The following is a 115,343-nucleotide window of genomic DNA, read 5'->3' on the forward strand; positions in this document are numbered from 1 at the left end:
GCCTTTCCGCCGATGTCGGACCATGTACCCTAACATGGTTAACAGCCCAACCATTCCACCAACAACGGAGCCCATCATGGCGCCAGCGGCAATAGTCTCAAGCGAGGCGTCCCGTCTCATCAACCACAGAAGCAGAACAATCATGACGGTGACACGTATCGTCTGCTCCACCACTTGTGATACCGCTGTTGGAACCATCTGTTGTAACCCCTGAAAATATCCACGCAGCCCTGTCATCACCGGTACGAACAACAACGCCCATGAAGCTGCACGAATCGATGGAACCACATGGCGATTGCCAATCATGTCAGCGATCAGCGGCGCACCTGCATACATCAAGAGCGCCATTATAATTCCAATTCCCCCGAGCAGTAGGGAAGATAGTCGAATAATTCTTCTGCTCTCGTCTGGTCTTCCGAGTGCGTTCTGTTCTGCTACGAATTTGGATACGGCCAGAGGCAGCCCTGCAGCAGCAAGCGTGATAATGAGCATATATAACGGATATACCGTACTGTAGATGCCAAATACACCGTCTCCCCCCAGATTCTGCAGCGGAATCTTCTGAAAAGCACCAATAATTTTAGAGATAATGGCGGCAAGCCCAAGTATAAATGCACCCTGTAGCAGCCTTGAGCCTGTAGACGGCTGTTTCATAATTCCCTCCCTGCGTAATCCTTTTAAGCATACCTTGCTATTATAACTGCCTGAAGGCACACAGACTAACCCTCCCCATCACAATCATCCGGATTAACTTCGTTGTCCCTTAAAATGCAAAAACTCCCGTATGCCCAAAACAGGGCACCAGGAGTTGATCTGCGATCTATTGTTCCATTTGCTTGCCAAGGAAACCAGCAGCCGTCTCAGACATCTTCACTTCCATCTGAGACATCTTCACCGATTCATCCTTATTGAACAGGATAACCGTCCCGATGGGGTCACCACCTGAAATAATCGGCGCAATAACAAAAGAGGATAACGTCTCGTCATGATCTTTGCTAAGCTCATAAGAACCGTTGTTTGTTTCCAAAATGGTCTTTCTGTTTTCCATACATCCCTCTAACAGTTGACCTACCTGCTTGTCCAAATACTCTTTTTTCGAACCACCTGCCACCGTGATAATGGTATCCCGGTCAGAAATCATCGTTACATGTCCTGTACTCTCATACAGGGATTCTGCATATTCTTTGGCAAAATCACCAAGTTCGCCAATTGGCGAATATTTTTTAAGGATAACTTCTCCATCACGATCCACGAAAATTTCCAGTGGATCACCTTCACGAATACGTAACGTACGGCGGATTTCTTTTGGAATGACCACACGACCAAGGTCATCTATACGGCGGACAATACCAGTAGCTTTCATTTCACATGTTGCCCCACTTTCTCGAGAAGATTTTTCAACTACTGTTCCTTAATGGGTAGAGGAAAGTCCCAGAACGTTTAGTGTGATATCTTGACCATAGTATTCATCTGTTCCCATTTCCTTATACATGCTTCGGAGAATATAGTTGTGTAACTTTCGAAGAAGGCGACCATGTACCCATACGACTTGAATATATAAAAGAAGAAGCAAGAAGGAGGTCCTAAGTCCTCCCCTTGCTTCTCTGTATGGTTGTCCATATTTACGGAGTACAAGGCATTCATTCGGGCGAATTTAACCCTAAACGTATGCTAACACAGCAATTTTACCAGCTTACTTACTGCTTGTACCTTCATCTGTAGTTGCATCTTTGTCTGTTCCAGTCGTACCTTGGTCAGTCTTGGTATCCGTACCTGTGGAGTCATCCGTTTTTGGTTCGGTTGTTTTCTCTCCTTCAGTTCCTGTACCCGTAGTGCCTTCAGTTGTGCCTTCAGTCTTACCTTCTTCAGCTTTTTCTGTTTTTGGCAGTTTAACTTCTTTTACGATTTTGTCCAATTCATTTTGCATGAACGTGTCGATTTCGGCTGCAGCCAATTGGCTCTTCAGGCTTTCTTTTTGTTCAGCCGTCAATTTGGCAAAGTCAGCTTCTGTACGAGCTTCCACTTTCATGACATGGTAACCGTACTCTGTCTCTACTGGATCACTGATTTTGTTCAGTGGCAACGTTTTTGCAGCTTCCTTAAATGCCTCTACCCAGCTACCTACAGGTGTATTTTCATACAGTCCACCCTTTTCAGCAGAACCTGGATCTTCGGAATATTTTTTTGCAATTTCAGCAAAATCAGCTCCGCCATCCAACTTGGTTTTTACTTCTTTTGCAATTTTAAGTGCATCTTCTTTTTTACGCTCTTTTTGCGTTTTTGGATCTGTGAAGTTAATCAGCACGTGACGAACGGAAGCCGTTGTGAACTGATCTTTGTTTTTCTCAAACTCAGCCTTGATTGCATCGTCCGTAACGCCTGTTTCTTTATCTTTGATTACTGTCATGATCCGAGTCATGTAGTCTTTAATGTTGTCGTCAGTCAGTTTCTGAGCTTTGAGCATTTCTGTCCATTGATCTGCCTGAACAGAAGCTTTCATTTTATCGAATTGCTCAGTTGCCGCTTTTGTACCGGCTGTTTTGGCATCTTCAGTTGCTTTGCCACTCAGATATTCATAAGCAACTTCCTGTTTCACCAAATACTCCTTGAAATCGTCCATATCCATCATTTGTGCATACTCCGGATAGAGGAATTTCATGACACGTTGCTCCATGTCAAATTCATTGGCTGTAATGGTACCACCATCATACGTAGCGACTACAGCACTTGTATCCGTCGATTCCGGTGTTTTTGCTTCTTCCTTCTTGCCACATGCAGCAAGCAGTGATAAGGATAGTACTGCGACCATGCTCACAGACAGTACTTTTCCTACTTTTTTATACTTTGGTAACATCCTTTAGTTCCCCCTTTGATTTAAAAGCAGTTTTCATGGACTCCAGAATTTTCTCTACCAGCTCCATCAGTTGCTTATCCCCAAGCCCCTTGCCTTTAGCGTGAATCAGCATATGGGGTCCTTGTTCAAATTGTACACGTCTTTCGAACTGATTTCCAATGTGCGCGATTTTCGAGAGTTCAAAGGCATGTTCACGCCCTTCATAGAACTTCACGGTAATGTCCTCACCACGTTGGGAAATGGACTCAATACCGTAGATTTTGCCGTATACTTTCATCCGCGCAACAGCCAGCAAGTTAATGACGGCTTCCGGAAGATCACCGAATCGGTCAACCAATTCGTCTTCCAACTCCATCGCATCGTCGAAGGATGCAATGACCGCCACTTTTTTGTAGATCTCAATCTTCTGAATACTGTCATAAATATAATCGGACGGCAAGTAGGCATCGATACTGAGGTCCAGCGTTGTGTTCCACTGATCGGAAGGTACCGGCTCCTCGCCAAGCATCGTAACTTTGCGTTTGTTGATCTCCTCCGCAAGCATCTGGGAATACAGATCAAACCCGACGGAAGCGATGAAACCATGCTGCTCCGCTCCTAGCAGATTTCCCGCACCACGAATCGACAGGTCACGCATGGCAATTTTGAATCCTGAACCCAGTTCAGTGAATTCTTTGATTGATTGCAGACGTTTCTCAGCAACTTCAGTAAGCACTTTATCCCGTTGGTACGTAAAATAGGCGTACGCAATACGGTTGGAACGACCCACACGTCCGCGCAGCTGATACAGCTGGGAGAGTCCCATTTTATCCGCATCATGTACGATCAGTGTATTTACGTTCGGAATATCTACCCCGGTCTCGATGATACTTGTGCTCACAAGCACGTCATATTCACCATCCAGGAAGTCCAGAATCGTTTTCTCCAGCTCTGTTTCCGACATCTGACCATGTCCTACACCAACTTTGGCTTCAGGCACAAGTTCAGAAATTTCGGCTGCCATCTCCTGGATTCCCTGAACACGGTTGTAGAGGTAATACACTTGCCCACCACGGGCAAGCTCACGCTCAATGGCTTCACGCACAAGCGCCTGGCTGTGTTCAACCACATAGGTCTGCACCGGGAAACGATTCTCTGGTGGAGTCTCAATAACGGACAGATCACGCACACCCAGCATGGACATATGAAGCGTACGCGGAATCGGCGTTGCCGTCAGTGTCAGCACGTCCACATTGGTTTTCAGCTTCTTCAATTTTTCCTTATGGGTGACACCGAAACGCTGTTCTTCATCAACAATGAGCAGTCCCAGGTCCTTGAACACCAGATCCTGCGACAGCAATCGATGCGTCCCGATGACAATATCCACTGTGCCTGCCTTGATGCCTTTGGCTGTTTCATTCTGCTCTTTACGGGAGCGGAACCGGCTAAGCACATGAATGTTAAACGGATAACCGGAGAAGCGCTCACGGAACGTCTCAAAATGCTGCTGTGCCAAAATGGTTGTTGGCACGAGTACAGCCACCTGTTTGCCTTCAATAGCCGCTTTAAATGCAGCCCGAATAGCCACCTCGGTTTTGCCGTAACCAACATCCCCACACAATAAACGATCCATTGGACGGTTTTGTTCCATGTCCTTCTTGATTTCTTCGATCGCACGCACCTGATCACGTGTCTCATCGTAAGGGAACATGTCCTCAAACTCCTGCTGCTCCGCAGAATCCTTGTCGAATCCAAACCCTTTGGAGGTCTGACGCTCTGCATACAGCTTAATCAGATCATCAGCAATATCCTGTACAGATGTGCGGACTTTATTTTTGACCCGTGTCCACTCATTGCCGCCCAGCTTGTATATTTTCGGTTCTTTCTCTTCGGAACCAACATATTTTTGAATCAGATCGATCTGCTCAATAGGTACAGACAGTTTGTCTCCACCCGCATAGAGAATATGCATGTAGTCCTTATGAATACCGCCAACCTCGAGGGTGCCGATCCCCAGGTACTTACCAATCCCGTGGTTCTGGTGAACGACATAATCGCCCACTTTTAGCTCGCTATAGGATTTGATCCGTTCAGCATTATCTACATTCCGAATCGGTTTGCGTACTTTACGCTGTTTTTGCGAGAACATCTCGCCCTCGGTCACAACAGCCAAATGAATGGACGGCATTTCAAATCCCGTTTGCAAATTACCAATCATCATCTCTGGCTCTGGAATATCATAGTCCATCAGTACCCGACGCATCCGCTCGAGTCGCTCCTCACCGTTCGCCAGCATGAGCACTTTGACTCCGGCCTTCTGCCAGCGCTCCATCTCTGCCTTCAGTACGTTCATCTGTCCATGGAAATCCTGCATGCCACGACTGATGAAGTTCAGAATGTTCTGTGGTTGGGTGTGTGGAACTTGGCGCAAAAAGATCGACATAAACAGCGTCTGGAATGGACGCTCATACAAGAGTTCATCACCGTCTGCGGATAATGGAAGATCCGGAAGTGTTTTTCCGTTTTGCATCAAATGCAGGTTCCACTCCGATTCATCACGGTCCAGTTGTTTTGATGTCTCCGATAGTCTCGCAGGCTCATCAAGAACCAGCAGGGTATCTTCTGGCATATAGTCGTAGATCGTTTTGTTCTCCGGATAGAGCGGAGAAATATATTTGTACATTTCGGAGAAATACACGTGTTCCCGCAAAAGCTCGATCTCCCGGTGAATTTCCTCACGAAGACGCAGCTTCGCCTGCCGATCCGTCATTTTCTCCAGCTGTTGCTCCAGCAAAAGAGCAGCCGCATCGGCAGCCTTTTCCATACGTTCACGATCTGCAATTAACTCCTTGCATGGTAAAACCGTAATTTCTTCAATCCGTTCAATCGAACGCTGATCCGCTGGATCAAATGTCCGAATGGAGTCGATCTCATCATCAAATAACTCCACCCGATATGCGATCGATGAAGTAACCGGATAGAAATCGATGATACCTCCGCGTACACTCATCTCACCACGAGATTCCACGCGTTCCACACGCTCATATCCGAGCTTTACCATCTCCAGCAGGAAGGAGTCCAGTTGAAGTGTGTTGCCCTGTTTGATCAAAATTCGAGCATTGGCCATCACTTCCGGAAGCGGAACATAACGTCTTACCCCGGAAAAAGGAATAACAACAACGCCCCTGAATCCCTGGGCGCAGCGGACCAATACATCAATACGCTGACCCAATGTTTCCGGGCTGGAAACAGCAGCTTCCGCAGCGACAAGTTCGTTGGCAGGATAGATTAACACCTGATCAGGTGAAAGCGCTTCCTGTAAATCTTCTGCAATTTTTTGAGCTGAAAACATATTATGTGTCACTACGAGCAATGGTCGGTTCATTTCCTGATGCAGAGCAGCCAGCATAATCTGACGCGCCGAGCCGGATAGACCCGAAACCAATTGTTCCTTCATGCCGGACTTGATTCCGGCTGTAATGGACCCGAAGTCCGGATCTTTGGAAAAAGCCTGTATAAGTGCTTGTAACAAAAGGGGCACCTCTCTTATAACTTACTTGATTATCTCACGCATACGCGTAGCATCACTATTAAAATGGATACAAATTCCTTTTTCTCCTGTTTCATCATATCGGATTACTCGCAACATTGCCACATCTGTTGATGCGGCTGAGCCTGATTTCGAGCTAGCGATGGCTTTCATGCCAACTGAAAAGAAGCCTCAGCAGGCTGCCAAGGCTATAAAAGGTGGAGCGTTATTACGCAACCGCCCTCAACTGTCATTCGATCCTGTACAGGCGATGTCTACTGAAGCGGACTCGCGAGCAGGCTAAGCTCCGGATTGTGCTCCAGGGCTTCCTTACAGTAATCACATGTAATCCGAACGGTAATGTCACCACCGGAATTATACGCTATTATATCCCTCCGCTCGTCGGGGGTCAAGAAATGAAAGCCGAGCTCTACTTCCGTTATCCGGGCAGAATCGATTCGTCCAATAAAGGTACGGCAATGCCTACATACGTAATTCACTGACATGTTTATGCCTCCTGAACATGGTTTATACATCCAGTATGTCCAGTATGGCTGAATCGAACCCGTCTTTTATGATCATTTTACCGTATGTCTAACAAAATTAACCGTTAAACTTCGCCATTGTTTGTTCAAACGTATGAGTCAAGCTATGCTCCAGAGCATCACATGTTTGCTCAATGGTCTGATCCAGGGCTTCTTTTTCTTTCTTCATGAATGTCGACAGTACATAATCAACAATGGCATGTCCTGGTTCAGGTCTGGATATTCCCATGCGCACCCGGTTAAACTGCTGTGTACCGGTATGCTGAATAATGGACTTGATTCCATTATGTCCGCCTGCACTACCTTGGTAACGCAATCTGACTTTGCCAATCTCTGTATCCATGTCGTCGTACACAACAATTAGATCTTCAAGACTAACTTTATAAAAATCCATATACGCTCGAACCGATTCACCAGACAAGTTCATATAGGTCATTGGTTTAATCAGTACAGTTTTCACACCGCCAATATTGCCTTCTCCAATCAGCGCTTTACATTTATTCTGTGTAATGGAGATATTATGACGATCAGCCAACCGATCCAGTGCCATAAAACCGATATTATGACGGGTTTTGGCATAGTTCGAGCCTGGATTTCCAAGTCCGACAATCCACTTCATCTTGTTCCCTCCTTCGGATTAGCCTGAGGTGAGGCATAGACTTCGAATGTTATATTTCATATAATATCAGGAAAGTAAAGATCGATTTACTGTAGTGTTCACAGTTAATATTTTATCGACCCAGGAAGGTGAGCGGGTTTTGCGCGAAGACAATGGACAACTGACTCAACATAGCGATTTTATCTATCATCTCGAATATCACGTACCTGTACAGGTATACGACCGCGACACCCATATTGAGATTGGTCTAATCACACGTTTCGATAATCAATTCGTCGAAATTGCCGACACGCTTTTTCATCGGCATCGTTTCCGATTTATCTCCCGCCCCGGGTATTAACCATATAAGATGAACGAAACATTTTACACTGGATCACTGCGCGTGCAGAAACATCTTCCGATCGCTGTTATCCCCAGATTTTTTTACTCCCCTCTTCAAAGGGAAAATCCGGTGATAAAGGCGAGCGCTTCGCTTCTTCAGATCTTTTCTGCCCTCTCCGTTATTGTGTAGATTAGTAGTTCAAATTATATGGACTGACCAGCGTCTGTTTCACTTTTAATAAAACGGCACGCCGACAGGGGTTACATTTTCCATTGAACCGGAAAACGTAACCCCTCTACTACTTTATGCAGACATCCTTATTCAATTTCAAACAGCTTGCTGATTGACAATTCCTCATGAACCCGGATAATCGCTTCTCCGAGCAAAGGCGCTACAGACAACACTTTGAGTTTGCTTGTCGGATTAGCATGCGTAATTGGAATGGTATCCGTTACGATGACTTCCTTCAATGGTGCATTCTCCAAACGTTCCATCGCAGGTCCGGACAATACCGGGTGAGTACAGCACGCGTATACTTCTTTAACGCCGCCTTCCATCAGAGCATTCGCTCCCAGTACAATCGTTCCCGCCGTATCAATAATGTCATCGATCAGGATGGCTGTTTTACCCTCGATGTTACCGATAATGTTCATCACTTCGCTCACATTTGGCTCAGGACGACGTTTATCGATAATCGCCAGGGGCGCATTCAGGAAATCAGCCAGTTTACGTGCGCGCACTACGCCACCGTGGTCAGGCGACACGACAACCGGATTTTCGATCTGTTTCGACCGGAAATATTGAGCCAGAATTGGCACGCCGAGCAAATGGTCGACCGGAATGTCGAAGAATCCCTGGATCTGCATTGCATGCAAGTCCATCGCGATGACACGGGTTGCACCCGCTTTTTCAATCAGGTTGGCAACCAGTTTCGCTGTAATCGGGTCACGCGAACGTGCCTTGCGATCCTGTCTTGCATAGCCATAGTAAGGAATAACGACGTTAATCGTCTTGGCAGATGCCCGTTTGAGTGCATCAATCATAACGAGCATTTCCATCAGGTTATCATTAACCGGCAAGCAAGTGGACTGCACGATATAAACGTGACAACCCCGAACACTCTCGGAGAGTTTCACTTGAATCTCGCCATCACTAAAGCTGGTTGTGTGAGATTCACCCATAGGGATCCCGATATAATCAGCAATTTGATGGGCAAGCTTGGGGTTAGAATTGCAAGTAAATATTTTTAATTTCGAATCAAAATAAGTCATAAAATAAAAACCCTCCGTGCTGGTTCATTGGAATCAATAAGCGTCTGCGACATGTCGGCACCTCCCCGATCTTCGGGAGGCAATCTTGTTATCAAAACCCCTTATTGGGGTTTGGCATTTTGTTTCTTGGCTTTGGCACGTCCGCGAATCTTCTCCGCATAACCAGGTTTATTCTCCTGACGTGGACGAGCAATGGCCAGATCATTCTCGGGAACGGAATGGGTAACGGTGGAGCCAGCAACCACATAAGCGCCTTTTCCTACCGTAATCGGTGCAATCAGATTGACGTTGCTGCCAACAAAAGCATCATCTTCAATCGTTGTCACAGCTTTATTATAACCATCATAATTGACAGTTATTGCCCCGCATCCAACATTTACGTTTTTCCCTACTTTGGCATCCCCAATATAGCTGAGATGAGATACTTTGGATCCTTCATCAATTGTAGCATTTTTCACTTCAACAAAGTCACCAATTTTTACGTTGCGACCCAGTTTGGTCCCTGGACGCAAATTAGCAAATGGACCAACCGTTGCATCAGAACCAACCTCGGCATTGGATACTACCGAATGTTTAATCGTAACTCCGTCCTGAATAACGCTGTCTTCCACATCTGCCTGAGGACCAATATGACATGCTTCACCAATGGAAGTTGTGCCTTTGAGAATCGTCCCCGGATACAAAACTGTATCTGATCCAATCGTAACATCCGCTCCGATATATGTCGATGACGGATCAATGATTGTAACACCGTTCAACATATGGCGTACGGCAAGACGTTCACGCATGAAGGCTTCGGCTTGCGAAAGTGCAAGTCGGTCATTAACCCCGATGGATTCTGCGATGTCATCCGACATGTAAGCTTCAACCACTTCTCCATCATTGCGGAAAATGCCAACCACGTCGGTGAGATAATACTCTCCCTGAGCGTTCTGGTTCGTCACTTTTTCCAGGGCAGCGAACAATTTTGCATTATCGAAACAGTATGTGCCCGTGTTAATCTCATTCACAGCATCTTCCTGCTCCGTGCAATCCTTTTGTTCCACAATCCGTTGTACAGATCCATCTTCTCCGCGAATAACGCGGCCATAGCCTTTGGGATTGTCCAACTGAGCCGTAAGAACTGTGGCTGCTGCTCCGCTGCTCTCATGCAGCTTCATCAGACCTTCCAACGTCTCACTGGTCACAAGCGGTGTATCTCCACAGACCACAATTGTAGAGCCTGTTTCGCCGCCAAGCAAAGATTTAACCTGCTTCACTGCATGACCTGTACCCAATTGTTCTGCCTGGAGTGCATACTCCGCTCTGGAACCCAAAAATGACTGCACCGCTTCGGCACCATGACCGACTACAACTACACTGCGTTCAACGCCTGCGCTGAGTGCTGCATCCAGCACATGTCCAACCATAGGTTTACCGCATACGGGATGCAGTACTTTGTACAATTTTGATTTCATTCGTTTTCCTTGCCCTGCGGCAAGAACGATTGCCATTCGTTTCAAAATTAACGACCTCCTGTTCTGAAAATCCCATTGAAATGCATTGCTGATCTATATCCAATGAGTATCGTTCAGCCGGCTTCAAGCCGGTTCTGTTCATCGCCTGCTGTCTCTGTAATCACACGTAACAACGCGGACACCAACGAATCGTGACCTATATGTATACGCCGTGTACCTGCGAGCTTAACCGAATCCCAATGATTCCTAAGATGCCGCCCTGCCACCAAGCGCACGATGCGCTTTTTGTTCTCTGCTAATAAACTCAATACTGAATATATCTTATTCCGGTCAAAAAGAAAAGAGAGCCATAAGACATGGCTCTCTTTTCCTTCGAACCCCAATAATGTTCTCAGGCACCTTCTTCAATGACTTCTTCCTCAGTTGCCGCACGATCGTATTCAGTCAAAACTGCTGCCTGAATCTTCTCACGCGTACCGGAAGAGATCGGGTGGGCGATATCACGGAACTCTCCATCAGGAGTACGTTTGCTCGGCATAGCAACAAACATTCCGTTGTTACCATCAATGACACGAATGTCATGAACGACGAATTCGTTATCGATGGTAATGGATGCGATAGCCTTCATTCTCCCCTCCGAGTTAACACGGCGGAGTCTGACATCCGTAATTTGCATGTGTGTGTTCACCACCTTTTTCCATCAGAACTTGGTGTATAATTCCACACAGCATATACGAACTCCTTCTTTTTATAACCACAAAAATTTCCTAATTTCAGGAATTTTTTTATTTAATACACAATTCGACAACGTTAGTGCCAGGTCGATGGAAAAGACCTTTTAACGACATAACATTCGTCATCTTTCTACAGGTCAAAATAGTTGCCAGGCTTGACGGAAATCTGTCTGCTCTTGGCATCAACCGCTGTCAGTTTCGCCAGAGATACGTAATCTGTTAACAGGCGTTCTTCTGAATCTACAGAACCAGATTCCACCAGTACCCCTACCCCGGCAACTGTAGCATTAAACTCGGCCAAAAGATCGATCATTCCTTGCACCGTACCCCCGGCCTTCATGAAGTCATCCACAATAAGTACTCTGGAATGCTCACGCATCGCCCTGCGGGACAGGGACATGGTATGCAGACTTTTATGGGACCCGGATACATAATTGATACTTACGGCCGATCCTTCTGTAGCCTGATGGTCCCTGCGTACGAGCACGACAGGCAGGTTGAGCTGGGCTCCGGTCGCATAAGCCAGTGGAATTCCTTTGGTTTCTACCGTCATAACCACATCAATATTCATATTGCCAAAGGCCGTTGCAAAGATCTTGCCGGCTTCATTCATCAATGCGGGCTGACCAAGCAAGTCGGACATGTACAGGTATTCTCCAGGCAAGATCCGATCAGGTTGCGCGAGCTGGGTCGAGAGCCGCTCCGCAAATGCCAATGCCAGTTCTCGGGATACCTTCGGAATCCATCTTACTCCCCCGGCTGCTCCAGCCAGTGTATGCAGTTCTCCTGACCCACCTTCTTCGAACACTTCCTTGATAATCGCCAAATCTTCACTAATTGAAGACTTTGCGGCACCATAACGTTCGGCAAATGTGGTCAACGGAATAACCGTATGCGGTCTGGACAATAAGTATTGCGTCATTTCAACCAGCCTTGCGCTTCGTTTTAACTTCTTCACAGAGATCCATCCTCACGATCACGGAAACATCCAAATCCGAATAATTATTTAAGAATATAACACCTTTATACGTGTTTGTACATTATAAAAGCGAATTTTACGTTAACATACGTACAGCGTACACTTCTTTACAGAACCCACGCAGACCATTGTATATCCGGGCTACCTTGGATTCTTTGGAAACCAATCCAAATACCGTTGGACCGCTACCAGACATTAACACGCCGTCTGCACCCAATCGAATCATGGCATCCTTCAGATGCTGAACTTCCGGATACAGCTTCAACGTTACATCTTCAAGCACGTTGCCCATCTGATTACAGACTTCCGTAAATGATTGATTGCGAATAGCCTGCTCCATTTTAGCTGCACTCGGATGACGAACAATCTTGTCACTGCGGAACCTTCCGTACACATCGGCTGTAGACACATTAATCGGAGGCTTGGCCAGAATTACCCAGCATTGCGGCGGATTAGGAATGGGAGTTAACTTCTCACCACGGCCTGTAGCGAGTGCAGTCCCTCCTGTGATACAGAATGGAACATCCGACCCGAGTTCAGCTCCAAGCTCCTGCAGTTCGTGATCCGGTATATTCAACCGCCACAGACGGTTCAATCCACGCAGCGCTGCTGCTGCATCACTGCTGCCGCCGGCAAGTCCGGCTGCAACTGGAATCTTTTTATCCAGATGAATATGGACGCCCGTACGCACGTTATAGCGTTCCTTAATGAGTCTGGCTGCCTGGAAAGCCAGATTCTTCTCGTCGAGCGGGATATACCCCGCCTGACTGGAGATGAAAATAGTATCTCGCGGCAGCTCCGACATTTCCAGCCGATCAGCCAGATCGACCATGGTCATGATCATTTCAACTTCATGGAATCCATCGCTTCTTTTATGTAAAACGTCCAGCATCAAATTAATTTTAGCAGGCGCTTTTTCGTAAATTTTCAAGGCGTTCACCCGTCCTCACCTTTTCCCTAAGACAACTTAACATATTATATCAAAATGGGGCTGTCAAGTCATTTGTATTCCGCATCTAAGGGGAAAAAGCGGGGATGTTCCTGACGGATTTCCCCGCTTTTCAGTCAGCTTGAACCAGATTAAGATTTGCGGGCAGCCTGCTCAGCAAGTTGAATGGCTCTTTTCACCATGTTTCCTGCATCCTTGGCTTTGATTCCACCCCAGCCTTCCTGTTGGACCGTATCATAGAAGCCCAAGTCTTTCGCAAGCTCATTCTTCAGATCCTCTGACATGACACTTCTTCTTCTGCGACTCATGAGCCATCCTCCTCCAAAGTATCCTTCATAATGTGATGAGTTCGTTCACGTTTTGGACATCTTGCCATCAGGCCATATTCAGTTTCCTGCATTGCTTAAGAAACTGTCCTTCACCTGTCCATATAGTATGCCGCGACCGTTCCTCCCTCATTCCTGAGTATGTATGGGTTACGTTAGAGGGAGAATTGGTGTTTAAAACAACAAAAAAGCGATCCGCCTTGTGGGGCGAATCGCCTGTAAATCGATACTTACGTCTCCATATAGGAGCTATGCGTCTGGCTGCCCGGGTCATAAACCATGACTTCCACCGACTCCGTAAGTATATCCGCATAACTATAAGATACTCGCTTGAAGGTTTCTTGCTCCTCATCAAGCTTAACAATAAAAACAGAAGGGTACGTTTCTTCCAATACACCCGTACGCTCAATGGTCTTACGGCGGCCACCATTAGCCCGCAACATAATTTTCTGACCAATATGTGCATCGAGATTGCGTTTGATATCCAACAGCGTGTTTTTAGCCATTGTCGACGACCACCTCTTTTCTTGTCCATTATACCGGATTTTACAGTCATTGTCAAATCAAAACTAATTATTATATCAGCATCAAAAAGTTGTTGTCAATGAATTTTTTTGCAAACAAAAAAAGCCCCAAATTGGGACTTTAAATGGCCTACATCAGACTGCCGACGGGTTCACTTTTAGCGTAGATAAATCATTCAGCCCGGGCAGACCTACCCGGTAACTCCCCCTTGTCTCGACACCACCCACACCCTGGCTGCCACTGATGGTATTGTGCAGAACATCACTCATGTTGACCGTATCCCGCACAGAGGTAAAGGAGGCCTTGGCTGCCACATAGACCGGGTCAAGTGCATGAATGAGAATTCTCCCTGGAGAACTGGCAAAGTTCGCTCCAGCGCGCAGCAGTGCCTCAAAATGGGACTGACAGGCCCCTGCCACAATGGTGAGTGCGTCCAGATGGCGTTCATATTGTCTGGCCACCTGAATGGCCGACACAAAATTTTGCGAGTTCTTGTAGCTACCAAGGCTATATAAGTCATAGGGCTGACGTGTCTTTAGCACCCCATCATGACCCGTAATAACTACGATATCCGGACGTACTTTGGGTAATAATCGGTATAAGGTATCTGCCATTGCCGATTCATGGACATATTGTCCCTCTGCAGGCACACGAAGTTGCTCATAGAGATCCATACTTTTTTTCAAATAGTTCGGATCTCCATCCAGATGAAGCACCTTTCCAGGCATTTCAAAATAAGCCGGTTCCTGCTGAGCAGACCAATCCTGTACCAGACCTTCACGATTCCGCTCAGCCTGTTCCATACGATTCTGCTGCAGACGGGACAGGGTCTGATGTGCTTTAATATGCGCCTGTCTGGTCTTGGCGCTTTGTGGTTCGTAGGGAACCTGTATCAAATCGTCCACCGGGGAATCGGCAATCAGCCGGAACTCAGTCCCTTTAATGACCGCAGCATCCAACTGGAGGCCTTCCACCCGAAAAGTCACATCGCCGCCGTATGACTTCCGAACGACCAAGTCTCCGATATTCATCAACGTAATCACCTCTACCCCATCGTATGGGCAGAGACCCGGTTTGGTTCATTCAAATTTTACAGCGCTGCACGTACCCCTGCTTCCCACATTACGGTGCTGAGTGTGGCATACTCTTGCAGACTCAACGTCTCTCCACGTCGGGACGGTTGAATACCTGCCTGCTCCAGCAGAATGTCTGCCTGTTCCCGGTTCTCCTTTGTGAAGAAACGTGCCTTCAAGTTGTTTGAGATTGTTTTTCTCCGTTGGGCAAAAGAAGCCTGTACCACTTCGAAGTAGTGTGCTTCATCCGGAATCTCCACTGGTGGTTTCTCACGCACTTTCAGCTTAATGACAGCTGATTCCACATTAGGTTGCGGAATGAAGACTGTAGGCGGCACAATACACACAAGCTCCGGCATACTGTAGTACTGAACTGCGATGCTTAGACTGCCGTAGTCTTTTGATCCCGGTGCAGCAGCCATGCGTTCAGCCACTTCTTTTTGGATCATGACAACAATGCTGTCTACCGGCAGTTTCTCTTCAAGCAGTTTCATCATGATTGGAGTCGTTACATAATAAGGCAGGTTAGCCACGACACTGACTTTGTCCACGGATGCAAAATCCGTATTAAACAACTCAGCCAGATCAAGCTTCAGCACATCCCCATGATGAACACGTACATTCGAATAAGGCTGCATCACTTCTCCCAGAATTGGGATCAAGCGCTGATCAATCTCTACGGCTGTGACAGGGCCGGCTACCCGAGCCAGTCGCTCCGTAAGGGCCCCAATACCCGGCCCGATCTCTAACGCGCCCTTGGACTCGTCCAAATCGGCTGCATTAACGATTTTGTTCAGTATATTTTGATCGATCAGAAAGTTCTGACCCAGACTTTTCTTAAATGAGAATCCGTGTCTTTGAATAATCTCTTTCGTACGCTTGGGCGTTGCAATTTCAATCGTCTCTTCCATGTCCTTCATATGCTCACAATCCTTCACGTTCAATTTGCGCTAATGCTGTAGAGAACTCTTCCCGTGTAATCTGAAATACACTGAGACGTTTGTGGAACTGCTTACCGTTACAATATCCGATGCCCAGCAGATTGCCCATCTCCATGCGACGTGCAGCAGCCTGCGGATGCACAATAAGTCCTGCTGCGATCAGGTCCTCCCAATCGATCAGGCTCGGAGCACCTTCGTATGAAGTATGTACGCGCGCCAGAGCATGACGGATCGCCTCTGGTGAGGCATTCTCCACCCCAATGTCCCCTTTGCGCGTTGCATCGGCTTCCGGAATGAAGGCATGTTTGCAGCCAGGCACCTTGTTCGCAATAATTTTTCGAATGCGTTCGCCAGCATGATCCGGATCTGTCAGTACAATGACTCCCCGTCTCTCCTGAGCAAGCGCAATCCGCTTCAGAATGCGTTGGTTGATGGCTGATCCACCTGTTTCTATGGTATCGGCTTCCACGGCCCGACGGATAGCTACCGTATCGTCACGGCCTTCCACCACAATGACTTCTTTTATCATGTTCCATTTCTTCCTTTCTAACGCAAAAAGAAGAGGAATATCCTCTTCTCTGCCAAACGGCGGGGGAGACTGAATTCAGACTCCTCCGCCGCATATTCCGCATGAATCATTCATGCAACTATTTTATAGCATTCCCATTTCAAAGTAAAACGATTTTAGTTCGCTTCCGGCTTCACCGGACCGATCACGTAGACCGTCTTGCCTTTCTTACGTCCAAAATTCAGGGCATGCTTCACACTGTCATAATACACATCAATTTTGTTGCCTTTAATGGCACCGCCTGTATCTTCCGCACGACGGAATCCCAGACCTTCGATATATACCCACCAGCCAATTGGAATGACTTTGGGATCAACCGCAATGGTGCGTCCTTCCGTTACACGAGTACCGGAAGCTGTTTTAGTTCCAATGCCAGGCTCTTCGGAAGAGTAGGCAGTCATGGATACATTTTTAAGTACTTTGGAGTATTTAAAAGAAGTTCCGGATACGGTAATTACTTTGCTGCCCGAGGCAGATGTTTTCTTCGAGTTCGTTGTTGTAGCCTTTTTGGTTGTTGACGTTTGAGCCGATACGGTCTGAATCTCAGGTTCCTTCACGACCGGTTTTGCTTTGGTGCCGACAGCGATCACTTTATCTACACGATTATTCGCGACAGATTTGCCGACCATTTTTTTGGAGACCAATTCTCCATCCTGAAATACCTTTTCGATATGCTGTACAATTGTGCCTTCTTTGCCGTTCACAACGACACGGTTATCCCCTTTGTACAAGCTAGGGTCAGCCGTTTTAATGACTTTGTAAGCGATCGGTTGCTCTACATCCACTGTACGCTTTGTTACGCGCACTACACGGATCTTCATCTCCGCTTTGATCGCAGTTCCAAGCGCCGGATACACTTTATCATTACTTTCAACTTGAATACCTGATTTTTGGATTGCATCTTCTACCGATGAATCGGTTGTATACAGAGTCTTGGTGTCTCCGTCTGCCGTAATGTTAACTGGAACGGCCCGCTCAATAACGATTCGGTCTCCATCTGTAATCGCCCCATTCATGGACATGGATACCTTATCGTGAGGGCTGACTGTGATCGACTGCTCCTCCAGCATTTCCTGAAGCATTCCTGTACGAGTCTCTACCACCTGAGCTTTGCCATCAATAACCAGTGAAATTTGTTTCCCGGCCTGACCGTAAACGACTAACAAGATCATGATTGTAAGCGCAATTGAGAAAATCGCGATCAATGCCATTTGACGCATGTTCTCATGCTTCCACCGCAACGCGAAAGACTTACTGGATGATCGTGACTCATGGGTCTCTTCTGGTTGGAATGTGCCCACTTCTCCGTCCTCCTTCATAGCCTCGCCGTCTAAAGTAATGCATGATGTCTTTGACGTGACTATACCAAATTTTCTACAGAACACAGATCGGACCAACATAATCCGGTTCTGCACCATGAATCAATCTTCGCAACATGATGTCATCCTCCTGAATACCTACCGTATGATGACAATATTTCTTTTATTCAAAAACAAAAAAGCCAAAGAAAGAGTGTAAGAGGAACTCTTTCGTGGCTTCCGAATGACTTTGAATATCGGAAATTCATGCACGAGGTTGCCTCTCTTTTTCCGCTTGCGAGGTTAGCTGTCGGGTTCGGGCGAAAGAGAGCCGCCCTATCTTGGGTCACCCGCTCATGGCGGACGCCCTTGAATTCACCCCGAGACCCAAAGAAGAAATCAAATATGGCTTCGCAGTTCCCTTCGCTGCTTTTGGGTCAGCGAACGTTGCGCATCGGCCAAATACACCGATGTTTAAGCCCTATTGGTTCCCCCGCTCTCCGATAACGGAGACTCAGCGAGACTGATTCATGAAAGTAATGTTGTTTCATCGGAAAGTGTCCCTTTGTTCATCCCCCGAACATCTGTCCAATTTTCCGCACAACAATTCACTGAAAAGATGATATCCTGTTTTGATGCATGTTGTAAAGCGTTGATCAAGTACGTTTTTCTGAATATTTGGTTAAAATATTGTAATATTCTTGATTTATTTGGATCAAAGGGCAAATTACCTCCGCTTACCTGCCTTTTTCACCTCATTTGCTCGTTTTTTTACCGAATTCCAAATCGTTCCATGGCATTTTTGGTTGTTATTGCAGCAATTTCCTCCACCGAAATGCCTTTAATTTCCGCAGCTGCCTCTGCAACCAGACGTACATGCGCTGTCTCATTTCGCTTCCCACGATAAGGGTGAGGTGTCAAATATGGAGCATCTGTTTCAATGAAAAACCGGTCCATAGGAACCTTCTCCAGCACCTCTTTGGGCTGCTTTGCATTTTTGAATGTGATCGGTCCTCCGAAGGAGAGATGGAAACCCATATCGAGACAACTTTTTGCTGTTTCCCAACTGCCCGAGAACGAGTGCATCACACCACCAACTTCTCCCGCCTTCTCTTCACGCAAAATTCTTATGATATCCTCATGTGCATCCCGATTATGGATGACAATTGGCATGTTCACTTCACGCGCCAAAGCAATTTGTTGTCGTAATACGCGATGCTGTATCTCTTTTGGTGAAGTATCCCAGTGATAATCCAATCCAATCTCACCGATCGCAACCACTTTTTCATGCTTGCATAAAGATGCAATCCACTCCAAATCGCCCTCCTGCATTGTGATCGCATCTACGGGATGCCACCCTACAGCTGCATATATAAAGTCATATGTTTCAGCGAGTTTCATTGTGGTTGGAATTGTCTCCCGGTTAAAGCCAATGTTGATCATGCGACCAACTCCTGCATCCACAGCACGCTGAATCGTGTCCTCGCGGTCCTCGTCGAATTGTGGTGCATCCAGATGTGTATGTGTGTCGAACAGCATCATGTCTGTATCTCCCTTCATGTCGAAATAACGACTATCTTCTTTTTCAAAATCCAATTTGTAAAATTCAATAATTGATTGACTCATACATAAAACATTTTGGGTAATCTGTGTATTACATCATTACGTTTGTTTCTTCACAACTACAATATATAGAAGATATACGGATATTCTGATCTATATATTGCTAATTGTGCTCATTCTGCCTGCTTGCATTTACAAAATTATGTCGATCTACATATACTCCCCATTAAAGCAGATTACTGTATCATGGAAAATAGCTCTTTTAGAAAGTGTTTTGATATCGAAATTCTTCATCGGATTATACCCACACGATTACAAGAAATAGGGGCGTATATGTGACGGTAATTCGTGAATAATCGCATCCACCTTGTTTTGCGGGTAATACAAATGATGTTTCCCTCGGTGAAGCCCACTGATGGAACGGACAATGTCAGATACTTCTGACAACTCACGTAAATTGTCCTGTCGATCCAGAAGAAGAATCTGCTTATCTGTGGATTCATCCGGACGAAACACATCATACGGATTATCCGAAGGAAAATCAATTTCAAGATCATATTCGGGATCGAGGCCAGCCTGTACAAAAGCTTCCCGAATCTCTTCCATCATTGTCAAGTCGACCTGTTCAAGCTCTACATACTTATATAACTTGCGATCCATAAAACGTTCGCATAACTCACTCAGAACAGTATCGTCCTCCTTGCGCCACTGCGTAAATGCCGTCTGAATTAATGCTTCATCCAACTGCAAATATTCATCCACGGATAATTCTCCTTCAAATAATTGAGGGAGTGGATCAATCATGAAGCGGAATTGAAAACCATGTTGTATGAGTGTTTTCGCTCGCTTGAATATTTGCCGCAATATAATTTCAGAACTACGAGTTACCGGATGGAAGTAAATCTGCCAATACATCTGATACCGAGACATTAGGTAATCCTCCACAGCATGCATGCCTGACTCCTTGACTACAATCCGCCCATGATAAGGACGCAGCATCCGAAGGATACGATCAAGGTCAATCGTGCCGTAATTTACACCTGTAAAATAGGCATCCCTGAGCAAATAATCCATTCGGTCTGCATCAAGCGGACTGGTCACCAAGTTCACCACAATCGGCTTTTCATACGTTTTTTGAATGACAGACGCTACTTTCTCAGGAAAATCAGGAGCATACCGTCTTAAGATCGCCCCTACTTCGGTATCACCTGTAATAATGCGACATGTCCAATCTTCGTGATTCATGTCAAAAGCTTCCTCAATGGAGTGAGAGAATGGCCCATGCCCGAGATCATGAAGTAAAGCTGCACACAGAGCTACAATCTTTTCTTCCTTCGGCCAATCCGAATAATGACTTCTTTCAAATTGAGAGATGATCTTGCGTGTGATCTCATAAACACCTAGTGAATGTGAGAACCGACTATGCTCTGCTCCGTGAAAGGTAAGGTAAGAAGTACCCAGCTGACGAATCCGGCGTAAACGCTGAAATTCCGGGGTGTTAATTAACTGCCATATAACCGGATCTTGCACGTGGATATAATTATGTACCGGATCTTTGAATACTTTCTCTTCCGTTAAACGTTGTTCCATGTCGACTCACTCCTTTAATTTCTTTTATATTAACGCTTTGAGCTCTGCGATTCACCTAAGATTCGACACCATATGACGAACTTTGTCGAATTAAGTAGTTTTGTCGTTTTCCAAATCGACAAAGCTGACATTGAGGTTTAAATGCGAAAAACGGCTTCCAATCCCTTACCACCAGTAACCTTGTGAAAAACAGCCTTAATTTTAAGCTAATTTTAAGGTTGACTGATTTGGGAATCGTTGGTATGATGAGTATCATAAAACATAAAATAATGTCGAATAATGACAAAGATAGTTAGCTGAGAGGAGCACTGATTATAATGATGAAATCAACAGGTATTGTAAGAAAAGTGGACGAACTGGGACGGGTAGTTATTCCAATTGAATTGCGCCGTACGCTCGGTATTGGTGAAAAAGATGCTCTGGAAATCTACGTTGACGGCGAGCGCATCATGTTGAAAAAATACGAGCCTGCTTGTATCTTCTGTGGTAATGCAGAGAACGTTACTTACTTCAAAGGTAAAATTGTTTGTAACGAATGTATTTCCGAAATCCCTGCACCTGTGACAAAATAAGAAAAACCAGGTATACTGGACTTATCTAAATTGTTATTTCTAACCTTTTTAATATTCCTTAATGACCTTCCCGGTGTGAACCCCACCGCGGAAGGTATTTTTTTGCCTTGTTATGGGTTCCATTACCCAAAATGATTCTGTCACACACGAACTGGGAGAGAACAATGAAATTTATTTGGAATTTTTTTGAGCCACTCTGCTCTTTTTAATATTCCACTAAGGTTGGATATAAGCTTCTTTTCAGGTTATGTTCCCCACAACAGAAGATATTGGGTTAGATTACTGCTCGATTAATGCATTATATACATCACGCTTCGCCAAGCCGCGATCGGTAGCCGTTTTTTTCATTGCATCTTTGCGGTTATGTCCTTCACCCTCATAATGGCTGACATGATCCGCGAGTGACATGAGCTGCCACCATGCTTCGCGCTCAGCCTTACGCTCCTCTTCCTTAATGCCTTCTACCAGCAAACAGTACTCGCCAAGAGGCGGATGTTCTTCAAGCCAGTCTATACATTCCTTCACAGTGCCCCTTGCGAATTCCTCATGACGCTTGGTTAGTTCACGAGCCAGGACAATCGAGCGATCACCCAGAATTTCTTCGAGGTGGACTAATGTTTTCCGAATACGGTGAGGCGATTCATAAAATAACAAAGTCCCGTTGGATTCGTCAAAAGCCTCCAGCACTTTTCGCATGTCCTTTTTCTCCCGCGGCAAAAAACCGCCGAATGTAAAACGCTCCGTCGGTAATCCGGACACGATCAGAGCAGACAACGCAGCGTTGGGTCCAGGGATGGGAATGACCGTTATTCCGGCCTCCAGTGCAAGCTGTACAAGATCAGAACCAGGGTCCGAAATGGCTGGCAAACCGGCATCGCTGACGAGTGCCAAATTTTTTCCTTCTATTATATAGCGTATCAGTTCAGGTCCACTCGCCCCCTTATTATGCTCATGATAACTAAACAGCATCGAAGGTGTAATTTCAAAATGGGTAAGCAGCTTTCGGGTCTGGCGTGTATCTTCTGCTGCAACGATGTCACAACTCTGCAATGTCCTGATGGCCCGGAAGGTCATATCCTCCAGATTACCAATGGGTGTTCCAACCAGATATAGCTTGCCTGATCCTTCAGGCTGCTCCGCATAGCTTTTCTGAATATGCAAAGTCATCTAAAGCCCTCCTTTCGTAGTACGCTCAGCTTGTTGCTGACCATAGTAAATATCCATAATCTCTTCGCAGTATGTCCCCTCTTCATTGTAGACAATGAGTGGAGGAAGCATCCTTACTTCCGGTTTACCATCTTTCATTCCTTCAATTAATACCATGTTGGCTTCCAGATGAGCACGGGGATGTACCATCCGAATCCGTTTTGGTTCCAGCTTATATTCGCGCATGAGCGAGATAATCTCTGCAAGGCGCTGTGGACGATGAACCATCGATACTTTGCCACCATTACGTACAAGTCGACTGCAAGCTTGTATCACTTCTTCCAGGGTACATCCGATCTCATGACGTGCCATTGCCTGATGTGTGTTCATTTTAAGATCACTGCCATTCAGAGGCATATATGGAGGATTAACCGTTATTGCATCGTATACAGCATGTCCTGTTTCTTTCACCAGTTCTCGCAAATCACCTTCACGAATCATAATCGACTCGTCCAGTGTATTTAATTGCACACTGCGACGCGCCATATCAGCCAAACGTGGCTGAATCTCGATCCCTTCCAGACTAGCCTGCGTGCGCGTTGTAAGCAAAATGGGAACTACCCCGTTACCTGTACATAAATCAAGTACACGACCCCGTTTAGGTACGGAAGCAAACCGGGCTAATAATACGGCATCCATCGAAAAACTAAACACTTCATCACTTTGAATGATTCTCAGATCATGAGAGAGCAGATCATCAATCCGCTCTGACTCATGTAACACAACTTCATTTGCTTTCATATGTTACGCTCATCCTCCGGTACTCTATATCTCATGTTCGTTTAGTTTAGGTTTATAACCTTGAAAAAAAACCGTAGGGGATCCCTACGGTCACTTCATTTATTCAAAAAAGACAGGCAGAACAGACAATCGCCTTCCGTCCGCAAATGTCCATAATAGACGTTGCAGATATGGAAGCCTTCGTGATACAACCGAGCCAGATTATCATACCCTTCACCCACAACATCCTCGCCTGTAGCCGGACCTGCTGGCCTTGCTACAGGAGCGAGTGCTGAGGAGATCGGCAGATCTGCCGGAGCCTCACGTTTGAGCAGTTTGCGTAACTGCTCATTCTCGATGGTAAGCCGCTGATTATCCTCAAGCAGCTCCTTCACAATCATTTTTAACTCTCCTAAATCACCGTGCAACTGACCCAGTTGGGTTTCCATTTCATGAATGTGCGTAAACAGATTTTTCTTTTCCAAGTTTCCACCCCGAAGCAACCTTTATGGTTTACTTGATAACGACGTCATCCAGCGGAAGTTCTTTGACTTTACTGATGTCGAACAGTTGAACATGGACTGTGCGGCTACCGGCATTAATTCCGACAACTTTTCCTTCACCCAATGAGGTGACGACCAATTTGCCTACAGCTGGCAGTTCTTCTCTCACACTTTCATAGTTATCATGCTCAAATTTCAGACAGCACATGAGTCTTCCGCACAACCCTGAAATTTTCGTCGGATTCAGTGACAGGCTCTGATCTTTAGCCATCTTGATTGATACCGGCTCAAAGTCTCCCAGCCAGGAAGAACAACACAACACACGGCCGCAAGGTCCGATTCCGCCAAGCATCTTCGCTTCATCACGTACACCAATCTGTCTCAGCTCGATTCGTGTCCGGAATATGCTTGCCAGATCCTTGACCAGCTCCCGGAAATCAACTCTTCCTTCAGCTGTAAAATAAAATATAATTTTATTGCGATCAAACGTAAATTCCACATCGACCAGCTTCATTTTGAGGCCATGGTCTTTGATTTTATTTAAACAAGTACCGAATGCTTCTTTGGCTGCACGTTTGTTCTCATCAACCACACGAGCATCTGTCTCGCCCGCAACGCGGATGACTTTCTTCAGCGGCAACACCACATCGGACTCGCCCACTTCCTTCTTACCAACAACAACCTTACCGTACTCTACCCCCCGCGCTGTCTCCACGATAACGCAGTTTTCTTTCTCAATGGGAAGGTCCAGGGGATCGAAGTAATAAATTTTGCCCGCTTTTTTGAAACGGACACCCACTACACTGTACAAAAAATTAACCCCCTTGTAAGCCAACCCCACTTCGTCTGAAGCCCCGTCTTCTTAGGGAACCGGCCGAAGTTATAACCGTTTGCATATGATTGGGGCTAACTCTGCCCTCTCCCAGTCTTATGCCAAACCGATCAAAAATTGCTCCAGACAAAGCTGGCCATTGACGTTGAAACGCAATTTTTTTCTGCATGCTGCGGCCATATCCATATAGGAGACCCACTGCTCTGTGCTGCGGGTATGTGCCAGCTGAGATAACATGTCTAACTGATCTATAAAAACGATATGTTCATGCCTATCGTACTGAACATACAGCATGTCCCTAAACCATAGATGGAACAAACTAAGCAACATGTCCAGATGTTCAGAGAGTCCGGTTTTAAAAAGCTTCTGCTGTGCAGAGATCAATGATGTACTTCCTCTACCCAGGGACTCCTTCCCTAATTGTAACATTACGTTTCTAATTTCTGCAAACCAATTCTGCTGGAGAATTTCTCTACATGCTTCCAATCCTGACGCTAAATGGACGGCAGAGCGAGCCAGATTGGCAGGGTGCCCTTCCTCAATTAGTGATTGCAGCATCTCTTCCGGATTCAGTGCGCTGAACGGTACCAATTGGGAGCGTGAGCGGATCGTTGGCAACATGGCCTGTCCATTATCTGTAATCAGGATGCCGACTGCTGGTACCTGCGGTTCTTCCAGAAATTTGAGCAAACTGTTTGCTGCCTGCACCGTCATTTTCTCGGCTTGTTCTATAATATATACTTTGGGATGGCCTGCCTCTGATCGGTATGAAAAAATACGCTGCAGATCCCGGATTTGATCTATTTTAATGTTGTTTCCATCTGGCGCAAGCATGGTTAGATCCGGATGGTTACCATGATCTACCTTACGGCATTCAAGACACTGCCCGCATGCGTCATCTTCAAGCTCTGTACAGAATATTGCCTTGGCAAAGGTAATTGCCGTCTTCCGTTGCCCGCTACCCGCTGGACCGCTAAACAAATACGCATGGCTTATCGCCTGACGCCTCAAACTGCTTTGTAACATTTGCTTGGCCGCTTGTTGACCCATAATCTGTTGAAAGGACATACTTCCTCCTCAGAAGCTTAAATTAATAAGCATCCCCCGAATTTCGCCTACTTGTTGTAATAGAGAGATTTTTCCTTCTTCTGTATCCAGTAGTTCATCAGCCATGGATAACAGAGCGGAGTCAATTTCATCAATCAGCTTATACCGCTTACCTCTGCCACGACGATCCCAACCCCTTGTCTCTTTCATGGATACACCGCGACGAACGGTCTCTTCCAGGAACCTTTTAACAAGTTGCTTATACGCCTTCAGTTCACGAATCGTCATGGAACGTGCCAAGCGATCTCCCTGAAGCTGGATTTCACTAAACCGGCGATTCAGTTCAGCTTGTGAGGCCCGTTCCCCCTGGTGATTCATCATATCAGAGAAATTTTTGGATTGAACCGGTTTGGAACCTGAATCAGTAGAACTGATCCCGCTCTGAATCGGTCTGAATCCAGGATTGATTTTCATGGATACGCCCGCTTTCTATCATAGTTAGCCAATCGCCCATCAGCACAGTGCGCGTTGCGCCTGTGCGTGAGAATGAGGCTTTTATATATGCTGATCACACTCTATATATAATGGTAGATACACATCACCATCAAGGACTTTTTCATTGTAGTCAACCTCTTTCCGAAAGGAACCATTCCCCAGCTGGGAAATGCTCATCCGGAAAGAGTATGCTGATTCTTCTCGTCAAGAAAGGCGTTCCGTAAGTGGCACGCACGAACTCTGTTAACTCTTCTTGCATCCATCGTTTCCAACATGCTATCGATCATGAAGGACCCTCATGGGATCCATGCAATAGGTTTAATTAGAAATGTTCGAAGCGATCTACCGGGAGAACAAATACAGTAGCTCCGCCTACTTGAACTTCAACAGGTAGCGGCAGGTAAGAGTCGGTTGTTCCACTCATCGGTGTGACCGGAGTCACGAGCTGTTCACGAACCTTACAGCTGCTGCGAATGACGTTCATTACGGATTCGACTTGACCATCATCGACACCGATCATAAACGTCGTGTTGCCTGCCTTCAAAAATCCGCCCGTACTGGCAAGCTTCGTTGCCCGAAAGTTTGCTTTGACCAATGCGCTGGATAATCGGTTGCTGTCTTTATCCTGTATAATCGCAACAATCAGTTTCATCCTGCATAACCTCCTTTAGAATAAGCACCTTTATCAAATGCCCTGTCTATATATTAGACAATTACTCGTCAAAATCCTTCAAAATCCCTGTTTCCAGCGACAAAATCATTGCTGCCAAGACATCCTCCTGCTTCATGGAAGCATCGATAACCCTGATCCGTTCTGGGAACTGCTCTTTTAATAGGAAGTAACCCTCTCGGACTTTACGATGAAACTCCAGATTTTCCAGATCCAGACGGTTCACTTCCCGGCCATCATGAGCATCGATCCGGCCAAGCCCCACTTCAGGCTCAATGTCCAGATATAAGGTCACATCCGGCATGAGATCACCAATCGCAAAACGATTAATGGCCCATACATTCTCTATCCCGAGTCCACGGGCGTAGCCTTGATAGACCAGACTGCTATCGACAAATCGGTCACAGATGACTGCCTTTCCAGCTCTCAGCGCAGGCTCTACTTTCTCCGCCAGATGCTGGCTGCGTGCAGCTGCATACAATAGCGCTTCGGTTCGAGCATCCATTGCCGTATGAAGAGGGTCCAGAATAATTGAACGTATTTTCTCCGCAATCTCAATTCCACCAGGCTCTCGCGTAACTACGTAAGGTATACCCCGTTCTTCAAAATAAGAACCTATTCTACCGATCATCGTTGTTTTACCGGAACCCTCTCCCCCTTCCAGCGTAATGAATTTACCTCTGCGCTGCATATGCTTCCCTGCTTTCTATGTCGATAATTGCATCTATTGCTGCTGTAATTGAATATGCTTAGACCCTCTTGCTACAAGATATGATATCCCCCGCCCAGAGGTGTATAGCTACAGCTATATCGGTACGTAATAATAACACCAAGATCATACAAGCTTGTTTCTTTCTATAATACTATAGGTCAGCGGTTACTCCAACATGAACAACAAAGTAAAGCGTTCAACCGTAGATGATCCATACCCATAATGGAAGCATAATTGATCCGGCAATGGCACTGACAATCATGGAAACTGAACTGAGGGCTACCGCATTCTCTCCATATTCAAAAGACCTTGCCATGCCGAGGGCATGAGATGCTGAACCCAGTCCAATCCCATAGGCATGTTTACTGCGGACTTTGGCCCATTTCAAGAGCATCGGCCCCAATAATATCCCTGAGAATCCTGCAATCATCACAAACAGCGATGTGAATGAGGCATTCCCTCCAACCTGATTAGCGAGTTGAATAGCCACAGGAGTTGTGACTGATTTTGGCAACAAAGCGATGACCATTTCCTGAGGATAGCCAAGCAGAATGGCGATTAAAGCACCTGTGGAGACACCTGTAATACTGCCTCCGATTGTCCCACCCACAATGGGAATGATGTTTTGCTTCAGCACATGCAGATGTCTGGATAAGGGAAAAGCGAGAGATACAACTGCTGGACCCAAGAGCTCCTGTATCCATTTGCCACCCAACATGTATGTATCCAGCTTTATACTGGAAATCACCAAGATCAGGATCAGTATGGCAGTCGTTGTGAGTACAGGCATAAGGATCGGCCATCTCAGCCTTTTATATAGTCGAGTGGCTGGAATGTATACAGCGATGGTTAGTGCGATCATTCCAATTCCGAGGATGAATGCTGACAAGTGATCGCCTCCTTTTTACCTGAATGAGACGATCTCCATGTCATGAGCCACTCACTTAATTTGGCAGATATCAGACATGTGATTAATGTGCTAACGATTAAACCCAGAACCAATAACAATGTGTTAGCTCGAAAAAAATCAAAATGATTAATAATGCCCACAGTTGGTGGGATGAACAACAATTGCAGATGAGATTGAAGCCACGTCGACCCTTCTTCTCCCCAGCTCATTTTGATCCATCCCAGTTGAATGGTGACAAACAATACCAGCATGCCCACAATACTGCCTGTTAACGGCAGATGTAATACAGCTTGAATCAAGTTTCCAATCCAATAAAAACCGTACATCAACAAAACTTGCAGGACTATTCCTGTATATTTTTTTAGCGGAATACCCAAAGTGTTCCCTTCTTTCTTATGTCTATCTATATAAGTTGAACTAAAGCGTGTCTTCAAACTGAACGTGTCTGGAGCAGGGCACGGAGCGGGAGCGCTAACGACCCTGTGACGTCTTATTCAGCGATTTGAAGCGCCCGCAGCAATCTAAGGAATCTGAAACACGCTATATTGGAATAACCAGCCGTTTACAGCGTGTTTGTTAGGTGAATTTGGTTAATAACGTGTCTCAGGTTCCTTACAAAATAAAAGGAGGACTCGAAGGCTAAATAAGATGTCCTCGGTTTCTTAGAAAATCGTCTGGACAATTCGCCAGGATCAGCAATCCTTGACTTCAAGATGTTGGACCCTGACATCCTTCAACGTATTGCATGCCTGAGTTTGAAGACACACCCTAGCAACTAGATTAATGACCAAGAGACCCTCACATATGTAGGGTCCGGTATCGCTATCCGTATTGGTCATATTGCCTACCTATTGGTGAATGCAATTCAGATCTTCATGTGTTCCCTTCATTCCTTCATAACCTTCAATACCTGTAGAGATGCATCGGATACCCCATGAAACTTTGCACCTTCATCCCGCAGGAGTTGTATACGAGCCACCATCGATGTACTAATACGTTCACCCGGATATACAAGCGGAATCCCTGGAGGGTATGGAATAACCATCTCGGCTGATCGACAACCCGCGCTTTCTTCTATTGGGACATTAATCGTATCCGTATCCACAATCGGTTGAAGTGTAAAGGGGATCGGTTCTGAGTAGCGAGTGTTTTCTTGTAAATTGTTCCACGTGGAAATATAATGAGCCGAACCTTTCGCAATCTGTTGCGATGGCTCTGCAGTGGATTGGATCTGCTCATGCCCATCCGCAGAGCTGATATGGTGTAAAGCTTGCAACAGGTGCTGAGCATCTTGCACCGTTGAGCCCAGGCTGAAGAGTAAGACGACGTACCGTTCGTCGCTCATCTCGGGCACACAGCCGCATACTTCCAGCTGCTGCTGTAGCCCATAACCGCTCAGCACCCCTGCGCCGTCATAGATGACGGCCTTGAATGGGTCCTGAGCGGTATACCCCGCGGCAGATGGCATCGCCGCCGCGGTCAGGCCCTCCCGTGTCTGCTGCGCAGCGGACACGGACATGCCAGCCGGCTTCGCAGTTCCGGCTGGGGGTTCTGGCTGCAGCAACTGAAAGCGCGGCAGCTCCGCGAGGCCACGCTTAAAGGCATTCACGGCGGCGAGCCCCGCCGTGAATGTGTTCGCGCCCTGCACATGCAGCAGCCGGCGCGCAAGATCAAGCGAAGCCATCACCGGGTATGATGGGCTTGAGCTTTGCACCATGGCCAGGCGCTGCCTTAACAGGGACCAGTTTAACCGTGGTCCCTGAATGTGCAGCATGGCACCCATGGTGAAGGCCGTCAGCATCTTATGTGTCGACTGCACGACACCGTCTGCTCCGGATGACAGTGCAGAGACAGGCAGCTCCGGATGCTGCCCATAATGCGCGCCATGCGCTTCATCCACGAGCAATGGCATGCCAGCTGCGTGGCACACCTCGGCTATGGGCGTCAGATCAGCGCCCATGCCGTAATAATTGGGCAAAGTGACCAACACGCCCTTTGCCTCAGGATAGGCCTGGACAGCATCCTGCACCGTCTCCACCGACGGCATGACTGCAAGTCCAGACGCAGGATCAACCCACGGCTCCAGAAATACAGCTCTTGCGCCTGCCAGCATCAACCCGTGAATAACGGATTTGTGCACATTCCGTTGCACCAGTACAATACTGTTTGGCTCGTCACACACGGTGAGCAATAAGGACAGATTACCCGCAGTACTGCCTCCCACAAGGAAGAAACTCTCCTCAGCGCCAAAACAATCTGCCGCAAGCTCCTGTGCTTCCTGGATCACACCTTCTGGATGATGCAAATCGTCGGTGCCCGTGATCTCCGTAACATCCATCTCCATCATTTCCAGAAATGAACGCACTGGTGTCAGTTCTATTTCCAAACGAACCCCTTCGTCACCAAAATGTTTCCCGCTCGCCAGATCAGCCCCATGCTCATCCACCGAACTGAAACGCTCTACCTTCTGGTTAACATTCTTTCCTCCATCATTCTGAATCTCACCGTTGTGCTGGTGTTCCTCATTGACGATATCCTTAACTGGAGGTTGCCCTGCTTCTGCTTGTTCTACCAAATGTCGATAAGCTTGTCCATTCTTATGCCCAGGCACATGAAAAGAACGTTGCTTCGAATCACGATACGCAAGCAACGCTTCATATAAAGGGGCTCTACTTGATTTATTTTTATGATCCATGAAATATCCATCCTGTACATATATAATGTGCGCCCTATGCGCTTCAAAATGCTTCCTAATCCAAGGAACGCACTTCTTCCCCATCTCCACACGCTCTACTGCAAATGATCTATACCATTATATCAGCATACGCCTTCCCAAGATGGCAAACAAGACATTCTCTCCTCTTAAAAACAGAAAAAGGCCCATTGGGCCTCTATACACATCAGCATCGTTACAATGTGATGTTTCGCTTCTACTTCTATTAGCAACATTCATTATGCGTTTTTTTGTACCCAAATTTGCTTCATTTGATGAATAAAATAATTGTACTTGGCATCCTGCGCGTCGGTATGAACCATTTCTGCTTCACAAGTGTCACATATGAATTCAGATACAATAAAAATGCCTTCTCTTTTTCTTTGCTCGCAGATAATACATGTGTGTTCGGCATGTTCTTCCATGAACCATCCCACCTTGTTTTACGTTTACTATCAGTATTACACAGTTTCTATTATTTTAAACATTTTCATAGTGCTTTCTTTCTATAAAATATATATATTCGCCCGCCCCCTCTTGGGTGTCTGTACCGAAAAATACATTCATTCTCCCTACAAGAACGTCACCTGCTTATGTATATACAGTTATCCTGCATTCCATCGCATTTACCTCTACATCACGTATCCCTTGGCCTGACTCAAACTTATATTCAATTTCCTTAAAAAAACTTGGAATCCCAGCCGATATATAATACATGATAACGATATCAAAGCCTGACAGTCCGTGTTTTCGGGAGTATACTGAGATAAAAGCTCCATCGAATCTCAATATCTTGTACAATCGTCATGGCGTGAGATACAAGGTTCATATATACATACATGTATGATTCATTCCCTTTTACTCGTGTAAGAAAAACGAATACCTACCCCACACAAACGTGAATCCGAAGGAGGATATATAATCGTATGATCGCCGAACCGGAGAATAAAGCAACGTTTTATCAATACCGGCTTCTGAAAAAAAAGGCTATCGCCCGCAGTGTCATTTACAGCTATCTGTGTCTGCCGGTCATCATGCTCTTATTCAATCTACTCGCATTCTCCTGGACTGGCCTCTTCTTTTTTGTACTGGCAGGTCCAATCACCATCTGGATTCATTATGTCATCGCCAGAACAATATTACTTCTGGTCCGTACCTCTTACGCCAAACGCTGGCGCTGGAATATGCGTATGCCCTGGTTAGGTTATATCCCTGATCAGCATTTTAGCTTCCGTATGTTTGTCCGGGTACACCTTAACATGAGCTGGATTGGATTATGTATCATTACAGTATGTTTGATATGGTCGCCATTGTCCTTCACCCTCTCGCTGATCTTCTGGCATTTGTGGTTGCTGGGTCCTCGCTTGTATGTTGTAATGGTACTCTCCCGTGAGCGCAAAGACGGACTCATCAAATTGAATGAACAAGATGTCTCATACTATCTGCAATAACGCTCCCTCATTTATGCAATACTCAATGTACCTCACTTACCTGTAATACATAATCGCTGAGTCCTTTGAATAATCTGGTGCAAAATCATGATCGTGTATCGTTCAGTTGACTCAGCCTCATATGCTCAAATAAAGGTTATCCACTGTGGATAACCTTTATTTGTCGTCCCCTTCTTATCCCTTATCCACAGTATGGGTATAGTAAAATGAGTTATCCCCACTCGAGGCTCCGTTCTTCTCCTCTTTTCCTCCCGCTGCTCCATATCCTCATAACACCAGATATCTCGTAGATCTTACACCTTTGAGCGATCTTTTGCCTCAGTCTCAGCTCTATCTGCCTTCTAGCTGTTTTCCATCAGCCATTCATTACCTTAATACCTTTATACAACTTATATCTCTCCCCCTCTACTTTTAGCGCTCTACACTCCCCTATGCTTCAAGCACCCATACCACCTATACATGTACAAAAGAAACTACTCCATCCCTTCTGTACCTTTATGACCTCTGATCCACCATACGTCATAGGTTCTCCCATCATTACTAAAGCCTACTTCGCTAAATAACAAAAAGCCCCCGATCAAGTACACGGGAGCTTTACTATATTATAAGGAACATCACAACGTTAATTAATCATATACAACCTTACCCGCAACAGCTCAATCGTCTTCAGCCAATGATTTAACTGTCGCTTGAGTAGCATCATTTCTAGGAACCATTAGTGTAAAGGAACCATCATGTACTGCTAAATGCACAGTATGTCCTTCCTTTGCAAATACACGCAAGGTACTGGATTCATTGGATGTACCCTTGGCTTGCCTCTCTGTCCAACCCCAGCTTTTAATCTCGTCTAGATATACCTCAGGCAAGCTAGTACTTTCACTAATACCAGACAGCGTATATCGAACATAATCCATATCCGAATTATTTTCAGACTGGTCAGATTTATTCGCTACTTTAGGTACCGGAAAACTCTTCTCGTTCACCGCACCTTCATATGAAGTCCATACAGATCCTGAAGCTTCACCGCATCCTGCCAGAACAACGGTCAAACAAAGCAACAGAAATGATTGTAGTCCAAGTCTCCGCCAACTTAACACACACACCCTCCTTTTCACAGCTGCACATTCCAGCTCTGTGGTCAGGTACTTTTAGCATATTTAACATAGTCCTATTATACTGGTTTTGCCGCTGTTATCCGTAACAAAAATGTTACCTTCCAGTATCGATCATGTCAGAGCTTCCGATTATCATATTTAATCCTTATAAACAAATAAAAACCACCACCGAATAACATCGGCAGTGGTTCTTCGCTTGGCGGCGTCCTACTCTCCCAGGACCCTGCGGTCCAAGTACCATCGGCGCTAGAGGGCTTAACGGTCGTGTTCGGGATGGGTACGTGTGGAACCCCTCCGCCATCGCCACCAAACGCAACGCTTAGCTTATATTCAGAGATCGTTCTCTGAAAACTAGATTCGAAACGAAACATGCGAATTACAACTTGCTATTGGATAAGCCCTCGACCGATTAGTACTGGTCAGCTCCATGCATTGCTGCACTTCCACCCCCAGCCTATCTACCTCGTCGTCTTCAAGGGGTCTTACATACTGGGAAATCTCATCTTGAGGGGGGCTTCACGCTTAGATGCTTTCAGCGTTTATCCCGTCCGTACATAGCTACCCAGCGGTGCTCCTGGCGGAACAACTGGTACACCAGCGGTACGTCCATCCCGGTCCTCTCGTACTAAGGACAGCTCCTCTCAAATTTCCTACGCCCACGACAGATAGGGACCGAACTGTCTCACGACGTTCTGAACCCAGCTCGCGTACCGCTTTAATGGGCGAACAGCCCAACCCTTGGGACCTACTTCAGCCCCAGGATGCGATGAGCCGACATCGAGGTGCCAAACCTCCCCGTCGATGTGGACTCTTGGGGGAGATAAGCCTGTTATCCCCAGGGTAGCTTTTATCCGTTGAGCGATGGCCCTTCCATGCGGTACCACCGGATCACTAAGCCCGACTTTCGTCCCTGCTCGACTTGTAGGTCTCGCAGTCAAGCTCCCTTATGCCTTTGCACTCTTCGAATGATTTCCAACCATTCTGAGGGAACCTTTGGGCGCCTCCGTTACTCTTTAGGAGGCGACCGCCCCAGTCAAACTGCCCACCTGACACTGTCCCCGCACCGGATTACGGTACCAAGTTAGAACCTAGATACGATCAGGGTGGTATCCCAACGTTGCCTCCATGCAAGCTGGCGCTCACACTTCAAAGGCTCCCACCTATCCTGTACAGATCGTACCCAAATTCAATATCAAGCTGCAGTAAAGCTCCATGGGGTCTTTCCGTCTTGTCGCGGGTAACCTGCATCTTCACAGGTATTAAAATTTCACCGGATCTCTCGTTGAGACAGCGCCCAAGTCGTTACGCCATTCGTGCGGGTCAGAATTTACCTGACAAGGAATTTCGCTACCTTAGGACCGTTATAGTTACGGCCGCCGTTTACTGGGGCTTCGGTTCACAGCTTCGGGATTACTCCCTAACCACTCCCCTTAACCTTCCAGCACCGGGCAGGCGTCAGCCCGTATACTTCGCCTTACGGCTTCGCACAGACCTGTGTTTTTGCTAAACAGTCGCTTGGGCCTTTTCACTGCGGCCCCCTCGTGCTATTCACACTACCGGGGCACCCCTTCTCCCGAAGTTACGGGGTCATTTTGCCGAGTTCCTTAACGAGAGTTCTTCCGCGCGCCTTAGAATACTCTTCTCGCCTACCTGTGTCGGTTTGCGGTACGGGCACCATCACCTGGCTAGAGGCTTTTCTTGGCAGTGTGAGATCATGACCTTCGCTACTATAATTTTCGCTCCCCATCACAGCTCAGCCTTACAATGTGCGGATTTGCCTACACATCAGCCTCACTGCTTAGACGGACATCCATCAGTCCGCGTCACTACCCTACTGCGTCCCCCCATTGCTCATAACGGCTTACGGTGGTACAGGAATTTCGACCTGTTGTCCTTCGACTACGCCTTTCGGCCTCGCCTTAGGTCCCGACTTACCCTGAGCGGACGAGCCTTCCTCAGGAACCCTTAGGCTTTCGGCGGATCAGATTCTCACTGATCTTTTCGTTACTCATACCGGCATTCTCACTTGTATAATGTCCAGCGCTCCTTACGGTACACCTTCAACCCTTATACAACGCTCCCCTACCCCTGATGCAAAGCATCAAGCCATAGCTTCGGTGGTGTGTTTAGCCCCGTTACATTTTCGGCGCAGAGTCACTCGACCAGTGAGCTATTACGCACTCTTTCAATGGTGGCTGCTTCTAAGCCAACATCCTGGTTGTCTGTGCAACTCCACATCCTTTCCCACTTAACACACACTTGGGGACCTTAGCTGATGGTCTGGGCTGTTTCCCTTTTGACAATGGATCTTAGCACTCACTGTCTGACTCCCGGAAGTAAGTCTATGGCATTCGGAGTTTGACTGAGCTTGGTAACCCTTGCGGGCCCCGCACCCAATCAGTGCTCTACCTCCACGACTCTGTTTTCCGAGGCTAGCCCTAAAGCTATTTCGGGGAGAACCAGCTATCTCCGAGTTCGATTGGAATTTCTCCGCTACCCCCACCTCATCCCCGCATTTTTCAACATGCGTGGGTTCGGGCCTCCAGTGCGTGTTACCGCACCTTCACCCTGGACAGGGGTAGATCACCCGGTTTCGGGTCTACGTCCACGTACTATATCGCCCTATTCAGACTCGCTTTCGCTGCGGCTCCGGCTCTTCACCTTAACCTTGCACGGGAACGTAACTCGCCGGTTCATTCTACAAAAGGCACGCCATCACCCCTAAAACGGGCTCTGACTTTTTGTAAGCACACGGTTTCAGGTTCTATTTCACTCCCCTTCCGGGGTGCTTTTCACCTTTCCCTCACGGTACTGCTTCACTATCGGTCGCTAGGAAGTATTTAGCCTTGGCAGATGGTCCTGCCGGATTCATACGGGGTTTCACGTGCCCCGCACTACTCGGGATCCGTCTCGGAGGGAACAGACTTTCAACTACAGGGCTTTTACCTTCTTTGGCGGGCCTTTCCAGACCTCTTCGCTTAACCGGTTCCTTTGTAACTCCATGTGAGACGTCCCACAACCCCAAAGAGCAAGCTCTTTGGTTTGGGCTTCTCCGCGTTCGCTCGCCGCTACTGACGGAATCACTATTGTTTTCTCTTCCTCAGGGTACTTAGATGTTTCAGTTCCCCTGGTATGCCTCTGCACAACCTATGTATTCAGTTGTGAGTAACTGGAAATTACCCCAGCTGGGTTTCCCCATTCGGACACCCCCGGATCAAAGCTTGCTTACAGCTCCCCGAGGCAGTTTCGTTGTTCGCCACGTCCTTCATCGGCTCCTAGCGCCTAGGCATCCTCCGTGTGCTCTTAGTAGCTTAACCTCGTGCTCCGGTTTCGACTGCTCGCTTCCCTTGTTTTGCTTGCGCAAAGCCAAAAGTCGCTCCCATTCGATACCATCGTACGTGCAATCTACCTTATAAAAACACTTCACTTGTTTACACAAGTTCAGCTTAAAGGAATGTTCTAATTCGCGTTTGTTTCGTTTCGATATCTAGTTTTCAAAGAACAAGCTCCATGCAAAAGCAAGCTGTTTGAGAGTTTAAGCTCTCAAAACTGAGCAACGAGTGAGTGTTTTGCAGCTAAGCTGCATATTTGAATGTTTCCGTTGCAGGAAACGATTCTCCATAGAAAGGAGGTGATCCAGCCGCACCTTCCGATACGGCTACCTTGTTACGACTTCACCCCAATCATCTATCCCACCTTCGGCGGCTGGCTCCTTGCGGTTACCCCACCGACTTCGGGTGTTATAAACTCTCGTGGTGTGACGGGCGGTGTGTACAAGACCCGGGAACGTATTCACCGCGGCATGCTGATCCGCGATTACTAGCAATTCCGACTTCATGCAGGCGAGTTGCAGCCTGCAATCCGAACTGAGACCGGCTTTGTTGGGATTGGCTCCATCTCGCGATTTCGCAGCCCGTTGTACCGGCCATTGTAGTACGTGTGTAGCCCAGGTCATAAGGGGCATGATGATTTGACGTCATCCCCACCTTCCTCCGGTTTGTCACCGGCAGTCTATCTAGAGTGCCCACCCGAAGTGCTGGCAACTAAATATAAGGGTTGCGCTCGTTGCGGGACTTAACCCAACATCTCACGACACGAGCTGACGACAACCATGCACCACCTGTCTCCTCTGTCCCGAAGGAAAGGTACATCTCTGTACCGGTCAGAGGGATGTCAAGACCTGGTAAGGTTCTTCGCGTTGCTTCGAATTAAACCACATACTCCACTGCTTGTGCGGGTCCCCGTCAATTCCTTTGAGTTTCAGTCTTGCGACCGTACTCCCCAGGCGGAGTGCTTAATGTGTTAACTTCGGCACCAAGGGTATCGAAACCCCTAACACCTAGCACTCATCGTTTACGGCGTGGACTACCAGGGTATCTAATCCTGTTTGCTCCCCACGCTTTCGCGCCTCAGCGTCAGTTACAGCCCAGAGAGTCGCCTTCGCCACTGGTGTTCCTCCACATATCTACGCATTTCACCGCTACACGTGGAATTCCACTCTCCTCTTCTGCACTCAAGTCACCCAGTTTCCAGTGCGATCCGGGGTTGAGCCCCGGGATTAAACACCAGACTTAAATGACCGCCTGCGCGCGCTTTACGCCCAATAATTCCGGACAACGCTTGCCCCCTACGTATTACCGCGGCTGCTGGCACGTAGTTAGCCGGGGCTTTCTTCTCAGGTACCGTCACCTTGAGAGCAGTTACTCTCCCAAGCGTTCTTCCCTGGCAACAGAGCTTTACGATCCGAAAACCTTCATCACTCACGCGGCATTGCTCCGTCAGGCTTTCGCCCATTGCGGAAGATTCCCTACTGCTGCCTCCCGTAGGAGTCTGGGCCGTGTCTCAGTCCCAGTGTGGCCGATCACCCTCTCAGGTCGGCTACGCATCGTCGCCTTGGTGAGCCGTTACCTCACCAACTAGCTAATGCGCCGCAGGCCCATCCCCAAGTGACAGATTGCTCCGTCTTTCCAGTTCTCTTCAGGCGAAGAAAACAATTATTTGGTATTAGCTACCGTTTCCGGTAGTTGTCCCAAACTTGAGGGCAGGTTGCCTACGTGTTACTCACCCGTCCGCCGCTAACCATCCGAGAAGCAAGCTTCTCATCAAGTCCGCTCGACTTGCATGTATTAGGCATGCCGCCAGCGTTCGTCCTGAGCCAGGATCAAACTCTCCAATAAAGTATTGAAAAGAGCGATAAGCTCATTTTGAATCTGACGAGATTAAAAATCTCATTTGTGCTCCAGTTGATTCAAGCCAAGACTTGTTTCAAACTTTCGCGTTTCATTCTGCAAGCAGAATGTTTACTCACTCGTTGTTCAGTTTTCAAAGATCAAACTTGTTTTTGTTACCGATTGTCGTCCTCTTCAGCAACTTTTATATCTTATCACATCCGAACCAACTTTGCAAGCTCTTTTTTTAAGTTTCTTTCGAAGCTTATTTCATTTGCTTGCCGCACCGTGAAAACCGTGTTTTCTTGGCCGGACTTAGAATATACCATGTACAGATTTTGAATGCAAGTCTTTTTTTGAGTAATTATATAATCTTTCTGTTTTTCCTACACTTCCACATTTATCTCACGTAAAAAGCCTCTCTATAAAAGAAAGGCCCTCTCATCAAGTTACTTTAATATCTATTGTTATCCGATAACCTCTTGGATGTGAAGCTGCCGTTGCTGCATCAGGTTAATGATGGTTCCTTCTACTGAGACCATAGGCCGTGTAGGATGATCCCGATCAGAGAATACGATCTCTCCAATTTGGTTATTGCTGAGTTTTACTCGGATGCCATTATGGATCTGGGTCGACCGTTGAACAAATACTCTTACAATTGCAGGATCCAATTTCCCAAAGGCCTCACTTTGGATCTGTTCTAGGACTAGGTATGGTGATTGTGCCTTGCGGTAGATCTTCTCCAGCGTCATGGCGTGGAAAATATCAGCGATAGCTACAATCTTGGCATAAATATGAATCTGCGTCCCACTAAGCTGCAACGGGTAGCCTGATCCATCCACTTTTTCATGATGCTGCAAAGCTGCAAGTCTGGCTCCCTCATTAATGGCCTTTGCCTGTTTAAGGATCTGATAACCATATTTCGTATGCTGACGAATCTCTTCCTGCTCTGCAGCCGTCAACGTGGATGGTTTATGGAGAATCTGCGGATCTACCTTGTTGTTACCAATATCATGGAACAAGCCTGCAAAAGCAACTTGCATCCAATCCTTGGAGGGGAGATCAATCCATTGAGCCAGTTGATAGGATGTGATCGCACTCAGTACGGCATGATGATATACATAATCATGTTCTTGCATTACTCGTGGACTGAAGGTAAGCACATTATATTGTTTGAGATGTGCAAACACAGCCTCCAACTGTGTACGTAACTCATAGACCGGTAATTCAGCCGCCAGAGAGGACAGGAAAGCATTTTTGGTTAGTCCAACCATCTTCTCATACTCATCCTGCAAAGACGTTACTACAGGAGCTGTGGTGACGTTCACTGTCTTCCCAGCCCGTTCAACATTGTTGTCATTGGTAGAACTTCCTGCGGACACAGATGCACCTTTGGTTCCTGTACTACTCGACGCCATTCTTTCTTGTTCAATATCTACCTGTTGAATCATAAAGGCTCTGAGCACTTCCATATCCTTGGGTAAAATGACTTTTCCCTTCTGGAGCAGAACGTTGCCGCGAAGTGTTTGCACATCACTCCCAAGTTTGAGTCCTGGTTTGACTTCTGACAGGGTGATTAATCCCATGTGTATTCCCCTCACTCATCGTTCTTCTATGTTAATACAAACAAGACCATAGTCCCGGTTTTTCATGATATTTCCCATTATATTACTCAGGAATCAGGCTGTACATCCCAGATTCGGAAGAATAAAAGAGGAGATTCCTTTATACAAACAAAAAGGCTCCCCGTGGGAGCCCTCGCAATCTTCTTCCAATCTCCAAGAGATCAGTCTTTATAAAATTCTATTTTATGCTTCCGAACCGGAATCGTCGTCGCCCTCAACTTCATTAACCTCAGCGTCAGAAACGGTGCCTTCTTCCAAGCTTACTACCGGAGCTTGGGACTCCTCGCCTTCCAAGCCTTCAAGCGACTCATCGTCTGGTTCCTCTTCATTTTTGTCAATTCGGCTGACTGTGGCTACTGAATCCTCGTCACGAATATGAATCAGCTTCACACCCTGCGTGTATCGACCCATAGTGGATATGCCTTCCATGCTCATCCGGATCAACGTACCGCTGGACGTGATAATCATCAGATCCTCTTCGGTTTTAACCATTTTGAGGCTGACTACTGAGCCGTTCTTCTCTGTGACATTAATAGTCTTGATCCCTTTACCGCCACGAGTCTGCATCCGATAATCACTGACAGGTGTACGTTTACCGTAACCTTTGGCTGTAACGATCAGAACATCAAGCTCTTTATCAACTACATCCATGCCGATAACAGCATCCTGTGCATCCAATGTAATCCCCTTAACTCCGGTTGCACTACGTCCCATGGAACGTACGTTACCTTCGGAGAAGCGAATAGACATTCCGTGAGCTGTACCCATGATGATCTCTTGCTGTCCATCGGTCAGCTTAACATCGATCAGAACGTCATCATCACGTAAGGAAATACCGATCAAGCCGCCTTTGCGAATATTGGTATAATCCTCAAGTGGCGTCTTCTTCACAACCCCTTGGCGGGTAGCAAAGAACAAGTATCTGTCACTTTCGAATTCCTGAACCGGAATTACGGCATTGACCGATTCGCCCTGCTCAATCTGGATCAGGTTGATAATCGGCGTTCCCCGTGCGGTACGTCCAAGCTCTGGAATCTCGTAAGCTTTGAGACGATACACTTTACCTTTGTCAGTGAAGAACATGAGGTAATTGTGGGAGTTGGTCACGAACAGATGCTCAACAAAGTCGGTATCTTTCGTATCCATACCCACGACCCCACGTCCACCACGTTTCTGGCTGCGGTATGTGGATACCGGCAGACGTTTCACGTAGCCTGTATGGGTAATCGTAATGATAACCTCTTCACGTGGAATCAGGTCCTCATCCAGAATACTCTCTTCACCTACAGTGATCTCTGTACGACGATCATCGCTGAAACGGTCGCGGATCTCTTGCAGCTCTGTACTGATAATCTCAAGCACCAGATGCTCATTGGCCAGAATTTCGCGATACTCTCTGATTTTGACCATTAGTTCGTTATATTCATTTTCAATACGTTCGCGTTCCAGACCTGTGAGGCGTTGCAAACGCATATCGAGAATAGCTTGAGCCTGATCATGGCTGAGTGAGAAACGCTCAATCAAACCTTCTCTGGCTGCATCCGCATTACTGGATGAACGAATCAATGTAATGATTTCGTCGATATGATCCAGCGCAATACGCAAGCCCTCTAGAATGTGTGCACGAGCTTCAGCCTTTTTCAGTTCAAACTGCGTACGTCTGCGAATAACCTCAATCTGATGCTGCAGGTAGTGATACAACACTTCACGCAAGTTCAGAATTTTAGGTTCTTTATTAACAATCGCAAGCATGTTAATCCCGAAAGTGGATTGCATGGATGTATGTTTGTACAGGTTGTTCAGGACAACCCCCGGATTCACGTCTCTGCGAAGCTCAATTACAACTCGCATACCATTACGGTCAGACTCATCACGAAGGTCAGTAATACCATCAATCTTTTTATCACGTACCAACTCGGCGATTTTCTCAACGAGTCTCGCCTTGTTTACCTGATAAGGCAGCTCCGTAACGATAATTCGCGCCTTGTTGTTATTCTCTTCGATGTTGGTTTTGGCCCGCATCGTTACTGAACCACGTCCGGTCTGATACGCCTGGCGAATGCCTGAGCGGCCCAAAATGTAGCCGGACGTAGGGAAGTCTGGTCCTTGAATGTAATCCATGAGCTCCATGGATGTAATGTCCGGGTTTTGAATCATGGCCTGTACACCATCAATGACCTCGCCCAGATTATGAGGAGGAATATTGGTGGCCATACCAACCGCGATCCCGCCGACCCCATTGACAAGCAAGTTAGGAAAACGAGCAGGCAGAACGATTGGCTCATGTTCTTCACCGTCATAGTTCGGCTGGAAGTCAATCGTATCCTTGTTGATATCTCTGAGCATTTCCATAGCAATCTTGGACAAACGTGCTTCGGTGTAACGCATGGCTGCTGCCATATCACCATCGACCGATCCAAAGTTACCATGTCCATCTACATGCATATAACGCAGGGAGAAATCCTGTGCCATCCGTACCATCGTCTCGTAAACAGCAGAGTCACCGTGTGGGTGATACTTACCGATAACTTCGCCGACGATTCTGGCTGATTTTTTATGTGGTTTATCGGGTGTCATGCCGAGCTCTGACATCGCGTACAGAATACGCCGGTGAACCGGCTTCAATCCATCACGCACGTCAGGTAAGGCACGGCTAACGATGATGCTCATCGCATAATCCATAAACGATTCACGCATCTCGACGCCTATATCCCGATCTGTAATCTGAGAGTTCATTTCTTCCGCCATGCTGGACCTCCTTCTTGTCCTTCAACAAACGTTCCATTCCGTCATGCAAAAAAGTTGATTATATGTGAAAAGCCTAACAAGGCTAAAACCGCGCAAGAACGCTACTCTTTATTATATTACTTTCACAAAAGTTACACAATTAAACGTCCGCTGGGCAATAGCCTTTCTTCCGGGAACTTCCGCGTGTCTGGGGATACGCCCTGCCTTCCTCCCCAATTGCACATACAATGCTAGAAAAACGGCATATGTACTGTGCCTACCGAGGCTAAAGCCATTCCCGTCCTACGATCAAACTGCAAATTGTGCAGCTCATCGCACAAAACGCCATATTTCTCTATTATACCACTGAAATCGTCTCTTGTCCTTTGATTTCTCCGTGTCTGTCCCTCTTTAGAACTGAACAAAACATGAAAGGACTGATGAATCTTGGGTATCCAACGCGTCTCCAGCAAATGGGCCAAAACAGCTGTGTTACAACGCAGTCGCATTGTGAATGAATATATCCCAGTGACCCGAAAATATAGCCGTCAAACTCTGGAACGAATGACTGAGTTATTTGAGTCCAACTATATCAAACCGGACCGTGGTACTTACGGTAATGGCGTTATGCGAGTAAAAACAACCCGTTTATACGAACCTGTCGTTCATTCCGAAGATTCCACCACAGATGCGGAGGTTCCGGAAGAACCTACTGATCGGAACCTGCCTGATGAACCCGAAGCAAGTGCTGTTATCTCCAGAGATACCTATCTCACAACAACATATCAACTCCAATACGGTACAGAGGAGAGATCATTTCATTCCCTGGACGAACTCGAACGAGCACTGAATGATCGCATTCAGGAACGTGATTATATCATTCAACAGGGAATATCGCTGATGAAGCATGGAGATTTGCCTTTTGACTTGCGTGTGTTAACTCAGAAAAATCTGCAACACAACTGGGAAACAACAGGTATTCTGGGACGTGTTGCTGCCCAGGGCAAAATCATCACCAACATTCATGGCGGTGGGCGATTGGCCACGTTTGAAGAACTCGTACTCCCCCATCTTCACCAGGATGGCTTCAAAAAACTTCGCACTGAGCTGTACCGCTTAGGTATTCATACCGCTGTGCAATTGCAAACATCATTTCCAAGACTCAAAGAGATTGGTATTGATATTGCGCTAGACGAAGAAGGGCGTCCCTGGATTCTTGAAGTCAACACACTGCCAGGCATTTATGCCTTTGGCTTATTACCGGACAAGGAGGCGTACCGGAAGATCAAGCGTTATGCGATTGCGTACGGTCGTTTGCCCTCCAAAAAGGCTAAGAGCTCCCGTCCATCCCCTAAAGCACAGGCTTCGTCTGCCAAAAAACGTGTACGCAGATAACAAAGGAATACGGAAGTCTAAGTATACGCCTTACCTGTTCCATACTTTCCCTAATATAAAAAAGGCGCCCTCTCAGGCGCCTCTTCGAATATGTTAAATGTCGAGGTTTTTCACGTATTTTGCATTTTCCTGGATAAAGTCACGACGCGGTTCAACATTATCCCCCATCAGGGTGTCAAACATGGTATCAGCAAGTATGGCATCATTGATCGATACTTGCATCATGGTCCGGCTCTCCGGATCCATCGTCGTTTCCCACAATTGTCCGGCATTCATCTCGCCAAGACCTTTGTAACGCTGAACGTTGAATTTCGCATTTTCGCCGAGCGTTGCAATAATTTCATCGCGCTCTTTCTCGGAACCAGCATAACGAATCACTTTGTTACGCTCAATCTTGAACAATGGCGGTTGTGCAATATATACATAACCTGCCTCAATGATTTTGCGCATGTACCGATACAGGAATGTCAGCAATAGTGTTCGGATATGAGCACCATCAACGTCGGCATCGGTCATCAAAATGATTTTGTGATAGCGTGCTTTGGCAATATCGAAGTCATCACCAATACCCGTACCCATTGCCGTAATAATTGCTCTAATCTCCGCATTACCCAAGATCCGGTCGAGACGAGCTTTTTCCACGTTCAAAATCTTACCACGCAGTGGCAAAATCGCTTGGAAATGACGATCCCGACCTTGCTTTGCTGATCCGCCTGCAGAGTCACCTTCGACGATGTACAATTCGCTGATTGAAGCATCCTTGGATGAACAGTCTGCCAGTTTACCTGGAAGTGAGCTTACTTCGAGTGCACCTTTACGACGTGTCAGTTCACGGGCTTTACGGGCAGCTTCACGCGCACGTGCTGCTTGCAGCCCTTTTTCCAAAATGCGACGGGATACGGAAGGATTCTCTTCCAGGAACTCCTGAAGTTTCTCGGCAAACAAGGATTCTACAATCCCACGCACTTCGCTGTTGCCCAGCTTGGTCTTTGTCTGTCCTTCAAATTGCGGTTCCGGAATCTTGACTGAAATAATAGCTGTCAAGCCTTCACGCACGTCATCCCCGGAAAGGTTCCCCGTGCTGTCCTTGATTACTCCCGCCTTACGGGCGTAGTCATTGATAATCCGCGTAAGGGCACTCTTGAAACCTGATTCATGCGTTCCGCCCTCATGCGTGTTGATATTGTTCGCGAAGGAATAGATATTCTCGGTGTAGTTGTCATTGTATTGCAAGGCAACTTCCACCTGGATGTTATCTCTGGAACCTTCAACGTAAATTGGATTTTCATGCAGTACTTCGCGCTTCTGATTGAGGAAGGAGACGTATTCGATAATGCCGCCTTCGTACAGGAATGAATTGGTTGCACCTGTACGCTCATCTGTCAGTGTAAGACCAATACCCTTGTTCAGGAACGCCAGCTCACGAATACGGGCCAGCAAGATGTCATATTCATAAACTCTTGTTTCCGTGAAAATTTCAGGGTCCGGATGGAATCTAACCGTTGTTCCTGTTTCGTCGGTTGTACCGATCACTTTCAGGTCGTACTGTGGAGCTCCACGGCGATATTCCTGTTGATAGATATGTCCCTCACGTTTAACCGTTACAACCACTTTTTCAGAGAGTGCATTCACAACGGACACACCAACACCATGCAAACCACCGGATACTTTATATCCGCCGCCGCCAAATTTCCCCCCTGCATGGAGGACAGTCATAACTACCTCAAGTGCAGGACGTTTCATTTTGGTATGTTCGCCGACAGGAATACCCCGTCCGTTATCGACTACAGTCACACTATTGTCTTCATGGATACTGACCTCAATGTGGTCGCAGTAACCTGCAAGCGCTTCGTCAATACTGTTGTCCACTACTTCCCAGACCAGATGATGCAGGCCCTTGGAACTGGTGGAACCGATATACATGCCCGGACGCTTCCGTACGGCTTCCAATCCTTCAAGGACCTGAATTTCATTCGCATCATATGACGGTTGATTCATAGACATGCCTTTCACCTACTTCTATAGATTCAATATCGTAAATATGCGTTAACTAATAATGTTTGCTGAAATAGGCAACGTCCTTCATTTCAGCAGCTATTCAAATTTAAAGACAAGCAGCAAAAGAGACATCTTTTATGCCACACAACGCTAGAGATCCGGAAAAATGTGAGCCCGCTTTTTCAGCGTAGCTGAGGAAATAGGCGAGTAGTACACAATGTTTTTGGTCACCACAATGGACTTGGCTTCCTCTTCGCCGATGTGTTCCACTGTTTTTTCCTGCTCGGCATGCGTGACATACTGCTTGGAGATCTTTGAGGATTTTTCAATCGATATATCAAAAATAGCGACCAATTCGGAAGAACGGATGATCTTCTCACCGCCCAGATGAATGTACATAAGCCCCTCACTCCTTAGCGTTCAACCTGTCCGGCATGAACGTGATAAATACTGGCATCTTTGAGCTTGTCAACGTTCAGGCTCTCGATCCCCGTAGCCGTAATAAAGGTTTGCACCTTGCTCTGGAACGTTTCGATCAGCTGCGTCTGGCGAAAAGGGTCCAGCTCGGACAGAACATCATCCAGCAACAGAACTGGATATTCTCCGATTTCTTCATGAATCAGTTCAATTTCCGCAAGTTTAAGGGACAACGCCGTTGTGCGCTGCTGCCCCTGCGAGCCATATGTTTGTACTTCCCGATCGTTAATGAAAAAGGACAGGTCATCCCGATGCGGCCCACTAAGGGTTGTGCCTCGGCGAATCTCCTGCTCTTTCATTTGTGATAATTTTATCATAAATTGGTCCATTAAGACAGCTTCATCTTCCTCAGCGGCTTCGCTGAAGGAAGGAAGGTAGGCCAGCCGCAAGACTTCTCCGCCTCCGGTGATCCCCTGATGAATCGTTTCTGCCCACTTTTGCAGTTTCTTTATGAATTGTTTCCTTTTTTTGACGATTTTAACACCATGCTCGACCAGTTGTTCGTTCCACACCTCAAGCATGGTCTGGGCCGATGCCCCTTTTCCCCATAACTGCTTAAGCAAATTATTTCGTTGGACGAGCACTTTTTGATATTGCTGCAGGTGATACAGGTAGCCAGGTGCAACCTGTCCAATCTCCATGTCAAGAAACCGGCGGCGGACCCCCGGTGTGCCTTTTACAATCTCCAGATCCTCCGGTGCAAACATCACAACATTGAGCGCTCCGACAAAATCACTTAACTTGCGCTGCTCCAAGCCGTTAATCTTTGCTTTTTTGCCTTGTTGCGACAAAGATAGTTCAAGCTTGACCGATCCGTACTTTTTGTCGACCTCTGCTGCAAGTCTGGCACGTTCCTCACCGAAACGAATCAGCTCCTTGTCACGAGATGTACGGTGGCTCTTGGTGAGTGCAAGTACAAAAATCGCCTCTGCAAGATTGGTCTTGCCTTGGGCATTTTGCCCGATCAACAAGTTTACGGGACCAAAAGAATCCAGTCTCAGATGTTCATAATTGCGGAAATTCTGCAGATCAATGCTGTTCACAAACACGCGGTAACCTCCCTTTTATCCCGTCCGTCAGGAGGCAGCAGGATCGAACTGGTCTTCTTATTCTGCAGCAACTTCGAATGTGCCTTCTCCGTCCACTTCAACGATATCCCCAGGGTATAACTTACGTCCCCGGCGTTCCTCAGGCTCTTTATTCACACGTACAAGTCCTTCCTGAAGCAGAGCTTTGGCCATACCTCCGGTTGGGATGCAATCAGCCAGTTTCAAAAATTGATCAAGCTTAATATATTCCGTACGAATCGTAACTTGTTTCACTGTGATCTTCCTTTCGTTAGTTGGTCGTCCGATATGGCAATATCACGTAAAGGCTGTGACTGTCATCCAGCGGTTTCAAGATAATTGGACTCATGACTCCAGTAAAAGCGATCATCAGCTGCTCACTTTCAACAACTTTCAGCACATCCAGCATGTATTTGGAGTTGAACGAGATTTTTAACGGATCTCCTGTAAACTCGGCAGGTTCGATTTCTTCTCTTACTTTACCTAGCTCGGAAGAGCTTGAAGAAATTTCAACGGATCCCGAATCCATCGTTTGCATACGCACGATGTTTGTTTTCTCTTCACGCGACAGCAAATAAGCCCGATCAATGGATTCACTTAATTTTTTTGTATCTAAAACAAGTTCTGTTTTGTATGACGTTGGAATAATTCTAGAAGTATCCGGATATGTTCCGTCCAAAATACGAGAGTAAAACAATACACGGTCGATTTTGAACAGGACCTGGTTATCTGCAACAACGATATCCACAAGGGTATTTTGATCCGGAACAATTTTGCTGAGCTCGTTCAGCGTTTTACCCGAAATGACCACGTTGTTGAAGCGGATACCCTCTGCATTATCCAGCATTGCTGATCGAGTAGCAAGACGGTGACGGTCTGTTGCCACAAATTTCAATTCGTTGTCACCCAAACTCCAGAGTACACCTGTCAGGATTGGAGTTGTCTCATGTGTGGAAATGGAGAAAACGGTTTGTTTGATCATATTTTTCAGCAAATCTCCTGGAATGGAGACCGTTTGGTTTTCTTCGATGCTTGGCAGTACCGGGAATTCTTCCGGATCAAGACCTACCAGTTGAATCTCGGTAGCACCTGCGGAGATAAAGGTGTTGAAGTTCTCTTTGACTTCCATGTGCACTTCCTGTGATGGCAGCTTCTTGATGATCTCCACAAAAAACTTGGCTGGTAAAACTACACTGCCGGGTTGATCTACCTGAACTACGCTTTTATCTCCATCTTCAAGCGGGATGAAGGATTGAATGGATATATCGGTGTCACTTGCTGTCAACGTTACACCTTGATGATTCACGTCGAATTTGATACCGCTCAGGATCGGAATCGTTGTACGGCTCGAAATCGCTTTGGATACTTGCTGTATGGAATCGTTTAAGTAGTTTTTCATTATGCTGATTTTCATGGTTTCACTCCTAGCTGATTTTTTGGGTGTTGGGGTGTTAAAAGGTGTTTTTCAAAGGCCGAAGGCTAAGCTCCGAAATGGCTATTTTGGAGATGATATCTTTAAGATCTTTTTAGTAATAATAGTAATAGGGGCACTGAATATGTGGATAAGTGGGTATAAACCCGTACACCCAAGCCTATCCACATGTGTATACGTTGTGCATAGGCTTGGGACTTGTTCAGGTTGGATTCTTAATTTTTTCGGTTAAGTTGTTGATAACTTTATAGAGATCCTGATCGTTTTTAATCGCTTGGGAGATTTTTTCGTGAGCATGTATGACAGTGGTGTGATCTCGTCCTCCGAATGCTTCCCCAATTTTGGGCAGAGAAAAGTCTGTCAGTTCACGAGAGAGATACATGGCAATCTGTCTTGGAAAAGCAACTGCCTTGGTCCGTTTCCGTGCTTTGAAATCTTCAAGCTTAAGGCTATAATACTCGCCGACCTTTTGTTGGATGTCATGAATAGTGATCATTTTGGGACGACTGGAAGGAATAATATCCTTCAGTGCTTCAGCTGCCAGATGAGTGGTTACATCTTGATTAGTCAGTGAAGAATAAGCAACGACCCGAATCAGGGCGCCCTCCAGTTCACGGATGTTGGTGTCAATCTGGTTGGCAATGTACATCATCGCTTCATTCGGAATATCCAAGTTTTCCGCACGTGCCTTTTTCCGCAAAATTGCAATCCTTGTCTCCAGATCTGGAGGCTGGATATCCGTGATTAACCCCCATTCAAAGCGAGAACGAAGCCGTTCTTCCAGTGTCGGAATTTCCTTCGGTGGTCTGTCGCTGGAGATGATAATCTGCTTCCGTTCCTCATGCAGCGCATTAAACGTATGGAAAAATTCCTCTTGTGTTGATTCTTTTCCCGCCAAGAACTGAATATCATCAATGAGCAAAATGTCGACGCTCCGGTATTTGTTACGGAAGCTCTCCCCGCGGTTGTCACGGATCGAGTTAATGAATTCGTTCGTGAATTTCTCAGACGACAAATAAACGACTTTGCTGCCCGGATCATGCTCCAGAACATAATGTCCGATCGCATGCATCAAGTGAGTTTTACCGAGACCTACCCCTCCATACAGAAAGAGAGGGATTGTAAGCTTTGGCGGGCGCTTCAGCGACCGCCAGCGATGCGGCATGGGCAAAACGGTTGCCCGGCCCGATGACAAATGTATCGAACGTATATTTCGGATTCAGCATGCTGAGTACCGCTTCTTCCTGTACAACTGTAGGCGTTGGTGCCGGCAGTTGCGGGTCCGGTTCAGCAGGCTTGTTCTCTTCGATGACAAATTTCACATCGACTTGCTTGCCAAGCAGCTCGTATACCGTCGAGCCAACCAATTTGGTGTAACGGCTCTCCAGCCATTCGACGGCAAACGTGGTTGGTGCGGAAATGACGATTGAACGGTCATTCAGCTTGGTGGCTTTGGTTGCTTTGAACCAGGTGTCAAAGCTGGGTTTGCTGAGTTTGTTTTGTATGATTGATAAAATTTGCTGCCATAAATCAGAAGTATGGCTGTCCACAGACTGTCACTCCTTTTACATGTTCCAAGTGTGGCTTAAGCCATGATGCAGTGTCGAAATACGAGATATATTGTTGAATTTATCCCCAAACCCCCGCAGGTCGAAAACAAAAAAAGTATGAACAACGGAAAATTGTTCACAACTTTATCCACAGGCTGTTGATAATATTATGGGTCAGATCACATATTCACATCCAAAAGTAATACAATCATAGCAAAAGAAACCCCGCATTTCAACGTATCGCGTGATTTTATCCACAAATTCAATAACTTGTGTATAATTTTTAGTCACAACACAATATATTGTTTATAAACTGTTTAATTTTCGACAGAATGACCCAAAAACCAAAAATGTTTTATACACAGGTTATCCGTCAAATGATGCCAAAATGTGTGTAAAAGTATTCTTCGTTTGTGAATAACCTGTCTGTGGATAACCGTGAAGTGAAAATGAAGCATGATTGAGATCGGAAAAAGAGTGACCTCTCACCCTCGTGTTTTTCTTGCCAATGGGCGATGGTGAAAGCCACCAATTCAGTGTCAGGGTAGGAGACGGAGAGGGGAGTAAACTCATGCCTTTAATTGAACAAGATCAGTGTTGTGTTTTCTGAGCAGATGGTAATTCTGTGATGGCAATGTATAAGAATAATGGACATAGATGACTTCATTTTGAGACATATGTAATGAGAATTACCAGGATCAAGAGGTAAGCTGATGCTCGAATATGGAGGTTGAAGTATATGATTGTATAATATGAATTCAAAGGATAGATTATGCGTGTATAGCAAAAGAGGGTGTCCCCTAAAACCGATTTTTGGTTTTAGGGGACACCCTCTTTTTTTGGTGCAGAGACGAAGTATGGATTGATGATTTAGAGACGGGGAAGGGACATCTTACGCTGGAATTCAGCGATATCTGCGTATTCCTCTTCCAGTTTGCGAGAGATCCGAATAAAGATGGGCAGCAGCTCTTGGTAGAGTACAGCATTCTCTTTGACAGGAGTATGCCGATGCGTTGTACCGACCATGGAAGAAACGGCATGAAGCGATTTGATCCGCCCTGTAGCGTACAAACCAAGCACGACGGCACCCAGACAGGAACTTTCGAAGCTCTCGGGTACAACCACTTCCTGATTGAAGATATCGGACATCATCTGGCGCCAGAGAGGAGAGCGCGCAAACCCACCTGTGGCTTGAATGGAGGTAGGTTGCCCAATCTGTTCTTCCATGGCGAGCAGTACCGTATATAGGTTGAAAATAACCCCTTCCAGGACAGCACGGATCATATGCTCTTTCTGGTGATGGAGTGTTAAGCCAAAAAAGGAACCACGGGCATCCGGATTCCACAAAGGGGCACGTTCGCCCGAAAGGTACGGATGAAACAGAAGTCCTTCCGATCCCGGTCGGACACGTTCGGCAATTTTGGTCAGCACATCATAGGAATTGATGCCAAGTCGCTTCGCTGTCTCCACTTCAGACGCGGCGAATTCATCCCGTACCCAACGAAATAACATGCCACCGTTATTCACAGGTCCACCAATGACCCAAAGATTCTCTGTGAGGGCATAACAGAAGGTTCGACCTTTGGGATCGGTAACTGGACGGTCCACGACAGTGCGAATGGCCCCGCTGGTTCCGATGGTTGCTGCGACAACACCAGGTTCAATGGCGTTCACGCCGAGATTGGATAAAACCCCATCACTTGCGCCGATAACAAAGGGCGTGGAGGGGGAGAGAGCCATTTTTTCAGCCGATTCGTGATTCATTCCTTCTAATATATGTGTTGTAGGTACAAGCTTCGACAGATGGTCGGGTGTAATGCCTGCAACCTCAAGGGCCTCTGCGTCCCAGTCCAGTTGTTCCAGATTGAGTAAGCCTGTGCAAGAAGCGATGGAATGGTCAACGACATATTGTCCGAATAGACGGAAGAACAGATATTCTTTAATCGAAATAAATTTGGCGGTGCGCTCAAAAAGTTCAGGTTCATCGTGGCGCAGCCACATTAATTTGGTCAGTGGTGACATGGGATGGATCGGTGTACCTGTGCGCAGGTAGATGGGATGGCCCAATCCATTCTCTTGCAGCTGGGCAGACCAGGCTGCACTTCGATTATCCGCCCAGGTGATGCAACGGGTTAAGGGTTTGTTATCCTGTCCCATGGCAATGACACTATGCATAGCCGAGCTGCAGGATACAAACAGGATCTGCTTGGCAGCAACACCACTCTGATCCATGACTCCTCGCACAGAGCGGAGGGCCGCTTGCACAATCTCTTCAGGGTCCTGCTCGGCAACATCGGGTGCAGGGGTGTACAAAGGATATTCCTGTGTAGAGGTACTGACGACAGAGCCTTGCTCGGTAAATAAGACGGATTTGGTACTGGTAGTACCAATATCGATCCCAATCATATAGTTGTTCATGTATTTAATCCTTCTTTCTCCAGAAAGCGATGAGATTTAATTTCTTTCTACTATATAGACTCCATTTATACGACTGTACTTAGGAGCAAAATAAATATCAGTCCGACCACGGATAATAGTGTTTCCATAACGGTCCACGTTTTCAATGTCTGGGAAACACTCATATTAAAGAATTCTTTGATCATCCAGAATCCTGCATCATTTACATGGGACAAGATGAGTGACCCTGCACCTGTGGCGAGTACAACCAGCTCAATATTGGCCCCTGGTGTGAGTGCAAGCACTGGAGCGACGATACCGGCGGCTGTTGTCATGGCTACGGTTGCTGAACCGGTAGCTACACGAATGAGCGCAGCGACAAGCCAGGCAAACAGGATCACGTTGATGTTGGCATGGGTAGCGACTTCAGCAATGGCGTTACCTACACCACTATTGATCAATACCTGTTTGAAGGCACCGCCTCCACCAATAATGAGAATGATGGTCGCCGTAGGCGCCAGACATTCACTGGTGAAGCGGGAAATATCGTGTTTGGTGAATCCACGTGCAAAGCCGAGTGAAAAGAGGGCAAATACAACTGAAATGAGCAAAGCAATGATCTCATGACCGATAAATTCACTGAAAACGGTGAAACCGCTCGTGGCATTTGGGTCAATGATGCTAGCTATGGAACCAATCAGCATTAAAATAACCGGCAGCAATATGGTAAACAGGGTAATACCAAACCCAGGCATGTTGCTGTTTGTTTTGGTTGCGAATTGTTCAGCCAGTTCTGCTGGCGGTTCGGTGTGTATTCTTTTACCAATAAATTTACCAAACAAAGGACCCGCAATAATCGCTGTAGGAATACCAACAATAAGGGAGTACAAAATGGTTTTACCCAGATCCGCGCTGAAGGCTTCAATCGCAATCATTGGCGCTGGATGTGGTGGAACCAAACCATGTACAGTCGACAGACCCGCCAAAATGGGAATACCAATCTGCAGCAAAGACATGTTGGTTTTACGTGCAACGGTAAAAATGATGGGGATCATCAAAATCACGCCAACTTCGAAGAAAACGGGAATACCAACGATAAATCCAACAATCATCATGGCCCAGTGCACACGTTTCACACCAAACCGATCGACCAATGTAGTTGCAATGCGCTCGGCACCGCCAGATTCGGCCATCATCTTACCAAGCATCGTACCGAGAGCAATAACAATTGCAATGGTTCCAAGTGTGCCGCCAAGTCCCCCGGTAATGGAAGAGATCACATCAGCAGGTTTCATGCCTGTAAGCAAACCGAGCATTAATGCGGACAACAACAGGGTGATAAAGGGATTCCATTTATACTTGGAGATCAAAACGATCAGAAAAACGATCGCAATTAACGTCCAAACCAATAATGTTGCGTTATGGGATAGTCCAAAAAGAGTGCTCATGATGTTGTGTGCTCCTTTATTTCTGATATAGAACGCTTACAAGTGAGATTATCGTCAACAATTAAATTTGTACCAGTACTGCAGAAGGTGTTGGCGAAAAATGTAGTTTTATCATGCCCAAATTTGAAAGAAAATCGCATTTTGTATACTTGTCGACAAGTTAAGCCGCAATCATTCACGACGGATATGATTGCAAACGCCTTGCACCGATTAGGAATCAAAGCTTTCGTGCAGGGTTTTTCCAGAATCTTGGAAATACGTGCGGACTCCAGTCTGAATGAGCACCTTGTCGCCTGATTCAAGTGCTTCAACGAGCAAACGGTGCTTCTCAATTACAGCGCTTACTTTCTGCTCGCCTTGAACAAATACTCTGCGCGTTGTGAGCAGCATAACGGTCATCACAACATATCGAATACTCTTCCATAGATGTGAAATACGGGAATGCTGAGCAGCTTCAATGATGGTCTCGTGGAAAACGAGATCCTGATAGGCGAATTCGACGGCGTCCTGATGCCGTCCAGCAAGTTGCATTTTGTCGATCACGTTACGCAACTGGGTGATTAATGATTCTGGGACATCACCAGCAAGTCGCTGCTGCACAAAACTTTCAATCAGGAAACGGACATCATACAATTCTTCGACATCCTTGATTCGTAGTCCAATGACAACGACACCCATACGTTCCAGTCGAATAAGTCCTTCATTGGACAATGTTCGTAACGCTTCACGGACAGGTGAACGACTGCTGTCAAAATCAGCCGCAATTCGATTTTCCGACAAAATCTCTCCAGGTCGAAGGGTACCGCTGATGATCCGCAGCCTTAATTCGCAGGCAATGGCTTCACCACGGGAAGCTCCTTGAAGCCAGGAAGAAGGAAATAACATATGGCTAACGCTCCTATTAATAAGTAATCAGTTCATTACTGATCATAGCATAACTATTTTGCGGACTGGACATTCAGTTCAATCCATAGTCTGTAGCTACAAGCTAACGGCTAATGTTTTTTTCAAAGGACTACTTGTATACAAGATGTGATTTTTATCCTACACCTTTCTCAAAAGCTTGTAAACCTTAATTGAAGCGGATACAACCTGATTAGAATATGACGATATTTATAGCCTATAATCATTATCCACATGTGAATAACTTTAAACAGGATGTAATGAAGGAGATAACAGGTATTGGAGGGTGTGGATAACTATAAACGCTGAAATAGGGTGATCTGATCAGGGTCTGGGGATAACTTTTTTGGACTCTCTTCGGGGCTTGGTAATAGTATTGAAGTGGACGAACTGTGGTCATTACTTTGGGTGGGATGAAGAGTGTATATAAAAGAGGGAGAAGCCTTGCGCCTTGCAGTTGACTTTTCCAGGTGATCATGGTTAAATATATAAAGGTGTTTTCTGTGAAGATGAAAGTGATTCATCACATAAGTATTTCCTTGTGAGGAGGTGCAATACATTGAGACCTACATTCAAACCGAACGTTAGCAAACGTAAAAAAGTTCATGGTTTCCGGAAAAGAATGAGCACGAGCAACGGCCGTAAAATTTTGGCCGCACGTCGCCTTAAAGGCCGTAAAAACCTGAGTGCTTAAGCATTGAAGACCACCGAGGTGGTCTTTTTTTTCTTAATTAGCTCAAATCAGACTGGATGCTGCTATAGATCAGGTCTGAATGGTCTGCGAAAAAGTGCTGAACACACACGATGTATGTTGAGTGAGTTTTCCATTTTTCGAAAACTTACCTTATATAATGATGAATCGTTGATAGGTTTAAATGGCCAATCAACATTCATCCCGGATGAATGCGGATCAGTTCAAGTAACTGGCCAACAATCATCCAAATGAAGTTGTCGCCAAGACGGTTTACCGTCATTCAAGAAAGCCTATACTAAATCAGTAATGAGGCCTCCGTCAATAACATTGGTGGAGAACAGCAAGGAGAAGCGCCGTGTATAAAAGACTGCGTCTACGAAACCGGGCGGACTTTAGCCGTGTATACCGGTATGGGAAATCGTTTGCCAATCATCAATTCGTGGTGTATGGTTGTCGCCGTAAAGATACGGAACAATTTCGGGTCGGCGTATCATGCAGCAAGAAAATCGGAAACGCTGTCGTACGCAACCGGATGAGACGCATGATCAAGGAAATTGTTCGCCATCATGAGCATGAGATCGTCACGCAGATGGATCTGATTTTTATCGTCAGAAAAGGTGCACTGGACATGCCCTATAAGGAAATGGAAAAAAGCCTGCTACATGCGATGCGAAAGGGCTCTCTTTTGAAGTCGAGCAAGCGGTAAGCTTCGGTTTATTTGTCCTCCTAATTATGGTATGATTTTACGATGGAATGGAATGGTTAAGAGAGGGGTTATGAAGTGTCGCGATTGAAGACATCAAAGGGGAAGTGGATTCTCCTCATTGCAGTCATTGCAATGGTCACTGTACTCGCCGGATGTACTCCACAAGGAGCCGGGGTTACTACGGAAGATCTGAAGAATAGTGGCTCATTCTGGCAAAGCAATGTTGTGTACTGGTTCTCACTGGCGCTGGATACATTCGCCAACTGGTTTAACGGTGAATATGGACTGGCCGTCCTCGTGATGGTGCTTATTGTACGGACATTGATTTTACCACTAACAATGAAACAAGTCCGTAGCTCCAAAGCTATGCAGGCCATTCAGCCGCAGCTGAAGGAGATTCAAGCCAAGTTTAAAGATACACCTGAGAAAGTTCAGCAAGAAACGATGAAGTTGTTCCAGGAGAACAAAGTTAATCCGATGGCCGGTTGTCTGCCACTTATCATTCAGATGCCGATTTACATCGCACTTTATAACTCAATTTACGGAAACTCCAGTCTGAGAACGCATGATTTCTTGTGGCTCCAGCTCGGATCACCCGATCACCTGTTTATTTTGCCAGTGCTGGCTGCCATCACCACATTCATTCAAACATGGATGATGATGCGTATGAACCCTGCACAGCAAGTGGGTCCGATGCAGTTTATGCTGTGGGTATACCCAATTTTGATCTTCGTGATGTCTTATCAGTTCCCGGCAGCACTTCCGCTGTACTGGTTCTACAGTAACATCTACACGATCGTGCAAAACTATTTCCTTTACCGGAATAATGATAAAATCGTGGCTGAGGTCAACGTGAAGCAGAATAGCTCTTCCAAAAATGGAGCTAAACGCAAAAACGGTGGCAAAGCGACCGTCTCTGGAAAAGGGTCGAAAGGGGCCAAAAAATCGAAATGACCAAAGTCATTACGTCAGGAAAGACCGTTGAAGATGCTGTAAACCAAGGATTGACCGAGCTTGGCGTAAGTCGGGACAAGGTCGAGATACAAGTGTTAGAGCAGCCGTCAAAAGGATTCCTGGGTTTGTTCGGGGTGAGGGCGGCCAAAGTTGAAGTGAAATTATTGCCTGTGCCGGAAGTTGTTCCACAGCCGATCAAGCCAGCTGCATACAAACCTGAAGTAGATGCATTACTCGAGGATGTTGCAGCTAAAAATCCCTATGAAGAAGCGGCTGCTTTCTTGAAAGAGGTCGCAGCAGGTATGGGACTGGATGTTGAAGTGCATATCAAAAAACAGCGGGATGGACATATCTTCAATATTGCCGGCGAAGATCTGGGCATGATTATTGGCAGACGTGGACAGACGCTGGATGCGCTCCAGTATCTAACGAACATTGTAGCGAACCGATATTCGGAAAGCTTCGTTCGAATTGTGCTCGACGCGGAGAATTTCCGTCAACGTCGGCGGAAGACGCTGGAGGATCTGGCTGAACGGTTGGCTGGACAAGCAATCCGTACCGGTAAGGAAGTTGTACTGGAACCAATGCCTCCGCTCGAACGAAAAGTCATCCATGCAAAACTGCAAAATCACCCGCAGATTAAAACGTTAAGTAAGGGCGAGGAGCCTAATCGGCGTGTGGTTATTACGACGAAATAACACGAAATTGAAGACGCAATGGCTTCCTGCCCGGTGCAGAAGCCATTGCTTTTTTCGTACAGAAGCAATTTGATAAGGTGCATAGCACAGGTAAACATTCAACTTAATACGATAAGCAGCATGTCATATGTTATATCATTAATAGATTTGAAAATGGATATGGCGTCCCCTGAGGGGCGGCAATTTTAAAATAGAGCAAGGAGAGATAACCATGATCAGTGATACGATCACAGCGATATCAACGGCTGTCGGAGAGGCGGGTATCGCCGTGATCCGGGTCAGCGGCCCGGATGCAGTGTCGGAGACGGAAAAGATTTTTCGCAGCAAAACCCCTTTAACTCAGGCAGCATCTCACACGGTTCATTATGGTCATATCATAGATCCCGTTAATGGGGAAAAGATTGAGGAAGTACTGGTTACTGTAATGCGGGCACCACGCTCGTTCACAACAGAAGATGTCGTGGAGATCAGTGCGCATGGCGGTGTAGTGTCTGTAAAACGGGTCATGGACCTGCTGTTACAGCTTGATATTCGCCTGGCTGAACCCGGTGAGTTCACGAAGCGTGCTTTCCTTAATGGGCGGATTGATCTGTCTCAGGCGGAAGGTGTCATGGATCTTATTCGTTCCAAATCGGACAGAGCTTTCTCGGTTGCATTGAAACAGGTTGAAGGCAAACTATCCTCCAAACTACGTGATCTACGATATACATTGGTGGAAACACTGGCTCATATTGAAGTGAATATCGATTATCCCGAACATGATGTGGAGTCGTTAACGTCTGATTTTATTAAAGAGAAGTCCAGTCAGGTTATGACTGAAATTGATAAATTGCTGACTACAGCAGAGCAAGGAAAGATCCTGCGAGAAGGTATTACGACGGCTATCGTTGGACGACCTAACGTAGGTAAATCCTCCTTGATGAATACACTTGCGCAAGACAATCGGGCCATCGTCACGGACATTCCAGGAACAACTCGCGATGTGATCGAGGAGTTCATTACGATCAATAATATCCCACTGAAGTTGCTGGATACGGCAGGAATCCGGGAAACAATGGACGTTGTAGAGAAGATCGGGGTAGAACGCTCTCGTTCTGCAGTAAGTGAAGCCGATCTGATCTTGATGGTTGTGAATGCTGCGGAGCCACTTCATCCCGATGAGATTGAATTATTGGAACAAATCCGCGGTAGACAATCGATAATCATTATGAATAAAATGGACTTAACGCCACAGGTAGAACGTGACGTGCTGCTTCGTTACATTCCGGAAGAACGGCTTGTACCGATGTCGGTGAAAGATGATCTGGGTGTGGATCGACTGGAAGATGCCATCTCTACGCTATTCTTCAGTGGTAAACTGGAGTCCGCAGATCTGACCTATGTCAGTAATGTGCGTCATATTGCTTTGCTCAAAAAAGCGAAGCAGTCCCTGGTGGATGCCTATGAAGCAGCAGAGCAGTTCATTCCGATCGATATGATACAGATTGATGTTCGTTTGGCGTGGGAGCATTTGGGCGAGATTGTTGGAGATACAGCACATGATGCATTAATTGATCAGATTTTCTCCCAGTTCTGTCTAGGAAAGTAAAAATAATATACTGCCGATTGAGTTAAATCGTAGTGTATGATGGAGAGGTACAATTTCTGCCTGTTGTCAAAGGATGGAATGATATTGTAGCCATTACGTGTTGGTTTCATATAGATAGGAATGCAAGTTCCGATGAACGGTTAGAAGTAGTTTCATTATTGTAGAACATGATCCGTCTGCGTGAGTTACACCAAATGCAGCGGAATAAGGAGGTAAACGGGAATGGCTTTTGATGGCGGCAGTTATGATGTAATCGTCGTTGGTGCAGGACATGCTGGTGTGGAATCCGCGCTGGCCGCAGCTCGTATGGGGTCCAAAACACTAATGATTACGATCAATCTGGACATGGTGGCCTTTATGCCTTGTAACCCATCTATTGGGGGACCGGCCAAAGGACATGTTGTGCGCGAGATTGATGCACTTGGTGGAGAAATGGGACGGAATATCGATAAAACCTTTATTCAGATGCGGATGCTTAACACGGGGAAAGGGCCTGCTGTTCACGCGCTTCGCGCTCAGGCAGATAAATTCTCCTACCAGCATAAAATGAAGGAAACGATGGAGAATGAACGTAATCTGACAATGCGTCAGGGTATGGTTGATTCACTGATCGTTGAAGACGGAAAATGTGTAGGCGTTGTGACTCAGACCGGAACAGAGTATCGGGCCAAAGCGGTCGTTCTGACAACAGGCACATACTTGCGCGGCAAAGTGATCATGGGTGAGTTGATGTATGAGAGTGGACCAAACAATCAACAACCCTCTCTTAAATTGTCAGAGAATCTGCGTGAACTGGGCTTTGATCTGGTTCGTTTCAAAACGGGTACACCACCACGTGTGCATAAGGATACGATTGATTTTAGCAAAACCGAAATTCAGCCTGGCGATGACAAGCCGAAGTTCTTTTCCTATGAAACAGAATCTTCCGATAATGAGCAGTTGCCTTGCTGGTTGACGTATACATCTGTGGATACACATCAGATTATTAATGATAATCTGCATCGTGCTCCGATGTTCTCGGGGCTTATTGAAGGAACCGGACCACGTTATTGCCCTTCCATTGAAGATAAAATTGTTCGTTTCAGCGACAAGCCGAAACATCAGATATTCCTTGAGCCGGAAGGCAAGAATACATCCGAGTATTACGTACAGGGGTTGTCTACGAGTATGCCAGAAGACGTTCAACTGGCTATGCTGCGTTCAATTCCAGGTATGGAAAAAGTGGAAATGATGCGTAATGGTTATGCGATTGAATACGATGCGATGGTGCCTACACAATTGTGGCCATCACTGGAAACTAAACGTCTACCAGGTCTGTTTACGGCGGGTCAGATTAATGGTACCTCCGGTTATGAAGAAGCAGCAGGACAAGGTGTTATGGCTGGAATCAACGCTGCACTCAAAGTACAGGGGAAAGAGCCGGTAATACTGGATCGTTCCCAAGGTTATATTGGCGTGCTGATTGATGATCTGGTGACAAAGGGTACAAATGAACCGTATCGTCTGTTGACTTCACGCGCTGAGTATCGTCTGTTGCTTCGCCATGATAATGCAGATATGCGTTTGACGGAAATCGGACATGACATTGGCCTGATCCCTGAAGAGCGTTATGCGAAATTCCTGGATAAAAAGGCGAAAGTCGAGCAGGAAGTTGCACGTCTGAAAGTGGCTAAAGCTCGCCCAGTTGAAGTGAACGCGAAACTGGAAGAGTACGGATCTACACCTATTCAAGATGGCAGTACGTTGCTTACCTTGCTGCGTCGCCCGGAGCTGGGGTATGAACTGATTGAACAGCTCTCACCATCTGAGGTAGAACTGACAGCAGATATGAAAGAACAAGTGGAAATACAAATTAAATATGCGGGTTATATTGAGAAACAATTGATCCACGTGGAACGTTTGCAAAAGATGGAGAAAAAGAAAATTCCGGACACGATCGTATATGATGAGATTCATGGTCTTGCTATGGAAGCCAAACAGAAGCTCGCTACGATTCGTCCAATCTCGATTGGTCAGGCTTCTCGTATTGCTGGAGTTACTCCTGCCGACATCTCCATTCTGCTGGTCTACCTGGAGCATTATAACCGTGTAACCGCAGCAAGGGGACAATAATGGACGATATTCAACAGCAACTGCAGCGGCGCTTAAAGAAACATGGATTAGAGCTGGGCGAACTCCAGTGGGAGCAATTCGAATTGTATTATCAGGAACTGGTATCCTGGAATGAAAAGATGAATCTGACTGGAATTACGGATCGGGAGCAAGTGTATACAAAACATTTCTATGATTCGGTATCGCTGGCTTTTTATACTGACATAACCAAAGTGAATAAGCTTGCTGACATTGGATCAGGAGCGGGTTTTCCGGGATTGCCACTGAAGATCTGTTTCCCGCATATTAAGCTTACGATCATTGATTCATTAAATAAACGTATTGGCTTTCTACAGCATGTGGTAGATATCCTTGGTCTGACTGATGTGGAATTGGTCCATGGACGTGCTGAAGAGATTGGACGCAAAGAAGGGTATCGTGACAGCTACGATCTCGTTACGGCGCGTGCAGTAGCCAAGCTGGCTGTGCTGAATGAATTCTGCCTTCCGTTTGTTCGTAAAAGTGGAATATTCGCTGCCATGAAGGGCGGAGACCCGCGTGAAGAAATGAAGGAAGCGGAGTTCAGCTTCAATCAGCTGAAAGGACGGGTTAAGGCCGTTCATCCTTTCCAGCTGCCGGTTGAAGAATCAGAGCGTCACATCATTCTGATTCAGAAATTTGATAAGACACCATATAAGTATCCGCGTAAACCAGGTACTCCAATGAAGACTCCGCTGATATAGTTGCGTGATGGTTTTGAAGTAAGTCAAAACAAAATAGAAATTTAGACATAGATAAAGAGGATGTTTCACGTGAAACATTCTCTTTTTTTGTTTTCTGAAATGTAGGACTGGATCAACATTACAGATACTTCGTATTGCATATCTCTTAAAGAACCTGCAATGATGAATTTTACGCACAGTAACTCATGAACAATTTCATTAATTGAATGTGTGCAAGTCGTCATATTTCCAATATTCACAAAGAAAAAGCAGGAAAATTAGCAGAGTTTAAAGAATAGGTAAGCATAGGATTATGATAGAAAAGATGATAGAATAGAAGTATCCGATCCTGGGTCACAGCGATCATAGATTATATGTATAGATAGATGGATATGCGTTCGATGTTGCATGACAGAAAGCGTTATGAAAGGCAAAACTTATTCCAAGAACGATGCATGTGAAAGGTCGCATATTGAATAAGAAGCACCTGCAAAGACTGTGGGAGCTATTACGAAACTAGGTGGTAATCTGCGGAATGAAAGAACAATTTTCGAAGTTGTTTGGTTTGGCGGAGCGCAATAACGGAGATGAGATCAAACAGATTCCGGTTAATGAAATTGTGAGCAGCCCATATCAACCCCGTACTATTTTTGATGATGATAAAATTGATGAGTTGTTGCAGACGATCAAAACACATGGTGTAATTCAGCCTATTGTCGTTCGCGTGCGAAATGGATCATATGAGATTATTGCCGGGGAACGTCGCTGGCGTGCAGTTCGAAAATTGGGTTTGGATACGATTCCGGCTATTGTGCGTGAATTCAACGACTCTCAGGCCGCATCCATTGCACTGATTGAGAACTTGCAGCGTGAAGGATTGACTTCAATTGAGGAAGCTGTCGCTTATCAGAAGCTGATCGACTTGCATCAACTGACACAGGAAAGTCTGGCACAACGACTCGGCAAAAGCCAGTCAACCATCGCCAACAAAATTCGATTGTTACAGCTTCCAGAAGGCATTAAGGCCGCATTGATGGAACGCAAAATTACTGAACGGCATGCAAGAGCATTACTTTCTCTGGATACGGAAGAACTGCAGATGAAGTTGCTCGGTGAGATTATCGAAAAAGAATTAAATGTGAAACAGACAGAGGCACGTGTTGCCTTCTACAAGGAATCTTCTAAGATTAAAAAATCTAGACGTGTTTCCTTTACCAAGGATGTAAGGCTTGCACTTAATACAATTCGCCAATCCATTGATATGGTAACTGGCTCTGGTCTGGACATCAAAACAAAAGAAGCAGACCATGAGGATCATTATGAGATCGTTATCCATATTCCAAAACGCAAATAATTGAAGCTTATGGCGGCAATGGGCCGCTTTTTATGTCTATAAAGCAAGCTAGATCTGACATTTTTAAAGAACGGTCGGTATATTGATGGAACGGTAGTTGTTGTTTGTGTGGACGATAGCCGCCTGCTTTTTGTTAACAATATCTCACAACCTACAGAAAAGACTCCTATTTTATTTGAGGTGAAGTAATTGTCTAAGATTATGGCCGTAGCAAATCAAAAGGGCGGTGTGGGGAAAACGACGACATCTGTTAACTTGGGTGCAGGACTGGCTTCACTCGGGAAAAGAGTATTGCTTGTCGATATTGACCCTCAGGGGAATACAACTAGCGGAGTCGGAATCAATAAAGCAGATGTGGCTAATTGTATATATGATGTCATTATTAATGAGGTTCCTCCTCAAGAAGCGATTGTGGAGACTCAGATTGAAGGCCTTCATATCATACCTGCAACGATTCAGCTTGCCGGAGCCGAGATCGAATTGGTGTCCACGATATCACGGGAAGTTCGCCTGAAAAAATCACTCGCCATGGTGAAAAAAAACTATGATTACATACTGATCGATTGTCCACCATCCCTTGGTATGTTAACGATCAATTCGTTGACTGCTTCCGATTCGGTGATCATTCCGATTCAGTGTGAGTATTATGCACTTGAAGGATTAAGTCAGTTGCTCAATACGGTTCGTCTGGTACAGAAACATCTGAATACATCCCTGCAGATTGAAGGGGTATTGCTGACGATGTTTGATGCGCGGACCAATCTGGGAATTCAGGTTATTGAAGAAGTGAAAAAGTATTTTCAACAAAAAGTATATCAAACAATTATTCCGCGTAACGTACGGCTTAGTGAAGCACCATCTCATGGTCAATCCATTATCACGTATGACCCTCGTTCAAGAGGGGCGGAAGTGTATTTAGAGCTCGCAAAGGAAGTGATTTCTTATGAGTAAGCGGCTTGGAAAAGGTCTTGATGCCCTCATTCCTTCGCTTTCAATTAATGACGATGATAAAGTCGTAGAAATCCCGATTAGTCAACTGCGGGCTAACCCCTATCAACCACGTAAAGTATTTGATGAGGGCGCAATACATGAACTTGCTGAGTCCATTCGTCAGCATGGTGTCATACAACCAATTATTGTTCGTCCTGTATTACGAGGTTATGAGATTATCGCCGGAGAACGACGGTTCAGAGCTTCGCAATATTGTGGTAATGCCACGGTACCGGCTGTAGTCCGCAACTTCAGTGATCAGCAGGTAATGGAGATTGCGTTAATCGAGAACCTGCAACGGGAGAATCTGAACGCCATGGAAGTTGCAGTTGCTTATCAGGGGTTAATGGATCAATTCGCGTTGACTCAGGAAGAGTTGTCTGTAAAAGTAGGTAAATCACGTTCTCACATTGCTAACTTCTTGCGTCTGTTATCGTTGCCGGAAGAGGTAAAAGACCATGTTTCACGTGGAACATTATCTATGGGACATGCACGTGCGATCGTTGGTGTGAAAGACGAGGTTGTGGTGAAGCAACTTGCCAAACAAACTATTGATCAGCAATGGAGTGTACGTGAGTTGGAGGAAGCTGTTCAACAATTGGATCGCTCCAAAACAGGTGAAGCTAAATCCAAATCGAAGTTAAAAAAGAAAGATCCATTCATTGATACATTGGAAGAATCTCTTCGTGAACGTTTCAAAACCACAGTGAAAATCAAGCACAATAAAGATAAAGGTAAAATTGAGCTCAACTACTACAGTCAACAGGATCTGGAACGGCTATTGGAATTGTTACAATAACAGTCGGGTCTAAGATTCATTAACAACATGCGGGGCTTACTCATGTCATGACATATCGCCTCTGTACCATGGAGAAACGATATGTCATTCTTTGTTTATAGGGTTATATATGCAATATGTGCAGGCGAATTATTAATTTATGGGACAGAGGTGGTTGTGAGGTGGAGGGAGTTATCTATCTAGATCATGCAGCAACATCTTGGCCCAAACCACCTGCTGTCGGTGATGCGATGTTGAGTGCATTGGAGATTGCCGGAGCCAATCCTGGCAGAGGAAGTCACCGTATGGCTGTTCAGGCAAGTCGTGTATTGTTCGAGGCGAGAAAATCCATATCCAATATCTTTGGAATCAAAAATGCGAATGATATTGCATTTGGATCAAATACGACAGAAGCACTGAATCTGGCGATTCAAGGCTCGCTCAGAGAGGGCGACCATGTGATTGCCACCATGGCTGAACATAACTCAGTCAGACGACCACTAGAGTATATGCGCAGACTCCGAAATGTGGAGATTGATTATGTACCTGTTGATGCTGCGGGAGCCATTGATCTGATGCAAATGGAACGTATGTTTCGCTCCAATACCAGATTGGTGGTATGTACACATAGTTCGAATCTGCTTGGCAGTATTCTTCCTATTGGAGAAATTTCGCTCCTGTGTCGTAAACATCAGGCGATCTTATTGGTAGATGCAGCTCAGAGTGCTGGGGTTATGCCTGTGAATGTACAACAATTGGGCATAGATATGTTGGCTTTTCCAGGGCATAAGGGACTGCTTGGTCCTCAGGGTACAGGGGGCTTGTACATTGCCCCAGAGCTCGATATAGAGCCTTTACTTCATGGAGGAACAGGAAGTCAGTCAGAAGCTCTGGAGCAGCCAAAGGTGCGTCCTGATCGGTATGAAGCGGGGACGCCGAATACAGTCGGGATCGCAGGGCTGAATGCGGGTGTGAAGCATGTACTTGAGATGACACCAGCGTTCATCTACCAACATGAGTGGGAACTGACCCAACATATAATGGATGGGCTGTCATCCGTTAAAGGCATTCGAATGCTTGGTCCAGAGATTGGACAGCCACGCACCGGATTAGTATCTTTTACTTTAGATGGGTATGATTCAGCACAACTCGCTTTCCGATTAGATCGGAATTACGGGATTGCGGTTCGCTCCGGTTTTCATTGCACACCGCTTGCACACGAATCTGCTGGTACAACCGCTACCGGAGCAGTAAGGGCCAGTGTGGGGTACAATTCAACTAGAGAACATGTGGAAGCACTCGTTAAGGCAGTGTTGGAATTGACTGGGGCAGACTAGATTAGAGTTGAAATGATGAACTCATTTGATATAGGTTGCTTGATTGAGCTTATGGATATCGGCTTGATTTATAATGAATGATAATATTACAGGACAGACGTTAATCTGATCAAAAATATAGAGGGGTAGTTGCAATTACATGGCTGAATTAAACGAGCTGATTCTGGAACAGCTGTTATGGATTATTGGCGGAATGGCATTACTTACGGTGATCTTGCTGATTGTGAGTATTGTTCAAGGGGCAAAGTTACGAAAGTTTAAACGTAAATATGAAGCCATGATGGCTGGCAGTGGAGTAGAGGACCTGGAATCATTGCTGATTAATCTGAAACTTCAGATGGACAGCATTGAGGATGAACACAAACTGCAAACGAATCAGCTGCAAGTTGTCATGCAAAAGCTGACCCGTATTCAAGGTAAAGTTGGCGTGAAAAGGTACAATGCATATGGAGAGCGTGGCAGTGATCTGAGCTTCTCAATGGCTATGATTAACGATAGCCAGGATGGCATGATCCTTACGGGGATATATAACCGTGACGGTTCTTACGTATATGCCAAACCTCTTAAAGGGGGAGAGTCCACGTATACTCTGTCCCCAGAGGAAAAGGAAGCTATTACTCTGGCACAGCAAGCAGAGTAGAACGTGTATGCCATTCCCGAATGGCCGAGTACAGACTGCTGGATATAATCTCGGACATGCGCATAACAAGACTGAGCCGTGTGTTCTGTAGAACAAAGTATTCCATAAAGCCGCCGACGTTAACGATACCTGTCAGATGGATATCGCCGACCGGCGGTAATTCTTTATTTACCCCCGCACCCGGCTTGAGTGGACCATTCACAACTTGAATGCATCCAACACTGGATGATTGTCCGAGACAGGCGTCAATGCCAATCACATAAGGGGTTATGGTGTGTTTTCTGTATGTTGTGGAGTGTATCTTGCAGGTTCATCGCATGAACTGGTTCATCCAAGGTACCATATAGATGGAATAAAGGGCTGTCCCACTTGGAAAGGGCTGATCCGACCAGAGGACCAAGGCAGTCACCTGTTGAGCGATCTGTGCCGATGCAGACAATCACTACATTTTGCAGAGAATGGGCTTTATAGAGATGGAACATTAAACGATGGGTAATGGCCGAGTGAATACCTGGATCGGTATGGGGGATTTTCAAACTGGTCATGTCTTGTGATGAAAAGGAACGCGAAGTAGGATTCATAGGATCTATCCTTTCCCTTGGAATAGTAGTAACAGTATATGGAAAGGTAGAGCGTTTTATACTTCACGAGGACAAGCTTTTTCTCCAGGGTTGGACGTATGGCGAAAGGAGCCGAACATGGACGAATGGATTAACGATTGGATGCTGATTGCGTTTGATTCAACCCAGCAGGCACTGCGTGCTGAAATGCTGCTGGAGTTTGCTGAGATAGAGATTGATTTGTTCCCTACACCAAAAGAAATTACAGCAGGGTGTGCGTTATGTATCCAGTTTCCAAAGGAGGATCTGGAGCGAGTGCAAAAGATCATTCGTAACGAGTTCGTAGAGATCCGAGGCCTCTATTTCAAAACAGAAGACAGCTATGATAACATACCGATGTAGAGGAGGGATGATGAATGTTGTCATTTCAGTTTGCTCAAGGGAATGATAGCGGCGGTGCGGTAGCGGCCGTCGGTGAAGCCCTTCGTTGGACGGATAAAGTCTGGAACAAAATTGCAGATCCTGATATGTGGCTTAACATTATGTTCAGCTCAATCCGGATCATCATTATTTTTATCATCACCCGTATTGTCATTAAGGTAGTCTATCGAATAATAGATCGTTCCATGGAACGCAAGCAGGAAGGCAAGATTCGCGTGAATCCGCGCAGATTCGTAACCGTAGGCGAACTGTTGAAAAATGCGACCTCCATAACATGTAATTTTATCATGATTCTGCTACTGTTATCTGAGATCAATATCCAAGTTGGACCGCTACTCGCGAGTGCAGGTGTGCTCGGGCTTGCCATTGGTTTTGGTGCACAGGGTCTGGTCAAGGATGTTATTACGGGTTTCTTCATTATATTGGAGGACCAGTTCGCTGTGGGGGATGTTATTCAGACGGGAACCTACAAGGGAACGGTTGAAGTGATCGGACTTAGAACAACGAAACTGGTCAGCTGGCAAGGTGAGGTGCACATTATCCCAAACGGGGCGATTGCAAGTGTAACGAACTACTCCATGTCGAATTCGCTGGCTGTAGTGGATATTCCGATGAAGGCGGACTTAAGTCTCGATGAGTCAGTACATCTGGTGAAGAAGTCTTTGGTTGGGATTGAAGAGCGTGACCTAAATATTGTGAAGGTGCCGGATGTGCTCGGTATTCAGTCGATGTCTACATCAGAGTATGTGGTGCGAATTGTGGCTGAATGTATGCCTAACTCTCGTGCTTCGGTGGAACGTCAGATTCAGGGCGATGTGAAAAAAACGCTGGAGTATCATGAGATGAGCAATCAAGCTGTATTGGAACAGGCAGTAGCTTTGGAGAAAGATGAGGGGGATGGCACAGGTGGAGCGTAAAAGTTTCCAGCTTGGGGATATCGTGCAGATGAAGAAGCAGCATCCCTGTGGCAGCAATGAGATGGAGATCATTCGTATGGGTATGGATATTCGGATCAAGTGTGTCGGATGTAAACACAGCGTGTTGATTCCAAGAGCGAAATTCGAGAAAAACATGAAGAAGGTACTGCGTTCAGCCGAAGATTCCACTGAGTCCTGAGCTTGCAATAATTCGGTATGCAGTACGCGTAATAACGTTTACATGCAGGCTCCGTATGAGTGTTGCGTTCTGTAAATGATCATGCTATAATCAATATTGCTGCGGAAAGGTACCCAAGAGGCCCAAGGGGGCTGACTCGAAATCAGTTAGGCGTGTCACAGCGTGCGTGGGTTCGAATCCCACCCTTTCCGCCACTTCAATTGTAATTTACTCAATACACATTGAGTTTAATAAAAAGATCGATAAGAGGACTTTCCATTAGGAAAGTCTTTTTTTTGTATAACGTTTTATTGAATATGTATTGAACGCGTATCTATATCAGATGCATCATTGATGACTCAAACGAAAAATAAAGAGCCCCGAAGGGCTCTTTATCCGGCGGTGCATTTGTTTGTTAGGAAACAATCGGTCGTAACAATCAGAAACTTGGTGTACTGCACGTAGCAATACGCGTGCTTCAGACGAAGGGCCTTACTACACATAACCACTTGCTTCTTAAATTACGTGATGAATCTCCAACAGCGAATGATCGGCTTCGTTGTCCAACGGAACCACACCTCTCTCGTGCACCGCCTGATTGTATTATGTGCTTTATTCAGTTTTATATACATGGATCGTAAAAAAGTATTGCGATTAATGGACGCGGGGCTTTGGTCAGCTTCTTCCACTTGCGATTATGATTGCTTGTTTCGGGAAAAGCTTCACCTTTTTGCAGCGTTACCCGCTTTGGGTTCTGAATTTCCGTGACAAAGCTTTTTTCCCCAACTTCCGTGTACTCTCCATCGTTTGGGGCTTTGTCTCCTGGTTCAAACTCGGTTTTTTCACCCATGATAAAACCTCCTCTGCAGATTATGTTACTTTGTTGCTTCTGTAGTGTGCTCCATAGCCGGGCTGATCATGTGCCAATATGTACAGGGAACGTTTGCTTGCACTTTGACTCGGTATTTGTTATATTAATATAGTTCGAGTTTGTGCTCGTTCCTTGCTCTCAACCTAGATTGAGGGCCAGAGTCCATAAGGAGGTGAAAATTATGCGCAAATATGAAGTGATGTACATTATTCGTCCTGACATTGAGCAAGAAGTTGTTCAAGCTACAGTCGATAAATTCCAAGGCATCATCTCCAACGGCGGTGGTGAAGTTACAGCTCACGACGTTATGGGTAAACGCCGTCTTGCGTATGAGATCAAGAAATTCCGTGATGGTTTTTATGTTCTGGTACATTTCACTGCTGAACCAGCAGTTGTAACTGAACTTGAGCGTCTCATGAAGATTTCTGACGAAGTAATTCGTTATCTCATTACCAACGACGTTAAGTCTGCTTAAGACTACTCGTGATTAACGCACCAATACGCTCTGAAGGAGGGGATTACATTGTTGAACCGTGTCATTCTGATCGGCCGGTTAACCCGGGATCCTGAGTTGCGTTACACTCCAGCAGGAGTAGCAGTTACGCAATTTACTTTGGCAGTGGACAGACCGTTTACAAGCCAAGGGGGAGAAAAGGAAGCCGATTTCATTCCGGTCGTAACCTGGAGACAGCTTGCCGAGACCTGTGCGAACTACTTGCGCAAAGGACGCCTGGCTGCAGTCGAAGGACGCATTCAAGTACGGAACTACGAGAATAACGAAGGAAAACGTGTATACGTGACCGAAGTCATTGCCGATAATGTCCGTTTCTTGGAGTCAGCTAACCGTGATAATAGCGGTGGCGGCGGTGGGCAACCAATGCGTGAAGAGCCTTCTTATGGAGGCGGCGGACGCGCGAACAATAACAATAATTCGCGTAGCAACAATCAGGATCCTTTTTCCGATGACGGAAAACCGATTGATATATCGGATGATGATTTGCCATTTTAACATGAGCTGATACTCTTAGGAGTATGGGTTACATGATAGGAAAGGACTGAAAAGCATGGGCTTCAAGCAAAGAGAAGGCGGAGACAACGATAAAAGACCGGCACGTCGTGGCGGCCGTAATAAACGTCGTAAAGTGTGCTTCTTCACAGCTAACAAAATTACTCACATCGATTATAAAGATACGGACTTGCTTCGTAAATTTATCAGCGAACGTGGAAAAATTTTGCCACGCCGTGTAACAGGTACTAGCGCTAAATATCAACGCATGCTGACGATTGCAATCAAACGCTCCCGTCAAATCGCATTATTGCCATACACAACTGAGTAGTTTTACTCAGCTTGCATACGAAGCAGTCGGCTTATAGCCGGCTGCTTTTTTGTATATATGAATAGAAGTAATAGAAATAACAGATCTACTCTAACAAATGGAAGAATTCAATACTGTGGTGATAGAAGCATTCAAGGCTCAAATGAATTATAATAGAGTCTAATCTACTGAAAAGGTTCAGGCAGCAGGAATAGCTGTTTATTTCAGAATAAACACCAGGAGTGGATATGAATACATCAAAACGTAAAGGCAAACAGAGAAAAAAGAGAAGTCTGAAAACCTGGATTATAGCTACTCTTTTACTTTCCATTATATACGTGTGGTTACAGCAAAAAGGTGATATAGATAACATGTGGCCTGGGACACCAATCCAAGATGCTGTACCAATTACAGGTCTACACCCTGTAGTGGCAGAAAATGAAGAGTTATTGGTACGTAAGGCAGCCAGACGTGGAATAGAGATTGTTATCACCCACGGCTATCGAAGTTCCGAGGAGCAAGATGCACTATTTAACCAAGGACGCTCAAGTGCAGGCAATATCGTTACTAATGCGCGTGGTGGTGAATCATATCATAACTACGGATTAGCAATTGATTTTGCACTGAGGACGCCTGAGGGTGATGTGGTGTGGGATATGGAACGAGATGATAACGGCAATGGCAGGGCAGACTGGATGGAAGTTGTGGATCTCGCCAAAGAGTTAGGTTTCACTTGGGGTGGAGACTGGGCAAACTTCCCGGACTATCCTCACTTGCAGATGGATTTTGGCTTGAGTATCAATGAGTTAAAACGTGGTAAAAGACCACCTGATTCTCAGTAAAGGGTGTTATATATACACTTAAATGAATAAATATTAGATAAGCTCTGCATTTTGCAGGGCTTTTTTCTTTCTTTTGTAAAATAAATGATAAAAGATGACAATTTGGTCTTTACATTAGCAAATAAATAAAACTATACTAGATTAACTAGATTTTTTACTTTGATCGCACATATTATTTCAATTGTAAGCATAACGGCTCCGGTTCAATAAAATTCAGCTATGGATCAAGATATAATCATCACTCATATATGTAACATTTACCTCACGCAAAATTAAGATTTTCTACTTAAATTAAAGCATACACACACACTAGATGTAACTATTATGTTATGTATATGTTATTTTGACCAATTGCCTATGTACACCTCACAGCCAAAAACAAGATAACGCCTCTCAAATTCCCTGCTATAAGCCTTTATAGTATTACTAATATCCAAATCTGTAGTATAAAAAACATTTATACCAAAAATCTCAAAATAAGCATTGACGTTAGCTAAAATTACACGTATGATTACATTAATTATTTTGATATATAATTCCGCTAGGAATTATCAACATTAATTGACCAATGGTCTAAATATAAGTCTCTTATACTTGTTTCTCCTAATGATTTGGTATTTTGTATAAGCTATTGTTCGTTATCTTCAAGAACTTGGAAATATACAGTGGATGCATTTCTCTACACACGAATACAATCTACGGAAATTATGGGGTTAGGGTGATTGATTTGAATACAGAGCTATTGGAAGTCAGAAATCTAACAACATCATTCAGAATTGAAGATGACTATTATGCAGCAGTGGATCACGTTAACCTTACGGTGAAGAAAAATGAAGTGTTGGCGATTGTAGGTGAATCCGGGTCAGGTAAAAGTGCTTTTGCATTCTCCCTTATGGGTTTGCATAACAAAGCAAAAATCGAAGGCCAGATTCTCTATAAAGGACAAGATATTGCCAACATCTCCCCAAGCAAGTTAAACAAGCTACGCGGCAAAGAAATGGGCATGATTTTTCAGGACCCATTGTCCGCACTAAATCCTCTAATGATTATTGGTGAACAGATTGAAGAGATTCTCACACTTCATCAGTCCAAGCTGTCTTCCAGAGAGAAGAGAGAAAAGGTCATTCACTTATTGAATCAGGTAGGGATTCCACGTCCCGAACAAATATACAAGCAGTATCCCCACGAACTATCTGGTGGTATGAGACAGAGAATTGTTATTGCCATTGCGATTGCCAACAAACCGGAACTACTCATAGCCGATGAACCAACGACGGCGCTTGACGTTACGATTCAACTACAGATTCTGGAGCTGATCCGTGATCTGAAGAATGAAATTAACGCAGGCATTATTCTGATTACACATGATCTGGGTGTCGTAGCTGAGATGGCTGATCGCGTAGCAGTTATGTATGCAGGCGAAATTGTTGAAATCGCAGATATCTTCACATTGATGAACGATGCGAAGCATCCATATACCCGCTCATTGTTGAACTCTATTCCCACCCTGTCTGAAGAAAGATCCAAATTACATGTCATCCAAGGCATCGTACCATCACTCAAAAATCTTCCTCGCAAAGGGTGCAGATTCAAAGCCCGAATTCCATGGATTAGTGAATCGGCTCATGAAGAGAACCCACAGATGCATGAAATTGCACCAGGTCACTTTGTACGGTGTACCTGTTACCAGCACTTTCATTTCCCTGACCAAAGCTGAGGAGGAATAACATAATGGCATTACTCGAAGTAGAAGGGCTCAAGATACACTTTCCGATTCGCGGTGGATTGCTTAAACGGGAAATTGGCAGTGTAAAGGCTGTTGATGATGTTAGCTTCTCCATTGAACAAGGACAGACCTATGGTCTGGTTGGTGAATCAGGTTCAGGTAAGACAACAACAGGCAGAGCCATTATTGGGCTAAACCATGTCACTGAAGGAAAGATTCTGTTTAACGGTAAAAATCTGGCTACGGAGCGACGTAAGAACAGGCAACTCCAGCGGGATGTACAAATGATTTTTCAAGACCCTTATTCATCATTGAATCCAAAGAAGCGGGTTATCGATATTATCGCTGAGCCGTTTCGTAACTATGAGCGTCTGACAGCTACCGAGGAGAAAAGACAAGTAAGAGAATTACTTGAAAAGGTTGGCCTGAGTCCGGAATCAATCTACAAATATCCGCATGAATTCTCCGGCGGACAGCGTCAACGGATCGGCATTGCACGGGCTATTGCACTGAAGCCGAAGCTAATTATCGCGGATGAACCTGTATCTGCACTCGATGTGTCGGTACAGGCTCAGGTACTCAACTTCATGCAGGAGATTCAAAAAGAACTAAATCTGACATATCTGTTCATCAGTCACGATCTCGGCATCATCCGTCATATGTGTGATCAGATTGGAATTATGTATAAAGGTCGATATGTGGAACAGGGCACAACAAATGATATTTTTGAGAATCCGCAACACATCTATACCAAACGTCTCATTGCAGCCATTCCGGATATGGACCCAACCAAACGAGAGGAAATGGTAGCCTTCCGTCAACAGGTCAAATCCGAGTATGAACATTCATACCGAAATTTCTTTGATGAGGAAGGGCTTGCATACTCGCTCAAATCCATTTCCGATACTCACCGAGTAGCTCTACCTCAGAAAGGTTGAAGGCCATATGTGGAAAACGATAGTACGCAGAATTATCATAATGATCCCTCAGATCTTTTTACTTAGTCTTTTGGTCTTTCTGATGGCCAAGGCCATGCCGGGCGATGCACTAACGGGATTGCTTGATCCAAGCGTTGATCCCAAAGCGTTGGAAGCCCAGCGAGAGAGATTGGGATTGAATAATCCTTGGTATGTGCAATATTGGGACTGGATCAAAAACGCCATCCAAGGTGATTTTGGGCAATCCTTCCGTTTCAAAATGCCGGTTACCGACTTGATCGGTCAGCGTGTAGCAAACACATTCTGGCTCGCACTGGCGACACTTGTACTGACATACCTGATCGCTATTCCACTGGGTATCATCAGTGGTCGTTACAACGATACTTGGTCTGATCGGTTGATCACGGGATACACCTATCTGGGGTTTGCCGCACCATTGTTCATCTTCGCACTGGTGATGGTATGGATCTTCGGATTCCACTTCGGCTGGTTCCCGACAGGAGGTAGCGTTGCGCCGGGACTTACACCAGGCACATTCAGCTACGTAATGAGTAAGTTCTATCATCTATTATTGCCGGCATTATCCATGGCACTAATTACAACGGTATCTACGGTTCAATATTTGCGTAGTGAAATCATTGATATCAAGCATAAGGAATTCGTTATTACTGCCAGAGCCAAAGGCGCCTCGGAATCCCGGATCTACAACAGGCATATCTTGAGGAACTCACTATTACCTATCGCCGCGTTCTTCGGATATGAGATTACAGGGCTTATCGGAGGTACGGTATTCATCGAAAGTATATTCAGTTATCCAGGTATGGGGCAGTTGTTCCTGAGTTCCATCTCATTGCGTGATTTCAGCGTTGTGACTGCACTCGTATTGTTGTATGGCGTAGCTTCCATTCTCGGGGCATTGCTGTCTGACATAATTCTGGGAATTGTAGATCCACGTATACGGATCAAGTAAGAACTTGAAGATTTCGGGGTGAAAACAAGATGAGCAAGGCCAACGAGGTAGTTGTAACTTCACAAAAGGTTGATAAAAGCCCCTCCAGCTTGAGTATTTTATGGAGGGAGCTTGTCAGAGATAAGGTGGCACTAATCTCGCTCATTTTTTTGGGCTTGGTCATGTTGCTGGTATATGGCACGTCTCTCATTCTGAATCAGGATGATATCGTACGCGTGGATCTGTTTGCCTTATATGAACCGCCATCCGCGAAATATTGGCTTGGAACGGACTATGGAGGTCGTGATGTATTTGGCCAACTGGTCATCGGTACACGTAACTCCCTGACCATTGGAATTATCGTAACGTTAATGACTGGCTTCATAGGTATCTTAATTGGCCTTTTATCCGGTTATTTCGGTGGAATGATAGACAATCTGTTTATGCGTGTTGTTGATTTCTTCATGATCCTTCCAATGTTGATGATTGTTATCGCGTTTGTTACGGCAGTACCGAAATACAATATCATCTCGTTCTCTCTAATCATGACGGCATTTCTCTGGATGGGTATCGCCAGATTGATTCGCTCCAAAGCATTACAGGAACGGGAACTGGATTATGTAAAAGCTTCAAAAACATTGGGCTCTTCTCATCTGAAGATTATGCTCTCACAGGTTCTTCCGAATCTGAGCTCCATTATTATTGTAACGATGACATTGAACCTCGCTGCCAACATTGGCCTCGAATCCGGGCTGTCTTTCCTCGGGTTTGGTTTTCCCGAAAGTACGCCTAGTCTTGGAACACTCGTAAGTTATGCACGTAATCCGCAAACCCTGGAGTCCAGATGGTGGATATGGCTACCCGCATCGGTACTGATTTTGGTATTGATGTTGAGTATAAATAATGTCGGTCAAGCCCTAAAGCGTGCGACTGATGCAAGACAAAGAAGAGGTTAAAAAAAGGGAGGAAAGGTTCATGAAAAAGGGATTATTTTCACGGGGACTATTTTTCACGATGATGCTGGTCTTTGTATTGGTGCTCGCAGCGTGCTCTGAGAAAGAAGCAGCTACTCCAGCTCCAGCTTCCAACACAGAAGAGGGAAAAACGGAGGAAAAACCTGCTAATGAAGAGGGCGTTTACTCCATTGAAGACTTCAACAATGTCAAAACGAATGAGGGTACTGCGATCGAGGGTGGATCGATTACATTCGGACTTGTATCGGATACTGCTTTTGAAGGTACACTGAACTTTAACTTCTATTCCGGTAACCCGGATGCTCAGGTTCTTCAATGGTTTGATGAAGGTTTGCTGACTTGGGATAAAGACTATGTGTACACCAATGATGGTGCTGCAACATATGAGACTTCCGAAGATGGCAAAACGTTCACACTGACCATTCGCGACAATGTAAACTGGCATGATGGCAAGCCGGTAACGGCTGAAGATCTGCAGTTTGCTTATGAAGTGATCGGTAACAAAGCGTATGATGGTCCACGTTACGACTCCAACTTCACTAGTGTAGTAGGTATGGACGAGTATCATGCTGGAAAAGCAAAAACAATCTCTGGTATTAAAGTGCTGAGCGACAAACAAATCAGCATTACGTATAAAGAATCTACTCCGTCCCTGCTGACAGGTGGCGTATGGACATATCCATTGGCTAAACATATCTTCGGAGATATGGATGTAGCAAAAATGTCTTCTTCCAAAGAAGTACGTGAAAAACCAATTGGTTTTGGTCCATTTAAAGTGGATGTTATCACTCCAGGTGAGTCTGTAACTTTTGTTAAAAACGATGACTACTGGCGTGGAGCTCCAAAACTGGATAGTGTAACTCTGAAAGTTATCAACCCGACAACGGTTGTTCAAGAACTGAAATCTGGCGGGGTAGATCTCGTGGATGCATTCCCGACAGATCAATACAAAGACAATGCTAACCTGTCCAACGTAGAATTCCTGGGCACAATCGATCGTGCTTATACGTACATCGGTTTCAAACTGGGTACGTGGGATGAAGAGAACGGAAAAGTTGTAAGCAATGCCGAAGCAAAAATGGGCGACAAAAACTTGCGTAAAGCAATGTGGATGGCTGTAGATAACGATCAAGTAGGTAAACGTTTCTATAATGGCCTGCGTTGGAATGCAACAACCCTGATTCCACCGTCTCACCCAGAATTCCATGATTCGAACAATCCAGGTGTAGCATATGATCCAGAAGCAGCGAAAGCATTGCTTGACGAAGCTGGTTACAAAATGGATGGTGAATTCCGTACGAATCCGGATGGAACACCACTCGAAATCAACTTTGTATCCATGACTGGTGGCGACACAGCTGAACCATTGGCTCGTTATTATGTTCAATCATGGGCAGCTATTGGTTTGAAAGTAAACCTGGAAATGGTTGAGTTCAACAGCTTCTATGACCGTGTAGGTAACACAGGTAAAGATGATCCGAACATTGATATGTATCAAGCAGCATGGGGCGTTGGTATTGACGTAGATCCATCTGGTCTGTATGGCCGTGATGCACTCTACAACTTCTCCAGATTCTCCAGCGAAGAGAATGACAAATTGCTGGCACAAGGTATCTCTGCTGAAGCATTTGATGTAGACAAGCGTAAAGAGATCTACAATCAATGGCAGCAATACATGGTAGATGAAGTTCCTGTATTCCCTACACTGTATCGTGCAGTTGTAGCACCAGTTAACAAACGTGTAATGAACTATGCGATTGGTGATGGAACAGGCGTTTACCTGAGCGACCTGCAAGTTAATGCAGACAAAGCAGTTGTAGCTGAGTAATACATTCTTAAATTAGCAGCTGTAAGGATTGGGGTCCTTTAAGAAGTCGGTTGCTAGATTATTAATGAAGAATTCTCCTGGGAAAATGAATAAAAAGTGTCTTTAAAAACATGGATTCTGTACACTCTGGCATGGGTGTATGGGGTTCATGTTTTTTTTGTAACCAAAAAATAAAAAAAATTTAACTTTTTTTCAAAAAAGTGCAGACAAAATGCCTCTTTACTTCGTCTATATAGGTAAGAGGTGATCATCTTATGAAAAAATGGTGGAAACGGGCAGGCATGCTGCTGGCTCTCTTGCTTATTATATATTTGGGTATGAAACCGGAGATGCTGGTAGGCAAACCGGGAATTAAAGCTGAATCTGCGGTATTAATGGATATGAACTCTGAACAGATCTTAATGGATTTTAACGGCTCCGAAGAGATTGCTCCGGCAGGCGTCAGTAAGTTGATGACAGAACTGTTAGTAATGGAGGCCGTGATCAATGGTGATATAGGCTGGAATGATCTTGTTAATGTGAGTCTGTATGCCAGCTCCGTGGGGGGGAGTCAACTGACCCTGAAACAGGGAGAGCAATTCACCGTTCAGGAGTTGTTCGAGATCGTAGCTGTCTATTCAGCCAATGATGCAGCGGTTGCTCTGGCTGAACATATCAGTGGTACAGAGCAGAAGTTCGTTCTACAGATGAATCAGAAAGCTACTCAGATTGGACTTTCTGAGGATACACAATTCACGAATTCAACGGGCCTCAGTGAAAAGCTACTTGGTCCTAACCGTCCGATGGAAATACAAGGGCAGACCTTAATGACGGCTATAGATGCATGCAAGCTAGCGCGATATCTGCTGAATAACCATCCCGAGATTTTAAGAATCTCCAGTCAAATGCAAGTATCAATGCACCAAAAAGGGATGTACATGAGCAACACGAACTGGATGTTGTCCTCTATTGGTGGGCCGTATGCTTACGATGGGAATGACGGATTGAAGACAGGGTATGATGAAGATTCCGGATATCATTTTGTGGGGACAGCTGAACGTGATGGCAAAAGACTGATATCAGTTGTATTTGGAACAGATACTCGTGAAGGGCGTTTTGTGGAGACTCGGAAGTTGTTCAACTATGGATTTTCGGGCTCAAAATAAAAGGGCGTACATAGGCATCATCAAGGAGACCTTCAGGGCGCCAATGATCCACCTGTCAAACAAACCGAGTCAGACCAGATTATTGAAGCATTACGCAAGCGTTAGTACGTAGATAAGACATGAGGGCTGTCCCGCAGGTTCGATTGAACGTGTGGCAGCTCTATTTTATCGAATCAGATGTAAATTGAGCCATATATCCATATTATTAAATTGACATATGGTTTTCTTTTGTTTTAAAATGACCAGTGAGTCATTATTATTCAATTCAGTTTAATATATATGTACCAAACCAACTGTACGATACTGAATTTACGATCTGATCGGGAGGTAACATGTGATGCAAAAACAAATGAAATGGCCGCTAATCCTTTTTGCCATAGGGGTATTTATGGCTGCGCTGGATAACGGGATCATCACCTCTTCACTGACCACCTTAAATGCATCATTTGGTGTGTCGCCAACATGGGGAGCATGGACGATTACGCTTTACACGCTTGGGCTTGCGGTGAGTGTACCTATTGCAGGCAAACTGTCGGACCGTTATGGTCGCAAGAAGCTATTTTTGATTGAAGTGGCGTTGTTTGGGATCGGGTCCCTGCTTGTCGCGCTGAGCACATCGTTTACCTTTTTCCTGATTGCTCGTGTCATTCAAGCTTTGGGCGGTGGTGGGATTTTTATCATTGCCAGCTCATACGTATTAAGCAAGTTCCCGGCGGAGCGACAAGGTACAGCCTTGGGTCTGCTGGGAGGGATGAATGGTGTTGCCGCTATCTTGGGACCCAATGTCGGTGCTTTTATACTGGATCTGACTGGCAACTGGCATTGGTTATTCCTGATTAACGTGCCTATCGCCATTCTGCTATTCATAGCAGGTATTCGATTTATTCAGGAAGAGCAGGAACTGAATCGTGCAGCAGTGGACTGGAGCGGTATTGCTGTCCTAACGTTGGGTGTACTCAGTTTAATGTATAGCTTCAGCAATCTGGACGGTGTGAACATGCTTCAAAGCCTGGGATCACCGATGTTCTACGGTTTCTTCTTGGCAGGTGTAATCATTCTGGTGCTCTTTTACTTCATGGAAAAAAGGCTGGAAGGATCTGAACGTGAACCTGTTGTATCGACACAGCTTCTGGGCATTGCGTCCTTTCGCTGGACGCTGTTGATTGCCTTTTTCTCCGGAGCCATTCTGGCCTCGGTGATCTTTATTCCCGGATTTGTTGAGCAATATCTCGGCGTATCCAATACGGCTTCCGGGTACTGGTTTACTCCGCTTGCGCTGGCATCTGGCATCGGGGCAGGTGGAGGTGGATACCTCGTTGACCGCAAAGGGCCAATCTGGACGTTATCGGTTGCGGGGCTGCTATCTGCCATTGGATTCCTGCTGTTCCCGCTATGGGTGGAGCATATCTGGCAATTTGTCATCGCGAGTACACTCGTAGGTATCGGTTTCGGCATGATGCTTGGTGCGCCAGTTAACGTACTTGTCACGGAACAGGCGGGGGAGAACAACAAAGGCATCGCGGTAGCGACCAGCTCGTTATTCCGCCAGATGGCGATGGCTATTGCACCTACGATTTTCGCTGGATTCCTGGCACGTTCTTTCATTAATCTGGGGTCCAACATTCAGGCAGGATTCGCTGACAAAGGAATTCAGGTGCCTCCGGAGATGCTGGAGCAATATGCATCGGGTGGAGCAGCAGGGAGTGATGTATCCAGTCTGACAGAGGGCCTGTCCCAGATTCCTGATGAAGGCATCCGTGATGTGTTGCTCCAGGCAGTGCATCAAACGACAGGGCAGGGTTACAATGGCCTTTTCTGGTCTGCGGTGGTATTCAGCGTGCTTACGCTGGTAGCTGCGCTTATAACGGGACGTCTGCGTCAAAAAGAGAAGAGTCATCATGTGGAAAGTGTATCCACAAACTGATTTGATAACGTTAGAAATGAAGAGGACAGTGTACCTTTTGTAGCTAAAAAGGAGTCGCTGTTCTTTTCAATTTAACCGGATTGTAACTTTTCTTGCTCCTGCAATGATTACAATAGAACGAGCGTAAGCGGTGTCTTGATTCCAGAGAGAGAAAACTTCAGTGAACACCGAGTCACAAGGCATCCCAGACGTTTAATTGGTATTATATAAGTTGAACGAATCGTTACACTTCATCACTGCGAGTTCAGAATAACCTTCCGATCGCTGTTATCCCCAGATTTTTTTAAATTACCTTATTCAAAAGGTAAAAATCCGTTGATAAAGGCGAGCGCTACGCTTCTTCAGGTTTTTTCTGACCTCTCCGTTATTAGTGTAAATATTAGATGAAACTTATATATCAGGCAGTATCATTTCGATAGTGAAGAAGGAATTAATGGATGAAAAGCAGAACTAAAGATAAGAAGAAGAAAAGAAGAAAAGGCCTATATATAACGCTCGTTTCACTTGTTGTTTTGTTAATCGGAGGTTATTTGTTCCGTCAGCAACTTGCTGTAGCGGCATTTGATCTGTTTCTCGCCGGTTCGGTAGAAGATCAGTTATCCCGTTCTTATGTACCGCAAGAAGGCAATAACACGCCTGATCCAACGGTATACCGTAAGGAACCTTTCTCCGTATTACTGCTCGGTTCGGATAAACGCGCCTATGAGAAGACGCGTGGACGTTCCGATACCGTCATCTATGCTGTAGTTCGTCCCAAGGAATCCCGTGTGCTGTTGGTATCCATTCCACGTGATACGTATGTGCAGATTGTAGGACGGGATGCCAACAAGGACGGCGAAGATGATTATGATAAGCTGGCGCATGCCTATGCTTTTGGTGGGGAGAATATGTCCATCAATACCGTGGAGAAATTTCTTGATGCTGATGTGGGTTATTATGCAACGATCAACTTCGACGGAATCAAAAAAGTGGTTGATGCGCTTGGTGGTGTAAAACTGCCAATTGATGAGGACATTGTGAACAAGAACCCGGATCATGTGCAATTCACGATTGAAGGCGGTAAGCCGATCTATGACGGGCAGGAAGCACTGTATTATGTAAGATACCGTGAGGATAGCGATTTTAATCGTACCAAGCGGCAGCAGATTTTCCTGAACGCGATGGCGAATGAGATGCTGAATTTGAATCAAATCGCCAAAATTCCGGAATTGATTCAGATCATGGGAGACAGCTTCCAGACGGATATGCGAGCTTCTTTTATTATTGATCTGGCTAAACAAGTGCTTACTCAGGAGAAACCACAGATTTCAAGCTTCACCATTCTGGGTGAGGGGATGAAAAAAGACGGTATCTACTATGGTCAGGCTGACGAGAAAGATGTCCAATATGCCAAAGAGCTGATTAACAACTGGATGGATCAATCGACCCCAGCCGGTGAAGTAATGATCCCTGACCGGCAAAAGATTGAATAACCAATTCCATACCAATGATGTGTTGTAGACCACAATCAGCAGTACGTTTATTCGCGGGCTGCTGTTTTTTTTCTTTGTAGTGAGAACTATTATCCTTTTGGAACATCCTGCGTTCTGATCCGTATAATATAAGTTGAGCGAGATAAGTTGAACGAAGAAATTCACAAGGAGGATACACAAGGGTATGAACATCGCATTTTTTTTGCTACCCAAACAAGAGGTTACGTGTGTGACGTCGGATTCTACGCTGCGGCAAACGTTGGAACGGATGGAATATCATCGTTTTACGGCGGTACCCATTTTGAATAAAGAGGGCAAATATATTGGTACGGTTACCGAAGGCGACTTACTGTGGTATATGAAGAATGCCGAGGGAAAGATTTCATTTGAAAACGCTTCAAAGTTCTTGCTCAAGGACGTTCCACTTCGTTTGGATATTAAACCCGTATCCATTGACGCCAACATGGAGGACCTGATTAATCTGGCTAAAGTGCAGAACTTTGTTCCTGTGGTAGATGATATGGATCGGTTCATTGGTATTGTCAGACGGAGTCAGATTATTGAGTACTGCGAGGGCATTGTAGCCAAAGAATCGATCAAGGCTAAATAAGGCGGTTACGAATTTAAACATTATTGTGTCATTAGGGATAATCACAGCCGTCCGGTATCATGTTAAACTTAAGAAGTCCTGAACCAGGGGCGCATTCGAAGTTTTTTACAAATAAATAGGTCGATAGGATGTACGGAGGACTCCGCATAAGTACCTGACATCAGTTTCGGAGAACTTCTCCGCTTTTTGGGGTAATTTTGCGGGCCCTCTTTTTATGCTATAATCGAGAATAAAGCTTTTTCGGGGGAGAGTGACTTTCGCCAAATGCCTAAAGAACTGGATGTAGCCAAACGCGCTAAAGTGATTGAATGGCTGAAAACCGAAGTGCTTGATCAGGTATCCCGATTATTCAAGGCGTTATGGGAAGGCAGTACAACTCGAATCGGGGACAGTCTTGCCAGTTTGATTATGAGTAGTTACATATTGGGCCGCAGGCTCGGTATTCCTTTCAAGGATCTGGATGCACTGCTAGTTGAGAAGTTGAAAAAGCATAAACAGGAAGGTCACCAGCTTGAAGACTGGTACCAGGATATTTCCGCGCTAGAAGATCATATGCGTAAGAGGTGAATTTGTTGAAATTTAGCTTTAAATCAGCTGTTTGGAGCGCAGTTTATCTGCTCTTGCTACTTTCGCTGTTAACTCCTTTATCGGTACTTGCCATATTTTTTATGATGATTCCGGGAGTTATTTTGTATGCTTCATTATCTTTAAAATCGTTTATATGGCATCTCGTGCCCGTAGCCGTTATTTTGGTCGTATTCCACCCCATCTATCTGTTACTATTGCTCATCTTTACCCTGCCTGCGATCGTTATGGGTCACGCGTATAAAACACGCAAATCGGCCCTGTTTGCCCTGATGGCGGGAAGTGGCATGATGTTGGCAGAATACTTGTTGTTGCTCTTGGTCGGCAGTGTCATTTTCCAATTCGACCTATCCAGTTATATTGAAGATGTGGTCAAATTGACCATTGAACCGTTAACCAATACATCGAATCAGATGATCAACGGGTTTGCATGGACACCTGAGATGACCGAGGATGTTGCCAAACAAACACAGCTTATGATTCCGTTTGCTCTCGTTGTCACATCGATGGTAATGGCCTTCATTACACACGCCATAGCTCGTCCGATTCTGAACGTGATGGGTGTGGTGGTATCGAAGCTTCCACCAGCGAGAGAATGGCGTATGCCGCGTGCATTGATCTGGTATTATTTCCTTGCACTGTTGATCGAAGTGATCTCCAGACAAAGTGATGGAACATACTGGACCATGATTGCCATGAATCTGTCCCCGTTAATTAATCTGGGCTTCATGATTCAAGCGATCGGTTTCTTCTTCTTTCTCTCACATACAAAGAAATGGAATCCGGTTATACCATATTTCCTGGCGGCTGCGGTCTTCTTCATTGGTCCGCTTCGGATTATCGGAATTATCGATCTGGCGTTCCCGCTTCGTGAGGCAATATCGAAATCAAAACGATAGGGTGATGAGTCATGCCTAAATTTCTGAAGAAACGCTGGCACGGCTACTATACCGTATGGGCGTTCATACTGCTGCTGTTGCTCGTTATGTTCGTTACCATTTATAACTGGACGCTTGGTTTGATTAGTCTGATACTGGCTTCGGCGCTGGGAATCGTCATGATTAAGGCGGAACTCGCGTTCCGCCGTGAGCTTAACGACTACATTAATGGCCTATCTATTCGGATCAAACGGATGGAGGGGGAAGCGGTCAGCATGCTTCCATTCGGAATTGTGCTGTACAGCGAAGATCGTACGGTAGAGTGGCATAACCGCTTTGTCGCGGAGATGTTCCAGGAGAAGACAATGGTGGGTAATCCGCTACTTAATATGTTTCCCAAACTTCCTCAGCCTAAAGAGAAGAAGGATGGGACGAAGGAACATTCATCCAAGGAGTTGCATGACGAATTCCAGTTGGATGATCGGCATTATGGAGTTATTCATAACCCGCAGGAGCGGTATGTATATGTATACGAGATTACGGAGCTAGCCATTCTGCGTGATAAATATGAAAATGAACGCCTTGCATTGGGAATTCTCGTTCTGGATAATCTGGACGAGGCTGCCCAAGGCATGGACGATCAACAGCGTACAGCGCTGATTGCCCGTGTGACCAGCGAAATTACGTCTTGGGCCAAGCGGTACGAAGTGTACCTGCGCCGTCTGTCTTCTGATCGTTATCTGTTGATGCTGAATCATAAGTCTTTGCAGGAACTGGAGCAGAGCCGATTTGTCATTTTGGATGAGGTTCGGGAGATGACTGCTGACCTCAAAGTGCCAATGACACTCAGTGTCGGACTGGCGTTTGGATCGGATAGCATCAGCGAGATGGGAGAACTGGCACAGTCCAGTCTGGACATGGCACTTGGACGTGGTGGTGATCAGGCTGCCGTGAAGTCCGGACAACGCCTGTCTTTCTATGGCGGTAAGTCTAACGCAGTGGAGAAACGGACACGGGTAAGAGCCCGCGTTATTGCGCACGCGCTCCGTGATCTCATGCAGGAGAGCGATCGGGTGCTCATCATGGGACACAAAATTCCGGATATGGATGCGATCGGCGCATCCATCGGAGTGTGGAAAGCGGCCAGTCTGTACAATGTGGAAGCACGGATTGTTCTGGATGGAATTAATCCATCGATTGAACGCCTGATGGAGCAAGTGAACAAGGACGAGAAGTTGTCCAAAGCATTTGTATCACCAGAACAGGCAACCCAGATGATGACCGAGCACACGTTGCTGGTGGTGGTGGATACTCATAAGGCCTCCATGACCATGGAGCCGAAACTGGTACAGTCTGCTACCCGTGTCGTCGTTGTGGATCACCATCGCCGGGGCGAAGAGTTCATCAATGACGCAGTGTTGATCTATCTGGAGCCTTATGCGTCCTCTGCTGCCGAATTGGTAACCGAACTCTTGCAATACATTCATGATAAGGTGCAATTCACTCCGCTAGAAGCTACGGCTCTACTGGCTGGTATTACGGTGGATACGAAGCATTTTGCACTGCACACGGGGTCCAGAACGTTCGAAGCGGCAGGCTTCCTGCGCCGTAGCGGTGCGGACACCATTATGATCCAGCGGTTGATGAAAGAGGATCTGTCAGAATATATTGCTAAGGCAGAAATCATAAAGCATGCTAAAATGGTATATGGAAACATTGCGCTGGCGGTCACAGACCCTGGCAGCAAGATTTCACAGATGATGATCGCCCAGGTGGCGGACACATTGCTGAACATGACTGACGTGGTCGCTTCATTTGTGATTAGTGAGCGTCCGGATGGACTGATTGGCATCAGCGCGAGATCGCTGGGGCGCATGAATGTTCAGGTTGTCATGGAACGACTGGGCGGTGGCGGACATTTGACGAATGCTGCCGTGCAGCTTGAAGGAACGCTTGGAGAGGCAGAAAAACGGCTGACGAACGTACTGGCTGAAATCGAAAAGGAAGAGGGGCTGTTCGAATGAAAGTCATTTTTATAAAAGATATGAAGGGTCAAGGCAAGAAAGGGCAAGTGAAAGAAGTATCTGAGGGTTACGCACAGAACTTCTTATTGCCACGGGGAATTGCACGTCTGGCAACGGACGGCAATATGAAGACGCTGGACAACCAGAAGGCGGCTGAAGAAAGACTCAAACAGGAAGAGAAAGCGGAAGCGGAAGCACTTGCGAAGAAGCTGGAAGCAGAAGTGACCGAACTGAAAGCCAAGTCCGGCGAAGGTGGTCGTCTGTTCGGCGCCATTACCAGCAAACAAATCGCAGAAGCTTTGTCTAAAAAAGGTCTGAAAGTAGACAAACGAAAAATTGAGCTGGACGAGCCTATTCGTACACTCGGCGTAACACAAGTAACTGTCAAGGTTCACCCTGAAGTGAAGGCAACCTTGAAGGTACAGGTAACGGAAGAGTAAGATGGGCGGAGAAATGTTATTCGACCGGATTCCCCCGCAGAACCTGGAAGCCGAACAGGCCGTGCTGGGTGCAATCCTGTTGCAGGGCGAGGCCCTGATTACAGCGATGGAACGGGTGCAAACCGAGGATTTTTATGATAAGCCACATCAATTAATCTTTGAAGCGATGATCCAGCTTGGTGAGGGAAATCAACCGATTGACCTCGTGACACTGACTTCGCTTCTGAAGGATAAAGGTGAGCTGGAGGACATCGGGGGCGTTAGTTATCTGGCTAAGCTAGCCCATGGTGTACCTACAGCCGCGAACGTAGACTACTACGCTCAGATTATTGAAGAGAAATCGATGCTGCGTCGCCTGATTCGCACGGCAACCCAGATCGTGAGTGAAGGATATACAGGCGGCGAAGATGTTGCAGCGATGCTCGGAGAAGCTGAACGTCGCATTCTGGAGATCTCCAACCGTCGCTCCAGCAGTGGTTTTATAGCCATTCAGGACGTACTGATGGAAGTATTCGATCGTGTGGAAACACTTCATCAGAATAAGGGTACAACGACAGGTATTCCGTCAGGGTTCATCGATCTGGACAAGATGACTGCCGGATTCCAGCGCAGTGACTTGATCATTGTAGCGGCCCGTCCTTCCGTAGGTAAGACGGCATTCGCCCTGAATATCGCTCAGAACGTTGCCATTCGGGCCCAGGAGACGGTAGCCATCTTCAGTCTGGAGATGTCAGCCGCCCAGCTGGTGCAACGTATGATCTGTGCGGAAGCCAACCTGGATGCCAGCGTGATGCGTATGGGTGATTTCAAGGGTGATGAAGACTGGCAGAAGCTGACGATGGGTATTGCAGCTTTATCAGAAGCCAACATCTTCATAGATGATACGCCAGGGATTACCGTAGCGGATATTCGTGCGAAGTGCCGTCGTCTGAAGAAAGAGAAAGGCCTTGGCATGATCCTAATCGACTATCTTCAACTGATTAGTGGACGTGGTAAAGCAGGGGAGAACCGTCAACAAGAGGTATCCGAGATTTCACGTACACTGAAACAGATTGGCCGAGAACTGGAAGTTCCAGTTATTGCCTTGTCCCAGCTGAGCCGGGGTGTAGAGCAACGTCAGGACAAACGTCCGATGATGAGTGACTTGCGGGAATCGGGTTCGATCGAGCAAGATGCCGACATCGTAGCGTTCCTGTACCGGGATGACTACTATAACCAGGAGACCGAGAAGAAAAATATTATCGAGATCATTATCGCTAAACAGCGTAACGGTCCGGTAGGTACGGTAGAACTGGTCTTCCTGAAAAACTTTAATAAATTCGTCAATTACGAGAGGGCACACAATGATGCCTTCGCGATGTAATGGGCAGGTGCTGACGGCTTCGATCAAGAAGCCAAAATCGTCTGTCCCGAAGATCAACCATTAGAGCAACTGAACTCAAACATTTGTTATAAATACCAGATACAGATTCACATTGAAATGGGTATCCTTGAACCGGTGATAGCAGTCAAGCAAGCTTGGACTGAAGTCTCCGGTTTTTTGTGTTGAATTAATGGGTAAATCCCGAACATTACGGTTGTACTATATCTAATTGTTCGCCATTTGATTTGACTTTGAAAAAGGGTACTGGTACACTAATACTGCTGCGTTAAAGCAGCGCAAACCTTCCCTTGAATGTAACGGAAGGACATTTTTACTGTCCGTTAGCACGCTTCTCAGTCGGTTTATTGCGTAACACGCCTGCCGGGATAGAGGACGGACAGACCAATACAAAGGTGCGCAAGGCACCCACGGAGGAATGTTAACTATGTCAACGGTAGTTGTAGTGGGAACGCAATGGGGAGACGAAGGAAAAGGTAAAATCACGGATTATTTGGCGGAGAGCGCTGATGTGGTGGCTCGTTATCAAGGTGGTAACAATGCGGGTCATACAATTCTGATTGATAACAAAAAATATAAACTGACGATGATTCCATCAGGGATTTTCTACACGGATAAAGCGTGTGTTATTGGTAACGGAATGGTTATCAACCCGAAGGCACTCATCGAAGAAATTAACTATATTCATGACAATGATTTCACAACGAAGAACCTGTCCATCAGTGAGCGCGCACATATCATCCTGCCATATCACATGGTATTGGATGCACTGGAAGAAGAGAGCAAAGGTCCGAACAAAATTGGTACGACTGGCAAAGGAATTGGCCCATGTTACATGGACAAATCAGCTCGTATTGGTATTCGGATGGTTGACCTGATGGATGCTGAAGATTTCGAACTGAAACTGCGTCATCTGGTCAAAGAAAAGAACCGTGTCATCGAGCAAGTCTACGGTGGCCAGCCTGTTGATGTGGAAGAGATTCTGCAAGATTACCTCGGATATGCTGAAATTCTGCGTCCTTACGTACGTGATACATCCGTTGTTCTGAACGAATATATTGATGAGGACAAAAAAGTATTGTTTGAAGGTGCACAAGGCGTTATGTTGGACCTTGATCAAGGAACTTATCCATTTGTTACATCATCCAATCCGTCCGCAGGTGGCGTATGTATCGGTTCTGGCGTAGGACCGGCTCGTATTCAGCAAGTCATTGGGGTAGCGAAAGCCTACACAACCCGTGTAGGAGATGGCCCATTCCCTACGGAATTGCATGATGCAATCGGTGACCAAATCCGTGAGACTGGACATGAGTACGGTACGGTAACTGGACGTCCACGTCGTGTAGGTTGGTTCGATAGTGTTGTTGTTCGCCACGCGCGTCGTGTCAGTGGAATCACAGGTCTGTCCCTGAACTCTCTGGACGTAATGACAGGTCTGGAGACCGTAAAAATCTGCACGGGATACAAATTCCGCGGCGAGGTCATCACACACTATCCGGCAAGCCTCAAAATGCTGGCAGAATGTGAAGCGGTATACGAAGAGATGCCAGGCTGGAGCGAAGATATCACTGGAGCGAAGAAACTTGAAGACCTGCCAGTGAACACACAGAATTATGTGAAACGTGTTTCCGAACTGACAGGCATTCCAATTGCCATCTTCTCCGTTGGTCGTAACCGTGAGCAAACGAATCAAGTTCTTCCAATCTACGAGTAATCGAAGAAATAGAGAGATTGTTTCTTGAATTATAAAATAGGATCCTCTGCCGACTTAGGCATGTTAAGCCTCCAGTTGTTGCTTTTATAGCGATGACTGGAGGTTTTTTGGATGTTTTTTGGATATAATCTCGAGATTTCCGTCAATACTGGTTAACAGTAGAGTCACAGACCCCAACATGCGCATGTTAGACGGGTGGGATAATCGGAGGGAGAGAACGGAATGAAGTTGCTTGTGTGGTTTGTCAAAATCGTGCTAACCGTGTTGCTGGTCAGTTCACTGACACTGCTCACGACCGGATTAATTGTACAGTCATATGCGAAGTCGCTACTCGCGAGTTTCAATATTCAGTGGGAAGGTCAACCCATGGGGTTAACCGCCATGTTTCAAGGTGCCTTGGGCGATAAAACTAGTGAAGGGAACAAATCAGGAAATGGGACGACAGACCAGCCGACAGGAGCGGACGAAGAGCAGGTTCCGGAAGATGCTGTTTCAGTTATGGGGAATGGGACGGAGAGCGGTCAATCTGGCGTAGATGCAGGCAATAATGCGTCCCAAGGGAGCGGCTCAAACGAGGGCACAGGGGAAGGTTCAGGTACAGATACGACCGTAGGATCAAACTCAGGCACAAGTGCAGGCAATGGGACGGATACGGGCACGGGTAATGACTCAGGAACAGATCCGGGTAGTAGTTCAGCTTCAGGGAACGGAACCGGAGCGACCAGCGGTAGTGCTTCTTCAGGCAATGATGCCATTGTTGTATCACCGGATGACATTACAGGAGCGAAGGACAAGCTGCCAGCAGAGGAGAAAGAAAAAATCTTCAGCCTGCTCATGAACAAGCTGCCACAAAAAGAAATGCAGCAGATCTCAGGTGCCATGGAAGGTGGCCTAACGGAACAGGAATTACGTGAGATTGAACAGGTGATCTCGAAGTACCTGACCAGTGAAGAGTATGACAACCTGATGGAAGTACTGCAAACGGAATAAGATATGTAGGTTTCTATGATATGGGGCACTGGTCTATTATCTAAAGACCATCCCGTGGCAAGTACCTGATTTCAAAGTGGAACAGTTCCGTGAGCCGTTAATGGATATTCATATGGAGATGGAGCACAATGGATTCTGGGAAGTACAGCAGAAGCGATTTGTAATTCTTGCAGTCAAAGAATAGAGACATAAAAGTTAAATTTCTATTGTGGCATGAGATGAAATCCAGTTTAAGATAAACCACAAACAGGTTGTTTACGTAATCCCTTATCAGAGTTGATCTGGTGAGGGATTTTATTTGTATTTTTATGAAAAATAAAGCATATTTCACTGGGTCTTAGAACCTAGTCTTAATTTGCGAACAAAAGTACATAGTACAGCGGATGTTGAGGCATAATGGGTGATGGATCAGCCATACTATCTTATGGATAATACAGGGAAACCAAGCGTGGCGTGGCTTTGCGGTGTGACGTGTAGAGTTGAAATGAGTGTAAAACCTGTGTTAAAGTATACGGGTGTGATAAAAGGTTAAAATTTTGACACTTTTGAGAGCGCAGCTAAAGTCCGGTTTTGCGGACAACCAATACAAGTATCAACGAGCATGGGACAGACACGATGGGTGATGTCTTGACAGAAATGCGAACTGAGAAGTGCTGAAAAGGAGAGAATCATGAAAGGTTTCAGAGGCATACGCCAACCGGGCAAAGACCGGGTACACGAACAATCCGGGGAACACCGGACGGCCGAAGACAAAAACAACATGAGCATGTCCACCTTCAGTGTGAATAAGAAGCGCGTTCTGGCCTCGCGCAAATGGATCATTACAGCAGCATGTGGTGTATTCATCGCAGCATCGCTCGGGTTCGCAGGCAAACAATATGTTACTGCAAACACCGTACCGTACTATAAAGTAATGGTTAAAGGTAGCGAGATTGGTACCATTGCAGATGAGGCACAATTACAACAACTATTTACAGACAAAACTGAGGAATATCAACATAAATATCCGGATGCAGAGATGGTGCTGAACACGGATGGCATCACAACCGAAACGGTAAGAGCGTACAAACCTGAAGTGAACAGTGACGAGACGCTGGACAAACTGGGTGACATGCTGACAGCCTACGCCAAAGGTGTGGAGCTTAATGTAGATGGTGAAGTCATTGGTATTGTGAAGGATCAGGCAACAGCTGATGCAATCCTGGAACAAGTGCAGAGCAAATACATATCGGCATCGGCTGTGCGAAGTTCGCTGAAGACGAAGTCGGTATCGGCTAACTCCCCGAAGAAAGAGGAGGGACCTAGCACAACCCTGAAGTCTGTAGGCATCAAGGAAGATGTAGCGACAGATGTGGTGAAGGCTGATCCAAACAAAATATGGGATGTGTCCGAGGCGGTTAAAGCATTAACCGTTGGTAAAGACGCGCCTGTAACTTATGTGGTTCGTGAAGGAGATACAATCTCTTCGATCGCTGCCAAGTATGAAATTACACAAAGCGAGATTCGTAAGCATAATCCGGGCATCAAGGAAACGTCGCTTCAAATCGGAGACGAACTGACCTTGACCGTTCCAAAACCGGCGGTAACCGTTAAATCGGTTGAGCAGGTTGTTGAACAGATTGAGATCAAACCGCAAGTGGAAGTGCGCAAAAGTGACGAGTTGAAAGCAGGTACAACAAAAGTTGTGCGCCCAGGACAGAGTGGCTTGAAAAGCATGCAATACCGTATAACAAAAGAAAATGGTGAAGTTGTTCAGGAGGAATGGCTTGGCCAGGAAGTGATTAAAGCAGCTGTAACTGAAGTAGTCCTTAGCGGAACAAAAGTTGTTGGTGAGGGCACAGGTGAATTTGCTTGGCCGGTATCAAATGCAACGATGAGCAGCAGCTTTGGACAACGTTGGGGTCGCCAGCACAAAGGTGTCGATCTGGTAGGTAACCGCGATGTGAAAGCGTCTGATGAGGGTGTAATTACTTTTGCAGGACAGAAAAGTGGTTATGGTAATGTCATCATTATTAACCACCGTAACGGATACGAAACACTGTATGGACATTTGAACAGCATTGGCGTTAAGGTTGGACAAGTGGTTGAAAAAGGCGAGAGTATCGGCGTTATGGGCAACACGGGTCGTTCGACTGGAACACATCTGCATTTTGAGATTATTAAGAATGGAACGGTAGAAAATCCGTTAACGTATCTGAACTAATATAGAGCTTAAGTAGAGCAAGGTTGGCTATAATGCTGGCCTTGTTTTTTGCTGCTGTAAAAAATTTTCAGATGAAAGACCTTCCAACCCTCCGATCGGGATGTGACGGTGCTTCAGGTATGTTAAACTAGAGAGTATAAACAACAACCTAGAGAAACAAATCAAGCAGGCTTGGTACAAGCTAAACATAGAAGAGAGATATAAACGCTAATGCGGATTAAGCAGGATATAGGGGTGAACTTAGCCGATGCAGGGGAAGATTTTGGTGGTGGACGATGAACAACCCATCGCGGACATTCTGAAGTTTAATTTGGAAAAAGAGGGGTACGAGGTCATCTGTGCATTTGATGGCATTCGTGCGGTTGAACTGGCGTTATCCGAGAAACCGGATCTGATGCTGCTGGATCTGATGCTCCCGGGCAAGGATGGTATGGATGTCTGTCGTGAGGTGCGCGCTCATCTGGAGATGCCAATCATTATGCTTACCGCCAAGGATGGCGAGATCGACAAGGTGCTTGGTCTGGAACTGGGCGCGGATGATTACGTGACGAAGCCATTCAGTACGCGTGAGTTGCTTGCACGGGTGAAGGCACAGATGCGCAGACGGCAAAAGCTTGCGATTACGGCCGAAGCGCCGGAAGATGAGGAAAAGCAGGTCATGCGACTATTTGATCTGGCGTTTGATATGGACATGTATACGGCTTACAAAGGCGGGGAACCGCTCGATCTGACCCACCGTGAGTACGAACTTCTCTATTATATGGCGAAGCATTCCGGCAAGGTTATGACACGAGAACATCTGCTGCAAGCGGTGTGGGGATATGAATATTTCGGCGATGTACGCACCGTGGATGTTACGATTCGTCGTCTGCGTGAGAAGATTGAGGAGAATCCAAGCAAACCGGAAACGATTCTGACACGCCGCGGGCTCGGTTATCTCGTGCGCAGTGCCAAAAGCGTGGGGATATAATGGGCCGATTCGCGCGATTCTCGTTCTTCCGAACGATTCAGGCGAAATTGATAATTATCTATGTACTGCTGATTCTGATTGCGATGCAATTGATCGGCGTTTATTTTGTGAGCGCGATGAAGAACTCACTAACGAGTAACTTTACGGAAGACTTGCAGGCGCGTGCGGAAATGCTATCGGTTCTCGTGGGGGAGACGATGGCGGGTGGAGAAGCAGAAGCTGGCGAGGACAAAACGGAAAATCTGCGTGTGCTGGTGAACAACCTGTTCAACATTAATGGTGCCGAGATTCAGGTGCTGGATGCCAGCGGCAAAGTACTGACGACCTCGCTAAGTTCACATTCGGATTATGTCGGGCGCAAAAATACCCAGACTGTCGTCAGTCGTGCGCTGCAAGGTATTCGGGACAATGAGGAATATATCGTGGACGAGGATAATGTTCGCAAAAAGGTCGTCGCCAAGCCGGTGCTGTCCGGCGGCAAGATCATTGGTGCGGTCTACATCGCGGCATCCATGAACGAGCTGTATTCCACGATGGAGGGAATCAACAAAATCTTTATCTCCGGCATTTTGATTGCCTTGGTGCTAACGGCGGTACTTGGCGTGATCTTGTCCCATACGATAACGCAGCCGATTAAGGAAGTGACTCGGAGAGCGACAGCGGTCGCAGAAGGTAACTTCGATCAGCAGACACCTGTATTTGGCACGGATGAGATTGGTCAGCTCAGTCGGGCTTTTAACTATATGACCAGCAGGCTTCGAGATGCACTCTCCCAGAATGAAGAGGAGAAGGAGAAGCTGACCTCCATTCTGACCAATATGAGTGATGGTGTAGTGGCTACGGATGAGTACGGTAAAGTCATTCTCGTAAACCGTCGTGCCAGCAGCATTCTGGGTATGCATCCTGCGGATATTGAAGGAAGACACTTCGCTATATTACTCGGCATTGATCCGGAGGATGCGGAAGCTCTCGCGAGTGGTTTCACAGGTTCAACGTTGCTGCAGATTGCACCCGCAGGACAAGAAGAACCTGTGGTCATTCGGATGACGTTTACACCGGTTCATCGGCGTGAACGGGGGATCACGGGAACGATTGCCGTACTTCAGGATGTTACGGAGCAGGAAGAACTTGAGGCATCCCGGCGTGAATTCGTGGCCAATGTATCCCATGAACTGCGTACACCACTGACCACGATCAAGAGTTACGCGGAAGCGCTGGATGACGGTGCACTGGAAGATCCGCAGCTTGCCGGTCGTTTCGTGGGTGTTATTCAGAACGAGACGGAGCGAATGATACGACTGGTTACGGATCTGTTGCATTTATCGCGGCTTGATTCCAAAGAAGCCATGCTACGTAAACAGCCAACTGATATTCTGGAAATGCTGGAGGAAGTGACCGATCGATTCTCGTTCCAGATGCATCAGAAGGATATTCAGCCTGTATTATCTGTGGAGAATGATATTCCGGCTGTTCCGCTGGATCGCGATCAGATTGATCAGGTGCTGGATAATGTCGTGTCCAATGCGCTGAAATATACATTGGAAGGCGGCACTATTACGATTGCGGCTAGACGCAGTGATGAACACACACTTGCCATCTCGGTATCGGATACCGGAATGGGTATCCCACAGCGTGATTTGGATCGCATTTTTGAGCGGTTTTATCGGGTGGACAAGGCTCGTTCCCGCAGTATGGGAGGCACAGGGCTGGGACTGTCCATTGCCCGGGAAATTGTGAAGGCACATGATGGCAGCATCTCTCTGGAGTCTGAGGTAGATGTGGGAACGACAGTAACGTTCACACTGCCGATGCGTGAGAAAGGGGGTGAGCACCGTGAAGGAACGGATTAAATCCTTGGTGCTTGCTGCCCTTGTTGTAGCCAGTCTGGTTCAGAGTTATTTCCTGATCTACCGTTTGCCCGGAGGCGGGGATTCCATTGTGACGTCAGAGACGAACTATGTGAAGACGGAAAATATGGGTCAGGAACGCAATATTGAAGAATTGATTTTCCCCGATCAGATGATTATTCATCTGGGTGAGGATAAACATACGGTGTTTTACCCTGGCAATACGTTCTATCAGTTGATCTATTCACGGTTACAGGGGCGGGCGTTCGATGATTTTCAGCGCCGGAGCGTGCAATCAGTGAACTGGGATCAGATTCGCAAGGAGAACCCTGGGTTTGAACTATCGTTCAAAGAGGGTATTCCCGTAGCATTGTTACAGCGGGTGATGAGGCTTGGGACGGATTCCTTGTTCCAAGGGGAGACGATTAACCGAATCTCGATCTATACGTCCAAAAATGAAACGAAGGCCCATGCGCTGTTCTTCAGCGCCAAGGGAGACGTGGTATATGAAGCAACGCAGGCGGACCTGACAGTGCAAGACGTGCAGCAGCATGTAGACTTTGGTGCGAACTGGACGCCATATACACTGATGGACGGTGGGTATTATATCCCGGCGGAAGCTCTGGAGACGATTGAGGCGGATGTGCCAACAGGTCAGTTCACGGTTGAGCAGATGCAGCGTAGTCTGTTCTTCGATCCAAGTATGACCCGAAACATCCGGGAAAAAGATGGATCGGAGATCTACACGGACAGTAAACGTAGTCTGCAGGTAAAACAGGAACAGCGCTGGATCAGTTACACTGATCCGGCGGCACCGCCTGCGGGACAGATTGATCCCGCGAAGGATGCACTGTCTGCGGTTGATTTTGTGAATCAGCATGGCGGCTGGAAAGGCAGGTCGCGCATGATGCTGGAGACCGCTGACAGCAAGACACAGCTTGAATTCCAGCAGTACTACGGCAGTTATCCGATTATGGATTCCATGCAGTTCCGCTTTGGCACGATCAGCATGGAGATGCAGCAGGAGACGGTATCCAGCTATGAGCGATCACTGGAATACCTGAACGAAGGTGCAGAGACGAAGAAATCGGTCAAATTGCCTGGCGGAGACAAGCTGAAGGCTCTTATTAAAAAGGTAGCAGGTGAGAATCGCCAAGTCGTGGACGTGTACCCGGCATATCGTCCTTCTTCGATTGAGGACGGACTAAAGCTGATCCCGGTATGGGTTATTCGATTCGGAAATGGTGAGGAAACTACCGTATCTTGATAGGTTATAGTCTTTGAACCAAAGAGTAGCTGTACTTTATCACTACGCGTGCAGAATAACCTTCCGATCGCTGTTACCCCCAGATTTCTTGGATTCCCTTTTAACACGGGAGAAATCTGGTGGTAAAGGCGAACGCTCCGCTTCTTCAGGTTATTTCTGCCCTCTCCGTTATCGTATAGCTTTAAGTTCAAAGGCTATAAACGGCCAGTTACGGTGGAAGGTGTAGGCAACTTGAGAAAGTATTGCAAGCAGCTAAGTTAGGGGGGGAACGTTTTGGATTGGGGACGGGCGAAAAATGTGTTGATCTATGCCTTTCTGCTGCTCAATCTGGTGCTGGGATACCAGATCTGGATGGATGCGCGAGAGACGGCCGGAGCCAATCTGGACTTCACCTCACTGGCAGATAATACACAGCAGGCGATGGAAGAGAAGGGTATCCAGGTACTGGCTCCGATTCCAAATGAAACGCCGAAGCTGCCAAAGTTGTCCTATGAGTTCATTGAAGAGGACAGGGCTGGCGTGGATATGGAACTGGAACAGCCTGTAGATAGCAAGCTGATCTTCTCGCAGAGTGAGCTGGAAGATGCATTAGAGCGTGAGATTCCACAGATCGGGACATACCGGCTGGATCAGCTGATGGCCGAGGATGGGGCTTTTGTGCTTCACCCACTGGTCGATGGCAAATGGCCGCTCTTCAATGTGAGTCTGGAGCTATTCTACAGCGACCAGAAAATAACAGGTTACCGTCAGACTCCGGTGCGGATTACAACCGCAGAGGAGAGCGATCAGCAGGTGCTTCCGGCGTCGAAGGCGCTGGGAACGCTGATCGAGAACTTTTTGCCAAATGATGCAATTGTCAAAGATATTCAGCTGGGCTATTACGGCCAGTTGTTCAATTCAGATATACAGGTAGCGATGCCGGCATGGCGGTTCGTGCTGGAAAGTGGCGAAGTGTTGTACGTGCAGGGCATCAGTGGGGATGTATTCAGTCCCAAGACAGACAAACCAGGGGAGTAATGCGTTATGGGGATATATTTTACCGTGTTATCCAGCGGTTCGACAGGTAATGCCACAGTCATACAACATGGGGGTACCTCTCTCATGATTGACGCTGGTCTTAGTGCGAAGCGATTGGATGCACTGTTTCAGGAAAGGGAGATTTCTGGGGCAGAATTGGACGGGATTCTGGTTACACATGAACATTCCGATCACATTAAAGGACTAGGCGCGATGTCTCGGAAATATAATTTACCAATCTACGCAAATCTGAATACGTGGGCGGCACTGGAGAAGTCGGTTGGGGCGATTCCAGAGGAAAACCGGAGGGTATTTGAGACGGGTGAAAAGCATGATTTTGGGTCACTGCGCGTGGAATCCTTTGGGATCTCACATGATGCAGCGGAGCCGGTAGGGTACACTTTCGATGATGGCACGGAGAAGCTATCTGTTGCAACAGATCTTGGATACATGAGCGACAAGGTTCGCGATGCCATCTCTGATTCTGATGTGCTGGTGCTGGAGGCGAATCATGATGTCGAATTACTGCGTATGGGACGTTATCCATGGAACACCAAGCGCCGGATTTTGAGCGACATTGGGCATTTGTCGAACGAAGCGGCAGGGGCAGCGCTTAGTGAACTGATGAACGGACGCATCAAGCGCACGTATCTGGCACATCTTAGCCGAGATCATAATATGATGGACTTGGCAAAAATGTCGGTGCGCGACGCGATGGAGAGCCGTGGATGCTTTTATCGGGACCATGAGTTCAAACTCTGTGATACGTATTACGACCGTCCTACGCCATGGGATAGGGTGGGTGAGCCATAAAGCTGTCCAGTTCGGCGGCTTTGCGCTCGACTTCCTCGCGGGTTAGGATGCCTTTATCAATAAGTAGTTCAATGATGGTACTGAGTGCAAGGGTATTGCGATAGTGTTCTTCCTTGAGATCGGCCAGCTTGGCCGCCATATGAACTTCATCCATGGCTGTGAGTGTACGTGTGCGATCCATATATATCCTCCTCTATGAAGCTTCGAATTGTCTTTTACTATTATTGTAGTCAGGCTTGGTGGAAAACATTCCTCTTTTTGCCGCTAACATTTGTGTGATGAGACGTGTATGCTGAACCTGTGACTATGCAGGGGTGAAAAAGTTATTCAAATTTGCCAAAATGGCGCTTAGCGGACCGGATTTTGTGGTGATAGATACTATGGACCTTTATTGTTAAGCGCGTTATAGCGGAAATTTGCTTCAATTTTCGTAAATATGCAACTTTTTTTGATTTGACGTGTTTAGTATATGAGGAGCATTGTGATTTTGGCTGTTTTGCGTGTGAAATGGCATGTCATAGAATGCGAGAGCATGATTGATAGAGTCACTGACAGAATGGCGTGTCCGTTCTGTTGTACATAGACGCTGTATCTTGATTTGATGCCGGGATGCGGCGATATGCAAGACCATTTTATAAAAATGCAAAAAAGCATGGGAAACCGTTGGAGTCTTCACGTAACGAAGACGACAGAAGAAACCTGAAGAAACAGAGTGTTCGCCTTTAGGAACAAATTTTTACCTTGGAAGAGGGGATCAAAAAAATTTGTGAGTAACAGCGATCGGAAGGTTCGTCTGTTGGCGGAGTGGTGTATGTGAGAACTCCATCGTTGATCCATGCGACAACTTAGGCGGCAGTCAGGGTCTTGATGCGTGACAACGAAGGGGAGAGGATCACGATGGGATTGTTTGGAGACGATTTTTATTCAACCAAAGTATCAAGACGCGCCGAACCTGAACAGAAAGGCAAACTTCAGATCATCCGCCCTGGAGGCAGAGCACGTGGACGTGACCGCTGGAGCAATCCGCGCAGATCGCGTACGGGAATCAGTTCCACAGTGAAAGTTGCTGTGATCAGCTCGGTGATCAGCTCCATCGTGACCGTTACGCTGTTTAGCTTCATCACACAGCCCACATCGTTACCGCTGGCGAATGCTACAGGCAACGGTGGTGGAGGCGGTGCACAGACAGCGCAGGCAGCTGATCCATACGACCGGATTATCCAGGCGGCAGCCCAAGTTCGTCCTTCCGTGGTGAGCATTGTGAACCATAAAACGGGTAGCAGTCTATCGGTGGAAGATTCGGCGCTGGGCTCAGGGGTCATTTTCAAGAAGGAAGATGGCAAGGCCTACATTATGACCAACCACCACGTCGTGGAGGGTGCGAGTGATCTGGAGATTGTGACCGTAGATGGGGAGACACACAAAGCGAAGCTGGTTGGTAAAGACCGGGTAAGTGACATTGCGGTATTATCCGCAGAAGATAAAGGGCTGGGTGCAGTCGCGGAGATCGGTGATTCCAGCAAACTTCAGCGCGGTCAAACGGTGCTGGCGATCGGGAATCCGCTCGGTCTGGGTGGTACGCTGACATCCGGAATTGTCAGTTATACGGATCGTATTCTACCTGTATCGATTAATCAGGACGGGGTGTACGACTGGGAGCAAAACGTGATCCAGACGGATGCGGCGATTAATGAAGGTAATAGCGGCGGTGCTTTGGTCGATCTGAACGGCAAAGTGGTCGGCATCAACACGATGAAGATCTCGGATACGGGCGTTGAAGGTCTCGGCTTCGCGATTCCGATGAACGAAGTGATGAAAACGGTAGATTCCCTGCTACTAAACGGCAAAGTATCTCGTCCATACCTGGGCGTGTACACGGTGGATCTGAGCAACCCTTATGCACCACTGGATGACGAGCAGCGTAAAGATCTGAAGCTGCCATCTCATGTGGACAGCGGCGTGGTTGTGTTGGAAGCATCCGGTCCGGCGTCGGAAGCAGGTATGAAGCTGAATGATGTCATTACGGAATTTGACGGGCAAAAAATTACCTCCACGCTGGATCTGCGGAAGTATCTGTACGATGAGAAGAAGATTGGGGATACCATCGAAGTAACCTTCTACCGGGATGGCAAAGCGGAGAAAGTATCGGTGAAGCTGACGGATAAACCGGAGTAAGGGAAGTTCAACGAGCGAGCCTATACTGTTGCACGGATTGAAATAGGGAATGCTAGAAGAGTGATCAGATCAACTGACCACTCTTTTTTAGTTGTTGGATGATGAGCATTACGCAATGCTTGATTGTAAGGGGTGGGTTAGGTCGTAATTAAATAAGAAAAGGAGTACTTAACTGGTACTTACCACTGGACGACTATGAGTGGACTTGTTCATTCGACAGTAAATGAGTAGATCAACCATTTTTATATTCTCCTGATCAGTTAGACCCGGAGCCAAAGGAGCAGATACATAAGACTAGGGCTGTGGTAAACTGTTGTCAATATGTTGGAGACGGTCGCTGATGAAATAACTTCTGTTTGTCGATCATATTTTTATTTCAGAATGGAAGGGGTATTTTTGATGAAACATTTGAAGAAAAAGATGCTTGGGGGAACGAGTTTGGCTCTGTCCCTGTTTATGTTGTCCGCCTGTGGGTCTGAGGTAGCTACGACAGGATCATCTGTAGATACAAGTGCTCTGCAAGAGAAGATTGCAGGGCTTGAGAAGAAACTGGTGGAGCAGGGAGCCAAGAGCGTTGAGCAGGAGCAAAAGATCGCAGCACTTGAGACCAAGTTGAATGAGCTGAGTACAAGTGTGATTGCGGTGGGTGAGACTGGTGGTCAAACGCCTGTAACATCGGGAAACAACGGATCGGCCGGGAAAGGCGACGGGGTACTGATTACCTTTGCCCAGTATGAGAAGCTTGAGGTAGGCATGTCGGTGGGAGATGTCATCGAGATCCTCGGAGGCGAAGGTGAAGCGCTGAGTGAAGCGGAGAACATGGTGGTGTACAACTATAAAGGCACAGCCGGCAATGGTGCCAATGCGGTTATAGCTTTTCAAGGTGGGAAGCTGTTGACGAAGGCGCAGTCGGGATTGAATTAAAGAGCGTGGATTAAGGAGCATTCTTTTCAGGGTACCGTGGAGGTATCTGGAAGGGATGCTTTTTGTGTTCTTTTACGGCGAATGGAGGGGTTTGGTGGAGGTTGGGCACGATAAATTAGGGCTGGGGGTTTCTTTTCGGCGGCAGGTGTGATAGAACTGAGAAGTGGCTATCCTGTAATGGGATAAGCGGTTGTGAATCGGGAACATAGCTGGTTACAGAAAGGATGCTTAACGGATGTACGTTGTATGCAAAGAACACGTGGACATTGCCATCGACATGTTTGTCGATGAGTATGAGGACGCTCCAGATATCGTTGATCTGAAGGAGACGGAATTTGCCGACTGGGACCCGCCTGCGAAATGTGCCGAGTGCGAACAGCATGCGGAATTCCTCGTCGTTTAGCGTACTGTAGGAATTTGGTGGCCGGAGGCGTGACTTAGGTGGCGTTTCTGGCTGACTTTCCATCCGGTATGAACATCACAGCAAGAAGCCAAGGAGAGCGTGATGAGCGCTCTTTTTGTCTTTGTGGGGAATTGGTAGTGGTTGTAGGCAGCGTGGAGCTGGGCGAGGGTTATAGGGGTTAACGTGGGAGTAGGTGAGAGTAGGAAAAGAATAAGGTAGGTAGGTGCCGAGTTCCAAGTTGGGAATGAACTAGGTTGTAGCAGCGTTGCAAGGTGTATAGGTAATAGAAATGGAAGCCGCTTGGGCATGGGGAAAGTGATGTTGGGTGACGGCGATGTGGTAGGGACGTGGGTGTGAGACCGGCCGAGTAGCTGTAACGAACCGGAGACGCCTTATTTGAGACAAACACCGCCTGGTTGAAATCTAACGAATTGTAGACACGTTATATTACTGAAAAGGCCTCGAAAGAGGTGGAGAACGCTCATTTTGACTGGGATAGCGTGTTTTAGATTCGTTAGATTTTAAAGTAGCCGAAATGGGGCTGATTAAGGTGTGTGGGGTTCGTTAGCATTTGGAGAAATGTGTAGTATAGGTATTATGAGTTGTGACAAACGATGCTAAGAAGCATCTTACTTATAGAATATCTGGCAAGACAATTTAGGAGGAATGAATTTTCATGTTTATTCAGATTATTGGCGTAGGCAAATTGAAGGAAAAATATCTGACGCTGGGCATTCAGGAATATGCCAAGCGGCTCGCCCCGTACATCAAGTTTCAGATGATCGAGGTCGCAGACGAAAAGGCGCCCGATACCCTGAGCGAGGCTGAGGTTCGGGCGGTAAAGGAGCGCGAGGGCGAACGCATCCTCGCGCATGTGAAGAGCGAGGCGCATGTTGTCGCGCTCGCATTGGATGGCCAGCTCTGGAGTTCTGAGGAGCTGGCATTGGAGATCGACAAGCTCGGCACATATGGGACGAGCCATGTCGTGTTTGTCATCGGAGGAAGCCATGGGCTCTCCGAAGAGGTGTTGTGCCGCGCGAAGCAGCGCTTGAGCTTCGGGCGCATGACCCTGCCGCATCAGCTTATGCGGCTGGTGTTGGTGGAGCAGATTTATCGCGCGGTGAAGATAAATCGTGGTGAACCGTACCACAAGTAACAGCGGAATGCTTTTGATAAAAATAGAGATCACCCGAAAGAAAACAGAGCATCGTTCACCAATTAAAGCCTCTATCCCGATTAGCGGAATAGAGGCTTTACATACAAAAAAGATCCAATCACCTGAAATGACTGGACCCACAATCATAAACTTAAATATCAAAATCAATCGTACCCTGTTCGGTTAATTCAAAGGGACCAGGTGTAACATCTGCATCGGGTCTCTTTGTTCCGAAGAAATCGGAGTCAAAATGATATGGACTGCTGTCCGGCTCCTCATACTTCATATCGGCGTGATAAGTCTTTCCAAGCAGATCCGTGGTAACTAACATTGCAGAAGTTCTCCGAAGCAATTCGGGCTCATGGATCTGAATGTGCACCTTACCTAGCGCAGGATCAATCTCAACGTTCATACCCTTCTGTGCAACTATCTTCGCTTGGGATTCGTGACGACTTGGAACCGCATCGTTAAGAAATACATTGCCACCCATAGCCACCGGAAGAACGGCATTACCTATAAAGAAATCCTTCGCGGCATCGCCAAGCTCCATAAGCTCCTCTTTGGTGTATTCCCACCATTTCTTATCTTTCACATCCGGATGTTGATCGTAGCCGGCAAGTCCCACAGCATGAAGATAACATATGGAATTGTCCGGAACACCATCCATGACCGTCTTCCCATCCTCTCCAACTTCATCCCTTGGTTTAAGTGGAAGATGCTCAAAAAAGGTGATGGGCACAGGCTCCCTATTAGGATCGTTGTCACCTATAAAGATATTGTTGTAGTACCTGTCGTCGCCTCCAGTGATATTGGAGTATCCGGCCATGGCCGTCTCGTGAGGGAAGTGATATGGCGTAATACGAGTAATTTCGGAACGAACTACAAATCGGCCTGCAAACAAATTATGAGCAAATGCCCCGCCCTGAGCCATATTTCTGAAATTCATCGGAGAGAGAAATAGGTTATGATCGACCATATATGGACCATGGCAAACCTCAACGAAGAGGTCTTCCGAAAGATTGTCAAAAAATACATTACGGCTGATGCGAGTGCCCTGTGCCTGCCAGTCAAGCCAAAGCGCACGGTAACAGCTATACATTATATTTTCGCTAATTTGAGTATCCAGGGAAGCATGAAGCTTAATTCCCGCAACTTCGGCACCGTGTCTGAGTCGTTTGTGGTGAATATTATAAATTCGGTTCTGATATATGTGGCTGAAGGCTGCTCCCATATGACCCACAATACCTGCCTGTTCACAATCATGAATTACATTACCTCGAACAATGTGACTGCCGATATTATCCTTATGCCAGCCGGAGCGTAATGCTCGTAAAATAACCTCCTGTTCACGTTGAGTACCGCCTTTACTATGCTTCTCCAAAGACTTGGTGTGCCCTGTGCCGATTTCGGTACCCAGGCTAATACCAACGCATTTGGATTCACTGATTATATTGTTCTCAATAATCCAGCCCTTGCTCCAGTGAGGTCCAATTAAACCTTCCTGGTAGTCTGTAGGTGGTGCCCATTGGGGGGAGGCTTGACGCAGAGTAAAACCGCTTACGGTGATGTAGTTAATTCCCGGTTTCTCAGGCCAGAAGCAATAAGGACGTACATTAATCTCTACGTTTTCCGTACGAGGATCTTTTCCACCAAAGTTGGTCCAGATTTTTGTTGTCGTAGAACCAACCTCGGCATACCATTTTAACAATGAATCCTTGGGATACTTGGCTTCGGACCAAACTTCAGGGTTGTTAACGCTTTCAATACTATCGCATTCATACAATGATTTGCCATCCAAATAGACATCGCCGAGATGAATTGGGAAGGGCCCGTCAAACAACCAGTCTCCACTAAGCTCTACCTCATAGGGATTGCGAACGGAAAAGAGGGAATTGAGCACTTCTGTGCTCCAAACATGGTCTCCTTCAGACTTCCAGTTTGTAACCCGCTCAGCTCCTGTAATCACTACTTCTCCGTCTCCTGCGGATCGATATACGATTCTATGCTCCGCTGTTCCTCCATTAGCCGGGTTAACCCACTCTCTGTATACTCCCGCATGAACAATAACTGTATCACCGGCCATGGCATGAGCCGCAGCGCGTGATATGGTACGAAGGGGTTGATCCGCTGTTCCTCTTCCTTGATCATTCCCATGTATGGATACATGATATTCCATAACAACTCTCCTTCTATTTTAAAATTATTGTTGTATCCCGTTATTATACTAGAAAATAATTATAATGGCAGAGATAGGAAGGCGGATGTTAGGCTAAATGGATACTGATATAAGGTAAACTACATCCACTACCCTATGAGGTTGTAGTTTTTTGCTTTTTGAGTCTTTTAGTTATTGTTAAAAGCTATGACTAGCCATGCTTTTTTCATATAACAAGCATTCCTTTCCACCATGCTATACTCATTAGAATAAAAAGTTAGAAGGAGAAATAGTTATGATACCATTTCGTAATGATCATGTAGGTAGCTTTCTACGTCCTGCAGATTTAAGTCAGGCACGTGAACAATATAAATCAGGCAACATCACATATGAGGAATTAAGAGCTGTTGAAGATAAAGAGATTATTCGAATTATTGAAAAGCAAAAGGAAAATGGCGTATTGGCAGTTACGGATGGTGAATTCCGTAGAAGCTGGTGGCATTTTGATTTTCTGGGTGGATTGGATGGCGTAGAGTTGTATGAGCAAATAGACGGACCGAAATTCCATAATATGCAAACGCGCAAGGGTGGGATTCGTGTTGTTGGTAAAGTTGATTTCTCGAGTCATCCCTTTGTTCAGGATTTTGAGTTTTTGAAAAAGCATGCAGGTGACGCTGTAGCGAAACAGACCATTCCAAGTCCTAACATGCTTCTATATCGATTGGAAAATGACGCTAATATCTATACGGACCGAGAGCAATTCCTTCAGGATACGATTGCGGCGTATCAAAAAGCCATTCAAGCTTTCTATGATGCGGGGTGCCGATACCTGCAATTAGATGATACTGCTTGGGCGGACCTATTCTCAGAAGCTGGTCACGATAAGCTGCGTGCCAAAGGTCTGGAACCGGCAGAAGAGTTGAAAACGATGCAGCGAATGATTAACGAAACATTGGCTCATAAACCGGCAGATTTAGTTGTGACGATGCATATTTGTCGTGGTAACTATAAATCGAATTATTTCTCAACGGGTGGTTATGATTACGCTTCTGAAGTTATCTTTGGAGGCTTAAACGTAGATGGATTATTTTTAGAATTTGATGATGAGCGCTCAGGTGGTTTTGAGCCATTACAATATGTGAATCGAAAAGATTTGAAAATCGTGCTTGGTTTACTCACATCAAAAACAGGCGAGTTAGAGGATAAAGAACACATTAAAGCTCGGATTGCAGAGGCGGCAACCTATGTACCACTTGAGCAACTTTGTTTGAGTCCACAATGTGGTTTTTCATCTACAGAAGAAGGCAATATTTTAACGGAAGAACAACAATGGCGTAAACTTCGTTATGTGAAGGAAATTGCAGAAGAAGTTTGGAATTAATCGATCTAAATAACGGAGGGGATTCAAAATGACGATCCAAGCAGACCAAGAGACAATTATAGTTGAAGCGTTCATTAATGGTCAAAATGTAAAATCCCTTTCGCAGGTAGCAAAAGAGAATCCGACAAACCCAACTGAGATCGTAGGCTATTTCCCTGTCACTACGAAAGAACAAGCCGTTGAAGCGATTGAAGCTGCGGCAGGGGCTTTTAAAACATGGAAGCAGACCTCCATTGATGAACGCATTATTATGATGAGTAAGGCGATCGAGAAGATTAGAGCAGCTGAGAATGAAATTGTACATTTGCTGTCTAGAGAGCATGGCAAGCCCCTGTATGATGCACACGGTGAAATTTATGTTTCGTTAATGTGGATGGAGTTTGCTTGTAATGAAGCTAAATCGGCTCTACAGGAAGAGATCAAAGAGCATGAGAATGGTAAAACCATTCTTTCCTATGATCCAATTGGTGTGGTGGCAGCGATTAGTCCATGGAACTATCCCATTGCTTTATCTACGATTAAGATCGCTCCTGCCTTACTTGCGGGTAACACGATTGTGCTTAAACCAAGCCCATATGCGCCACTGGCGGCAGCGAAGGTGGCAGAGATTATTGCGAGTGAGTTCCCGGCTGGGGTAATCAATGTCGTTCATGGTGATGCGGATGTGGGTGTTGAACTGACTAGTAATCCTCTTGTTACTAAAATCGCCTTTACAGGTGGAACCGCAACAGCTAAGCATATCATTAAAGCTGCGTCGGAAACGATTAAGGATATGACGCTTGAGCTTGGTGGTAATGATGCGGCTATCTTCTTGGAAAGCTTTGATGTTCATGATGAGCGAGCAATGCGCCGGATTGTCATTTCTAATTTCTTGACAGCAGGCCAGATCTGTATGATCGCCAAACGTGTGTATGTACACCGTTCTATTTATGATGAGTTTGTGGAAAAATATATAGAGGCGGCTAATCGCTGGATTCGAATTGGTGATCCATTTGATTCGAATACGACAGTAGGTCCGGTTAATAACCTGAAGCAGAAAAATGTCGTGCTTGGTTTGGTTGAAGATGCGCAAAAGCGCGGGGCTAAGGTTATCCCTCTCGGGCAAATTCTTGATCAGAAGCTGTTTGAACAAGGTTACTACCTACAACCTACGCTTGTCTTAGGTTGCGATGTTCATGATCCGATTGTAGTGGAGGAACAGTTTGGTCCTACGGTTCCGATTCTGCCATTTGACGATGAAGAGCAGGTTATTCATCTACACAATGAAAGCATATATGGATTGACGAGTTCTGTGTGGGGGAAAGAAGAGGATGCCATCTCCGTCGCACGTCAACTCGAAGCTGGAACGACCATGATCAATACAGCTGCTGTGCAGGGTCTCGACGTTCGGTTCCCTTTTGGTGGCTTCAAGCAATCTGGTATTGGCCGTGAATACGGCGCCGAAGGTATCCGCACTTATACAGAAAAGCATGTCATCAACGTTCCGAAGACACTGGATCTTCCTTATATACCAGAGTAAATCTTATAGTACACAACTTCGCATCGTACAGGGAATGTACATGTGAAATTGAATGTAGGCTACTTCAAAGTGTTAAAGAGTGAGATGAAATCTGGTGGCAATCAAAATAATAAAAAACAAAGAAGCCACTCCATTTTTCTGGAGTGGCTTTGTACTCAGCTATTATACGGTGAACAGCGGTTATTTTCTACCTAGTGTCTCCCAAATTCCATGGAGCCAGGAATCGAACTCAGCATCTTTGTCGCCCTCGTAAGTATCATAAATATCCAGACGTGTCTTTTGCAGTTTTTCCTTAAATTGCTCGAATGTGTGACCTTCAGGAAGGCTTTTTTTAATCCGTAGCAAAATTTTGTTAGTACCTTTAAACAGCTCACCTTTGTTTTTGGCAGGCATTTGTACATCTTCATCCAACTGCTTGAGCTTGTGATATGCGGCTTCGCGCACTTGAAACACTTGATCATTTTTCAAAACATGCTGAAGCAATTTAATGGTAGGGGCTGTATTCCAGTTCCCCAATTCGTTCACCGCATTCAGTCTTTCTCTCCAGCTTGACGTCCGGTTAGCCGCTCGTTTGAGCTCTTCAAAGTTCTCCGGTAGTTCGTTAACTGCTCCAATATCATGGTTGTTCGTCAAAATTCAATCTCCTTAATCATCGCCATCTCGGCAGAATGATGAATGTTATTTATGTGATCACTATTATAGCACGAACCAGACTAAACTACTCCTATGAAGCCGATTGGTTAGCCTTTTCCTTAATGAAGTCCACCATATACACCCAACCAATTAGTCCGCATAAAACAAAACCAAACGCATGCAAAGATCCATAAATGGGAATAAAATCGAGTATGGTTAAGGAGTACATATTTTTCAGTAACGGATAGAAGATGGAAATGACAATAACCGTGTAAAAGGCTAGACAAGAAAGGCCTAAGAAGAAGGCTGCCTTAATATCCAAAGCATTTTTTCTCAAGTAAGTAAGGAGATAAGCGGTGTAAACCACAATATTACAAGCGAACAAAGTGACACCGACGTATTCAATTGGCTTGGAGAAAATCATACCAATAGCAATCAATATGGGTCCGATGATATCGATGGCAACAACCCAGGGATACCAGCTTTTCTTAGTCATGATGCGTCCCAGTGCACCAATAAAAATCGGAACGATCGCAGATGAGAAATGAAAGTGGAGCGAGCTTAACGCGTGCGTTGCAGGATTAGCTTGAAAGAGGGTTTAATTGATATTGATATAAGGTAAACCAAATACCCCCGATAAAAAAATAAACGAGCCCCGCACCAATCGCTATTTCAGCTGCTTTTCCTTTAGAGATTACAATAGTGGTCAAGCCATAGATGCCAAGCAGCAGTGTGAACAGTAGCCATCCAAGAGACAGAATTCCTGGGATTTCCGTGCTTTCTAACCCCCACATCTTACTACTCATTACCGACGCCAGGGTAAGAAGCGCAGCGGGAAATTGAAGCCATTTCATAGCTGCATAAATCATTCGTTGATGTTTATTCTTTTCGTCATGGTTCAAAAGTAAAATCACAAGAGGTACAATGACAAAAGCCGCAAAAAGTAGAAATTTTTCAACAAGTTCGAATTGGAAGTAATCAAGGGAAAATATAAGAATGGTTATAATTCCACCAGGAAACACTGTTAAAAATAATGATTTCATTCGTTGCTTCAAGGAACTTTTCATGGGGTTTCCTTTCTAACTACGTTTATCGTAAGAACTGCCTGTATCCAGTTGTGCAGCATTCTTTAGTATAGATCGGCAATTCTTCTTTTAGTAGTCTAACACATTTATTTGTCAATATATGAAAATAAACTTATCTTACTGCGGTTGATGGAGTCATGGGAAATAGCCCTTCCGCTCTACAAAGACTTTCGCCATAAAGGAGCTGTGGTATCAAATGTATAAGGATAAAAGTATAGAAATGAAATACTCTTCAAAAGCAGGGGACATTCTACAACAGATCAATAGTAAAACTAAGCTAGGCGAATTACGAAAAATCGCAAAGGATATTAAAAAAGATCACGAACTAGCTATGGAACTTTGGTCGACCGAAGCGTTTTTGCCCAGACTATTAGCTATTTTAATTATGGATAAAAAACTTCTCTCACAAGAAGTGCTTAATAAGTTTGATAAGGATATGCAGACTCACACTTTTGATGAGCGAAATAACTTAATGGATTGGTTAATGGCTAATCAGCTCACCAAAGACAAGAAGACCATTGCATTGATGGGGTCATGGGAAAACAGCCCTTCTGCTCTTCAAAGGCGAGCTTTTTGGTATTATCAAGTGCGATTGAGATGGACTGGACAAACGCCTCCTGATAACACCGAAGACTTACTATCTGCAATTGAAGCTAATATTACGCAGGAAGAGCCGGAAGTTCAGTGGGCTATGAATTTCATTGCAGGCTGGATAGGCATTTATGATCAAAAGTATCGTGCACGTTGTATTAAACTTGGTGAGAATACAGGGCTTTATAAAGATGAAATGGTATCAAAGGGCTGTACTCCTAATTATTTGCCAGAGTTCATTGCAATTGAAGTTAACAAACGAAATAAGAATTAGTTGCCTCTGAAATATTCATTAGTATCTGATGTGAAAATAAGAATTCGAAGCCTCAATATAGAAAAAGGATCTGGAAGTAAGCTTCCAGATCCTTTTTGCTTGGAGGGCAATTTCAAAAGTTTTATGACACTACTAATCAATATAATTGGTGTGAAACCAAGTTTTTAACTCTTCACTCATGATCTCAAATTCCATCTCAGTAGCCTTCGGATGCAACTCGATTCCTCCAGAAGGTCCGAAAATAACAATGTCTAGGCTTGTTTCGTCTGTAAATGTAATTTTTCCAGCATTGTTCGATCCAGACACATCACCTGCATCAAAAGGTCTAAGTTCTGCATCTTGTATCATTTGGATAACCGTATTTTTTTCTTCTTCGCTTAATATGGTGGGATTAATCATGCCGATACTGATTTCTTTTACTTGCCCTGCATCAAGTTTCTCTTTAAATTGTTCTGCCCATTTGCTGTCCGCTCCGCTTCCTGTGGAGCAACTTGAAACGATCAGTATAAAACCGACAATCACCAAGACAATGCCTGAGATCCGTCCAGAATTTAATGCTAAGTCACTCGGCTCCGCATCTTTAAACTTCCATCCCAGTCGAACATACCAAGCAAAGTAAGGCCAAATCGCCATAATTATTCCTATGATTAAGACTACAACACCTATAATTCCTGTCAAACAATCACATCCTGTATATGTTAATTATTCTATTTACTACGATAAATACTTGTTAAAGTTTCTTGTATGTAGATATCCATCGCTACACATCAGCAATCTATCAACTTCCTTGGGAAACAAAAAAAGAGCCGCGCATCACGCGGCTCTCCAACTGATTTTAGCGCCCACCCGTATTGGAAGCCCAGACAGGAATCCAACTGTTCGGATAATAGTCATTGGTCAGGGTTGTGTTATAGAGGACTAAATTCCCATCACTTTGCATGACCAGTGTGTCACCTGTTGTGTTAGCCGGTAAGCTGCTCCCGTGATGACCTGGAATCCATGAGGTGGTATTGGGAGACCAAGCAGCTACCTGTACAGAAGTATCAATCATCAAAACTTTATCCCATCCCCAACCGGTGTAATATTCGAATTTACCTGTAGCCGGGTTGAAGCCATAACGATAACCATATTGGTAAACATCTTGATATTTCGTGCCATATTTATAGATGACAGGTTTCCCGTACTGTGATTCAAAATTGAACGAAAGAGCCCCACTGTTACTAGTTCCGCTACTCCAGAGAGAAGAACCATTTTGATAGATAACAAAGTTCCCGTCATTTTGCCAGATGGCTGAGAACCTGCCATCTTGGGAGGTGAGATAGTCACCCTTTGCCATGCTTTGGCCGATCGTGAGTTTATCTCCAAGATAGCTAGCAGAAGCCGTTGCTGGTACGGCAAATGCAAGAATTAACAAGCAAGC

103 protein-coding genes, 1 tRNA gene, 3 rRNA genes, 2 pseudogenes and 1 riboswitch (2 of these 110 running past the window's edge) are annotated in these 115,343 nt (G+C 45.9%); of the genes and pseudogenes, 53 read left to right on the top strand and 56 right to left on the bottom strand.

What is annotated here, in order from left to right:
* The 6 genes from QF041_RS20465 to pth all read right to left on the bottom strand — a co-directional run.
* Positions 1 to 654 carry the 5' portion of a putative polysaccharide biosynthesis protein gene (locus QF041_RS20465; protein WP_307417018.1) on the bottom strand. It extends 1,095 nt beyond the left edge of the window, so only the first 654 of its 1,749 coding nucleotides appear in the window; it begins with the start codon at positions 652 to 654; its stop codon lies beyond the left edge, outside the window.
* Positions 655 to 820: 166 nt separating this feature from the next.
* A complete protein-coding gene (gene spoVT / locus QF041_RS20470) occupies positions 821 to 1,363 on the bottom strand; it encodes a stage V sporulation protein T (RefSeq protein ID WP_036606123.1) in 543 nt (180 codons plus the stop codon).
* A gap of 330 nt (positions 1,364 to 1,693) precedes the next feature.
* Complete coding sequence (locus tag QF041_RS20475) at positions 1,694 to 2,854, bottom strand: peptidylprolyl isomerase (protein WP_307415468.1); 1,161 nt, start codon at positions 2,852 to 2,854, stop codon at positions 1,694 to 1,696.
* Positions 2,838 to 6,365, bottom strand: a complete 3,528-nt coding sequence (gene mfd / locus QF041_RS20480; protein WP_036606125.1) for a transcription-repair coupling factor — start codon at positions 6,363 to 6,365, stop codon at positions 2,838 to 2,840. Before mfd ends, QF041_RS20475 begins: the two co-directional genes overlap by 17 nt.
* A gap of 272 nt (positions 6,366 to 6,637) precedes the next feature.
* Complete coding sequence (fin, locus tag QF041_RS20485; protein WP_017691368.1) at positions 6,638 to 6,868, bottom strand: anti-sigma-F factor Fin; 231 nt, start codon at positions 6,866 to 6,868, stop codon at positions 6,638 to 6,640.
* A gap of 97 nt (positions 6,869 to 6,965) precedes the next feature.
* Complete coding sequence (gene pth / locus QF041_RS20490; protein ID WP_036606126.1) at positions 6,966 to 7,526, bottom strand: aminoacyl-tRNA hydrolase; 561 nt, start codon at positions 7,524 to 7,526, stop codon at positions 6,966 to 6,968.
* A 139-nt stretch (positions 7,527 to 7,665) separates the two neighbouring features.
* Here pth and QF041_RS20495 point away from each other — a divergent pair, with 139 nt between their 5' ends.
* Entirely contained in the window at positions 7,666 to 7,866 is a 201-nt protein-coding gene (locus tag QF041_RS20495; RefSeq protein WP_307415469.1) for a hypothetical protein, read from the top strand.
* Positions 7,867 to 8,165: 299 nt separating this feature from the next.
* Here the strand turns inward: QF041_RS20495 and QF041_RS20500 are convergent, their stop codons facing one another.
* From QF041_RS20500 to QF041_RS20565, 14 genes are all read right to left on the bottom strand, one after another.
* Positions 8,166 to 9,119, bottom strand: a complete 954-nt coding sequence (locus tag QF041_RS20500; RefSeq protein ID WP_017691370.1) for a ribose-phosphate diphosphokinase — start codon at positions 9,117 to 9,119, stop codon at positions 8,166 to 8,168.
* A gap of 101 nt (positions 9,120 to 9,220) precedes the next feature.
* Entirely contained in the window at positions 9,221 to 10,612 is a 1,392-nt protein-coding gene (gene glmU, locus QF041_RS20505; protein WP_260633062.1) for a bifunctional UDP-N-acetylglucosamine diphosphorylase/glucosamine-1-phosphate N-acetyltransferase GlmU, read from the bottom strand.
* 77 nt (positions 10,613 to 10,689) lie between these two features.
* Positions 10,690 to 10,884: a hypothetical protein gene (locus QF041_RS20510; protein ID WP_307415470.1), complete on the bottom strand. Its 195-nt coding sequence runs from the start codon at positions 10,882 to 10,884 to the stop codon at positions 10,690 to 10,692.
* 83 nt (positions 10,885 to 10,967) lie between these two features.
* Entirely contained in the window at positions 10,968 to 11,252 is a 285-nt protein-coding gene (gene spoVG / locus QF041_RS20515) for a septation regulator SpoVG (RefSeq protein WP_017691372.1), read from the bottom strand.
* A gap of 188 nt (positions 11,253 to 11,440) precedes the next feature.
* Positions 11,441 to 12,268 carry a pur operon repressor gene (gene purR / locus QF041_RS20520; protein ID WP_017691373.1) on the bottom strand — a complete coding sequence of 276 codons (828 nt, stop codon included), beginning with the start codon at positions 12,266 to 12,268 and terminating at the stop codon, positions 11,441 to 11,443.
* Between the two features lie 97 nt (positions 12,269 to 12,365).
* A complete protein-coding gene (ispE, locus tag QF041_RS20525) occupies positions 12,366 to 13,220 on the bottom strand; it encodes a 4-(cytidine 5'-diphospho)-2-C-methyl-D-erythritol kinase (protein WP_036606140.1) in 855 nt (284 codons plus the stop codon).
* A 149-nt stretch (positions 13,221 to 13,369) separates the two neighbouring features.
* Complete coding sequence (locus QF041_RS20530; protein ID WP_017691375.1) at positions 13,370 to 13,546, bottom strand: small, acid-soluble spore protein, alpha/beta type; 177 nt, start codon at positions 13,544 to 13,546, stop codon at positions 13,370 to 13,372.
* Between the two features lie 248 nt (positions 13,547 to 13,794).
* The gene (gene veg / locus QF041_RS20535; RefSeq protein WP_017691376.1) at positions 13,795 to 14,070 is read right to left on the bottom strand and encodes a biofilm formation stimulator Veg; all 276 of its coding nucleotides are present in this window, start codon (positions 14,068 to 14,070) and stop codon (positions 13,795 to 13,797) included.
* Between the two features lie 153 nt (positions 14,071 to 14,223).
* On the bottom strand, positions 14,224 to 15,120 hold the full coding sequence (yabG, locus tag QF041_RS20540) for a sporulation peptidase YabG (protein ID WP_017691377.1): 897 nt from the start codon (positions 15,118 to 15,120) through the stop codon (positions 14,224 to 14,226).
* A 59-nt stretch (positions 15,121 to 15,179) separates the two neighbouring features.
* Positions 15,180 to 16,082, bottom strand: coding sequence for a 16S rRNA (adenine(1518)-N(6)/adenine(1519)-N(6))-dimethyltransferase RsmA (gene rsmA / locus QF041_RS20545; RefSeq protein ID WP_307415471.1), 903 nt, complete (start codon positions 16,080 to 16,082; stop codon positions 15,180 to 15,182).
* A gap of 4 nt (positions 16,083 to 16,086) precedes the next feature.
* Positions 16,087 to 16,632 (bottom strand): ribonuclease M5, encoded by a 546-nt coding sequence (gene rnmV, locus QF041_RS20550; RefSeq protein ID WP_017691379.1) that lies wholly within the window; start codon positions 16,630 to 16,632, stop codon positions 16,087 to 16,089.
* A 155-nt stretch (positions 16,633 to 16,787) separates the two neighbouring features.
* Positions 16,788 to 17,972 (bottom strand): resuscitation-promoting factor, encoded by a 1,185-nt coding sequence (locus QF041_RS20555; protein WP_091039099.1) that lies wholly within the window; start codon positions 17,970 to 17,972, stop codon positions 16,788 to 16,790.
* Between the two features lie 273 nt (positions 17,973 to 18,245).
* Positions 18,246 to 18,499, bottom strand: a riboswitch (cyclic di-AMP (ydaO/yuaA leader).
* 241 nt (positions 18,500 to 18,740) lie between these two features.
* Positions 18,741 to 19,511 (bottom strand): TatD family hydrolase, encoded by a 771-nt coding sequence (locus tag QF041_RS20560; RefSeq protein WP_307417020.1) that lies wholly within the window; start codon positions 19,509 to 19,511, stop codon positions 18,741 to 18,743.
* A 333-nt stretch (positions 19,512 to 19,844) separates the two neighbouring features.
* A complete protein-coding gene (locus QF041_RS20565) occupies positions 19,845 to 21,122 on the bottom strand; it encodes an HD domain-containing protein (protein WP_237178564.1) in 1,278 nt (425 codons plus the stop codon).
* Positions 21,123 to 21,439: 317 nt separating this feature from the next.
* Here QF041_RS20565 and QF041_RS20570 point away from each other — a divergent pair, with 317 nt between their 5' ends.
* On the top strand, positions 21,440 to 21,694 hold the full coding sequence (locus QF041_RS20570; protein WP_024633700.1) for an AbrB/MazE/SpoVT family DNA-binding domain-containing protein: 255 nt from the start codon (positions 21,440 to 21,442) through the stop codon (positions 21,692 to 21,694).
* Positions 21,695 to 21,973: 279 nt separating this feature from the next.
* Here QF041_RS20570 and rsmI read toward each other — a convergent pair whose 3' ends face one another.
* The 12 genes from rsmI to QF041_RS20630 all read right to left on the bottom strand — a co-directional run bounded on the left by rsmI (position 21,974) and on the right by QF041_RS20630 (position 31,927).
* Entirely contained in the window at positions 21,974 to 22,861 is an 888-nt protein-coding gene (gene rsmI / locus QF041_RS20575; protein ID WP_307415472.1) for a 16S rRNA (cytidine(1402)-2'-O)-methyltransferase, read from the bottom strand.
* The gene (locus QF041_RS20580) at positions 22,862 to 23,641 is read right to left on the bottom strand and encodes a tRNA1(Val) (adenine(37)-N6)-methyltransferase (protein ID WP_307415473.1); all 780 of its coding nucleotides are present in this window, start codon (positions 23,639 to 23,641) and stop codon (positions 22,862 to 22,864) included.
* A 95-nt stretch (positions 23,642 to 23,736) separates the two neighbouring features.
* Positions 23,737 to 24,105, bottom strand: coding sequence for a DNA replication initiation control protein YabA (yabA, locus tag QF041_RS20585; protein ID WP_017691386.1), 369 nt, complete (start codon positions 24,103 to 24,105; stop codon positions 23,737 to 23,739).
* A 28-nt stretch (positions 24,106 to 24,133) separates the two neighbouring features.
* Positions 24,134 to 24,934, bottom strand: coding sequence for a PSP1 domain-containing protein (locus QF041_RS20590; RefSeq protein WP_053778939.1), 801 nt, complete (start codon positions 24,932 to 24,934; stop codon positions 24,134 to 24,136).
* A gap of 117 nt (positions 24,935 to 25,051) precedes the next feature.
* Entirely contained in the window at positions 25,052 to 26,023 is a 972-nt protein-coding gene (gene holB, locus QF041_RS20595; RefSeq protein ID WP_253428866.1) for a DNA polymerase III subunit delta', read from the bottom strand.
* Positions 26,024 to 26,032: 9 nt separating this feature from the next.
* Positions 26,033 to 26,476, bottom strand: a complete 444-nt coding sequence (locus QF041_RS20600; protein WP_017691389.1) for a YaaR family protein — start codon at positions 26,474 to 26,476, stop codon at positions 26,033 to 26,035.
* Positions 26,477 to 26,819: 343 nt separating this feature from the next.
* The gene (locus QF041_RS20605) at positions 26,820 to 27,149 is read right to left on the bottom strand and encodes a cyclic-di-AMP receptor (protein ID WP_017691391.1); all 330 of its coding nucleotides are present in this window, start codon (positions 27,147 to 27,149) and stop codon (positions 26,820 to 26,822) included.
* A gap of 61 nt (positions 27,150 to 27,210) precedes the next feature.
* Entirely contained in the window at positions 27,211 to 27,858 is a 648-nt protein-coding gene (tmk, locus tag QF041_RS20610; protein WP_307415474.1) for a dTMP kinase, read from the bottom strand.
* A 217-nt stretch (positions 27,859 to 28,075) separates the two neighbouring features.
* Positions 28,076 to 28,768 carry an LrgB family protein gene (locus QF041_RS20615; protein WP_307415475.1) on the bottom strand — a complete coding sequence of 231 codons (693 nt, stop codon included), beginning with the start codon at positions 28,766 to 28,768 and terminating at the stop codon, positions 28,076 to 28,078.
* Positions 28,738 to 29,166 (bottom strand): CidA/LrgA family protein, encoded by a 429-nt coding sequence (locus QF041_RS20620; protein ID WP_083677614.1) that lies wholly within the window; start codon positions 29,164 to 29,166, stop codon positions 28,738 to 28,740. The genes QF041_RS20615 and QF041_RS20620 overlap by 31 nt, the downstream gene beginning before the upstream one ends.
* A 509-nt stretch (positions 29,167 to 29,675) precedes the next feature.
* Positions 29,676 to 31,484 (bottom strand): aminotransferase class I/II-fold pyridoxal phosphate-dependent enzyme, encoded by a 1,809-nt coding sequence (locus QF041_RS20625; protein WP_307415476.1) that lies wholly within the window; start codon positions 31,482 to 31,484, stop codon positions 29,676 to 29,678.
* 257 nt (positions 31,485 to 31,741) lie between these two features.
* Entirely contained in the window at positions 31,742 to 31,927 is a 186-nt protein-coding gene (locus tag QF041_RS20630) for a sigma factor G inhibitor Gin (RefSeq protein WP_017691396.1), read from the bottom strand.
* Positions 31,928 to 32,428: 501 nt separating this feature from the next.
* Here QF041_RS20630 and QF041_RS20635 point away from each other — a divergent pair.
* Complete coding sequence (locus QF041_RS20635) at positions 32,429 to 32,953, top strand: hypothetical protein (RefSeq protein ID WP_036606136.1); 525 nt, start codon at positions 32,429 to 32,431, stop codon at positions 32,951 to 32,953.
* A 656-nt stretch (positions 32,954 to 33,609) separates the two neighbouring features.
* On the opposite strand, the gene QF041_RS20640 is transcribed toward QF041_RS20635, so the two are convergent.
* From QF041_RS20640 to gyrA, 6 genes are all read right to left on the bottom strand, one after another.
* Complete coding sequence (locus tag QF041_RS20640) at positions 33,610 to 34,050, bottom strand: hypothetical protein (protein WP_221825878.1); 441 nt, start codon at positions 34,048 to 34,050, stop codon at positions 33,610 to 33,612.
* 212 nt (positions 34,051 to 34,262) lie between these two features.
* Positions 34,263 to 34,379, bottom strand: a 5S ribosomal RNA gene (gene rrf / locus QF041_RS20645).
* A 78-nt stretch (positions 34,380 to 34,457) separates the two neighbouring features.
* Positions 34,458 to 37,385, bottom strand: a 23S ribosomal RNA gene (locus QF041_RS20650).
* 307 nt (positions 37,386 to 37,692) lie between these two features.
* A 16S ribosomal RNA gene (locus QF041_RS20655) occupies positions 37,693 to 39,245 on the bottom strand.
* Together the 16S, 23S and 5S rRNA genes form the textbook arrangement of a ribosomal RNA operon.
* A 458-nt stretch (positions 39,246 to 39,703) precedes the next feature.
* Entirely contained in the window at positions 39,704 to 40,822 is a 1,119-nt protein-coding gene (locus QF041_RS20660; RefSeq protein ID WP_307415477.1) for an HD-GYP domain-containing protein, read from the bottom strand.
* 222 nt (positions 40,823 to 41,044) lie between these two features.
* Entirely contained in the window at positions 41,045 to 43,609 is a 2,565-nt protein-coding gene (gene gyrA / locus QF041_RS20665; RefSeq protein WP_307415478.1) for a DNA gyrase subunit A, read from the bottom strand.
* Positions 43,610 to 44,035: 426 nt separating this feature from the next.
* Between gyrA and QF041_RS20670 the strand changes: the two genes are divergently transcribed.
* Positions 44,036 to 44,983 (top strand): YheC/YheD family protein, encoded by a 948-nt coding sequence (locus QF041_RS20670; RefSeq protein WP_307415479.1) that lies wholly within the window; start codon positions 44,036 to 44,038, stop codon positions 44,981 to 44,983.
* A gap of 93 nt (positions 44,984 to 45,076) precedes the next feature.
* Here QF041_RS20670 and gyrB read toward each other — a convergent pair whose 3' ends face one another.
* The 9 genes and pseudogenes from gyrB to QF041_RS20715 all read right to left on the bottom strand — a co-directional run bounded on the left by gyrB (position 45,077) and on the right by QF041_RS20715 (position 56,237).
* Positions 45,077 to 46,987 (bottom strand): DNA topoisomerase (ATP-hydrolyzing) subunit B, encoded by a 1,911-nt coding sequence (gyrB, locus tag QF041_RS20675; protein WP_076216622.1) that lies wholly within the window; start codon positions 46,985 to 46,987, stop codon positions 45,077 to 45,079.
* Positions 46,988 to 47,131: 144 nt separating this feature from the next.
* The gene (gene remB, locus QF041_RS20680; RefSeq protein ID WP_017691405.1) at positions 47,132 to 47,380 is read right to left on the bottom strand and encodes an extracellular matrix regulator RemB; all 249 of its coding nucleotides are present in this window, start codon (positions 47,378 to 47,380) and stop codon (positions 47,132 to 47,134) included.
* Between the two features lie 14 nt (positions 47,381 to 47,394).
* Complete coding sequence (gene recF, locus QF041_RS20685; RefSeq protein ID WP_017691406.1) at positions 47,395 to 48,507, bottom strand: DNA replication/repair protein RecF; 1,113 nt, start codon at positions 48,505 to 48,507, stop codon at positions 47,395 to 47,397.
* A gap of 57 nt (positions 48,508 to 48,564) precedes the next feature.
* Entirely contained in the window at positions 48,565 to 48,780 is a 216-nt protein-coding gene (gene yaaA, locus QF041_RS20690) for a S4 domain-containing protein YaaA (protein ID WP_307415480.1), read from the bottom strand.
* A gap of 16 nt (positions 48,781 to 48,796) precedes the next feature.
* Positions 48,797 to 49,939, bottom strand: coding sequence for a DNA polymerase III subunit beta (dnaN, locus tag QF041_RS20695; RefSeq protein ID WP_017691408.1), 1,143 nt, complete (start codon positions 49,937 to 49,939; stop codon positions 48,797 to 48,799).
* 220 nt (positions 49,940 to 50,159) lie between these two features.
* Positions 50,160 to 51,507: pseudogene (gene dnaA, locus QF041_RS20700) on the bottom strand (chromosomal replication initiator protein DnaA).
* Positions 51,508 to 52,377: 870 nt separating this feature from the next.
* Complete coding sequence (gene gntK / locus QF041_RS20705) at positions 52,378 to 53,925, bottom strand: gluconokinase (protein WP_307415481.1); 1,548 nt, start codon at positions 53,923 to 53,925, stop codon at positions 52,378 to 52,380.
* Between the two features lie 65 nt (positions 53,926 to 53,990).
* Positions 53,991 to 55,352 carry a GntT/GntP/DsdX family permease gene (locus QF041_RS20710; protein WP_215078310.1) on the bottom strand — a complete coding sequence of 454 codons (1,362 nt, stop codon included), beginning with the start codon at positions 55,350 to 55,352 and terminating at the stop codon, positions 53,991 to 53,993.
* 210 nt (positions 55,353 to 55,562) lie between these two features.
* Positions 55,563 to 56,237 (bottom strand): GntR family transcriptional regulator, encoded by a 675-nt coding sequence (locus QF041_RS20715; RefSeq protein ID WP_307415482.1) that lies wholly within the window; start codon positions 56,235 to 56,237, stop codon positions 55,563 to 55,565.
* 577 nt (positions 56,238 to 56,814) lie between these two features.
* Here QF041_RS20715 and rpmH point away from each other — a divergent pair.
* From rpmH to QF041_RS20775, 12 genes are all read left to right on the top strand, one after another.
* A complete protein-coding gene (gene rpmH, locus QF041_RS20720; RefSeq protein ID WP_017691413.1) occupies positions 56,815 to 56,949 on the top strand; it encodes a 50S ribosomal protein L34 in 135 nt (44 codons plus the stop codon).
* A 355-nt stretch (positions 56,950 to 57,304) separates the two neighbouring features.
* On the top strand, positions 57,305 to 57,655 hold the full coding sequence (rnpA, locus tag QF041_RS20725; RefSeq protein WP_036611981.1) for a ribonuclease P protein component: 351 nt from the start codon (positions 57,305 to 57,307) through the stop codon (positions 57,653 to 57,655).
* Between the two features lie 75 nt (positions 57,656 to 57,730).
* On the top strand, positions 57,731 to 58,609 hold the full coding sequence (locus QF041_RS20730) for a YidC/Oxa1 family membrane protein insertase (RefSeq protein ID WP_307415483.1): 879 nt from the start codon (positions 57,731 to 57,733) through the stop codon (positions 58,607 to 58,609).
* On the top strand, positions 58,606 to 59,307 hold the full coding sequence (gene jag / locus QF041_RS20735; RefSeq protein ID WP_017691417.1) for an RNA-binding cell elongation regulator Jag/EloR: 702 nt from the start codon (positions 58,606 to 58,608) through the stop codon (positions 59,305 to 59,307). The genes QF041_RS20730 and jag overlap by 4 nt, the downstream gene beginning before the upstream one ends.
* 211 nt (positions 59,308 to 59,518) lie before the next feature.
* Positions 59,519 to 60,895, top strand: coding sequence for a tRNA uridine-5-carboxymethylaminomethyl(34) synthesis GTPase MnmE (mnmE, locus tag QF041_RS20740; protein ID WP_124118699.1), 1,377 nt, complete (start codon positions 59,519 to 59,521; stop codon positions 60,893 to 60,895).
* 222 nt (positions 60,896 to 61,117) lie between these two features.
* Positions 61,118 to 63,007: a tRNA uridine-5-carboxymethylaminomethyl(34) synthesis enzyme MnmG gene (gene mnmG / locus QF041_RS20745; protein WP_036611972.1), complete on the top strand. Its 1,890-nt coding sequence runs from the start codon at positions 61,118 to 61,120 to the stop codon at positions 63,005 to 63,007.
* Positions 63,007 to 63,729 (top strand): 16S rRNA (guanine(527)-N(7))-methyltransferase RsmG, encoded by a 723-nt coding sequence (gene rsmG / locus QF041_RS20750; RefSeq protein ID WP_307415484.1) that lies wholly within the window; start codon positions 63,007 to 63,009, stop codon positions 63,727 to 63,729. Before mnmG ends, rsmG begins: the two co-directional genes overlap by 1 nt.
* Before the next feature lie 514 nt (positions 63,730 to 64,243).
* Positions 64,244 to 65,062, top strand: coding sequence for a nucleoid occlusion protein (noc, locus tag QF041_RS20755; protein ID WP_307415485.1), 819 nt, complete (start codon positions 64,244 to 64,246; stop codon positions 65,060 to 65,062).
* A 189-nt stretch (positions 65,063 to 65,251) separates the two neighbouring features.
* A complete protein-coding gene (locus tag QF041_RS20760) occupies positions 65,252 to 66,013 on the top strand; it encodes a ParA family protein (protein WP_024629525.1) in 762 nt (253 codons plus the stop codon).
* The gene (locus tag QF041_RS20765; protein ID WP_307415486.1) at positions 66,006 to 66,851 is read left to right on the top strand and encodes a ParB/RepB/Spo0J family partition protein; all 846 of its coding nucleotides are present in this window, start codon (positions 66,006 to 66,008) and stop codon (positions 66,849 to 66,851) included. The genes QF041_RS20760 and QF041_RS20765 overlap by 8 nt, the downstream gene beginning before the upstream one ends.
* Before the next feature lie 161 nt (positions 66,852 to 67,012).
* Positions 67,013 to 68,167, top strand: a complete 1,155-nt coding sequence (locus QF041_RS20770) for an aminotransferase class V-fold PLP-dependent enzyme (protein WP_307415487.1) — start codon at positions 67,013 to 67,015, stop codon at positions 68,165 to 68,167.
* A gap of 139 nt (positions 68,168 to 68,306) precedes the next feature.
* Entirely contained in the window at positions 68,307 to 68,807 is a 501-nt protein-coding gene (locus QF041_RS20775) for a DUF4446 family protein (RefSeq protein ID WP_047841029.1), read from the top strand.
* Here QF041_RS20775 and yyaC read toward each other — a convergent pair.
* A pseudogene (gene yyaC, locus QF041_RS20780) lies at positions 68,782 to 69,388 on the bottom strand (spore protease YyaC). The gene QF041_RS20775 and the pseudogene yyaC overlap by 26 nt on opposite strands.
* Before the next feature lie 117 nt (positions 69,389 to 69,505).
* Here yyaC and QF041_RS20785 point away from each other — a divergent pair.
* The 4 genes from QF041_RS20785 to QF041_RS20800 all read left to right on the top strand — a co-directional run bounded on the left by QF041_RS20785 (position 69,506) and on the right by QF041_RS20800 (position 71,118).
* Positions 69,506 to 69,769, top strand: a complete 264-nt coding sequence (locus QF041_RS20785; RefSeq protein WP_017691427.1) for a putative Se/S carrier protein — start codon at positions 69,506 to 69,508, stop codon at positions 69,767 to 69,769.
* Positions 69,770 to 69,783: 14 nt separating this feature from the next.
* Complete coding sequence (locus QF041_RS20790; RefSeq protein WP_373461352.1) at positions 69,784 to 70,725, top strand: mechanosensitive ion channel family protein; 942 nt, start codon at positions 69,784 to 69,786, stop codon at positions 70,723 to 70,725.
* The gene (locus tag QF041_RS20795) at positions 70,715 to 70,924 is read left to right on the top strand and encodes a DUF951 domain-containing protein (RefSeq protein WP_036611950.1); all 210 of its coding nucleotides are present in this window, start codon (positions 70,715 to 70,717) and stop codon (positions 70,922 to 70,924) included. The genes QF041_RS20790 and QF041_RS20795 overlap by 11 nt, the downstream gene beginning before the upstream one ends.
* 103 nt (positions 70,925 to 71,027) lie before the next feature.
* Positions 71,028 to 71,118: transfer RNA gene (locus tag QF041_RS20800), tRNA-Ser, on the top strand.
* Positions 71,119 to 71,525: 407 nt separating this feature from the next.
* On the opposite strand, the gene QF041_RS20805 is transcribed toward QF041_RS20800, so the two are convergent.
* Complete coding sequence (locus QF041_RS20805; RefSeq protein WP_307415488.1) at positions 71,526 to 71,753, bottom strand: YjzC family protein; 228 nt, start codon at positions 71,751 to 71,753, stop codon at positions 71,526 to 71,528.
* A gap of 202 nt (positions 71,754 to 71,955) precedes the next feature.
* On the opposite strand from QF041_RS20805, the gene rpsF reads away from it, so the two are divergent.
* The 26 genes from rpsF to QF041_RS20935 all read left to right on the top strand — a co-directional run bounded on the left by rpsF (position 71,956) and on the right by QF041_RS20935 (position 101,627).
* A complete protein-coding gene (rpsF, locus tag QF041_RS20810; protein ID WP_036611944.1) occupies positions 71,956 to 72,249 on the top strand; it encodes a 30S ribosomal protein S6 in 294 nt (97 codons plus the stop codon).
* Between the two features lie 48 nt (positions 72,250 to 72,297).
* The gene (gene ssb, locus QF041_RS20815; protein WP_017691432.1) at positions 72,298 to 72,783 is read left to right on the top strand and encodes a single-stranded DNA-binding protein; all 486 of its coding nucleotides are present in this window, start codon (positions 72,298 to 72,300) and stop codon (positions 72,781 to 72,783) included.
* Positions 72,784 to 72,838: 55 nt separating this feature from the next.
* Positions 72,839 to 73,111 carry a 30S ribosomal protein S18 gene (gene rpsR / locus QF041_RS20820; RefSeq protein WP_017691433.1) on the top strand — a complete coding sequence of 91 codons (273 nt, stop codon included), beginning with the start codon at positions 72,839 to 72,841 and terminating at the stop codon, positions 73,109 to 73,111.
* Positions 73,112 to 73,338: 227 nt separating this feature from the next.
* Entirely contained in the window at positions 73,339 to 73,932 is a 594-nt protein-coding gene (locus tag QF041_RS20825) for a M15 family metallopeptidase (protein ID WP_307415489.1), read from the top strand.
* 727 nt (positions 73,933 to 74,659) lie between these two features.
* Positions 74,660 to 75,649: an ABC transporter ATP-binding protein gene (locus QF041_RS20830; RefSeq protein ID WP_036671916.1), complete on the top strand. Its 990-nt coding sequence runs from the start codon at positions 74,660 to 74,662 to the stop codon at positions 75,647 to 75,649.
* 14 nt (positions 75,650 to 75,663) lie between these two features.
* Positions 75,664 to 76,596, top strand: a complete 933-nt coding sequence (locus tag QF041_RS20835) for an ABC transporter ATP-binding protein (protein ID WP_307415491.1) — start codon at positions 75,664 to 75,666, stop codon at positions 76,594 to 76,596.
* A gap of 7 nt (positions 76,597 to 76,603) precedes the next feature.
* The gene (opp4B, locus tag QF041_RS20840; RefSeq protein ID WP_036611942.1) at positions 76,604 to 77,566 is read left to right on the top strand and encodes an oligopeptide ABC transporter permease; all 963 of its coding nucleotides are present in this window, start codon (positions 76,604 to 76,606) and stop codon (positions 77,564 to 77,566) included.
* 29 nt (positions 77,567 to 77,595) lie between these two features.
* Positions 77,596 to 78,501 (top strand): ABC transporter permease, encoded by a 906-nt coding sequence (locus QF041_RS20845; RefSeq protein WP_036611941.1) that lies wholly within the window; start codon positions 77,596 to 77,598, stop codon positions 78,499 to 78,501.
* Between the two features lie 19 nt (positions 78,502 to 78,520).
* A complete protein-coding gene (locus QF041_RS20850; protein WP_307415493.1) occupies positions 78,521 to 80,347 on the top strand; it encodes an oligopeptide ABC transporter substrate-binding protein in 1,827 nt (608 codons plus the stop codon).
* A gap of 254 nt (positions 80,348 to 80,601) precedes the next feature.
* Entirely contained in the window at positions 80,602 to 81,492 is an 891-nt protein-coding gene (locus QF041_RS20855) for a D-alanyl-D-alanine carboxypeptidase family protein (RefSeq protein WP_307415494.1), read from the top strand.
* A 337-nt stretch (positions 81,493 to 81,829) separates the two neighbouring features.
* Positions 81,830 to 83,416 (top strand): MFS transporter, encoded by a 1,587-nt coding sequence (locus tag QF041_RS20860; protein WP_307415495.1) that lies wholly within the window; start codon positions 81,830 to 81,832, stop codon positions 83,414 to 83,416.
* A gap of 437 nt (positions 83,417 to 83,853) precedes the next feature.
* On the top strand, positions 83,854 to 84,888 hold the full coding sequence (locus QF041_RS20865) for an LCP family protein (protein WP_036671869.1): 1,035 nt from the start codon (positions 83,854 to 83,856) through the stop codon (positions 84,886 to 84,888).
* 184 nt (positions 84,889 to 85,072) lie between these two features.
* Positions 85,073 to 85,498: a CBS domain-containing protein gene (locus QF041_RS20870; protein ID WP_091035263.1), complete on the top strand. Its 426-nt coding sequence runs from the start codon at positions 85,073 to 85,075 to the stop codon at positions 85,496 to 85,498.
* A gap of 264 nt (positions 85,499 to 85,762) precedes the next feature.
* Positions 85,763 to 86,065 carry a MazG-like family protein gene (locus tag QF041_RS20875; protein WP_017691445.1) on the top strand — a complete coding sequence of 101 codons (303 nt, stop codon included), beginning with the start codon at positions 85,763 to 85,765 and terminating at the stop codon, positions 86,063 to 86,065.
* Entirely contained in the window at positions 86,062 to 86,982 is a 921-nt protein-coding gene (locus tag QF041_RS20880; RefSeq protein WP_243391271.1) for a DUF2232 domain-containing protein, read from the top strand. Before QF041_RS20875 ends, QF041_RS20880 begins: the two co-directional genes overlap by 4 nt.
* Before the next feature lie 11 nt (positions 86,983 to 86,993).
* A complete protein-coding gene (locus tag QF041_RS20885) occupies positions 86,994 to 88,985 on the top strand; it encodes a DHH family phosphoesterase (protein WP_307415496.1) in 1,992 nt (663 codons plus the stop codon).
* Positions 88,982 to 89,425 carry a 50S ribosomal protein L9 gene (gene rplI, locus QF041_RS20890; protein ID WP_036611925.1) on the top strand — a complete coding sequence of 148 codons (444 nt, stop codon included), beginning with the start codon at positions 88,982 to 88,984 and terminating at the stop codon, positions 89,423 to 89,425. The genes QF041_RS20885 and rplI overlap by 4 nt, the downstream gene beginning before the upstream one ends.
* Position 89,426: 1 nt before the next feature.
* The gene (dnaB, locus tag QF041_RS20895) at positions 89,427 to 90,788 is read left to right on the top strand and encodes a replicative DNA helicase (protein WP_036611922.1); all 1,362 of its coding nucleotides are present in this window, start codon (positions 89,427 to 89,429) and stop codon (positions 90,786 to 90,788) included.
* Between the two features lie 445 nt (positions 90,789 to 91,233).
* Positions 91,234 to 92,520, top strand: coding sequence for an adenylosuccinate synthase (locus QF041_RS20900; RefSeq protein WP_091012210.1), 1,287 nt, complete (start codon positions 91,234 to 91,236; stop codon positions 92,518 to 92,520).
* Between the two features lie 222 nt (positions 92,521 to 92,742).
* Positions 92,743 to 93,510 carry a hypothetical protein gene (locus QF041_RS20905; RefSeq protein ID WP_307415498.1) on the top strand — a complete coding sequence of 256 codons (768 nt, stop codon included), beginning with the start codon at positions 92,743 to 92,745 and terminating at the stop codon, positions 93,508 to 93,510.
* Positions 93,511 to 94,180: 670 nt separating this feature from the next.
* Entirely contained in the window at positions 94,181 to 95,713 is a 1,533-nt protein-coding gene (locus QF041_RS20910) for a peptidoglycan DD-metalloendopeptidase family protein (RefSeq protein WP_307415499.1), read from the top strand.
* Positions 95,714 to 95,960: 247 nt separating this feature from the next.
* On the top strand, positions 95,961 to 96,683 hold the full coding sequence (yycF, locus tag QF041_RS20915; protein WP_074092884.1) for a response regulator YycF: 723 nt from the start codon (positions 95,961 to 95,963) through the stop codon (positions 96,681 to 96,683).
* A complete protein-coding gene (gene walK, locus QF041_RS20920; protein WP_307415500.1) occupies positions 96,683 to 98,533 on the top strand; it encodes a cell wall metabolism sensor histidine kinase WalK in 1,851 nt (616 codons plus the stop codon). The genes yycF and walK overlap by 1 nt, the downstream gene beginning before the upstream one ends.
* A complete protein-coding gene (locus QF041_RS20925) occupies positions 98,517 to 99,797 on the top strand; it encodes a YycH family regulatory protein (protein WP_307415501.1) in 1,281 nt (426 codons plus the stop codon). Before walK ends, QF041_RS20925 begins: the two co-directional genes overlap by 17 nt.
* Positions 99,798 to 100,070: 273 nt before the next feature.
* Complete coding sequence (gene yycI, locus QF041_RS20930) at positions 100,071 to 100,814, top strand: two-component system regulatory protein YycI (RefSeq protein ID WP_047841111.1); 744 nt, start codon at positions 100,071 to 100,073, stop codon at positions 100,812 to 100,814.
* 6 nt (positions 100,815 to 100,820) lie between these two features.
* Positions 100,821 to 101,627, top strand: a complete 807-nt coding sequence (locus QF041_RS20935) for an MBL fold metallo-hydrolase (protein WP_036671861.1) — start codon at positions 100,821 to 100,823, stop codon at positions 101,625 to 101,627.
* Here QF041_RS20935 and QF041_RS20940 read toward each other — a convergent pair.
* Entirely contained in the window at positions 101,596 to 101,808 is a 213-nt protein-coding gene (locus QF041_RS20940) for a hypothetical protein (RefSeq protein WP_036611899.1), read from the bottom strand. The two genes, QF041_RS20935 and QF041_RS20940, sit on opposite strands and share 32 nt — an antisense overlap.
* A gap of 716 nt (positions 101,809 to 102,524) precedes the next feature.
* Between QF041_RS20940 and QF041_RS20945 the strand changes: the two genes are divergently transcribed.
* The 4 genes from QF041_RS20945 to rlmH all read left to right on the top strand — a co-directional run bounded on the left by QF041_RS20945 (position 102,525) and on the right by rlmH (position 106,285).
* Positions 102,525 to 103,802 carry a S1C family serine protease gene (locus QF041_RS20945; protein WP_307415503.1) on the top strand — a complete coding sequence of 426 codons (1,278 nt, stop codon included), beginning with the start codon at positions 102,525 to 102,527 and terminating at the stop codon, positions 103,800 to 103,802.
* Between the two features lie 399 nt (positions 103,803 to 104,201).
* Positions 104,202 to 104,726: a hypothetical protein gene (locus QF041_RS20950; protein ID WP_307415504.1), complete on the top strand. Its 525-nt coding sequence runs from the start codon at positions 104,202 to 104,204 to the stop codon at positions 104,724 to 104,726.
* Between the two features lie 235 nt (positions 104,727 to 104,961).
* Positions 104,962 to 105,129, top strand: a complete 168-nt coding sequence (locus tag QF041_RS20955) for a CxxH/CxxC protein (protein WP_017691462.1) — start codon at positions 104,962 to 104,964, stop codon at positions 105,127 to 105,129.
* A gap of 676 nt (positions 105,130 to 105,805) precedes the next feature.
* On the top strand, positions 105,806 to 106,285 hold the full coding sequence (gene rlmH / locus QF041_RS20960) for a 23S rRNA (pseudouridine(1915)-N(3))-methyltransferase RlmH (protein WP_307415505.1): 480 nt from the start codon (positions 105,806 to 105,808) through the stop codon (positions 106,283 to 106,285).
* Between the two features lie 151 nt (positions 106,286 to 106,436).
* On the opposite strand, the gene QF041_RS20965 is transcribed toward rlmH, so the two are convergent.
* Positions 106,437 to 108,461 carry a right-handed parallel beta-helix repeat-containing protein gene (locus QF041_RS20965; protein WP_307415506.1) on the bottom strand — a complete coding sequence of 675 codons (2,025 nt, stop codon included), beginning with the start codon at positions 108,459 to 108,461 and terminating at the stop codon, positions 106,437 to 106,439.
* 274 nt (positions 108,462 to 108,735) lie between these two features.
* On the opposite strand from QF041_RS20965, the gene QF041_RS20970 reads away from it, so the two are divergent.
* Together QF041_RS20970 and QF041_RS20975 are read left to right on the top strand one after the other, a co-directional pair.
* Positions 108,736 to 109,821 (top strand): 5-methyltetrahydropteroyltriglutamate--homocysteine S-methyltransferase, encoded by a 1,086-nt coding sequence (locus tag QF041_RS20970; protein ID WP_307415508.1) that lies wholly within the window; start codon positions 108,736 to 108,738, stop codon positions 109,819 to 109,821.
* A 28-nt stretch (positions 109,822 to 109,849) separates the two neighbouring features.
* Positions 109,850 to 111,340, top strand: a complete 1,491-nt coding sequence (locus QF041_RS20975) for an aldehyde dehydrogenase family protein (RefSeq protein WP_307415509.1) — start codon at positions 109,850 to 109,852, stop codon at positions 111,338 to 111,340.
* Between the two features lie 180 nt (positions 111,341 to 111,520).
* On the opposite strand, the gene QF041_RS20980 is transcribed toward QF041_RS20975, so the two are convergent.
* The 3 genes from QF041_RS20980 to QF041_RS20990 all read right to left on the bottom strand — a co-directional run bounded on the left by QF041_RS20980 (position 111,521) and on the right by QF041_RS20990 (position 113,040).
* The gene (locus QF041_RS20980) at positions 111,521 to 111,973 is read right to left on the bottom strand and encodes a HEAT repeat domain-containing protein (RefSeq protein WP_076329306.1); all 453 of its coding nucleotides are present in this window, start codon (positions 111,971 to 111,973) and stop codon (positions 111,521 to 111,523) included.
* A gap of 91 nt (positions 111,974 to 112,064) precedes the next feature.
* Positions 112,065 to 112,505: a YndJ family transporter gene (locus tag QF041_RS20985; protein WP_307417021.1), complete on the bottom strand. Its 441-nt coding sequence runs from the start codon at positions 112,503 to 112,505 to the stop codon at positions 112,065 to 112,067.
* A gap of 49 nt (positions 112,506 to 112,554) precedes the next feature.
* The gene (locus tag QF041_RS20990; RefSeq protein WP_307415510.1) at positions 112,555 to 113,040 is read right to left on the bottom strand and encodes a YndJ family transporter; all 486 of its coding nucleotides are present in this window, start codon (positions 113,038 to 113,040) and stop codon (positions 112,555 to 112,557) included.
* Positions 113,041 to 113,254: 214 nt separating this feature from the next.
* On the opposite strand from QF041_RS20990, the gene QF041_RS20995 reads away from it, so the two are divergent.
* Complete coding sequence (locus QF041_RS20995) at positions 113,255 to 113,923, top strand: DNA alkylation repair protein (RefSeq protein WP_307415511.1); 669 nt, start codon at positions 113,255 to 113,257, stop codon at positions 113,921 to 113,923.
* A 132-nt stretch (positions 113,924 to 114,055) separates the two neighbouring features.
* Here QF041_RS20995 and QF041_RS21000 read toward each other — a convergent pair whose 3' ends face one another.
* Positions 114,056 to 114,601 (bottom strand): DUF6199 family natural product biosynthesis protein, encoded by a 546-nt coding sequence (locus tag QF041_RS21000; protein ID WP_307415512.1) that lies wholly within the window; start codon positions 114,599 to 114,601, stop codon positions 114,056 to 114,058.
* A 157-nt stretch (positions 114,602 to 114,758) separates the two neighbouring features.
* On the bottom strand, positions 114,759 to 115,343 hold the 3' portion of the coding sequence (locus tag QF041_RS21005) for a hypothetical protein (protein ID WP_307415513.1). Its footprint extends 42 nt past the window's final position; only the last 585 of its 627 coding nucleotides appear in the window; its start codon lies off the right edge, out of view; its stop codon occupies positions 114,759 to 114,761.

This window comes from Paenibacillus sp. W2I17, assembly GCF_030815985.1.
In the GTDB taxonomy this organism is placed as follows: domain Bacteria; phylum Bacillota; class Bacilli; order Paenibacillales; family Paenibacillaceae; genus Paenibacillus.

Excerpts from the sequence above, each read along its gene's own strand:
- QF041_RS20805 (WP_307415488.1), bottom strand. The coding sequence starts at position 71,753 with ATGGGTGAAAAAACCGAGTTTGAACCAGGAGACAAAGCCCCAAACGAT.
- gyrA (WP_307415478.1), bottom strand. The coding sequence starts at position 43,609 with ATGGCGGAAGAAATGAACTCTCAGATTACAGATCGGGATATAGGCGTC.
- holB (WP_253428866.1), bottom strand. The coding sequence starts at position 26,023 with ATGTCCTTTCAACAGATTATGGGTCAACAAGCGGCCAAGCAAATGTTA.
- spoVT (WP_036606123.1), bottom strand. The coding sequence starts at position 1,363 with ATGAAAGCTACTGGTATTGTCCGCCGTATAGATGACCTTGGTCGTGTG.
- noc (WP_307415485.1), top strand. The coding sequence starts at position 64,244 with ATGAAAGAACAATTTTCGAAGTTGTTTGGTTTGGCGGAGCGCAATAAC.
- rlmH (WP_307415505.1), top strand. The coding sequence starts at position 105,806 with ATGTTTATTCAGATTATTGGCGTAGGCAAATTGAAGGAAAAATATCTG.
- opp4B (WP_036611942.1), top strand. The coding sequence starts at position 76,604 with ATGTGGAAAACGATAGTACGCAGAATTATCATAATGATCCCTCAGATC.
- gntK (WP_307415481.1), bottom strand. The coding sequence starts at position 53,925 with ATGAACAACTATATGATTGGGATCGATATTGGTACTACCAGTACCAAA.
- mnmE (WP_124118699.1), top strand. The coding sequence starts at position 59,519 with ATGATCAGTGATACGATCACAGCGATATCAACGGCTGTCGGAGAGGCG.
- tmk (WP_307415474.1), bottom strand. The coding sequence starts at position 27,858 with ATGCAGCGCAGAGGTAAATTCATTACGCTGGAAGGGGGAGAGGGTTCC.
- QF041_RS20900 (WP_091012210.1), top strand. The coding sequence starts at position 91,234 with ATGTCAACGGTAGTTGTAGTGGGAACGCAATGGGGAGACGAAGGAAAA.
- gyrB (WP_076216622.1), bottom strand. The coding sequence starts at position 46,987 with ATGTCTATGAATCAACCGTCATATGATGCGAATGAAATTCAGGTCCTT.
- pth (WP_036606126.1), bottom strand. The coding sequence starts at position 7,526 with ATGAAGTGGATTGTCGGACTTGGAAATCCAGGCTCGAACTATGCCAAA.
- QF041_RS20975 (WP_307415509.1), top strand. The coding sequence starts at position 109,850 with ATGACGATCCAAGCAGACCAAGAGACAATTATAGTTGAAGCGTTCATT.
- yycF (WP_074092884.1), top strand. The coding sequence starts at position 95,961 with ATGCAGGGGAAGATTTTGGTGGTGGACGATGAACAACCCATCGCGGAC.
- rsmI (WP_307415472.1), bottom strand. The coding sequence starts at position 22,861 with ATGACTTTGCATATTCAGAAAAGCTATGCGGAGCAGCCTGAAGGATCA.
- QF041_RS20945 (WP_307415503.1), top strand. The coding sequence starts at position 102,525 with ATGGGATTGTTTGGAGACGATTTTTATTCAACCAAAGTATCAAGACGC.
- QF041_RS20790 (WP_373461352.1), top strand. The coding sequence starts at position 69,784 with ATGTTGTCATTTCAGTTTGCTCAAGGGAATGATAGCGGCGGTGCGGTA.
- QF041_RS20825 (WP_307415489.1), top strand. The coding sequence starts at position 73,339 with ATGAATACATCAAAACGTAAAGGCAAACAGAGAAAAAAGAGAAGTCTG.
- glmU (WP_260633062.1), bottom strand. The coding sequence starts at position 10,612 with ATGGCAATCGTTCTTGCCGCAGGGCAAGGAAAACGAATGAAATCAAAA.
- QF041_RS20775 (WP_047841029.1), top strand. The coding sequence starts at position 68,307 with ATGGCTGAATTAAACGAGCTGATTCTGGAACAGCTGTTATGGATTATT.
- QF041_RS20950 (WP_307415504.1), top strand. The coding sequence starts at position 104,202 with ATGAAACATTTGAAGAAAAAGATGCTTGGGGGAACGAGTTTGGCTCTG.
- fin (WP_017691368.1), bottom strand. The coding sequence starts at position 6,868 with ATGTCAGTGAATTACGTATGTAGGCATTGCCGTACCTTTATTGGACGA.
- QF041_RS20885 (WP_307415496.1), top strand. The coding sequence starts at position 86,994 with ATGCCTAAATTTCTGAAGAAACGCTGGCACGGCTACTATACCGTATGG.
- remB (WP_017691405.1), bottom strand. The coding sequence starts at position 47,380 with ATGTACATTCATCTGGGCGGTGAGAAGATCATCCGTTCTTCCGAATTG.
- rpsR (WP_017691433.1), top strand. The coding sequence starts at position 72,839 with ATGGGCTTCAAGCAAAGAGAAGGCGGAGACAACGATAAAAGACCGGCA.
- QF041_RS20710 (WP_215078310.1), bottom strand. The coding sequence starts at position 55,352 with ATGAGCACTCTTTTTGGACTATCCCATAACGCAACATTATTGGTTTGG.
- jag (WP_017691417.1), top strand. The coding sequence starts at position 58,606 with ATGACCAAAGTCATTACGTCAGGAAAGACCGTTGAAGATGCTGTAAAC.
- QF041_RS20500 (WP_017691370.1), bottom strand. The coding sequence starts at position 9,119 with ATGACTTATTTTGATTCGAAATTAAAAATATTTACTTGCAATTCTAAC.
- QF041_RS20965 (WP_307415506.1), bottom strand. The coding sequence starts at position 108,461 with ATGGAATATCATGTATCCATACATGGGAATGATCAAGGAAGAGGAACA.
- QF041_RS20870 (WP_091035263.1), top strand. The coding sequence starts at position 85,073 with ATGAACATCGCATTTTTTTTGCTACCCAAACAAGAGGTTACGTGTGTG.
- QF041_RS20835 (WP_307415491.1), top strand. The coding sequence starts at position 75,664 with ATGGCATTACTCGAAGTAGAAGGGCTCAAGATACACTTTCCGATTCGC.
- QF041_RS20630 (WP_017691396.1), bottom strand. The coding sequence starts at position 31,927 with ATGGAAGAACATGCCGAACACACATGTATTATCTGCGAGCAAAGAAAA.
- QF041_RS20475 (WP_307415468.1), bottom strand. The coding sequence starts at position 2,854 with ATGTTACCAAAGTATAAAAAAGTAGGAAAAGTACTGTCTGTGAGCATG.
- QF041_RS20990 (WP_307415510.1), bottom strand. The coding sequence starts at position 113,040 with ATGAAAAGTTCCTTGAAGCAACGAATGAAATCATTATTTTTAACAGTG.
- dnaB (WP_036611922.1), top strand. The coding sequence starts at position 89,427 with ATGGGCGGAGAAATGTTATTCGACCGGATTCCCCCGCAGAACCTGGAA.
- yabG (WP_017691377.1), bottom strand. The coding sequence starts at position 15,120 with ATGAATATCGGAGACTTGGTCGTTCGGAAGTCATACGGCGGCGATGTG.
- walK (WP_307415500.1), top strand. The coding sequence starts at position 96,683 with ATGGGCCGATTCGCGCGATTCTCGTTCTTCCGAACGATTCAGGCGAAA.
- QF041_RS20970 (WP_307415508.1), top strand. The coding sequence starts at position 108,736 with ATGATACCATTTCGTAATGATCATGTAGGTAGCTTTCTACGTCCTGCA.
- QF041_RS20600 (WP_017691389.1), bottom strand. The coding sequence starts at position 26,476 with ATGAAAATCAATCCTGGATTCAGACCGATTCAGAGCGGGATCAGTTCT.
- QF041_RS20530 (WP_017691375.1), bottom strand. The coding sequence starts at position 13,546 with ATGAGTCGCAGAAGAAGAAGTGTCATGTCAGAGGATCTGAAGAATGAG.
- QF041_RS20850 (WP_307415493.1), top strand. The coding sequence starts at position 78,521 with ATGAAAAAGGGATTATTTTCACGGGGACTATTTTTCACGATGATGCTG.
- QF041_RS20565 (WP_237178564.1), bottom strand. The coding sequence starts at position 21,122 with ATGGAACAACGTTTAACGGAAGAGAAAGTATTCAAAGATCCGGTACAT.
- QF041_RS20765 (WP_307415486.1), top strand. The coding sequence starts at position 66,006 with ATGAGTAAGCGGCTTGGAAAAGGTCTTGATGCCCTCATTCCTTCGCTT.
- QF041_RS20855 (WP_307415494.1), top strand. The coding sequence starts at position 80,602 with ATGAAAAAATGGTGGAAACGGGCAGGCATGCTGCTGGCTCTCTTGCTT.
- QF041_RS20865 (WP_036671869.1), top strand. The coding sequence starts at position 83,854 with ATGAAAAGCAGAACTAAAGATAAGAAGAAGAAAAGAAGAAAAGGCCTA.
- spoVG (WP_017691372.1), bottom strand. The coding sequence starts at position 11,252 with ATGCAAATTACGGATGTCAGACTCCGCCGTGTTAACTCGGAGGGGAGA.
- rplI (WP_036611925.1), top strand. The coding sequence starts at position 88,982 with ATGAAAGTCATTTTTATAAAAGATATGAAGGGTCAAGGCAAGAAAGGG.
- QF041_RS20715 (WP_307415482.1), bottom strand. The coding sequence starts at position 56,237 with ATGTTATTTCCTTCTTCCTGGCTTCAAGGAGCTTCCCGTGGTGAAGCC.
- QF041_RS20875 (WP_017691445.1), top strand. The coding sequence starts at position 85,763 with ATGCCTAAAGAACTGGATGTAGCCAAACGCGCTAAAGTGATTGAATGG.
- QF041_RS20605 (WP_017691391.1), bottom strand. The coding sequence starts at position 27,149 with ATGAAACTGATTGTTGCGATTATACAGGATAAAGACAGCAACCGATTA.
- QF041_RS20935 (WP_036671861.1), top strand. The coding sequence starts at position 100,821 with ATGGGGATATATTTTACCGTGTTATCCAGCGGTTCGACAGGTAATGCC.
- QF041_RS20845 (WP_036611941.1), top strand. The coding sequence starts at position 77,596 with ATGAGCAAGGCCAACGAGGTAGTTGTAACTTCACAAAAGGTTGATAAA.
- veg (WP_017691376.1), bottom strand. The coding sequence starts at position 14,070 with ATGGCTAAAAACACGCTGTTGGATATCAAACGCAATCTCGATGCACAT.
- rsmG (WP_307415484.1), top strand. The coding sequence starts at position 63,007 with ATGGACGATATTCAACAGCAACTGCAGCGGCGCTTAAAGAAACATGGA.
- rpsF (WP_036611944.1), top strand. The coding sequence starts at position 71,956 with ATGCGCAAATATGAAGTGATGTACATTATTCGTCCTGACATTGAGCAA.
- QF041_RS20625 (WP_307415476.1), bottom strand. The coding sequence starts at position 31,484 with ATGGATCATAAAAATAAATCAAGTAGAGCCCCTTTATATGAAGCGTTG.
- QF041_RS20580 (WP_307415473.1), bottom strand. The coding sequence starts at position 23,641 with ATGAAAGCAAATGAAGTTGTGTTACATGAGTCAGAGCGGATTGATGAT.
- QF041_RS20560 (WP_307417020.1), bottom strand. The coding sequence starts at position 19,511 with ATGATGCTGTTCGACACACATACACATCTGGATGCACCACAATTCGAC.
- rnmV (WP_017691379.1), bottom strand. The coding sequence starts at position 16,632 with ATGATAAAAGAAGTCATTGTGGTGGAAGGCCGTGACGATACGGTAGCT.
- QF041_RS20910 (WP_307415499.1), top strand. The coding sequence starts at position 94,181 with ATGAAAGGTTTCAGAGGCATACGCCAACCGGGCAAAGACCGGGTACAC.
- QF041_RS20660 (WP_307415477.1), bottom strand. The coding sequence starts at position 40,822 with ATGGGATTAATCACCCTGTCAGAAGTCAAACCAGGACTCAAACTTGGG.
- QF041_RS20570 (WP_024633700.1), top strand. The coding sequence starts at position 21,440 with ATGATGAAATCAACAGGTATTGTAAGAAAAGTGGACGAACTGGGACGG.
- QF041_RS20785 (WP_017691427.1), top strand. The coding sequence starts at position 69,506 with ATGGACGAATGGATTAACGATTGGATGCTGATTGCGTTTGATTCAACC.
- QF041_RS20995 (WP_307415511.1), top strand. The coding sequence starts at position 113,255 with ATGTATAAGGATAAAAGTATAGAAATGAAATACTCTTCAAAAGCAGGG.
- QF041_RS20940 (WP_036611899.1), bottom strand. The coding sequence starts at position 101,808 with ATGGATCGCACACGTACACTCACAGCCATGGATGAAGTTCATATGGCG.
- QF041_RS20635 (WP_036606136.1), top strand. The coding sequence starts at position 32,429 with ATGATCGCCGAACCGGAGAATAAAGCAACGTTTTATCAATACCGGCTT.
- QF041_RS20955 (WP_017691462.1), top strand. The coding sequence starts at position 104,962 with ATGTACGTTGTATGCAAAGAACACGTGGACATTGCCATCGACATGTTT.
- dnaN (WP_017691408.1), bottom strand. The coding sequence starts at position 49,939 with ATGAAAATCAGCATAATGAAAAACTACTTAAACGATTCCATACAGCAA.
- QF041_RS20860 (WP_307415495.1), top strand. The coding sequence starts at position 81,830 with ATGCAAAAACAAATGAAATGGCCGCTAATCCTTTTTGCCATAGGGGTA.
- QF041_RS20905 (WP_307415498.1), top strand. The coding sequence starts at position 92,743 with ATGAAGTTGCTTGTGTGGTTTGTCAAAATCGTGCTAACCGTGTTGCTG.
- rsmA (WP_307415471.1), bottom strand. The coding sequence starts at position 16,082 with ATGAAGGACATGGAAGAGACGATTGAAATTGCAACGCCCAAGCGTACG.
- mnmG (WP_036611972.1), top strand. The coding sequence starts at position 61,118 with ATGGCTTTTGATGGCGGCAGTTATGATGTAATCGTCGTTGGTGCAGGA.